We start from the raw sequence: 88714 nt of genomic DNA on the forward strand, positions 1-88714 counted from the left end.
CCGTTCGGCCCCCGGCGCGCGCCGGCGCCCGGGCGGCGGCCGCCCAGGCGCGAGGGGGCCGCGCCGCCCGCTTCAGGTCGGAGCCCGGCTCCACCTCGCTGCCCGCGGGCAACGCCGCCCTCCTGCTGCTGGCCGTGCTCGCCGTGCCGTGCGTGGTGGCGTCGGTGATGTGGCCGATCGCCTCCATCGGCATCACGGCGGTGTTCGTGGTGCTGACGCGGACCATCTGGATGAGCCACTGGCTGGTCCGCAACCGCGCGTCACGGCGCTGGCGGGTGGCGCTGCGGGTGCTGGTGTTCCCGTTCGCGGCCACCGGCTCCGCGGTGACCGCGGCACTCTGGCCGGGCGTGCCCGTCGTGGTGGCGGCCGGCGGAGCGCTCTGGCTCACCGGCGGCGGTCAGATCGGCTCCGACTGGTGGCAACAGCCCGCGCCGGTCACCGCCGCGGGCGTGGTGTTCGGCATGCTGTGCGGCGGCATCACCGGCCGCGAGATCGAGCGGATCGGCGCCCGGCTGCCGGAGCTGCGCCGCGAGGGGCTGCGCGCACTGGCCGTGCTGGGCGGGTTCGTCGCCCTGTGCGCGGCGGCCGTGCGCGCGATCGCTCTACTGCTCTAGAACGTGACCGCTCCAGAACCTGGCTGCTCCGGACACCGTCGGTGAGGCCGGCCCCGGAGCGCTCGGGGAAGGGGGCCGGGGCCGTCAGCCCTGGCCGCCGTCGCGGCGGGAGAAACGGTTGAAGATACGCTCGCCCGCGTTGACCGCGCCCTCCGCCACGTCGCGCAGCACGCCGATGAACGGGTCCTGCGACTGCGACCAGGAGGCGCGGTAGGACTCGGCCGCGGCCTTGACCTCGTCGGTGACACGCGTGTTGGCGTCGTCCTCACGGCGGGGGTAGTCGCCGGCGATGATGCGGTCGTACTCGCCGCTGCGCTGCCACTTGTCCAGCTCGGCCACGCGCACCACGGCGAACGGGTGGGTGGTGCCGAGCAGGTTGAGCACCTTGAGGAAGCCGTCGCGCAGGTCGCCCGCAGTGTCGTACTCGTGGTACTGCTCCAGGAAGGCCTCGATGTTCATCTCGTGCGTGTAGGCGCCGCCGGCCAGCTTCATCAGCGCCCGCTTGCCCGCCTCCGGGTCCTGGCCGACGAGCAGGCCGCCGCGGTCGCAGGAGAGCTCCGACTTGCGGTACCACTCCTCCAGGCCGGCCACGATGGCGCGCAGCCCGATGTAGCCGAGAGGGATCCACGCGACGCGGGTGGCCAGGCGGGTGAGGATGTCGAGCATCGTCCGGTAGACCGCGTGTCCGGACAGGATGTGCGCGGTCTCGTGGCCGATGACGAAGCGCTGCTCCTCCTCGTTCATGAGGTTGAGCAGTCCGGTGGTCACCACGATGAACGGGTCGTCGAAGCCGATGGCCTTGGCCTGGACCTGGGGGTCCTGCTGGACGTAGATCTCGGGGATCCGGTGCAGGTCGAGGGTGTAGGCGGCGTCGCGTCCCATGTCGTACAGGGAGCGGAACTGGGTCTCGCTCACCCGCACGGCCGACGCGAGGTACATCAGGCGCAGCCGCCGCTCGCTGATGAGACCGGACATTTGCTTGAGAACCGTGTCGAACCCACTCAATTTACGCAGAGCGACCAGGGCGGACCGGTCTGCGGGGTGTTCGTAGGCACGGGACGAGATGCCGGGCAGTTGGACGCGGTTGCGGTCCGGGGTGGTCGTCATGCCCGGCATGCTACGTCGGCATCGTGGGCGATGCGCGGGTCTCGCCGAGGGGGGTCCCCTCATCTTCTGGTAGGGGTTCCGCGTAAGGTCCGACACATGATGCTTGCGCCTGGTGTCCAGGGGAAGCGACGCGTGGGAGTGATGGGTGGGACGTTCGACCCCATCCATCACGGTCACCTGGTCGCCGCCAGTGAGGCGGCGCACCATTTCGAGCTCGACGAGGTCGTGTTCGTGCCGACGGGCCGGCCGTACCAGAAGTCGGAGCGAGAAGTGTCGGCGCCCGAGGACCGCTACCTGATGACGGTGATCGCGACCGCGTCCAACCCCAGGTTCTCGGTGAGCCGGGTCGACATCGACCGGCCCGGACCGACCTTCACCATCGACACGCTGCGCGACGTGTCGCAGGCGTACGGGCCGGACGCCGAGCTGTTCTTCATCACTGGCGCCGACGCCCTGGGCGCGATCCTCACCTGGCAGGACGCGAGCGAGCTGTTCGGCCTCGCGCACTTCGTCGGCTGCACCCGGCCCGGCCACACGCTGCACGACCCCGGCCTGCCCGAGGGCAAGGTCACCCTGCTGGAGATCCCCGCCCTGGCCATCTCCTCCTCGGAGTGCCGGCAGCGCGTGGCCGGCGGCGAGCCGATCTGGTACCTCGTCCCCGACGGCATCGTGCAGTACATCAACAAGCGCGGCCTCTACCGCCGGGACTGACCGGCGCGCCCTCGTCCACCCTTGTACGCTCACGGCTTCCGCCGCGGGAGTGAGGGGTTCGGGCGGAGAAGGGTAGGCTCAGCACAAGGCAGGTTGCCTACACAGGAGGACAGACCCGCATCGTGACCGCATCTGACAGAGCCGTCCAGCTGGTCAGGATCGCCGCCGAGGCCGCGGCGGACAAGCTGGCCGACGACATCCTCGCGTACGACGTGAGCGAGCAGCTCGTCATCACTGACGCTTTCCTGCTCTGCTCCGCCACCAACGACCGACAGGTCCGCGCCATCGTCGACGAGATCGAGGAGAGGCTGCGCACCGAGGCCGACGCCAAGCCCGTCCGCCGCGAAGGCGAGCGTGAGGGCCGCTGGGTGCTCCTCGACTACCTCGACATCGTCGTGCACGTGCAGCACGAGGAGGACCGCACCTTCTACGCCCTGGAGCGGCTGTGGAAGGACTGCCCCGCCATCGCGCTGCCCGAGGGCGTGATGCAGGCCAACATCCAGCGAGCCAGGAGTTGAGCAAGCGGATCGTCTGCCTTCGGCACGGGCAGACGCTGTGGAACGTCGAGCACCGTTTCCAGGGACACTCCGACATCCCCCTGGACGAGACCGGCCAGGCCCAGGCGGCCCGGGCGGCCTCGCTGCTGGCGTCCCTGCGCCCCAGCATGATCGTCTCCTCCGACCTGCGGCGCGCCAACGACACCGCGCTCGCGCTCGGCCGGCTCGTCGGCCTCGACGTGGCCGTCGACAAGGACTTCCGCGAACGGGGCGGCGGGCAGTGGGAGGGCCTCACCCGCGACGAGATCGCCGCCCGCTGGCCGGAGGAGTACATCGCCTGGGAGGCGCCCGACGGCGAGCCCGTCACGGAGGTGGCGGCGCGCGTCGCCGCGGCCATGCGCCGCTGGGCCGCCAAGCTCGACGACGACGGCCTACTCGTGATCGCCTCGCACGGCGCCGCGCTGCGGCTCGGCATCTGCGAGCTGCTCGGCCTGCCCGAGGAGCTGTGGCCGGCGCTGGGCGGGCTGGGCAACTGCTCGTGGTCGGTGCTGCAGGAGGGCCGCAAGGGATGGCGGCTGCTGGAGCACAACGCGGGCACGCTGCCCGAGCCGATCAGCAGCGACGACCGGCCGGACGCCCAGACCTGAGCCTGCGCACGGCCCGCGCCGCCGCTCACCGGTGGTGCGGGACCGCGATTAGGCGAATCGTGCGGATGACTATATGCTTCCTGAGCGCCGTTCACGAGAGCACTCGAAGCGGTGACCAGGGGCTATAGCGCAGTTGGTAGCGCGCCTCCATGGCATGGAGGAGGTCTGGGGTTCGAATCCCCATAGCTCCACAACCAGCCGATCCCGTCCGATCACCTCGATCGGGCGGGATCTCGCGTTTTCCCGGCCGCCGTGGCCCTCGACGGACGGAGCCGTAGATGCACGCGGTGCGCCTCGCCGCTTACCGGAGCGTTTCCACCCGGCTGTCGATGCTGAGCGACCGCCAGATCGTCGACCTCGTGACCGCGGCCACGCCCCGCCACGCCGGCATCGGCGGCAGATCGGCGGAGCTGGACGTCGACGGAACACGGATGTTCGTCAAGCGGGTCCCGCTGACGGACCTCGAAGCACGGCCGGAGCACTTCCGATCGACGGCCAACCTCTTCGGCCTGCCCACCTTCTACCAGTACGGCATCGGCTCGGCCGGGTTCGGCGCCTGGCGCGAACTGGCGACCCACACCATGACCACCGACTGGGTGCTCGGCGACGCCTACGAGGGCTTCCCCCTCATGTACCACTGGCGAGTGATACCGGACTCGCCACCGGCGGGCCTGGCCGACGAGTTCGGCGGGATCGACGGCGCGGTGGCGCACTGGGAGGGGTCTCAGGCCGTGCGCGAACGGCTGGAGGCCATCGGCCGGTCCTCGCTCAGCCTGGTGCTCTTCCTGGAGCACCTCCCGCAGACGCTGGCCGCCTGGCTGGCCGACCGGCGGGCCGATGCCGCGGCGTGCGCGTGGACGGAGGAGGCTCTCGACCGCGGGGCCGCCTTCATGAGCTCGAAGGGCCTCGTCCACTTCGACGCTCATTTCCTCAACGTCCTGACCGACGGCCGTGTGATCTACTTCGCGGACTTCGGGCTCGCGCTGTCCTCCCGGTTCGACCTGTCAGCGGCCGAGGCCGCGTTCCTGTCGGACCACCGCGCCTACGACCGTCACTACATCCCGACCCACCTGCTCCGCCATCACCTGCCCGGCGGTGCGCGCGATGCCGCCCAGCACGAGGCGTTCCTCCGCGACTGGATCGCGGGCGGCGCCGCGCGCGAGGGCGTCCCCTCCGCCATCGCCGCGATCATCGACCGGCGCGCCAGGGCCGCCCTCGTTCTGGACGGCTTCCACCGTCGCCTCGTCACCGAGAGCAAGCGGACGCCCTATCCGGTGGCCGAACTCGGTAGCTGACGGGTCCGGCAGGACCGGCTCACTGGGCGCGGACGACCGGCCGGCCCTCGCTCGCCTGGACGAGGACGAACCCCTGGCCCTGGAAGGCGAGCTGCACCGCCTCGCCGCTGCCCCGGCCGATCAGGGCGCCCGCCTTGAACGTACGGTGGACGCCCACGCGCAGCCCGGCGCTCCAGCACACGGCCGCCTGGCCGTCGGCGAACGTCGGCGCCCGTGAGGCGTCGAGCATCACCGGGGCGCCGTGCGCGGTGACAGCCACCCAGCCCGTGCCCCTGATCGTCATGTTGAACAGGCCGCCCGCGGCGATCCCCGCGCCCTGCACCCGGTTGATGTCCCAGGTGAGCGAGGCGTCGAGGGCGAGCAGGTTGCGGCCGTTGACGGTCAGGGCGTCGTCCTCCAGGTGGAACAGGTGGATGTCGTCGGCGTTGTCGGCGAGGAACAGCGCGCCCTCGCCGGTGACGCGCATGAGCGGCGCGCCCTCACCGGTCACCACCTTCTTCAGCAGCTTGCCCACGCCGCCGGCACCCTCGTAGGAGAAGTCCATCCGCCCCTGGAAGGCGACCATCGAGCCCTGGCGCGCCAGCACCTCGGGCGGGAGCTGGACGCGCAGCATCTTGGAGTTCTGCAGGGCGAAGGTGCCGGTCCCCTGCTCGGAGCCGAGGTTTCCTAACAGGGCGCTGCGCATGGGGCCTCTTTCGGCGTTCGGAGTTTGTGCCGGTATGAGGGTGACGAACGGCGTGGCGCTCCGGTTCCCTTCGCCGCTTTGCCGGCTTTTTGCCGGAAATCTGCATCCCTGGACGTCCCGCGTACCGGAGGAGAGGGAAACAGGCGCGGCGGCGCCGGCACCGGAGCCGCCTCACCACAGGCTCCATCGAGGGGAACGACGACCAGTGAAGAGAATCCTGCTCGCGGCGGCGCTCGGGCTGTCCGCGACCCTCGCGGGCGCGCCCGGCGCGTCCGCGTCCGCGTCGGCGCCCGGCACGCCGTTCGGGCCCGGCTGTCCGGCCTCGAGCCAGAGCGACGTCGCGGCGATCGCCGGCAAGCCGGTGGTGGCCGCGGCCTCCCAGGTGAACGAGCTGTCCACGCTGGTCAGCGCGATCAAGCAGGCCGGCCTCACCGACAAGCTCAACTCCGCCCAGGACATCACCGTCTTCGCGCCGACCGACCAGGCGTTCGCGGCCGTGCCCAAGGAGACCCTGTCCGCGGTCCTCGCCGACCGGCAGGCGCTGACGAAGATCCTGACGTACCACGTGACCGAGGGCAGGCAGGCGCCCGGCGACCTGGCCGACGCCCGGCTTACCACCCTGGAGGGCGGCACGGTCCACGTGAAGGGCGCGGGGGAGAACTACACGGTCAACCAGGCGAAGGTGCTGTGCGGCAACGTGCCGACGAGCAACGCCTCCGTCTACGTCATCGACAAGGTCCTCATGCCGGAGTAGTGGCGAAGGGGGCGTGGGCGCGGCGAGCCGGATGAACGGCCGCCGCGTCTCCGTGCGCGCCGGAGGTCAGTTGGTGTGAAGAAAACCTGCCGAGCGGCGAACACTGGGCGACAGTCGCCTTCGGAAGGACGCCATGACTGCACCACCTGACGCCAACGATGTGATGGAAGACGTCACCGTGGTCGGGCGGTCGCTGGACAATCCCGAGCTTTTCGCCGTCCTGTACGACCGGTACTTCAAGGAGGTCTACCGCTATCTGGCCGCCCGGCTCGGCAGCGAGCAGGCCGAGGACCTGGTCGCGGACGCCTTCCTGCTCGCGTTCAACGGCAGGCACGGCTTCGACCCGCAGCGGGGCACCGTGCGGTCGTGGTTGTTCGGCATCGCCACCAATGTCGTGGCCCGGCACCGCCGCAGGGAGGGCCGCCGCCTGAACGCGCTCAGCAAGGTGGCGGCTGAGGACTCCGCCGACGGGCACGAGGACCGGGTGACCTCGCAGCTCGCGGCGCAGGCCAGCCGGCCGGAGCTCGTACGGGGGCTGAAGGGCTTGGCGAAGGGCGATCGCGACGTGGTGTTCCTGCTCGTCTTCGGCGGCCTGGGCTACGAGGAGATCGCCACCGCCCTGGACATACCGGTGGGGACCGTCGGGTCCCGGATCAACAGGGCGCGCAAGAAGCTGCGCAAGGCCTTGGGCGACGTCAACCCGATCGGGGAGTGGTGATGGACGAGCTGAAGCTGATCGAGGCCGTGTTCGCGGAGCCCGAGCCCACGTCGGAGGCGGCGGCGAAGGGGCGTGACCGCCTCCTCCGCGTGGCCCGCGAGGCACAGGCGTCGCGGGCGGACCGTCGGCGCCGCAGGTGGCCGGCCGCGCTGCCGATCCGGCGCGTCGCCCTGGTCGGCGCCATGGCGCTGACGCTCACCGGCGGCATCATCGTCACCCAGGTGAGCCTGGGTGGCTCCGACCCGCGTACCCCCGGGTACCTGATCGCCGCCCCTCCGGCCGACGCCAAGGCGCTGCTCACCCTGGCCGCCCGGGCCGCCGCCGGCCGGCCCGACACGGTGCCGGCCCGCGGCCAGTACGTCCACACCAAGGCGCTGGCCCAGCACAGCCTGTACACCAAGGACGCGTCGGGCCGGACGCTCTACACCAAGGTGCTGGTCAGCCAGGAGCGCTGGGAGGCGGCCGACGTGGGCAAGCCCTGGCTGAGCCGCGACCGGAACCTGTCGGCCACGGGACCGGCGCCCCGCAGGTACTGGGACCACGGCGTCGAGGACATCGTGTCCGAGCCGGGAGCCTGCCCCGGCCGGCCGGCCTACGCGCGGCTGGGCGCCTGGCCGACGGACCCCGCCCAGGTACGCGCGAAGATCGTGGCCGACACGGGGGAGGAGCCGCTGCGCATCTGGCGCTCCCTCCAGAGCCTGGTCCGCGAGTCCGTGGTACGGCCCAGCCTGGGCGCCGCGCTGTACCAGGTCGCCGCCGGGCTGGACGGCATCGTGCTCATCGGCGACGCCGTGGACGCCGCCGGCCGCCCCGGCCTGGCCGTCGCCATGGACGAGCGCGACGGCACCCGATCCGAGCTGATCTTCGACCGGAAGACCTACCGCTACCTCGGCGAGCGCACGGTGAACACCAGGGACCGCAAGGTGAGAACGCCCTCCGGCGGCGGGTACACCGAGAAGAAGGGCGCGGTGACCGGCACCGCCGTGCTCGCCGTCGATCTCACCGCCGGCTTGCCCGAGATCTCGCCGAAGGCGTCCCGCATGAAGATCCCCTGCTGAGACTTTTCCCCACCTGATCCGGCCTTTCGGCCGTGAGTTCTGTCCCGCATGCCCTCAGGTCGATCCGGCATGCCCTCAAGGAAGAAGGAGAACATCCATGTTCATCGCCAAGGCGGTCGCGGCCACCCTGCTCGCCGGCTCGTTCGGCGGTCTCACCTCACCGCCGTCGGGGGACGCCGCCGCGTACGAGAAGCAGACGCAGCTGGAGGCCGAGCGCGTCGCCTGCATGACGGAGCGGGGCCTGGATTACGTGGCCTCGCCGGAGCCTCGGTACAAGTGGCAGCCCGGAGAGCAGGAGCGGCTCGCGGGTGACCTGGAGGCGTTGCGGGCGTACCGGAGCAAGTACGGCTTCGGCGTCTGGTCCCCGAACGTCTATCCGAAGGACGAGGTCGTCAATCCTGTCCAGCACGAGAACCCGAACGACACGATGCTGATGTCGCTCTCGGCCGGCGAGCTGAAGAAGTGGCGCGCCGCCGACGAGTCCTGCTTCTCCCGGGCGGTCAAGGAGGTGCTGGGCAAGACCGTCACCTCCCAGGACGACTTCTACGACCAGCTCGAAGCGGCGGTGCGCAAGTCGTTGAGCGTCCTCGACCAGGACAAGCGGCTCGTCCGGCTGGGCAAGCAGTTCGCCGCGTGCCTGGGCGTCAGCCGGACCGAGCCGACCGCGCTGGACGGTCTGAGCCACGCGAAGATCGTGCGGCAGGCTTCGGACGTCGCCAGGAAGGCGTGGAAGGGCGAGCTGCCCAAGGGCGAGACCGTCGTCTTCCGGCCGAACCTGAAGCCCGCGGAGGCCAGGCCGTACCTGGACAAGGAGATCAAGGCGGCGCTGAAGGACCTGGAGTGCGGTAAGGACTTCTACCCCGCCTACTCTCCCAAGGCCATGGAGATCACGTCGCGGGTCTACCAGGAGTTCGGCCGGGAGGGCGCGGCCCAGGCGATCCCGTCCCGGATCTACCGCAAGCTCGTCTGACCCAGCGCTCCCGGGGTGGCGCTCGTGGCGCGCGAGCGGCACCCCGATCCCGCCTTCTTCACTTCAGGGCGGTGGGTCACGCGGGGACGTGGTGGCGCAGGGCCAGTTCGTCCGGGTACGGCGACAGGAACGTCTGTTCGCGCACGTAGGCCGACCCCTCGCCCTCCGCGTCGTGCCGGATCAGCGTGGCCGGGACGCTCAGCGGCACCCGGCCGGCGCGGTAGGAGCCGATGACGCCGGCCAGGTGGTCGCGGCGGGCCGGGTCGAGGCCGAGCATGCCCAGGCAGTGCTGGAGGGCGTTGACGTTGCGTCCGGGTCGGGCCCGCTGGGCGAGCGCCGCGTGGAACGCCCCGGTGTACGCGGCGGCCACCTCGGCGCGGGGGCGCGCGCCGGCGCGGGCCACGACCACACCCGCGGTGCGGTGGCCCAGCGGATCGTGGGCGAGCAGCTGCATCTTGTGGCGGGTGTGGAAGGCGACCAGATCGCGTGCCCGCCAGTCGCCCGCAAGGAGCGCGCGCAGCCGCGCGTGCGCGAAGATCCGCTCCACGAACGCCTCCCGAAGCACGGCGTCGTGCAGCCGCCCCTCGTCCTCCACGGGCAGCAACGGGTGCGCCTCGACGACGGCCGCGGCGAACACGCCCCGCTGCCGCCGGTCGACCGGCTGCCCGTCCGCCCCCGGGTAGAGCGGGATGCCGTGGACGCCGCAGGTGGGGCTGCGCGACTTGAACACGTAACCGTCCACGTCGAGGGCTGCTGCGCGGGTCTCGGCCAGGGCCGCCATGCGGCCGGTGAGGTCGGTACGGGTCTTCCGGGTCATCAGGCGCGGACCGGACGGCGAGCGCTCCAGGCGGAGCGTCTCGCGCGGGGTGCCGAGGCCCACCTCCATCTCGGGGCAGACCGGCACCCAGTCGACGTACGGGTCGAGCGGGCCGGACAGGAAGCGGTCCCGGCTGTGGCCGCCGTTGAACCGCACGAGCTCCCCGATCAGGCAGCTGGACACGGCCACCCGGGGCCGGACCGGGGCCGGGCCGGTCATGCCGCCTCCAGCAGGGCGGACAGCCGGTGCAGGCCGCGGGCGGTCCGGGCCTTGACGGTGCCGAGCGGCACGCGCAGCCGTTCGGAGATCTCGCGCTGGCTCAGGTCGCCGTAGTAGGCGAGCGCGATGGCCTCCCGCTGCGCGACCGGCAGCTCCGAGAGGGCCCTGCGGACCAGGTCGCGCCGCACGACCCCCTCGCTGTCGTCGCGGCCGTCGTCGCCGGCCGGCTCCCCGGCGGCCTCCAGCGGCACGGTGGCCCTGCGGGCGCGCAGATGGTCCACGCCGCGCTTGCGGGCGATGCCCAGCAGCCACGCCTCCAGGCTGCGCGCCGGGTCGTAGCGGTGCCCGGACAGCCAGGCCTCGATGAACACCACCTGGGTCACGTCGTCGATCTCGCCCGGCGGGACCAGGCGGCGAAGGTACGAGCGCACCAGGGGGGCGTGGGTGCGAAAGCAGTCGGCGAGCGGTTCCATGCGCTTTCACCCTTCCTCGGATAACCTATTCAAAACTTATTCAATGCGACGTCGCAGGCGGCAGGCAACCAAGGGCAGGGAGATCAGTGCGCCCGGGCGGCGACGAGGGCGACGGCCTCCTGGAGAGAGGCGGCGCGGGCGACGCGGGGCGGCAGCTCCGGCCGCCATCCGGGGCCCCCGACGACGAGGCGGGCCGGTGGGCGCAGGGCCGGCAGGGCGGCCAGCGGGGCGGGATCGCCCGTGGCGGCCAGTTGCGACCAGACGAAGACGACTGCGGGCCCGAGGCGGCGCATCGCGTCGGCCAGCGCGGGATACGGGGTGCGGGCACCGAGCACGCGGGTGTCGATCCGGCGGTCGATGGTGAGCGCGGCGGCCAGCACGTGGACGGGCAGGCTGTGCTGCTCCTCCTCGGCGCAGGCCAGCAGGACCGGCCGGTCGTTCACCGGGCGGGCGGGACGCGCGGCGAGGGGGTGCAGGGCGGCCAGGAGGCGCTCCGAGAACAGGTGCTCGACGTCGATGCCGCCGCCGGTCTCAGCCTGCCTGCGGCAGATCGTGCCGAACGCGGGCACGACGAGGCGCTCCCAGGTTGCCACGACGCCGAGCCGGGCCAGGGAGGCGGCCAGGCCGGCGGTCACCGTCAGGCCGTCCAGCGCCAGCGCGGCCCTGGCCAGCATCGCGGCGGACGGCACGGGCGCCTCCTCCCCGGGCGGGGGTGCCGGCTCCGCCATGGCCCCCGGCTGCTCCGCCTCGGACGTCTCGGGAGGGGCGGGCGGACGGAGCGCCTGGCGGGCGGCGTCGGCCGGGGGGACCCCGGCGTGGACCAGCCGGTTCATCTCCTCAAGACGGGCCAGGTCGGCCGCGCCGTACCGGCGGTGGCCCCCGGGGCTGCGGCGGCTCGGGCCGATGCCGTAGCGCAGGTTCCACGTGCGCAGGGTGGGCGCGGGCACGCCGAGCCGCCGTGACACGGCGCCGATGCCGTATCCCGGCTCCTCGGCGGCGTGAGCCGAGCCCGTCTCCTCCATGCATGTCCCCGTTCGCGGTCCGATCCGTGACGCTCCGGCTCATTCTTTCGGACCGCGCGCCCCGCGGGTTGCAACCGGCGGCGGGCCGGTCTCCGAAGACCGTGGTGTGGGCACCGTCATCGTGCTCTTCACCGGGACCTGCGGGTCCACGACCATCCCGCGCCGGCGGCGGCGTGCGCGCGGGCCCGCCACGTGGTGCCGCTGTTCGTGCTCCACCCGGCCGTGCCCGCCGGGCGGCGCGTGCCGTTCCTGCTGGACAGCCTGCGCGACCTGCGCGATGCGCTGCGCGCCCGCGGCGGCGACCTGCTGGTACGGCGGGCGACACGGGCTGGTCCACGAGCCGTGGCGCTCGCCCGTGCCGATCCCGGGATGTCCGGGGCCACTGCACCTCCGGGCCGCGTAACGGACCCGTAACGGATCTTGGGGAGAGGGCGGCGCGTCTGGAAGGCTGGCGTCATGATCCCGCCCGCGCGCCCAGGGGGAGGGCCCGCATGACAGCCGTCCGAGCTTTCGCCGCGGGGGACGAGGGCGCCCTGGTCGACGCCTGGAACCGGGCCATGCCGGCCGATCCCACCACCCTGGGCTGGTTCCGCGACTGCGTGCTGCTCGACCCCAACTTCGACCCCGAGGGCCTGCGCGTGGCCGTCACGGCCGCCGGTGAGGTCGCCGGCTGCGCGTACGCGGTGCGCCGGCTGACGCCGCTCGCCCCCGGCACCGGCCTGGAGCCGGAGACGGGCTGGATCCCGTTCCTGTTCGTCGCGCCGGAGCACCGGGGCGGCGGGCTGGGCCGGCGGCTCCTCGACGAGGCGCTCGCCTTCCTGGCCGCTCACGACCGCACCCGGGTCGAGTTCGCCTGCTACACGCCCCACTACGTGCTCCCCGGAGCCGACCCCGAGCGCTACCCCGCGGGCTGCGCGCTGCTGCGCGAGGCCGGGTTCGAGACGGTCTCCCAGCCGGTCGCGATGGACCGGAGCCTGGCCGGCTACGTCACGCCCGACGTCGTGCGCGCGCTGCGTGAGCGCCGCGAGGGCGAGGGCTACCGCTTCCGCTGTCCCGGCGACGGCGAGCTGCCGGAGCTGATCCGGTTCGCCTCCCGGGAGTTCAGCCCCGAGTGGGGCGAGGCGATCAGGCGGCTCGGGGACCCGGCGCGGCTGCTCGTGGCCGTGCGGGAGCGCGTCGTCGGGTTCGCCGCGTACGGGGCGTACCGGGGGATCGCCGAGCGGTTCGGGCCGTTCGGCGTGGACCCGTCCGAGCGGGGGACCGGGATCGGCGCGATCCTCCTCCACGGGGCGATGACCATGATGCGGGCCGAGGGGCTGCACGCGTCGTGGTTCCTGTGGACGGGACAGACGGGGCCCGCGGCCCGGTTGTACGTGAAGGCGGGCTACGAGGTCACGCGGCGCTTTCACGTGATGCGCCGCTCAGCCGGGGCCGTCCAGGGCGGCTGACCGGTCCGCGGAGGACGCGTACCGGCGGGTGAGGGCCCGCGCGACGGCCGCGACCGCGTGGCGCAGCTCCGGCGGCGACAGGACCTCCACGTCCAGGCCCAGCCGCAGGAGCTCGCCCGTCGCGTGCTCCACCGACTCGATGGGCACCGTCACCCGCGTCCAGCCCTCCTCGTCCGGCGGCCCGGCGGTGGCCCTCGCCGCCGCCACCACGCCCGGGGTCATCAGGTCGGCCAGGCGCTCCAGCCCGCGCGGCGACAGCTTGACCACGGCCTCGCCGCGCCGCAGCCGGGCCTCGAACTCCGACCGGTACGCCTCCCAGTGGGCCGCCAGGTCGAATCCCGGCGGGCGGGTGAAGCGCTCCTCGTGCAGCGGGTGCAGCTCCAGGATCTGCGACACCCGGTACGTGCGCACCTGCCTCTCCGAGCGAGCCACGACGTACCACCGCCCGGCCTTGACCACCAGCCCGTACGGCTCCAGCCGCCGCTCCACCTCCTGCGGCGTCTTCCAGCGGCGGTACCTGACCTGGAGCGCGTGCTCGTCCCACACGGCGGCGGCCACGGCCGGCAGGTGGGTGACCGGCTCCGCGTCGCGGTACCACGAGGGCGCGTCCAGCAGGAACCGCTCCTGGATCCGCCCGGCCCGGTCCCGCAGCTCGACGGGCAGCGCGGCCATGAGCTTGAGCTGCACGGCCGTCACCACCGCGCCCAGCCCCAGCTCGGCCGCCGGGCCCGGCAGCCCGGCCAGGAACAGCGACTCCGCCTCGTCGGCCGTCAGCCCGGTCAGCCTGGTCCGGTAGCCGTCGAGCAGCCGGTAGCCGCCGCTCGGGCCGGCGTCGCCGTACAGGGGGATGCCGGCGGCGTGCAGCGACTCGACGTCGCGGTAGATCGTGCGCACGGACACCTCCAACCGCTCGGCGAGCTCCCGCGCGGTCATGAGGCCGCGCGTCTGCAGGAGCAGCAGGATCGAGACGAGCCGAGAAGCGCGCATTCGCTGACACTACCTGTCAGTGACCCAGCCCTATCGTCGCCCGCATGAACGACTTCGACTTCCTCATCGGCACCTGGAACGTCCACAACCGCAGGCTCGTCAGCCGGCTCACCGGAAGCGACGAGTGGGAGGAGTTCGCGGGCCGGTCCACGTGCACGAGGCACTTCGACGGCGCCGCGAACGTCGACGAGATCGTCTTTCCCGCCAAGGGCTTCTCCGGGCTGACCGTGCGCGTCTGCGACCCGGCCACGGGGGAGTGGTCGATCTACTGGGCCGACAGCACCGGGGGAGCGCTCGGCCTGCCGCCCATGGTGGGCCGGTTCGAAGGCGGCCGGGGCGAGTTCTACGCCGACGACGCGCACGAGGGCAGGCCGGTGCGCTGCCGGTTCATCTGGACGGTGGGCGGCCCGGACTCCTGCCGGTGGGAGCAGGCGTTCTCGGTGGACGGCGAGCGCACCTGGGAGACCAACTGGACGATGGACCTCACCCGGGCCTGAGCCCCGTCTACGTCTGGCTGCCGGCCCAGAGGATCACGAGGATGGCGACGGTGGCCAGCACCAGCAGGGCCCCGCCCACCACGAGCACCCAGCGCAGGCCGGGCGAGCGAGCGGGCTCGGCCTCGTACACCGGCACGTCGGGCAGCATGTCCGGCGTGTACGGCAGGCGGCGCGTGCCCGAGTCCTCCACGAGCGACGGGTGCGGCGTGTGCCGGGGCGGATCGTCAGGGGCGGGGGTCTCGTCGGGGGACGAAGGCTGGGCGGGGACGGGGATGTGCGTGGTCTTGCGGGCGTCCGGGTCGTCCGGAAGGGGGCGGTCGGCGGTCATCGTGGCTCCTGACCGTGAAGGCGGTGGGCGGTGCGTGGCGGGTGCCGTTCAGACGGACTGTTCCTGTTCTTCCACCGCACGCGTGATCGACACCAGATCCAGGCCACCTTGGTGGCGGACGCCGTTGACGAACAGCGTCGGCGTGCCGCGCACGCCGCTCGCCCGGCCCGACCGCTCGTCCCTGGCGACCCGCGCGACCTGCCCCGGCACGTCCGGCCACGGCTCCACGCCCATCTCGGCGGCGTAGCGGACCAGGTCGGCCTCCGTCAGGAACCGCTGGTTGCCGAAGAGCACGTCGTGCATCTCCCAGAACTTCCCCTCGCGCGCCGCAGCCTCGGACACCAGCGCGGCCGACATGGCCCTCGGGTGCAGGGTGCGCAGCGGGAAGTGCCGGAACACCACGCGGACGTCGGGGTGCCTGCTGAGCAGCTCGTCCAGGATCGGCTCCAGCCGGCCGCAGTACGGGCACTCGAAGTCGCCGTACTCGACGATCGTGACCTTGGCGTCCGCCGGGCCGCGCACGTGGTCGTCCGGTCCCACCGGCTCCGACAGCAGTACGGGCAGCTCCTCCTCCGGCTCCGCCTCGGGCGGCGCGCACACGCCGCCCCGGTCCCACGCCAGCCGGAACGCGATCCAGCCGGTCAGCGCCGACAGCAGCGATCCGGCGAGGATGCCGATCTTGGCCTGGGCCTGCACGGCGGGGTCGTCGAAGGCCAGGTCCACGATGAACAGCGACACCGTGAACCCGATGCCCGACACCGCCGCCCCGCCGAGCAGCTGGCCCCACACCAGATTGCCCGGCAGCAGCCCCCAGCCGAAGCGCAGCGGCAGCCACGTGCCGAGCGAGATCCCAGCGAACTTGCCGAGCAGCAGCCCGGCCGCCACGCCGATGGAGATGGGCGAGGTGGCGGCCTGGCGCAGCGTGTCGCCGTCGAGCGCGACGCCGGCGTTGGCCAGCGCGAACAGCGGCACGATCACGTAGCTGCTCCACGGGTGGAGCTGGAGCTGCAGCCGCTCGTTCACCGAGACGGCCGCGCGCACCCGGCGGGTCGCCTCGCGGGCCGCGCGGGCGTTGGGGTCGCTGGCGAGCCCCTGCACGGCCTCTCCGGCGGCCAGCAGCTTGTACTCGCTGGGCGCGTACACGAAGACCAGGACGCCGAGCGCGATGCCGACCAGCGTCGGGTGGACGCCGCTCTCCAGCGTGGACACCCACACGCCGAACCCGAGCAGGATGTAGGCCGGCGCGCGCCAGATCCGCAGCCGCCGCAGCGTCAGGATGGCCGCGAGCAGCACCGCCGCGACGATCAGGGCCGGCACCGACAGGTCGCGGGTGTAGAAGACGGCGATGATGATGATCGCCAGCACGTCGTCCACGATCGCCAGCGTCAGCAGGAACGCGCGCAGCGGCTCGGGGCAGCGGGCTCCCACCACGGCCAGCAGGCCGAGCACGAACGCGGTGTCGGTGGCGATCGGCACGCCCCAGCCGCCGGCGCCCGGTCCGCCCGCGTTGAGCGCGAGGTAGACGGCCGCCGGCACGATCATGCCGCCGAACGCCGCCACGGCGGGGACGGCCAGCAGCCGCCGGTCCCGGAGCTGCCCGAGCCGCACCTCGTAGGAGACCTCCAGGCCGATGAGGAAGAAGAACACCGCCATCAGGCCGTCGTTGACCCAGTGGCGCAGGTCGAGGGAGAACTCGGCGGGGCCGAAGGACAGGCCCATCGGGGTGTGCCAGAACGTCTCGTAGGTGCCGCTCCACGGCGAGTTCGCCCACAACAGGGCGAGCAGGGTCGCGCCGAGCAGCACACTCGTGCTCCCCGCCTCGGTCTTGAAGAACGCCCGCAACATCCTGAACCCCCCAGGGGTCCGATGATAGGGGGAGTGGCCGCGTGCTCCCCGAGCGCGGTCGGCGGACGGCACCGGATCGTTAATTCGGCGCAGCCGAATTTCGCCGCCGGAATGGCACCGGGTAATGGGACGGATTTTCCGGGTGATCGAGTTGCCGCTACGTGATCTTGGCCCTATTGTCGCGCCTCATGAGATTACGTATGACCGCGATGGTCGCCGCCCTCGTCTCGCTCCCGCTGACCGGCACGGCCGCCGCCGCGGCCGGTTATCCCGTCAAAGGCGATGGGCTGACCGCCAGCCCCCTTTACGACAAGGGCGCCCTGCCTGCCGTGAAGTGCGCGGAGAAGCCGGTCAAGGCCCGCAACCGCACCTCCGTCCGGGCCTACGTCGACGGCGTCGTCGGATGTCTCGACGCCACCTGGGAACAGCACCTCACCGCCGCCGGGCTGCCCTTCAAGAAGGTGCGGGTGAAGCATTACACCCGCATTCCCAAGAACTATTGCCGAATGGACGTCGGCAAGGAGCAGTCGATGGCGTTGTACTGCTCCAGGACCAGTACCATCGCCTTCCAGATCGGCAAGGACTGGCTGGAGAACCCGTACGACCTGTGGCTCGCCGACATGACCGCCGGCATGTACGCCTATCACGTACAGAATCTGGTCGGTATTCAGGAGGCGCTGGACAAGGAGCCGTATCGCAACAAGGCCGAGATGGCGGAGCAGGTGCGCCGGGCGAGCCTGCAGAGCTCGTGCCTGGCGACGGCGTTCCTGAAGAGCGTGTGGCCGCTGGACCGCCGCTCCAAGCGCGACTGGAACGACCTGCTCTCGCTGGTGCAGGGCGACAGGGCCGGTGAGCCGCGCTACTACGGCAAGACCGGGACCATCAAGATGTGGATGCGGCGCGGGTACGCCCAGGGCGACCCGGGGGCGTGCAACACCTGGACGGCGTCGGCCGCGCAGGTCTCCTGAGGTCCCAGGCGAGTCGTATAGAGCAATTTATAGCGATATTTCGGGTTTTCCCGGATTTATGGGCCTTCTCAGCGGGGGCGTGGCTGGTTACGTTCGGGCGGGCCGCCGATCGGCCCGAGGGAGGGCGGCGCATCCCGGTCGCTCTCCCGGCACGTGCTCCTTCGTCTCCACCCCCCACGGAGGATCCATGAAGTTGCTCCTGTCCGCGCTGGGCGCTCTCGCGCTGGCCGTGTCACCGGCCCTGACGGCACCCGCGACGGCGGCCCCGGCACACGCCCCCGGAGCCGTCTCCGCACACTCCCCGGCGGCAGCCCTCGCGGCGCCGAACATCCCACTGGCGAACGTCAAGGCCCACCTCGCCCAGCTCCAGAGCATCGCCTCCGCCAACGGCGGCAACCGCGCCCACGGCCGCCCCGGCTACCTGGCCTCCGCCAACTACGTCAAGGGCCTGCTCGACGGCGCGGGGTTCACGACCACCCTGCAGTCGTTCACCTACAACGGCGCCACCGGCTACAACGTCATCGCCGACTGGCCCGGCGGCGACCCGAACGACATCCTCATGACCGGCGCCCACCTCGACAGCGTGACGGCCGGGCCGGGCATCAACGACAACGGCTCCGGCTCCGCGTCGATCCTCGAGACCGCGCTGGAGGTCTCCCGCCAGGGGCTCCAGCCGGCCAAGCACCTGCGCTTCGCCTGGTGGGGGGCGGAGGAGCTGGGGCTGCGCGGCTCGCAGTTCTACGTCAACAACCTGCCCGCCGCCGAACGCGCCAAGATCAAGGCGTACCTGAACTTCGACATGGTCGGCTCGCCCAACCCCGGCTACTTCCTCTACGACGGCGACAACTCCGACGGCGTCGGTTCCGGCCCCGGCCCGGCCGGCTCGGCGGAGCTGGAGCAGACCCTCCAGGCGTACTTCACCTCCATCGGCGTGCCCACGCGCGGCACCGACTTCGACGGGCGCTCCGACTACGGGCCGTTCATCAGCGCCGGCATCCCGGCGGGCGGCACGTTCACCGGCGCGGAAGGCACCAAGACCAGCGCCCAGGCGCAGCTCTGGGGCGGCACCGCGGGCCAGGCTTTCGACTCCTGCTACCACCGCTCCTGCGACACCACCGCCAACGTCAACGACACGGCGCTCGACCGCAACGCCGACGCCATCGCGTACGCCATCTGGACGATCGCCACCGCAGTGCCGCCGGCCACAGTGTGGTCCGACACCTTCGAGACCGCCACCGGCTGGACGGCGAACCCGTCCGGCACCGACACCGCCACCACCGGCCAGTGGGAGCGCGGCGACCCCGAGGCCACCACCTCCAGCGGCGCCAAGCAACTCGGCACCACCGTCAGCGGGACCAACGACCTGGTCACGGGACGGCTCGCGGGCTCCACCGCGGGCGATCACGACATCGACGGCGGCACCACCTCGATCCGCTCGCCGCAGGTCCCGCTCCCGACCGGCGGCGTGCTCAAGCTGACCATGTCGTGGTACCTGGCACACGGCAGCAACTCTTCCAGCGCCGACTTCCTCCGCGTGAGCGTGGCGGGGACCTCCGGCACCGCCGCGGTCTTCACTCAGGCCGGTGCGGCGACCAACCGTGACGCGGCGTGGGGGACGGCGACGGCCGACATCTCCGCCTTCGCCGGGCAGAGCGTGCGCATCCTGGTCGAGGCGGCCGACGCCTCTGGCGCCAGCCTGGTCGAGGCGGGGATCGACGACGTCAAGATCACCCGCCAGTGACGAGCGCCCCTGAGCCGGGCGCGCCGGATGCCGCGCGGGCAGGTCTGCCGGGAGCGGCGGGACCGGGCGCGCCCGGAGCGGCGAGGTGGGTCCGGCTCAGGGGTGGCCGCCGGTCTCCAGGGTGGCCAGGTAGCCGGCGGCCTCGGCGATCCGGTCCTCGGTGAAGACGCGGACCCCGTTGGCCTCCAGCAGCGCCGTGGTGACGCCCTGCCCGGGAGTGCGCCTGCCCTGGAAGGCGCCGTCGTAGATCGCCAGCGCGCCGCACGACGGGCTGCCGTCCTTCAGCACCGCCAGCCGTACCCCGGAGGAGCGGGCCACGGCCAGCGCCGACCGCGCGCCCTCCAGGAAGTACGCGGTCACGTCGGAGCCGTCCGAGGCCAGCACGCGAGCGGCGCCCGCCAGCACGGCGGCGCCGCCCGCGCCCGCCTCGATCTCGGCGGCGGGACGCGGCGTCGGCAGCCCGCCCTCGACCTCGGGGCAGAACGGCACCAGCCGCCCCTCCTCGCGCCACCCGGCCAGCCGGGCGTCGGAGCTCGTCTTGGCCCCGCCGTCGTAACGCACCCGCCGGCCCATGAGGCACGCGCTGACCAGGATCCTCTCCATGCCTTCGATCCTACGAACCCGCGCCGCCCGCCCCGTCCGGGGGCGAGGGGGGCGGGCGATAGCCTTTGCGCGATGAACACCACCGTGGCCACGATCGTCATCGCCGGCTCGCTGCTGCTCGCGCTGGCGAGCCTGATCACGGCGATCCGCGACCGGCCCATGGGCATGGTCCTGCTCGTCGGCTTCGCCGTGCTGGAGGTGGCCGTGCTGGTGCAGGCGGGCATCGTGATCGCGGCCGTCGCCGGGGGCGAGGGCGCGCACGTGTCCAAGGGCACGCTGTTCGGCTACCTCGCGGGCGAGGCGGTGATCCCGCCCGCCGGAGTGTTCCTGGCGCTGGCCGAGCGCAGCCGGTGGGGCTCGGGGATCCTGGCCGTGGCCGGGTTCGCCATCGCGGTGATGACGGCGCGGCTGCTGCAGATCTGGCAGGGCGTGCCGTGACGTCCCCCTCGATCGGGACCGGCCCCGGCCGGGCGCTGCTGGCGGTCTACGGGCTGTTCGCGCTCGCGGCGGGCGCGCGGGCCGCCGTGCAGATCCTCACCCGCTTCGGCGAGGCGCCGCTGGCGTACTCGCTGTCGGCCTTCGCCGCCCTCGTCTACATCCTGCTCACCGTGGCGCTGGCCCGCGGCGCGCGCCGGCTGGCGCTGGCGGCGCTGTTCGTGGAGCTGGCCGGGGTGCTGGTCATCGGCACGGCGAGCGTCCTCGACCCGGCTGCCTTCCCGGAGGCGACGGTGTGGTCGGTGTACGGCAAGGGCTACCTGTTCATCCCGCTCGTGCTCCCGCTCGTGGGCCTCTACTGGTTGCTGCGCAGGCGTTAACGACGCCCCCGTCGGGGCAGCGGGACACCATGAGCACGATCGAACACTCGGTAGACGTCAACGTTCCTGTCAGGGTCGCCTACAACCAGTGGACGCAGTTCGAGAGCTTCCCCGAATTCATGGAAGGGGTCGAATCGGTCAAACAGCTCACGGACACGCGCACCGCGTGGATCACCGAGATCGCCGGGGTGCGGCGCGAGTTCGAGGCCGAGATCTCCGAGCAGCACCCGGACGAGCGCATCGCCTGGCGTTCGGTGGACAAGCCCCGGCAGGCCGGGGTGGTGACCTTCCACCGGCTCGACGAGAACACCACGCGGGTGACGCTCCAGATGGAGTACGACCCCGAGGGCTTCCTCGAGACGGCCGGTGACTGGCTGCAGCTCGTCCGCCTGCGCGTCCGCAACGACATGGAGCGGTTCAAGGAGTTCATCGAGTCGCGCGGCGGCGAGACCGGCGCGTGGCGCGGCGACGTTCCCGGCCCGCACCAGCACGGCTCCGACCTCGGCACCGGCGGCTCCATGCCGCCCCGCTCCAGCGACCCCGTGCCGCCGGGCTCGGGCGAGCCCGTGCCGCCCGGCACCGTCGGCGGCAGCGACTACCCGCCCGGCACCGGCACCGGCCCCACGCTTCCGCCGCCCGGCCCGCTCGGGACGCACGACGACCCGCCGCAGCCGCCGCGCCCGGTGCTGTAACGGCACGCGCTGACAGGACACCCACTTCGACCACAAAGCCCCCGGGACCGGGGGCTTTGTCATGTGTCAGGAATAAATGCCGGTTTTGGGGCTGTTAAGATTGCCATTCGTCCCATGATTAGATGAGTGGAGGATCTCCCCCGCATGAGCGTGCTCGCCGAGCTCCGAAGCGAGTCCCGCGGCAGGACCGGCCCCCTCGCCTGGCTCCTGGTGCTGGGAATCGTCCTCGCCGCCCTCAACCTGCGCACCGCCGTCACCAGCGTCGGACCGCTGCTCGACCAGCTCACCCAGGGCCTCGGCATGAGCAGCGTCGGCACCGGTCTGCTCACCACGCTACCCGTGCTCGCCTTCGCGACGGTCGGCGCGGTCACGCCCTCACTGTCCAGGCGGCTCGGCGAGCACCGGCTGCTGCTGCTCGCCCTCGTCACCCTCGGCGTGGGCCTGCTGGTCAGGTCGCTGGTCGGCTCGGCGCCGGTGTTCCTGCTGAGCAGCGCGGTCGCGCTGTCCGGCGGGGCCGTCGGCAACGTCCTCATCCCCACCCTGATCAAGCGCCACTTCCCGGCCCGCACCGGCGTCATGACCACCGTCTACACGACCGCGCTCGCCGCCGGCACGATGCTGGCCGCGGCGGCCACCGTGCCGATCGAGCGCGCGTCGGGCGACTGGCACATCGCGCTCGGCGTGTGGGCGGCTCTGGCGGCCGTGGCCACCCTGCCCTGGCTCGCCCTGCTGCGCAGCGACCCGGCCAGCCGGGCCCCCGCCGTGGGGAACGCGTCCGGCGACACGGAGGACGACGCCGCCCCTGAGGCCGCGGCGCCCGCCTCGGGGCTGCGTCAGCTCGCCCGCAGCCGGCTGGCCTGGATGGTCGCCGTCTACTTCGGCACCCAGTCGATGATCGCGTACATCATGTTCGGCTGGCTGCCCACGATCCTCACCGACGGCGGCTACAGCACCGGCGAGGCCGGGTTCGTCCTCGGGGTCTTCACCGCGCTGAACATCCCCGTCTCCATCCTCGTCCCCGTGGTCGCCTCGCGCTTCCGCGACCAGCGGCCCGTGGTGGTCGGGCTCGTCGCGGCGTACACGGCCGGCTTCCTCGGGCTGTGGCTCGCGCCCGTCTCCACCGCCATGGTGTGGGTGGTGCTCATCGCGCTCGGCATGGGGTCGTTCCCGCTGGCGCTCATGATGCTCGGCCTGCGCACCCGCACCGCCGAGGCCACGGCCGCGCTGTCCGCGTTCGGGCAGAGCGCGGGCTACCTCATGGCCGGCGCCGGGCCGCTCGCCGTCGGCCTGCTGCACGACCTGACCGGCGGGTGGACGCTGCCGTACGCGATGCTCTTCGTGGTGCTGGCCGCGCAGCTCGTCACCGGCCTGTACGCGGGACGGCGTCGCTACATCGAGGACGAGCGGCGGGAGCGCGTGGACGCCGAGCCTGCGACAATTCCGGCGTGAACTCCACCGTCGTCACCTTCCCCGCGGGCCGGGTCACCGGCCGATCCGAGATCGTCGGGACCGTGCCGGTAGGGGAGCGGCACGGTCTCGTCGTGTCCGAGACCCCGTTCCACCCGCTCGACCACACCTGGCCCGACCAGCCCGCCGACCGCGGCACGATCGGCGGGCTGCCGGTCGTCGACTGCGTGACCGGCGCCTGGTCGGAGGGCCGGCTCCACCTCGGCGAGGACATCCCCGCGCGGCGGGGCGCCGAGGGCCGGCAGTGGCTCGTCGTGCACGTCACCGACACCCCGCTGCCGGTCGGCGAGAGCGTCGACCTGGCCGTGGACCCCGCCTACCGCGCGGCCCTGTCGGCCGGGCACACCGCCTGCCACCTGGCCGCCCTGGCCCTGAACGCCGCGCTGGCCGGCCGCTGGCGCAAGGAGCCGGCCCTGGACGGGCTCGGCCACCCCGACTTCGACCAGACGGCGATCACCTCCTCGCGCATCTCGCCCGACGCCAGCCTCGACGTGTACCGGCTGGGCAAGTCGCTGCGCAAGAAGGGCTTCACGGCCGACGGCCTGGACACCGGCCTCGCCGAGGTGGCCGCCGCCGTCAACGACCGCCTCAAGGCGTGGACGGCGGCCGACGCGCCCGTTCGGCTGGACGTGCCCGGGCCGGAGCTGACGGCCCGCCGCACCTGGCACTGCGCGCTGCCCGAGGGGGAGGCGTCGATCCCGTGCGGCGGCACGCACGTGTCGCGCACGTCCGAGCTGGGGACGGTCACGGTCGAGCTGGCCCTGGAGGAGGCCACCACCCTGACCATGCGCACCACCGTGACCCGCTGAGCCGTTCGCCGACGGCCGCCCCCGGCTTCTGAGGCGCGCTCAGACGGCGGCAAGGAAGTCCAGCACTCTCCTCCAGGCGTCCGCGCAGGCCGCCTCGTGCGCGTTCGCTGCGGTGTGCGCGGTGTCGAAGAAGCCGTGCGGCGCGCCCGGATAGGTGACCAGCTCGTGCCGCACCCCGGCCGCCGTGAGCGCCTGCCCGAACTCCGCCACCTGCTCGGCGGGGATGCCCTCGTCCGCGCCGCCGAACAGGCCGAGGACCGGCGCCGACAGCTCGGCGGCGTGCTGGGTGGGGCCCGGCCCGTACGGCCCCGCGATGCCCGGCGCGCCGTAGAAGCCGATCACCCCGGCGAACCCGAACCGGGGCGCGGAGGCGAGGAACGCGTTGCGCCCGCCCATGCAGAAGCCCAGCGCCACCGCCGGGCGGCCGAGCCGGTCGGCCGCGGCCATGATGTCGGCCTGGATGGTGTCCCTGCCCAGCCTGGTGACGTGCTCCATGATCGGGAAGCCCTCGCCGCGGTCGTCGTCCGCGGCCGTGCGTCCGTAGTAGTCGATGGCGACGGCCGGGTGGCCCTGCTCCGCCAGCCGTACGGCCAGGTGCTTGTAGAACCCGTGCAGGCCCCGCACGTCGGGCAGGACGACGACGCCCGCGCCGCGCACGTCGTCGGGACGGGCCTCGTAGGCGGCGAACGTCGCACCGTCCGCCGAGGTCAGGCGGAGCGACCGGGCTCGGGTGCCGGTGACGGGGGGCGTGAGGGCCGGCGGGGCGGCCTCGGGGTCGTAGCACATGGCTGGGAAATTTACCAAAGCCAGATTGATAAAGCCAGGCTTGGCGTCGGTGGCACTAGCCTTGGGCCCGTGCTAGCGAAGGACCTCCGCATCGCCGTCGGCCGCCTGGCGCGGCGCATCCGCCAGCTCTACACCAACGGGGCGGACGACGACGTGTCGTTCAGCGAGCTCGCCGTACTGGCGCGGCTGGACCGGGAGGGGGCGCTCACCTCGGCCCGGCTCGCCGCCCTGGAGCGCGTCACCGCCCAGGCCATCGGCACGATCCTCGGCGGCCTGCACCGGCGCGGGCTCGTGGCGCGCGACCCCGACCCCGAGGACGGCCGCCGGGTGATCTCCTCGATCACCGGCAAGGGGCAGGCCGCGCTCGTCAGCCGCGACCTGGTCATCACCGAGCGCCTCGCCGCCGCCGTCGACACCCTCACCCCCGAGGAGCGCGAACGCCTGGCGGCCGCCCTGCCGATCCTGGCCGACCTGGCGGACCGCCTCTGAGTGCTCGCGGCCCGTCTCCCGGCTGCTGGAGCACGCTTCGCCAAGTGTCAGCATGTGGTGACAAACGCCATGGTGTCAGCATATGCTGACGCCATGACCGTACCCACGACCGGGCCCGAGCCCGTTCCGGTGGACGCCGCCGACCTGGCCCGTGCCGCGGCCGGCCCCGACCCCGGCGTGGGGCTCGCGGCGGTCGCCGCCCTCCGGACCCTGCTGGAGGAGCTGGAGGCGGCGCACGTGTCGCACGCCCGCGACCGCGGCTGGTCCTGGGAGCGGATCGCCGACGCGCTCGGCGTGAAGCGGCAGACGGTCCACCGCAAGCACGCCCGCAGACTCGGGAGGTAACACGATGCCGCCTCATTCGCCCGACCGGACGCCCGACGCGACGCCCGGCGGGCCCGCCGCGTCCGCCGCGCGCCACGGCTTCGCCCGGTTCACCCGCCCCGCGCGCCGAGCCGTGACCACGGCCGGCACGATCGCGCTCGACGCGGGCCACCCGGCCTTGACCACCGGCGTCCTGCTGCTCGCCCTCGCCGAGACCCGCCCCTTCGACCTCACCTCGTTCACCGCCACGCGCGAGGAGATCGGCTCCCTCGTCGACACGGGCCCGGACGCGCGGGCGCTGCTCGCCACGCTCGGCATCGACCTCGACGAGGTGCGCCGCCGCACCCGCGCGAGCGCCGGCGACCCGGACCGGTGGCGGCTCACGCGCTCGCCGCTGCGGCCCCTGAGGATGACGCTGCACGGGCCGCTGGGCTCGATCCCGCTGGCGGGGCACATGCGCAAGGTCGTGGAGGTCGCCCGCTGGCGGCCCGGCCCGGTGACGGGCGAGAGCCTGCTGTGGGGCCTGCTGGCCGACGGCGGCAACGGCACGGCGGCGATCCTGCGCTCCGCCGGGGTGGACGTGTGCGGACTCGTCCGTGAGCTCGGCATGCCGGTCCGGCGGGCGGCCTAGCGTCCGGTTTCGCCGTGGGTGGCACGGGGACGGCGGGATCTCCGATACACTTGCCATGAATCAAGGGGCTATAGCGCAGTTGGTAGCGCGCCTCCATGGCATGGAGGAGGTCTGGGGTTCGAATCCCCATAGCTCCACTGTGATAATGCGGCGGCATCCGTTACGGGTGTCGCCGTTTCGCTTCCAAGGACGTCATTGGGATGTTGCGTGCTCAGGGCGTCAGGCGGTTGGGAATCGGGCCTTTCGCTTGTCAGACGGTGTGCAGCTCGTCAGTGACCGGGATCGGGCGGTGGGGCATCCGCTGAGGGCTCCGGAACGGGCGAGAACGGGACTATCGGTACTTCTCAACAGCCGCCGCGACCAGTTTCGCCGCACGGTCGGCCGTGGCGTGACCGGGGCGCAGCGCGTAGACGTCGATGATCACCGAGACGTTCGACAGGCGCAGGGAGATGTGTGTCTGGTAGTACGGGAGCCCGAAGGGGCGCGGTCGGGTATAGCTGAACGCCTCGTCGCCGACGTCCGGCCCTTTGCGGAGCTTGGTCCCCGGGTTGCGCTTCGGCTCCTCCTTCATGTTCTTGACCAGCTGGTCGTGGTAGAGGTCGGCCGCTGACGGATTGGGCAGCCGGAACGCCGTGACGCGCAGGTTGGCGCCGTCTGCCCTGCTCCAGCCGCACATGGAGGCGGTGTAGTACTGCCGCTTCGTCGAAGCGTCGAACAGCGAGCGCGTCTGCTTGCTGGTCAGCAGGTCGCACGCCTCGAAGTCGCGGGAGATCAGGGGTGTGGCCACCGCCTTCGGGCTGAACGTCGGTGCCGCGGAGTAGGTGGATCGCGGCGTGAGCACATAGCCCAGTAAGCGGACGGTGTTCGGGAACACCAGCGGCACGACCACGATCCCCGCCGCCACGGTCAGCACCACCGCGAGCACGGCGCCCACGACGATCTGGGGGCGGACGCGTCGAGACGAGTGTCCCGGGATGGTCCGCTTCCGTGGCAGGGTCGGGCCGGTCGCGGTGTCGCCCCGCGAGACGGCCTCCAGCCAGCCGGCCGCCTCGTCCGAGGAGCAGCGGCGTGCCGGGTCCTTCTCCAGGATCGCGCTCAGCACGGGAGCGAGCGGGCCGGCCAGGCGGAAGGGGGCGGGTTCCTGCATGAGCACGGCGGCCAGCGCCGCGGCCTGGTTGGGGCGGGCGAACGGCGGGCTGCCCTCGACCGCCGTGAAGAGCGTGGCGCCGAGCGACCACAGGTCGGCGAGCGGGCCCTCGGCCTCACCGCGCAGGCGCTCCGGGGCGATGTAGCCGGGCGAGCCGCTCAGCATCCCCGTCTGTGTGAGCCCGCTGTCCCCGACGATGGTCGCGATGCCGAAGTCCGTCAGCAGCACCCGCCCGTCGTCGGTGAGCATGACGTTGGCGGGTTTGACGTCCCTGTGCAGGATGCCCGAGGTGTGCGCGGCCGTGAGGGCGTCGAGCATCCGCAGGCCGATCGCGGCCACCCGGTGCGGCGGCAGCGGGCCGTCGTCGCGGACAGCCCGGTCCAGGGAGCGGCCCCGGACCAGCTCCATGACGATCCACGGCCGTCCGCCGTCGAGGACCACATCGTGCACCGTGACGATGGACGCGTGGGAGCGCAGCGTCGCCGCGGCGCGCGCCTCGCGGAGCGTGCGTTCGGCCAGCTCGGCCCGTGACGCCTCGTCGAGGTCGGGCGGGAGCCGCACCTCCTTGACGGCCACTTCCTGCCGGAGGAGCTCGTCCATCGCCCGCCAGACCGTGCCCATGCCGCCCCGGCCGAGCTCCGACAGCAGCCGATAGCGGCCTGCGAGCAGCATCACCGCGCCCTTGCCGACGTCCTGGGCTCTCCGGCCATTCCCAGCCTCCTGACGGTCTCCGCGCGAGCTCCACGGCATGAAGCGCCACCGGCGGGTCCCGGTGATTGATCTATCATGCACGCTGTGCATCGCCTCTGTGACTGACCAGCAGCGAGCGCTTCGCGGCCCGAAGGCCGCCGCACACATGACGTCGGTCCGGAGTCACACCGACTTGAGCATCCCGCCGTCGACGAAGTACGCCGAGCCGACCGAGTAGCTCGCCCGGTCCGAGCACAGGAAGACGATGAAGCTCGCCACCTCGTCCGGCGCGGCGAAGCGCCGGATGGGTGCGTGCTCCCGGGCGACGTCGTCGAGGTGACGCCGCCAGTCCTCGCCGCTGAGCTCCTTGGCCGTTTTCACCCAGTCGGGAGTCAGGACGAGGCCGGGGTTGACGCAGTTGACCCGGATGCCGTCGCCGACGACCTCCGTGGCCAGCACCTTGGAGAACATCATGAGCGCGGCCTTGGTCACGTTGTAGATCGGCTCGTACCAGAGCGGCTGGACCGCGCAGATCGACGCGTTGTGGAGGATGACGCCGCCGCCGCGCCGCCGCATGCCGGGGACGAGCCCGCGGGCCAGCCGGACGGCCGCCATCACGTGGAGGTCCCAGTACGCCTGCCACTTCTCGTCGGGGGCCTCGACGATGGTCTCGTTCGAGCCGGCGCCCGCGTTGTTGACGAGGACGTCGGCGCCTCCGAAGCCCTCCTCGGCCGCCGCCGTCAGCGCGGCCGTGCCCTCCGGCGTCGCCACGTCGCAGACCACGGGCACCACGCGCACGCCGTGGGTCTCGGCGATGGCGCGTGCCTCCTGTTCGAGGCGGGCGGCGCCGCGTGCCGCGAGGACGAGATGCGCGCCCTCGGCCGCCAGGCCCCGCGCCACGGCGAGGCCGATCCCCGAGCTGCCGCCGGTGACGACGGCGACCTTGCCGGCCAACCCCAGCTCCACGAGACCTCCCAGGGCGCGTCTCTCCGTGGCGCCGTTCGTACCCGGCCGGCGGGTGTTCGTACCCGGGTCGGAGGGGTGCAGGGCGAGCGGCGGCCACTGCCGAAGGGGAGCGGGAGGGCTCAGGCGAAGGGCGGGAGGCGGGTGAGGACGCCCGAGCCGAGCACGATGAGGGCTCCGACGGCCATGAACACCACCGGGACGATCCAGTGGCCGTACCGCTCGACGACCTCGATGACCTGGCGATGGGACCCGAGCCAGGAGCCCGCCAGGCACCACAGGGCGACGCCGGCGGCGAACACGGCGATCGTCACCAGCGAGGGACCCGGGCCGATCGTGCGGAACACCGGCGTGTAGACCGACAGGTTGTCCGCGCCGTTGGCGATGGTCACCCCGGCCACCGGCAGCACGCCGGACGCGACGGCCGCCGAGGGGGCGCCGTTCTCGCCGTCCGGGTTCGCGCGGGAACGTAACGCCGCGACCAGGCCGCGGACACCGAGGGCGAACGGGAGGAGGCCGAGCAGGCCGACCCAGTCGTCCGGGATGATCGTCAGGCCGAGCGCCGCGATCACCGACAGGGCCACCAGCGTCGCGATCCCGGTGTACTGGCCGGCCCAGATCTGCCATGGGCGCGGCACCCCGCCCGCGCGGGACGACAGGAACAGCACGGTCAGGACGATGAGGTCGTCCACGTTCGTGCCGGCGAACATGCCGGCGGCCGTGGCCAGGGTCCCCGCGACGCCCACCATGTCGGCTGAACCTACCGCGAAACAGGCCGGTCCGGCGGCCTGGATGACGCGGTCTCGGGGGGTGTTTAAACGCCTGGGTGCGCGAGCGTCAAGTCTGACCGTTTTATGCCTGTAAGTGTTTCTTTGTCCACCTGTCGGGCACCGGATGGGCAGGCTGGCACGGGCCAGCCGCGGTGCCGGAAGGGATGCCGGACGGATGCCGGAAGAAGGAGCGCATGCCATGAAGGACACGGCCAGAGTGGCGATGGCCCTCGCCGCGGGCTACTACCTCGGTCGGCGTCACAAGCTGCGCTTGGCGACTCTCCTGACGGCGATCGGGATCGCCAGGCGGTTGCGCAAGGAAGGCGACGAGGGCGTCGGCGGACTGCTGCAACAAGGGGCGAAGCTGCTCGGCGGCTCTCCCCAGATCGAAGACATCACCAACCGGCTCCGGGGCGAACTGCTGGAGGTCGGCAAGGCGGCCGCCGTGGCGGCGGCCAGCAAGCAGGTGGACAACATCACCTCGAAGCTGCACGACCGCGCCGAGGGGCTGCGGCATCCGGAACGTTCCGGCGGCGCCTCCGGCGAAGGCGAGGAAGGCGAAGAGGACGAGGAGTACGAGGGCGAAGAGGACGAGTACGAGGAGGAGGGCGCGGAGTCCGGCGAGGACGAGGACCGAGGTGAAGAGGACGAGGAGGAAGAGGGCGAGGAGGAGCCCGAGGAGCGGCCCCGCGCGCGGGGCGGACGTGTCCGCGCCCAGGGCTCTGCCGGCAAGGCACCCGTGAGCAGGGCCCCCGGGGCCAGGTCGGCGCCCAAGCCGTCCACGGCCAGGTCGACCAGTGCGAAGTCGTCCGATTCCAAGTCGTCCGCTTCCAAGACAGCCGGCTCCAAGGCGTCCGGTTCCAAGGCGTCCGGGGCGTCCACGTCGAAGTCCTCGGGAAGCCGGTCGTCCGGGGGGCAGGGATCGCAGGCGCGCGAAGAGCGGACCGGTACGAGGAGCGGACGGTCCGCGGCAACCAGTAAGACCCGGAGGTGAGCCAGGTGGCTGACACATCGAAGGTTGACGAGGCCACCAAGGAAGGCCCGGGGAACGAGGTGGCTTCCGCTGTCCAGGACCTCGCGATGGCGCTGGCCGAACGGGCTTTGTCGTCCATCACGGAGAAGCTGGAGGACATGACGGGGCGGCTCAACGAGGTCGCCGAGGGTGACGGCTCGGGGCTGCTGGGTGCGATCACCGGGGGCGGCGGCTCTGGGCTGCTGAGCGCGTTCACCGGCAAGGAGGGCGGGTTCTCTCCCGGGAAGATGCTGCTGAAGGGCGCGGCGAAGGCCGTGACGGGCAAGATCAAAGACAAGATCGGCCTGGGCGGCAAGGGCGGCAAGGGCGGCAAGAAGAAGCTCAAGCTCACCCACATCTTCGAGACCGTCGACATCGGCGCGCCGATCCGCATCGTCTACAACCAGTGGACCCAGTTCCAGGACTTCCCGACCTTCATGAAGAAGGTGGAGAGCGTCAACCAGGAGGCCGACGACAAGCTCTCCTGGAAGGCGCAGGTCTTCTGGTCGCACCGGACCTGGAAGTCCACGATTCGGGAGCAGGTGCCGGAGGACCGCATCATCTGGCGGTCGGAGGGACCCAAGGGCTGGGTCGACGGGGCCGTGTCGTTCCACGAGCTCTCCCCGAACCTGACCCGGGTCGTCGTCGTCCTCGAATACCACCCTCAGGGGCTGTTCGAGCGCACGGGCAACCTCTGGCGGGCCCAAGGCAGGCGGGCGCGCCTGGAGGTCAAGCACTTCTCCCGGCACGTCGCGACGAACGTCATGCTGCACCCGGACGAGATGGCCGAGGGCGGCTGGCGCGGCGAGATCCGCGACGGCGAGGTCACGAAGGACCACGAGACCGCCGTGCGCGAGGAGAAGGAGCGCGAAGAGGGCGAAGGCGGCGAGGAGGAGCGCCCCGAGGAGCCTGAGGGCGAAGAGGCCGAGTACGAGGGCGAAGAGGGCGAGGCAGGCGAGGAGGAAGCCGAGGAGCCCGAGGAGGAGGGCGAGGAGGAAGAGGAGGAGCCCGAGGAGGAGGGCGAGGAGGAAGAGGAGGAGGAGCCGGTCGGCCAGGCCGGCGAGGAAGAGGAGGAGCCCGAGGAGGAAGAGGAAGAAGAGGCGCCGCCGGCGCGGCGGCCGGCACGTAGCAGGACGGCCGCCGCCCGACGCGGGTGAGGTGCCGGACGACACGCGCACCGACCGGCGGTGTGACGATCGAGGGGTGAGCGTATGACTGTGCAGCCCGCGGGAGGCGGGGGCGGAATAGCCCAGCGCCCGTCCGCGTCCGGCCTGGCGGACGTGATCGACACCATCCTGGACAAGGGCCTGGTGATCGACGCGTATGTGCGGGTCTCCCTGGTGGGGATCGAGCTGCTGACCATCGACGCGCGGATCGTGGTGGCGAGCGTGGACACGTACCTGCGCTTCGCCGAGGCCGTGAACCGGCTGGACATCTCGGAGCAGGGCGGCCAGGGGCTGCCCGAGCTCATGCACAACATCAAGCAGAACAAGATCGCCGACACGGGCAAGGGCGCGGCGCAGGGCGTCCTGGAGGCCGCCGCGGAGAAGCTCGACGACTTCATCGGCGGCTCCGGTGACGAGGAAGAGAGCGAGCCGCGGCCAAGCCGCCGGCGGCGCAGGGGGGAGGACTGACCATGACCACCACCGGCAGGGAGGACGAGCGGAGCTCCTCGTCCGAGGCGGCAGTGGGCGTCTACCTGTACGGGATCGTGCCGGCCGACGTGCAGGTGTCGGACGAGGCGCGCGGCGTGGGCGACCCGTCCACCACGGTCAGTCTCGTACGGCACGGCGAGGTCGGCGCGCTGGTCAGCGAGCTGGCCCTCGACCGCCCGCTGGGAACGCCCGACGACCTCATGGCGCACGAGCGGCTGCTCGACGCCACCGCGGCCGAGGTGCCGGTGCTGCCCATCCGCTTCGGCGCCGTCATGACCAGCTCCGAGGCGGTCGTGGAGGAGCTGCTGGCCCCGAACCACGACGACTTCCGCTCGGCGCTGGAGGAGCTGGACGGCCGCGCCGAGTACGTGGTCAAGGCCCGCTACGTCGAGCAGGCCGTCCTCAGGGAGGTCCTGGAGGAGCAGCCCGGGGTGGCGGAGCTGCGCGAGCAGATCCGGAGCCTGCCCGAGGACGCCAGCCGCGAGGCGCGCATCCAGCTCGGAGAGATCGTCAACCAGGCCGTCAGCGCCAAGCGCGAGGCCGACACGCAGGCGCTCCTGGAGGCGCTCGCGCCGGTCGCCGTGCTCACGTCCGTACGGGAGCCCACCCACGAGCAGGACGCCGCGCACATCGCGCTGCTGGTGGAGCTGGACCGGGCGGACGACCTGGAGGAGGCCGTGGAAGGGTTCGCCTCCCGGTGGGAGGGCCGGGTCCAGATCCGGCTGCTCGGGCCGCTGGCTCCTTACGACTTCATCGTCACGCCGGCGGGGTGAGGGCGCATGGGCCTGCTCAGCCTCCTGTTCGGCTGGCCGCTGGCGCCGGTCAAAGGGGTGATCCGCCTTGGTGAGCTGATCCAGGAGCAGGTCGAGCGTGAGATGAGCGACCCCGCGGTGGTGCGGCGCGAGCTGGAGGAGATCGAACGGGCCGCGGCGGAGGGCCTCATCTCCGAGGAGGAGCAGGAGGAGCGGATGCGCGAGGTCCTGCAGAGGATGATCGGCCCGCCAACCGGAATCGACCCCGGAGAAAGCAGGAGGTGATCGCGTGCCGGCCAGGCGACGCGGCCGCGCCGACGACACGGTCGAGCGCGAGCGGGACGATCTCTCATCGGACGACACCGACGCCGGGGCAGCGGACGGGGGCGAGGACGAGGACGCCGAGTACGAGGACCCCGAGTACGAGGAGTACGAGGACGAAGCGGCCGATGACGACGAGCCGGCCGACGAGAACGAGAACGAGAACGAGGACGAGGGCGAGGACGAGGACGAGGGGGAGTACGAGGACGAGGGCGGCGACGGCTACGAGGAGGAGCCGCGGCGGCGGCTGTCCGCGGCGACCGCCGGCGAGACGGGGCTGCGGCACATCGCCGGGCTGACGGCCCGCGAGCCCGAGGGGGTCACGCTGGTCAAGCCGGGAGACAACGGCTGGACCGTGGACGTCGAGGTGGTGGAGGACCGCCGGATCCCGTCGTCGGGCGACATCCTCGCGTTGTACGAGGCCGAGCTGGACGCGGAGGGCGACCTGCTCTCCTACCGGAGGCTGCGCCGCTACCGGCGCGGCAGCGGGGACAGCGAGAGGGGCTGATCGTGGAGCCAGCGCGGACGGGACCGATCGGACGCCAGGCCTACCCTTCGTCGGCCTCCGGCGGCCGCGAGCCGACCAACCTGGGCGACATCCTGGAGCGCGTCCTCGACCGGGGCGTGATCATCGCCGGTGACATCCGGGTCAACCTCCTCGACATCGAGCTGCTGACGATCAAGCTGCGACTGATCATCGCGTCGGTGGACACGGCTCGCGAGATGGGCATCGACTGGTGGGAGCACGACCCGTGGCTCAGCGGCAAGGATCGCGGCCTGCAGGAGGAGAACCGCCGGCTGCGTGACCGGGTCGCCGAGCTGGAGGACGGCTACCCGCCGGACCGCCGGGGCGGGCGCGAGGTGGACGAGGGCCGCTCCCGCCGTGCCGTGGAGGAGGAGCCGGAGGAGGGCCGCTCCCGCCGCCGTGCCGTGGAGCGGGGGACGGACGAGGGCCGCCCGCGCCGCCGTGCCAGGCGGGCCGAGGCCGAGGAGGACGACCGGTGACCGCTGACCCGGGCTCGGGCACGTACCTCTACGCCGTCGCCGCGGGGGAGCCCGGTCACGCCCGCCGCGACGACGCGCCTTCGCGCGAGCGGGCGGCCCCGGCGGACGCCGGTGCCCTCCCGCGAGGCATCGCGGACGGCGAGGTGCGGACGATCGGCGGGGCCGGTCTCGTGGCGTACGTGAGCACCGTGCCGCTCGACCAGTTCGGCGAGGAGCCGCTGCGGCGCTCCATGGAGGACCTGGACTGGCTGGAGGAGACCGCGCGCGCCCACCATCGCGTCGTCGAGGCGGTGGCGCTGCGGGCGCCGGTCGTGCCCGTGCGCCTGGTCACCGTCTACAGCGAGGACGCGCAGGTGCGCGCCCTGCTGGCCGAGCGGCACGACGACTTCGCGCGGGCGCTCGGCCGCGTCGCCGGGCGGCAGGAGTGGGGCGTGAAGGTGTACGCCTCGCCGGGGGAGCGGCCCGGACCGGAGGGGGAGGCGGGCGCAAGGGAGACGCGGAAGGAGACGGAGCGGCCCGGGACGGCGTACCTGAAGCGGCGGCAGCAGCACATGCGCAGCCGCGAGGAGGCGTGGCGGCAGGCCGGCGCGCGGGCCGAGCGCGTCCACGGCGCGCTCAGCTCCATCGCCGTCGCGAGCCGCCGCCACCGCGCGCAGGACCCGCAGCTCTCCGGACGCGAGGAGTCGATGGTGCTGAACGGGGCCTACCTGGTCGAACGGGACCGGGGTGAGGAGTTCGCGCGGGCCGTGGAGGAGCTGCGCGGGGACGGCGACGACATCCAGCTCACCGGCCCATGGGCGCCGTACTCGTTCATCACGCTGGACGACGACGGCGCGCGGCGAGAGGAGATCTGACGTGGCGTTCGAGGAGACGCGGGGGTCGGTGCTCGCCTCCGAGGGGCGGCTGCCGCCCGAACGGGTGGCCCTCGTGGACCTGCTGGACCGGCTGCTGGCCGGCGGCGTCGTGGTCAGCGGTGACCTGGTGCTGTCGATCGCGGACATCGACCTCGTCCGCATCTCGATCCGGGCGGTCATCGCGTCGATCCGCGACTCCGAGCCGCTCCGCGTGCTGGAACCGGTCCGCCGGCCCGCCCGCGAGGAGGAGCCGGTCAGGGGACACGGGGCGCCGCCCATCCAGGGGTACGCGGAGCGCGTGGGCGAGGACGAGCCGGGGGAATGAGCTCCATGGAGGGGAGGCGCGAGCCGGTCCGTGAGGTGCGCTCGCCGCGCCTGCGGATCGAGGCCGACCGGGAGGCCGTCGAGCGGGACCTGTCCCGGCTGGTGCTCACCCTGGTGGAGCTGGTGCGGCAGCTCGTCGAGCGGCAGTCCGTACGCCGGATGGAGGAGGGCGACCTGTCCGACGAGCAGGTCGAGGCGCTGGGCCTCACGCTGATGCGGCTGGAGGACGCGATGACGGAGCTGTGCGACCGGTTCGGCCTGTCACCGTCCGACCTGAACCTCGACCTCGGCCCGCTCGGCACCCTGCTGCCGGAGGACTGAACGGACGATCCAGGGCCGGGCTCCCGCCCCTCGCGGCGGGAGCCCGGCCCCAGGTCTCGTCGGACGGCCGTGTGACTACTCGACCGTCACGGTCGCCTTGGCCTGGAGCGTGGTGCCGGCCACCTCACCGGTCACCGTGAACGTGCCCGGCCTGGCGTACTGGTCGGCGTCGACCGCGGCCCACGTGACCGCGACGCCGCTGTCCTTGGAGCCGTCGTTGTAGGTGGCGACGACCGTCGCCGGCAGTGCCGGAGCCGTGCCGGCGCGGGTGCGCACCGCCTCCTCGGCCAGCGAGGTGACGGTCACCGCCCCGGTCGTCCTGACGTACACGGTGGCCTGGACCGGCTGCCGCAGACCCTCGGCGAGGCCTGTGACGGTGAAGCTCGTGCCGCCCGTCCTGACCTGGTCGGCCGTCACCTGCTGCCAGGTCACCGCCGCCCGGCCGCGCACCCCGTCGTCGTACAGCGTCTCGACCGTGGCGGGGAGCCGGGGCAGCGTCCCGGCGAGCGTCGGGACGTGGACCGGCCGCACCGAGTCCGGCGGCACCGCGTACGTCTTGACCTCCAGCAGCCCGACCGACGCCTCCGCCGCTTCGAGCTGGACGCGCAGCTTCGTCGTCGTGACCGTGTCGAAGGCGACCGTGTTGTAGGCGTCGACGGCGGCCGGGTAGGACGCGACGCCGGTGACGTCGGTGAACTCCTGACCGTTCCACGCCTGGATCTTCCACGACTTCGGCACGCGGACGCCGCCCCCGTCGTCGAAGAAGTACACGTCGGCCTTGTTCACCCGCACGGGCGAGGGCCATTCGAGCTGCACCCACTGCGTGCCCTGCTGCGGCCAGGTGCCCCAGCGCGGGTTGGCGCCGTCGTTGGAGCGGGGCGGGTCGATGCCGTCGTTGACCGCCGTCACCTTCTCCCACGAGGAGGTGTAGGAGGCGGTGGGCGTGGCGTACGGGGCCACGTTCACCTGGGCGCTGAGCGCGCCCGCGGTGACGGTCACCGTGGAGGTCGTCTGCTTCGCGCCGTCGGAGGCGGTCAGCTTGAGCCGGTACGTGCCCGGCTCGGTGAACGACACGACGGTGCCGGTCCCGGCCGGGTCGGTGAAGAACGCCTCACCGGGCCCGTCCACGACGCTCCACTGCGTGGTGAGCGTCCCCGACGGCAGCCCGTCGTCCTTGACCACGGCGTCCACCTTGGCCTGCCCCGGCCGGTTGAAGGAGGGGTCGGCGACGGCCAGCACGTACGGCGCGGCGTTGCCCGCCCGCGGCGCGTCCCCGCCCGTCGCGTACGCCTGGACCTCCTTCAGCCCGGTCGCGTACCCCGGGCGGTGGGTGACGAGCACCCGCAGCTTCGAGGTGACGACCTTGGGGAAGCGGACCGTGTTGAGGTTGGCGCGCGGGTAGACCGGCTCCCTGGCCTGCCGGGGCACGTCCTTCCAGGTGTCGCCGTCGAGGTACTGCACCTGGTAGAACGCGGGCTCGCTGTAGCCGCCCGGCTTGCGGTCGTTGGTGAAGTACAGCCGGACGAGGTCCACGGGCTTGGCCCCGCCGAGGTCGGCCTCCAGCCAGTCCTGCGGCTTGCCGGAGCCCTTGCTGCCCCAGAACGGCTCGTTGATGGTGAACCCGTCGGCCGCCGGGGCGGCGTCGCCGTGGGAGGCCGTGGCGCCGGTGACCAGGTTGGGGCCGGTGGAGCGCAGGTCCACGCCGGCCTTCTGGAACAGGTCCTCGACCCTGGCGCCCTTGAGCTTCACGTCGGCGGGGGCGCGCATGGCCGGCGCCTTCTCGCCGTGCAGGACGGTGACGCCCGTGGCGCCCTCGACCTTGCCGGTCGCCGGGTCCCAGGTGGCGTGCGCCAGCCCGGACAGGGTGACCTTGCGCTTGCCGTCGACGAGGATCGAGTAGCCCTCGGGCACGCCCTTGTAGTGGGTGGTCCCGTCACCCGGCTTGTCCCAGACGATGGTCAGGTCGTTGCCGCGGTAGTCGATCCCGTTGACCGTGAAGTGGTCCCAGCCGATGTCCACCGGCCACAGCTCGACCTTGCCGTCGGAGCGCGGGCGCAGGCCCATCACGTCCTCGATGACGGTCCAGTTGCTGCTGCCGAGGATCGTGTGGTGGATCCACGAGCGGTAGTCGATGCTCTTGGTGGCCGGGTTCCAGTTGGCCCAGAACTCGTTGGCGTCGGGGTAGCGGGTGTCACCGCCGACGAACTGCGACCAGGCGTTCCAGTACAGGAGCTGCTTGTACTGGTCGGCCGTGATGTACGGCGAGGCGTACTCGCGCAGCGCCTTGGAGAACAGCGCGAAGTTCCGGGTGGAGTTGATCTGCGAGAAGTTGTTCGACCCGGGCTTGCCCTGGGCCGCGGCCTCCGCCTTGTCCTTCTGGTTGGCCGTGTAGGCCGGGAAGATCGGGTACTCGGCGGGGTCGGCCCACAGGCGCAGCGCCTCCCGGTACTTCGGGTCGTCCGTGGGCACCAGCCCCGTGGCGTACGGGATGTAGTTGTTCGACTCCTTCCACGGGATCAGGTTGCCCGTCTGGAGGTCGCGGTGCTTGAACAGCTTGTCCTTGTCGTCCCAGAGCAGGGACAGGATGCCGCTCCTCACCTTGTCGGCCACGCCGCGCAGCTCGGTGGCCTTCGCCGTGTCGCCGATCAGCGCGTACGCCTGGGCGGCCGCCATGGCGTTGGCGTACACGTAGGCGCCTTCGAGCCGCTCGTTGGCCCGGTCGTAGTAGTGGAACGACACCGCGTCGGCGTCGTTGCCGGTCATGGCCTCCCAGTCGTACTCGATGACGCCGTTCTTGTTGGAGTCATAGGCGTTGAGCTGCCCGTAGACGTCCTTCTCGGCGTAGCGGGCCAGGTTGCGCAGGATGCCGGGCTGGCCGCCGTGGAGCTGGTAGCTCTCCAGGGCCGAGGCCGAGATGTACTGGGTGTAGCTGTTCGACCAGTTCTCCGGGTCGCCGGGGTTGTCGGTGTACTTGGAGTTGCGCGACACCTCGCCCGCCGACACCCACGGCCCGTACGAGTAGATCGGGTTGCGCAGGTACTTGAGGTCCTGGATGAACATCGGCACGGTCAGCACGATGGCGTTGTTGTAGCCGAGGGCTCCCTCGACCGACGTCGGGAACTGGAAGTCGTTGCCCGGGATGTCGGCGTCGAGGAAGTTGAACCTCATCAGCCACCAGCGGTAGTACACGAACTTCTTGATGTTCTCGTCCGGCACGTCGATGTAGGGCAGGTTCTCCGCCCACCAGGCGTTGTAGTCCTGGAGCTGCCGCTTGAGCGCCTTCTCGGGCGAGCGCCCCCGGTAGCCGTCGTACTCCGTCCGGGAGCCGGGCAGCTCCTCGGTCACGAAGCCCATCTGCACCTTGGTCGTCGCGGTCTGGCCTGGCTCGAGGGTGAGCGTGCCCTTCAGCTCGCCGTCCGCGGCCTTGAGGCCGTCGGCGCTGAGCCGCGGGAAGATCGTGGTCAGGCGGTTCTTGGCCGTGACCACGCCGGTCAGCTCGCGCTCGCCGTCGGCGGTCCTCGCGTACGGCGAGACGACGCTGACGGGCACCTCCCGCCGGTCCGTGCCGGTGTTGGTGACGGCCAGCGTGGTGACGGCGACGTTCTCGTGGGTGATGAACTTCTTCACGCTCACCGACAGGCCGTCGCCGGTGTACGCGCCGGTCCAGTGGCTCGGCATCTGCAGCCGCTTGGCCTTGTCCTCGGCGAGGTCGGCGCCGAGGGAGATCGTGTAGGCGTCGCGGTTGTCGACGCTCTCCCAGTAGGCGACGCTTCCGCCGAAGCCGAGCTTGGCGGGGTCGTGCTCCTTCATGAACAGCGCCCGGCCGCGCGACATCAGCCAGTCGCCCGCCGGGTCGTCACCGGGGCGGGCCAGCATGCGGTCGATCCAGTAGGAGTCGCCGCCCTTCTCCTTCTTGTAGATCTCCTCCATCATCTTGCGCGGGTGGTAGCCGACGGGCTCGTCGGGCACCGGGTCCGCGCCGGTGAAGACCGGCATGCCCAGACCGTCCTCGGCCGACCGGGCCGTCACGGCGGAGGCGGCCGGCGGAGTGCCGGCGAGCAGTCCGCCCGCCAGCGTCACGGCGACCAGACAGGGCAGGGTTCTACGCACGGGGTTGTCCTCCAGCGGGGGGTGTCACTCGGCGATGGGAAGCCAGACGCGCATGGTGGCGGGGCCGCGGTTGCCCCACCGGTGATAGGGGACGAGCCGCAGCACGGTGTCCGTGCCGCCGGTCGCGTGGTCCGGGTCCGGCCCGTACGGCCAGCCGTTCCCACGGGGCGCCGCGCGCACGGCGGCGACCTCCAGCTCGACCGCCTCGCCGCCGGCCGGGCCGTGGTCCATGCTCTCCTCCGAAACGGCCGCCTCGGCGGGCGGCGACGACACACGGACGGCCGCGTGCGCCAGCGGCGGCTCGTCGCCGACCGACTCCGCGCAGTACACGATCGGCCCCCGCTCCACCGCCGCGCAGCCGCGCAGCGCGTCGACGCGGCGGTCCGGGAACGTCCAGCGCGGCGCCATGGGCAGCTCCAGCCGGATCTCGTCGCCGGCCTTCCACGGCCCCTCCGCCGCCGCGTAGCCGGGCGCGACCTCGCGGGCGGGGCCGGAGCCGTGGGAGAGCGTGGCGCCGGACGCCCACGAGGGCACGCGCAGCGACACGGTGCCGGCGCCGTCCTCCAGGACCCGCACGGTCACGCCGCCCGTCCACGGGTAGCCGGTCTCCACGCGCAGGGCCAGGTCGCCGTGCCGGATCTCGGCGGGCGTGTGGTGGTGGATCCGCACCCCGCCGGAGTCGGCGGCGGCCACGTACGCGCCGAGGGAGGCGAGCGTGCGGGCGATGTTGTTGGGGCAGCACGACACGTCGAACCAGCGCGAGCGCAGACCGCCCTCGGCCGCGTGGTTGACGTCCTCGGACGGCTCGGCGGGCACCCGCACGTGCAGCGGGTTGACGTAGAAGAACGAGCGGCCGTCCAGCGCGACGCCGGTGGCCAGCATGTTGTACAGGGTGCGCTCGGCCACGTCCGCGTACCTGACGTCCCCGGTCGCCAGCAGCAGCCGGTGCGACAGCATGATCGAGGCGATGCTCCCGCAGGTCTCGTTGTAGGCGCGGTCCGGCGGCAGCTCGAAGTCCTCGCCGTACGACTCGTCGGCGTGCCGCGAGCCCATCCCGCCGGTCAGGTGGGTGCGCCGGGCGACGGTCCGCTCCCACTGCGCCTCGACGGCCTTGAGCAGCTCCTGGTCGCCGGTCTCCACGGCCACGTCCACCACGCCCGAGGCCAGGTACAGGGCGCGTACGACGTGCCCGCGGAAGACCTGCGCCTGCCGCGCCGGGACGTCGTCCTGGAAGTAGGCGCGGCCGAAGGGGATGTCGCCGAGCGCGGGCAGGCCGCGGCGCTCCACGAAGCGGCGGGCCATCTCCAGGTAGCGCTCGGCGCCGGTCACCCGGTACAGCTCGACCAGGGCCATCTCGATCACCGGGTGGCCGCAGGTCTCGGTGGTGTCCATGAAGCGCCGGCACACGTGGTCGGCCGCGCGGACGGCGATCTCGGTCAGCCGGTCCTCGCCGTGCATGCGCAGCCGGGCCACGCCCGCCTGGATGAGGTGGCCGTAGCAGTACAGCTCGTGGCCCCACTCGAAGTCGCTGTAGCGGTTGCCGCTCCACCGCGTGTTGAGGTAGCCGTCGCCCTCCTGCGCCCGGCCCACGGTCTCGGCCAGCTCCGGCAGCGCCGGGTGGTCGGCCCAGGCCATGCCCTCCAGCAGCTTGTAGATCTCCGAGTCGCTGAACTCCCGGCCCCGGCGCGGGCGCTGCCCGCGGAAGTTGCCGATCCAGCCTTCACGCTCCATCCACTCCTGGCAGTGCGCGATCGTGACGTCCCGGTTGAGCGCCTCCCGGTCGCCCCAGAAGCCGGGGGCGAGCCGTACGGAGTCGAGACCCAGAGGGGAGAGCACGCCCGAGGAGGGCAGGACAGGGTTAGCCACGCAGAGCTCCCGACATGAATCCGCGCACGTAGTGGCGCTGGAGGACGATGAAGAGGATGAGGCACGGGAGGGCCATGACCATGACGCCGGCCTGGAGCATCCCGTAGTCGATCGCGCCGAACGTGCGCTGGGTCATGCTGACCACCGCCACGGGCAGCGTGAACGACGCGCCGTCGTTGAGCAGGATGAGCGGGGCGAAGAAGTCGTTCCACGAGGCGAGGAAGGCGAACAGGCCGACCGTGACGAGCGCCGGCCGCACCGCGTGCAGCAGGATGCGGGAGAACGCGCGGAACGTGCCGCAGCCGTCCACGAGCGCCGCCTCCTCCAGCTCGCGCGGGATCGCCTCGAACGCGTTGCGCATCATGAACAGCGCGAACGGCAGCTGGAACATGACGAACACCAGCGCCAGGCCGACCAGCGAGTTCTGCAGGCCGATGAAGCCGAGCAGCACGTACAGCGGGATGAGGATCGTCGCGTACGGCACCATGAGGATCGCCAGCGTGGCGAGGAACAGCAGGTTCTTGCCGGGGAAGTCGAAGCGGGCGAAGGCGTAGCCGCCGAGCGCCGACACCACGAGCGTGCCGCCGACGGTCATGACCGACACGAGCACGCTGTTGGTGGCGTACGTGCCGAGCCCCTCGCCGAACCCGGCCATCTCCACGTAGTTGGACGGGTCCTCCAGCGACGCCCAGCCGCTCCACACCAGCGGGAACAGGAACAGTACGGCCAGGGCCGCGAGAGTGAGGTGGCGTGTCACCGCAGCCTCCGCATCATCAGGGCGTTCAGCCCGACCAGGCCCACCAGCAGCACGACCGACAGGGCCGCGGCGCCGCCGAGGTCGAAGCGGAAGAACGCGTCGCGGTAGACGACCATGACCATGGAGACGGTGCTGTTGTCGGGGCCGCCGTTGGTGAAGATGAAGAACTGGTCGAAGGCCAGCAGGGAGCCGGTGACGCTGAGGATCAGCATCAGGGCGAGCGTGGGCCGCAGCAGCGGCAGCGTGATCCTGGTGAAGATCTGCCAGCGGCCGGCGCCGTCGCTGCGGGCCGCCTCGTAGACCTCGATCGGGATGGCCTGGAGGCCGGTCAGCAGGATGAGCATGTTGAACCCGGCGAAGCGCCACAGCACCAGCGCGATCGTGGAGAACAGCGCCATGTTGGGCGTGCCGATCCACTTCACCGGCTCATGGGTGATGCCGAGCCCTTGCAGGATCGGGTCGATGGGGCCGAAGTCGTTGTTGAGCATGCCGTAGAAGAGCAGCGCGGCGGCGGCGAAGCCGACCGCGCCCGGCAGGAAGAACGCGGTGCGGAAGAAGGCGACGCCGGGCCTGCGCTCCTGCACCAGCAGGGCGAGCCCGAGCGCCACCGTCGACAGCAGCACCGTGGTGATCACGGTGTACTTCAGCGTGAAGAGCACCGCGTCGAGGAACAGCGGATTGTCGGCGATCTTGGCGTAGTTGTCCGGGGCGTTGAAGCGGGCGGGGCCGAGAAGGGGCCAGCGGTTCAGCGACATCCAGACCACCAGCACCAGGGGCACGAGGAACAGCACCCCGACGATGGCGGCGGTGGGCGCCGCGTACAGCCAGCCCTGGACCTTCTTGCTGCGCCATCGGGCGGGCGGCGCGCCGTGCGCCGCCCGCCGCCCGGTACGCGTGAGCGTCAACGTCATTGCTGCAGTGACTTCGTGATCTCTGCGTTGAGCTGCGGCAGCTTCGAGGCGTCACCGAAGATCGCCTCGCGGGCGAGACGCAGCCACGGCCCCTGCGGGTCGTTGTACGTCTGGCCGAAGCGCGGCGCGAACGGCGTCTGTCCCTTGGCCACCAGCGAGTTGATCAGCACCACGCGGGGGTCCTCGGAGGAGTACTTGTTGCTGGACAGGTCGGTGCGGGCGAGCACGTCCTTGTTCTTGGCCATGACCTCGACCTGCGCGTCGTCCGACATGGTCCAGGACAGGAAGTCCCAGGCCGCGTCGGCGTTCTTCGTGGTGGAGGAGATACCGACCGAGTCACCGCCGACGAAGGTCGACTCGCCGCCGTCCGGGCCGGCGATCGGGGTGACGCCGATCTTCATGTCCTTCGGCATCAGGCCGAGCGTGGTCGAGGGCATCGGCATGACCCCGATCTCGCCCTTGGGGAAGAAGCCGGTCCACGTCGGGCCCTGCTCCTCCTTGGCCGTGGGGCCGACGGCCTTCTTGTCGTACAGCTCGCGCCAGATCTTGAAGACGTCGGTCATCGGCGGCTGGTCGTTGAGCGACGTCGTGCCCTCGGCGTTCATGACCTGGCCACCGGCCGCCCAGACCGAGGGCCAGAACGTGAAGACGTAGCAGCCGCCGCAGTTGCCGCCGAAGAACGTGCCGTGGACCTTGCCGTCCTTGCCGAGCTTGTCCTGGATGGTGGTCGCCTGCTGGGCGAACTCCTTGAGCGTCTTCGGCCCCTTCTCCGGGTCGAGCCCGGCCTTCTCGTACAGGTCCTTGTTCCAGAACCAGACCGACAGGTCGAGCGTGTGCGGCAGCGTGTACTGCCGGCCGTCCATCGTGCCCAGCTTCATGTGCGAGGGCGCCAGCTTGTCCTTGTACGGCAGGGCGGCGATCCTGTCGGTGATGTCCAGGAACAGGCCCTGCGAGGTGTAGTTGGGGACGAAGATGACGTCGGCGGCGAACACGTCGGGAAGCTGCTTGGCTCCGGCGGCGGCCGCGATGCGGGGCTGGTAGTTGTCCGTCGGGATGACGGTCAGCTTGACCTGGTTCTTGTGGCTGCTGTTGTAGGCCTTCACCAGCCGCTCGCTCTGGGCCTGCGTGGCGGCGCGGGTCCACATGGTGATGGTGACCGGGCCCTCGGCGGGCTCGGCCGATGATCCGTTTCCGCCGCCGCCGCCACAGGCTGATGTGAGCGCTAACAGTCCGAGGATGGCGATCCCGGCCAGCCGTCGTCTCATGGTTGTCTCCTTCGGGACCCCCGAGAACTAAAAGGTTTTCGGAAACGTAGAAGAAACATCCGGGCCTGTCAATGGGTGTTAAGGTGCCTCGCAGTTGTCAGGTGACTGAAAAGGGTTTCGAAACATGGCGGGTAGGCGCGTGACCATCAACGACGTGGCCTCCCTGGCGGGGGTGTCGATCGCCACGGCCTCCAAGGCGCTCAACGGACGGCACGACGTGCGGGCCTCGACCCGCGACCGGGTGCTGGCCGCCGCCGCGGAGCTGTCCTTCCAGCCCAACGCCCTGGCGCGGGGCCTGCTGTCGGGGCAGACGCGCACGGTCGGGCTGCTCACCTCCGACAGCGTGGGCAGGTTCGGGATTCCGGTGCTGCTCGGGGCCGAGGACGCCTTCGGTGCCGGGGAGATGGCGGTGATGCTGTGCGACGCGCGCGGCGACGCCATCCGGGAGCAGCACCACCTGCGCGCGCTGCTGTCGCGCCGGGTGGACGGGATCATCGTGGTGGGGGAGAGCACCAACCCGCGGCCCTCGGTCAGCAACGACGTGCCGGTCCCGGTCGTGTACGCCTACGGGCCCTCCGAGGACCCGGAGGACGTGTCATTCGTGCCCGACGACGTCGGCGGGGCCGTGATGGCCGTGGAGCACCTGCTGGCGCTCGGCCGGCGCCGCGTCGCGCACGTCACCGGTCCCCGGCACTACAAGGCGGCCCGCGACCGCGCGGAGGGGCTGCGGCTCGCGCTGGAGGCGGCCGGCTGCGAGCAGGCCGGCGACACGCTCTGGGGCTCGTGGTCGCAGCGCTGGGGCCGGCACGCCGCCGAGATGCTGCTCATGGCCGAGCCCGAGGTGGACGCGGTGTTCTGCGGCAGCGACCAGATAGCGGCCGGCTTCGTGGAGGCGGCCCGCGAGCGGGGCCGTTCCGTGCCTTCCGACATCGCGGTGATCGGCTACGACAACTGGGAGGTGCTGTCCACCGAGGCCCGGCCCGCGCTGACGACCGTGGACATGAACCTGGAGCTGCTCGGCCGCACCGCCGCCCAGCACCTGTTCGCGGCCATGGACGGCAGGGCGACCCCCGGGGTCCACCGCATGCCGTGTCACCTGGTGATTCGCGACTCGACCGCCGCCGCGTGAGGTTCCCCGTGCCCGTCGGGCCTGAGCGCCCGTACGGGCGATCACAAGCGCGCATGTGACGTTTCCGTAATCCCGCGAGCCCTTGACGGGACCCGTTGTTAACGTTCACAGTCTTCCCAGGCCCAGCGTGAGGGGCCGGGGAAGGAGCACCTCGTGGGATCGACGCAAGCCCGGCGCGCGCCGGTCATGGCGGACGTCGCCCGGGAGGCCGGCGTGTCCCACCAGACGGTCTCACGTGTGCTCAACGAGCATCCCAACGTGCGCAGCGAGACCCGCGCGCGGGTGCTGGAGGCGATCGACAAGCTGGGCTACCGCCGCAACCTCGTCGCCCGCGCCCTGGTGACCAAGCACTCCCGCACGCTCGGCGTCGTCAGCTTCGACACCACCCTGTACGGCCCGGCCAGCACGGTGTACGGCATCGAGCAGGCCGCCCGGGCGGCGGGCTACTTCGTCAGCATCGTCAGCCTCAAGTCCATCGACAGGAGCGGCGTCCGCGACGCCCTCGACTACCTGGCCGACCAGGGCGTCGACGGGATCGTGGTGGTCGCCCCGCAGCGCTCGGCGGCCCAGACGCTGGCCGACCTGCCGCTCGGCGTGCCCACCGTGGCGGTCGAGGGCGGCGAGGCCGGTGACGTGTCGGTGGTCTGCGTGGACCAGGTCGAGGGCGGCAGGCTCGCCACCGAGCACCTGCTCTCGCTGGGTCACGAGACCGTGTGGCACGTCCGGGGCCCGTCCGACTGGCTGGAGGCCGAGGGCCGCGTGGCCGGGTGGCGGGCCGCGCTCGCCCAGGCGGGCCGCGACGCCCCCGAGCCGCTGGCCGGCGACTGGAGCCCGCGCTCGGGCTACGAGGCGGGCCGCAGCCTGGCGTCCATGGCGGGCGTGAGCGCGGTCTTCGTGGCCAACGACCAGATGGCGCTGGGCGTCCTGCGGGCGTTCTCGGAGCGGGGGGTGAAGGTGCCCGACCAGGTGAGCGTCGTCGGCTTCGACGACATCCCGGAGTCGGAGTTCTTCTCGCCTCCCCTCACCACCATCAGGCAGGACTTCGACGCGGTCGGCCGGAACAGCATCGAGGTGCTCCTCCGGCAGATCGAGGGCGAGGGCGCGCAGGCGTGCGAGCGTCTCGTCGTCCCGCCGGCCTTCGTGGCCCGGGCCAGCACGGCACGGGTCTGACCAGACACCTACGACCTAGACCATCTCGGGACATCGGGGATATCGGGGATACGGAAAGCGGCGCTCTCGTCGGCTCGCTGATGTTAGCGCTCACATCGAGAAAGAGGGACCTTACGTGTTGAAGAGAATCTCGATGCTGGCGCTCGCCGGCCTCGCCGCCGTGACGGTGGCCGGGTGCGGCGGCGGCAGCGGCAGCGGCGGCAGCGGCTCGGGCGGCGGCGACGGCTCGATCACCATGGGCTTCTCGCAGGTCGGCGCCGAGAGCGGCTGGCGGACCGCGAACACGAAGTCCGTGCAGGAGGCGGCCAAGACCGCCGGGATCACGCTGAAGTTCTCCGACGCCCAGCAGAAGCAGGAGAACCAGATCAAGGCGATCCGCTCCTACATCCAGCAGAAGGTGGACGTCATCGCCTTCTCGCCGGTGGTCGAGTCCGGCTGGGACACCGTGCTCAAGGAGGCCAAGAACGCCAAGATCCCGGTCATCCTCACCGACCGGGCCGTGGACTCCAAGGACACCAGCCTCTACAAGACCTTCCTCGGCTCCGACTTCGTCGAGGAGGGCCGCAAGGCCGGCAAGTGGCTGACCGAGGAGTACAAGGACGCCAAGGACCCGGTCAAGATCGTCGAGCTTCAGGGCACGACCGGCTCCGCCCCGGCCAACGACCGCAAGGCCGGCTTCCAGGAGGTCATCGGGGCCGACCCCAAGTTCCAGATCATCGCCTCGCAGACCGGCGACTTCACCCGCGCCAAGGGCAAGGAGGTCATGGAGGCGTTCCTCAAGGCCAACCCCGACATCGACGTCCTCTACGCCCACAACGACGACATGGGCCTCGGCGCCATCGAGGCCATCGAGGGCGCGGGCAAGGTGCCCGGCAAGGACATCAAGATCATCACGGTCGACGCGGTGCACGACGGCATGCAGGCCCTCGCCGACGGGAAGATCAACTACATCGTCGAGTGCTCCCCGCTGCTCGGCCCGCAGCTCATGGACCTCGCCAAGAAGGTCGTCAAGAATGAGAGCATCCCGGCCCGCGTGGTGACGGAGGAGACGACGTTCACCCAGGACCAGGCCAAGACGGCGCTGCCCGAGCGCAAGTACTGACCGGTGGCCGGGCCGGTCCTCCGACCGGCCCGGCCGCGCAGATCACGCGAACAGGAGGGGGCGCCGCGATGGACGTACCCGCTCCGGTCCTGCGGATGAGCGGGATCGGCAAGCAGTTCCCTGGAGTGAGGGCACTCGACGGCGTGGACCTGCGGCTGCTGCCGGGTGAGGTCCACGCGCTCATGGGCGAGAACGGCGCGGGCAAGTCCACGCTGATCAAGGTCCTGACCGGTGTCCACTCCGCCGACACGGGCACGATCGAGCTGGACGGCCGGACCGTGTCCTTCGCCGGTCCGCTGGAGGCCCAGCAGGCCGGCATCAGCACCGTCTACCAGGAGGTCAACCTCTGCGCCAACCTGTCGGTGGCGGAGAACATCTTCATCGGCCGCGAGCCGCGCCGCCGCGGCCGCATCGACTGGAAGCGGATGCGGACCCGCGCCGCCGAGCTGCTGAGGCGGCTGGAGCTGGACGTGGACGTCTCCGCGCCGCTGTCGTCGTACTCCCTGGCGCTGCAGCAGATGGTGGCCATCGCCCGCGCGATCGACGTCGAGGCCCGGGTGCTCATCCTCGACGAGCCCACCTCCAGCCTCGACGCGGGCGAGGTCGGGCAGCTCTTCCGGGTGATGCGGCGGCTCAAGGAGGAGGGCATCGCCATCCTCTTCGTCTCCCACTTCCTCGACCAGATCTACGAGATCTCCGACCGGATGACGGTCCTGCGCAACGGCCGGCTCGTCGGCGAGTACCTCACCAGCGAGCTCAGCCAGGTCGGGCTCGTGGCCAAGATGATCGGCCAGGAGCTGGCCGAGCTGGAGCGGCTGCACGGCGAGGCCAGGACCTTCGACCGGCCGCTGGTCGAGGCCCGCGAGCTGGGCCGGACCGGCGCCGTCGAGCCGTTCACCCTCACCATCCACGAGGGCGAGGTCGTCGGCCTGGCCGGGCTGCTCGGCTCCGGCCGTACCGAGATCGCCCGGCTGCTGTTCGGCGCCGACCACGCGACCAGCGGCGAGGTGGCGGTCGGCGGCGCGCCCGCGGCGCTGCGCACGCCCCGCGCGGCCATGGCGCACCGCATCGCGTTCTGCTCCGAGAACCGCAAGCAGGACGGCCTCATCCCCGACCTCACGGTCCGCGAGAACATCATCCTCGCCCTCCAGGCCACCCGCGGCTGGACCCGGCCGGTGCCCCGCGACCAGCAGGACGAGCTGGTGAGCCGGTACATCAAGGCGCTCAAGATCAGCCCGCCCAACCCCGACCACCTCGTGCGCGACCTCAGCGGCGGCAACCAGCAGAAGGTGGTGCTCGCCCGCTGGCTCATCCTGGAGCCGCGCCTGCTCATCCTCGACGAGCCCACCCGCGGCATCGACGTGGGCGCCAAGGCCGAGATCCAGCGGCTCGTCGCCGAGCTGTCCGGCGGCGGCATGGCCGTGCTGTTCATCTCCGCCGAGCTGGAGGAGGTGCTGCGGCTCAGCCACCGGGTCGGCGTGCTGCGCGACCGCAGGCTGGTGGCCGACCTGCCCAACGACGACACCCTCACCACGGACGTGCTCATGGAGACCATCGCGAGCGGGGGACGGGCATGAGACGACTCCTCTGGCCACTGCTGGTCCTGGTGGCGCTGCTGGCCGTCAACCTCTTCTTCACCCCGTCCTTCTTCTCCGTCGAGATGAAGGAGGGGCACCTCTACGGCAGCCTCATCGACATCCTGCGCTTCGGCGCCCCCCTCATCCTCGTCTCCCTCGGCATGACGCTGGTCATCGCCACCGGAGGCATCGACCTGTCGGTCGGCTCCGTGGTGGCGATCTCCGGCGCGCTGGCGTGCCTGCAGATCAGCGACGACGCCGGGGTGTTCACCGCCGTGGTGCTGGCGCTCGGGCTGTGCCTGCTGCTCGGCGCGTGGAACGGCTTCCTGGTGGCCGTCGTGGGCATCCAGCCGATCATCGCCACGCTGATCCTCATGGTCGCCGGGCGCGGTCTGGCCCAGCTCATCACCGACGGCCAGATCATCACGGTCAACGCCCCGTCCTACAAGCTCATCGGCGGCGGCTACCTGCTGACCGTGCCGTTCGGCATCCTGCTCGTGCTCGTGGTGCTCGGCGTCATGGCGTTCCTGACCCGCCGGCTGGCGCTCGGCATGCTCATCGAGTCGGTCGGCGGCAACGCCGAGGCCAGCCGGCTCGCGGGCATCCGCTCGCGCGGGATCGTCCTCACGGTGTACGCGGTCGCCGCGCTCTGCGCGGGCGTCGCCGGGCTCATGATCAGCTCGAACGTGTCCAGCGCCGACGGCAACAACGCGGGCCTGTGGATCGAGCTGGACGCCATCCTCGCGGTGGTGATCGGCGGCACCTCGCTGGCGGGCGGCCGGTTCTCGCTGGGCGGCACCGTGCTGGGCGCGCTCATCATCCAGACGCTGACGACCACGATCTACTCGGTGGGCGTGCCGCCGGAGACCACGCTGCTGTTCAAGGCGCTCGTGGTGACGGCCGTCTGCCTGGTCCAGTCGCCGAAGTTCCGCGACAAGGTGTTCCGCCGATCCGGACCCGCGGCCCCGCCGCGACCGGCGGCCGAGGAGAAGGTGCGGGTGACGGCATGACGACGGCCATCCTCGATCGGGTGCGCGACCGGGGCCGGTCCGTCCCGGCCAAGTACGTGCCGGTCCTCGTGACCGCCGGGCTGTTCGTGGCGATGTTCGTGGCGGGCGGTATCCGCTACGAGGGGTTCGCCAGCGGGCAGGTGATCCTCAACGTCTTCATCGACAACGCCTTCCTCCTGGTGGTCGCGGTCGGCATGACGTTCGTCATCCTGACCGGCGGCATCGACCTGTCGGTGGGGTCGGTCGTCGCGCTGTCCACGATGATCTCGGCCAGCCTCATGGCCGGGCCCGGCTGGCCGCCGTACCTGGTGGTGCCGCTGGTGCTGCTCATCGGGTCGGCGCTGGGGCTGGTGATGGGCTACATCGTGCACGCCTTCGACATCCAGCCGTTCATCGTGACGCTGGCCGGCATGTTCCTGGCCCGGGGCCTGTGCTACACGATCGGCACCGACTCGATCCCCATCGAGGACCCGACGTTCACCGCCTTCGCGCAGACCAGGATCGACCTGTTCGCCGACCTGTGGATCTCGCCGAGCGTGGTGATCGCGGCCGTGGTGGTGCTGGTGGCGGCGTATGTGCTGCACTACACCCGGCTCGGCCGCACGGTCTACGCCACCGGCGGCAACGAGCAGTCGGCCCTGCTCATGGGACTGCCGGTGGGGCGGACCAAAATCGCGGTCTACACGATCAGCGGGTTCTGCTCGGCGCTCGGCGGGGTGCTGCTGTCGTTCTACATGCTCTCCGGGTACGGCCTGCATGCCGTCGGCATGGAGCTCGACGCCATCGCGGCCGTCGTCATCGGCGGCACCCTGCTGACCGGAGGGTCCGGGTTCCTGCTGGGCACCGTGCTCGGCGTGCTGGTGCTGGGCCTGATCCAGACCGTGATCAGCTTCGAGGGCACGCTGAGCTCCTGGTGGACCAAAATCTTCATCGGGTTGCTGCTGTTCGTGTTCATCCTGCTGCAGCGTCTATTCTCGGCGCGGCGCCGTACCTGACCGTTCGTGCGGCGTCTGCCGTACCCGACTGTGGGAGTGTGTGTGAGCGTTAACAATGACCGCTATGTGATCGGCGTCGATTTCGGCACTTTGTCGGGACGCGCCGTGGTGGTGCGCGTCGGGGACGGCGCCGAGCTGGGCACGGCCGTCCACGAGTACGCCCATCGCGTCATCGAGGAGCGGCTGCCCGGCGGCGACGTGCGGCTCGGGCCCGACTGGGCCCTGCAGTCGCCGCACGACTGGCTGGACGTGCTGAGGACCGCGGTGCCCGAGGCCGTGGCCGCCGCCGGCGTCGACCCGGCCCAGGTCATCGGCATCGGCACGGACTTCACCGCCTGCACCGTGCTGCCGGCCACCGCCGCGGGCACACCGCTCTGCTTCGAGACGCCCGAGCGGCCGCACGCCTGGCCCAAGCTGTGGAAGCACCACGCCGCCCAGTCCCACGCCGACCGCATCAACGCCCTGGCCGCCGAGCGCGGCGAGACGTGGCTGCCCCGGTACGGCGGCAAGATCTCCTCCGAGTGGGAGTTCGCCAAGGGCCTGCAGGTCCTGGAGGAGGACCCCGAGGTGTACGCGCGGGCCGAGCGCTGGATCGAGGCCGCGGACTGGATCGTCTGGCAGCTCACCGGCGTCGAGACCCGCAACGTCTGCACCGCCGGCTACAAGGGCATCTACCAGGATGGCGCCTACCCGTCCGAGGAGTTCCTGGCCGCGCTCAACCCCGGCTTCGCCGGCTTCACCGCCAAGCTGGGCCACGACATCTCCCCTCTCGGCGGGCTCGCCGGCCGGCTGACCGCCGAGGCGGCCGCCTGGACCAAGCTGCCCGAGGGCATCGCCGTCTCGGTCGGCAACGTCGACGCGCATGTCACCTCCGCCGCGGCCGACGCCGTCCGGCCCGGTCAGATGGTCGCCATCATGGGCACCTCCACCTGCCACGTCATGCCCTCCGACCAGCTCGCCGAGGTGCCGGGCATGTGCGGCGTGGTCCGCGACGGCATCGTGCCCGGCCTGTGGGGCTACGAGGCCGGCCAGTCGGGCGTCGGCGACATCTTCGCCTGGTTCATCGACAACTCCGTGCCCGCCTCCTACGCGCGCGCGGCCGAGGAGCGCGGCCAGACGGTCCACGCGTACCTGACCGAGCTGGCCGCCGCCCAGGAGGTCGGCCGGCACGGCCTGGTCGCGCTCGACTGGCACAACGGCAACCGGTCGGTGCTGGTGGACCACAACCTGTCGGGCGTGATCGTCGGCCAGACGCTCGCCACCCGGCCCGAGGACGTCTATCGAGCGCTCATCGAGGCCACCGCCTTCGGCGCCCGCGTCATCGTCGAGACGTTCGAGGCGTCCGGCGTGCCGGTCGAGGAGTTCGTGGCGGCGGGCGGCCTGCTGAAGAACAGCTTCCTCATGCAGGTCTACGCCGACGTGCTGCGCCGCCCGATCTCGGTGATCGGCTCGGAGCAGGGACCGGCGCTCGGTTCGGCCATCCATGCGGCCGTCGCCGCCGGCGCGTACGCCGACATCGAGCAGGCCGCGGCCGCCATGGGCACGCGCCGCGAGAACGTCTACGTGCCCGACGAGGGCCGGGCCGACGCCTACGACAAGCTCTACGCCGAATACCGCACACTGCACGACTACTTCGGGGACGGACGCATGCTGCACACCCTGCGGAAGATCAGGAACGAGGCCGGCGCATGATCCAGCGCATGAGGAGAACGGTCAGCGACCTGCACGCCGAGCTCGTACGCAACAACCTCGTCGCGTGGACCGCCGGCAACGTCTCCGGCCGCATCCCCGGCGAGGAGCTGTTCGTCATCAAGCCGTCCGGCGTGAGCTACGACGAGCTGGGTCCGGAGAACATGGTCCTGTGCGACCTCGACGGCAACCTCGTCGAGGGCGACCACTCGCCCTCCAGCGACACCGCCGCGCACGCCTACGTCTACCGCAACATGCCCGAGGTCGGCGGTGTGGTCCACACCCACTCCACCTACGCCACCGCGTGGGCCGCCCGCGGCGAGGCCATCCCCTGCGTGCTCACCGCGATGGCCGACGAGTTCGGCGGCGAGATCCCGGTCGGGCCGTTCGCCCTGATCGGCGACGACTCCATCGGCCAGGGCATCGTCGAGACCCTCAAGGGCCACCGCTCGCCCGCCGTGCTCATGCGCAGCCACGGCGTCTTCACCATCGGCAAGGACCCCAAGGCCGCGGTGAAGGCCGCCGTCATGTGCGAGGACGTCGCCCGCACGGTGCACGTCGCCCGCCAGCTCGGCGAGCCGCTGACCATCGCGCAGGACGACATCGACCGCCTGTACGACCGCTACCAGAACGTCTATGGACAGAGGAGCCCGCGTTGACCATCTGGTTTCTGACCGGCAGCCAGGGACTGTACGGAGAGGACACGCTTCAGCAGGTCGCCGAGCAGTCCCGGCGCATCGCCGAGGCCCTGCCGGTGCCCGTGGAGTGGAAGCCCGTGCTCACGGACGCCGCGTCCATCCGGCGCGTGATGCTGGAGGCGAGCGCCGACGACTCGTGCGCCGGTGTCATCGCCTGGATGCACACGTTCTCACCGGCCAAGATGTGGATCGCCGGCCTGGACGCGCTGCGCAAGCCGCTGCTCCACCTGCACACGCAGGCCAACGTGGAGCTGCCGTGGAGCTCCATCGACATGGACTTCATGAACCTCAACCAGGCCGCGCACGGCGACCGTGAGTTCGGCCACATCCAGACGCGGCTGGGCGTCGCCCGCAAGACCGTCGCCGGGCACGTCAGCGACCCGCGGGTCGGCGAGCGCATCCAGGCGTGGGCACGGGCCGCGAACGGCCTGGCCGAGGTGCGCACCCTCAAGCTGGCCCGCTTCGGCGACAACATGCGCGACGTGGCCGTCACCGAGGGCGACAAGGTCGAGGCGCAGCTCCGCTTCGGCGTCTCCGTCAACACCTACGGCGTCAACGACCTGGTCGAGGCCGTGGACGCGGCCTCCGACGCCGACGTGAACGCGCTGGTCAAGGAGTACGAGGAGCTCTACCACGTGGCGCCCGTGCTGCTCGGCGAGCGCCGGGAGTCGCTGCGCTACGCCGCCCGGATCGAGCTGGGCCTGCGCCGCTTCCTGGAGGACGGCGGGTTCAAGGCGTTCACCACGAACTTCGAGGACCTCGGCGCGCTGCGGCAGCTTCCCGGCCTGGCCGTGCAGCGGCTCATGGCCGAGGGTTACGGCTTCGGCGGCGAGGGTGACTGGAAGACCTCGGTGCTGCTGCGCACGCTCAAGGCCATGGCGCCCGGCGGCGGCACCTCGTTCATGGAGGACTACACCTACCACCTGGCGCCCGGCGAGGAGCTGATCCTCGGCGCGCACATGCTGGAGGTCTGCCCCTCGATCGCCGCCGACACCCCGTCGTGCGAGATCCACCCGCTGGGCATCGGCGGCCGCGAGGACCCGGTCCGGCTGGTGTTCGACGCGGCCCCCGGCCCGGGTGTCGTCGTGGGCCTGGCCGACATGGGCGACCGGTTCCGGCTCGTGGCCAACGAGATCGACATCGTCTCCCCGTCCGAGCCGCTGCCCGCGCTGCCGGTGGCTCGCGCAGTCTGGCGGCCCCGGCCGGACTTCCGCACCAGCACCGAGTCGTGGCTGACGGCCGGCGCGCCGCACCACACCGTGCTGTCCACGGCCGTCGGCGCAGAGGAGCTGACGGACTTCTCCGACATGCTGGGCGTGGAGCTCCTCGTCATCGACGCCGAGACCACGACCCGGCAGTTCGCCAAGGAGCTGCGCTGGAACCAGGCGTACTACCGGCTGTCGCAGGGCTTCTGATGACGGCGGGGACGACCGCCGGGCCGACCAACTGGGCGGGCAACGTCGCCTTCCGCGCGCCGGAGGTGCGGCGGCCCGCCACGCTGGAGGAGCTCCGGCGGCTCGTCGCCGGCAGTCCCCAGGTGCGGGCGCTCGGCAGCGGCCACTCGTTCAACGACGTCGCCGACACACCGGGCGAGCTGGTGTCGCTGGACCGCATGCCGGACACGCTGGAGATCCACACCGGGCCGGACGGCGCGGCGCGGGTGCGGGTCGGCGCGGGCACGACCTACGCGCGGCTCGCGGCCGAGCTGCACGCGCGCGGGTTGGCGCTGGCCGCCATGGCGTCCCTGCCGCACATCTCGGTGGCCGGGTCGGTGGCGACCGGCACGCACGGCTCGGGCGACGGCAACCGCAGCCTCTCGGCCGCGGTGTCCGGGCTGGAGCTGGTCACGGCCGACGGCTCGCTGGTCTCGCTGGAACGCGGCGACGACGACTTCCCGGGCGCGGTGGTCGCGCTCGGGGCGCTCGGCGTGGTCACGACGCTCACGCTCGACCTGGTGCCGGCCTTCGAGCTGCGCCAGTACGTCCGTGAGGACCTGCCCCGCGACGCCCCGTTCGACGAGGTCATGGCCGGCGGCTACAGCGTCAGCCAGTTCACCGACTGGAGCTCCACCCGGGTGTGGCTCAAGCGGCTCACCGAGCTGCCCGACGGCGACTGGCTCGGCACCCGGGCGGCGGGCGGCCCGCGTCACCCGGTGCCGGGCATGCCCCCGGACAGCTGCACCGGGCAGCTCGGCGTGCCGGGGCCCTGGCACGAGCGGCTGCCGCACTTCCGGGCAGACGCGCCGCCGAGCAACGCCGGCGACGAGCTGCAGTCGGAGTTCGCGATGCCGCGGGAGCGGGCGGCCGAGGCGCTGGCCGCCCTGTACGCCGTCGGCGACCGGGTGCGGCCCGCGCTGCGGATCTCGGAGGTGCGCACGGTCGCGGCCGACGACCTGTGGCTGAGCCCGTTCCACGGGCGTGACAGCGTCGCCGTCCACTTCACCTGGATCAAGGACTGGGACGCCGTGCTCCCGGCGCTCCGGCTGGTGGAGGAGACGCTGGCGCCGTTCGACCCCCGGCCGCACTGGGGCAAGCTGTTCACCCGGTGGCCGGAGCCGTCGGAGCGCTTCGGCGCGCTCGTGCGGGCGTACGACCCGGAGGGCAAGTTCGGCAACGACTTCCTCAGACGGGTGCTGGGGGAGTGAGCTTTCGCCGGTCGTACCTGACATGAGCTGACAGGTACGACCGGCATCCTGGCGCCATGACGGCACACGGGACCTTCGAGACCGCCGGCTGGAATCCCCAGCCGCCCTTCTCCGAGCAGGACGGCGTCTCGCTCGCCCGGATCACGCTCACCAAGACCTTCCACGGCGACCTCGAAGGCACCTCGACCGTCACCATGCTCGCCACGGCGACCGAGGTCGAGGACTCGCGCGCCTACGTGGCGGTCGAGCGGATCGAGGGCACGCTCGGCGGGCGCAAGGGCGGCTTCGTCGTCCAGCACACCGCGGTCAGCGAACGGGGAGTGCCGTCGCTGCGCGTCGCCGTCGTCCCCGACTCGGGCACGGGGGAGCTGCGCGGCATCCGGGGCGAGATGGCCGTCCACGTCGCGCCGGACGGCTCCCACTCCTACACCTTCGACTACCGGCTCTGAGCTCCCGCGCCGCCGAGGTCACCTCGCTGTGGCGCCTGACGACATGGCGTCCGGGCCGGTCCGGGTGGTGAAGGCGCGACGGTAGGCCGACGGGGACGTGCGCATCGTCCGGGAGAAGTGCTGGCGGAACGTCACGGGGCTGTCGAACCCGACCGCCGCCCCGATCTCCTCCACCGGCGCGGCCGTGCCCTCCAGCAGGGGCAGGCTGGCCGCCACCCGCTGGGAGATCACCCACTTGAGCGGCGTCGTGCCGGTGCGCCGCCGGAAGTGCCGCAGGAACGAGCGCTCCGACATGTGCGCCACCCGCGCCAGGTCGGCCACGCTGATCGGCCGGGCCAGGTCGGCCAGCGCCCACTCCATCGCCCGCGCCACCGCGCCGTCGTCCTCCAGCGGACGTATCGGGGCCTCGATGAACTGCGCCTGCCCGCCCTCCCGGTGCGGCGCGACGACGAGGCGGCGCGCCACCGCGTTGGCGATCCCCGGGCCGTGGTCGGCGCGCACCAGGTGCAGCAGGAGGTCGAGGCCCGCGGCGCTGCCCGCGCTGGTCAGCACGTCGCCCCCGTCCACGTACAGGACCGAGGCGTTGACCCGCACCTCGGGGAAGCGCCGCTGGAGCAGGTCGGCGTACTGCCAGTGGGTGGCCGCCTCGCGCCCGTCCAGCAGGCCCGCCGCCGCCAGCGCGAACGCGCCCGAGCAGATCGACACCAGCCGCGCCCCGCGCCCGTGCGCCCTCCGCAGCGCCTCGACCAGCCCCTGCGAGACCGGCCCCCGCACGTCGGGCACGCCCGGCACGATCACCGTGTCGGCCGTGGCCAGCACGTCCAGCCCGTGTGCCGTCTGGACGGTGAACCCGCCGACCGCGCGCAGCGGCTGCGTCGTCTCGGCGCAGACCCTCAGGTCGTACCAGGGCACCCCGAGCTCCGGCCTGGACAGCCCGAAGATCTCCACGGCGCAGCCCAGCTCGAACGGCCCCATCCCGTCGAACGCCAGCACCGCCACGGTCGGCAAAGAAGGGGTGAGCGAGACCGGGATCGGCATGGGCGCATGTTAGCCCGCCCTCCAGAGCGGGAGAAACAGTGCATGCACATATCGGGGGTCCACACCGTTCTTCCTGATCACCGCTACGACCAGGCGGAGATCACCGAGGCGTTCTCCCGGTTGACCGAGGCCGACCGGGACCTCCTGGAACACTTTCAGAGCGCCACCGGCGTCCAGAGCCGTAACCTCGCCCTCGCGCTGGAGGACTACGGCAAGCTCGACTCCTTCACCCGCGCCAACGAGACGCACACCGAGATCGCGCTCGACCTCGCCGAGCGGGCCGTCCTCGGCGCCCTCACCAAGGCCGGGCTCTCCCCGGACAAGGTCGACCACCTGGTGTTCTGCTCCAGCACGGGCCTGGCCACCCCGTCGCTCGACGCCCTGCTGGTCCAGCGCGCCGGGTTGCGCGACGACGTCAAACGGGTGCCGGTGTTCGGGCTCGGCTGCGCGGCCGGGGCGGCCGGCCTGGCCCGGCTCAACGACTACCTGCGCGGCTGGCCCGGCCACGTCGCGCTGCTCGTCTGCGCGGAGCTGTGCTCCCTGACCCTCCAGCGCGACGACACCTCCGTCGCCAACCTGCTGGCCGGCGCCCTGTTCGGCGACGGCGCCGCGGCGGTCGTGGCGACGGGGCACGGGGCGGGACCGGAGGTGGTGACCACCCGCAGCAAGCTGTACCCGGGCACCGGGCACCTCATGGGCTGGGAGATCGGCCGGCACGGCTTCCGCGTCGTCCTGGACGACGGGCTCGCCGGCTTCGTCCAGCAGGTGCTGGGCGGCGACGTCAAGGCGTTCCTCGCCGACAACGGCCTGACCCCCGACCAGGTCGGCACCTGGATCTGCCACCCTGGCGGTCCCAAGGTCATCGAGACGATGGTGGAGGTGCTCGGGGTGCCTCCGTCCGCGTTCGCGGTCACCCGGGAGTCGCTGCGGGAGCACGGCAACCTGTCGTCGGTGTCGGTGCTGGACGTCCTCCAGCGGACGCGCGGCCGGCCGGGGCAGTCCGGGCTGCTGATGGCCGTGGGGCCCGGTTTCTCGGCGGAGCTGCTCCTGCTGCACTGGTGATCACGCCGCTCCGGCGCTGGCATGCTGGGGTCATGAACGAGACACTGCCGTTGATGGAGCGCGCCGCGGGTCGTACGGCCGACCTGGTGGAGAGCCTCGGCGAGGAGCAGCTCACGCTGCCGACGCCGTGCGCCGAGTTCGACGTCCGGGGAGTGATCGCGCACCTGGAGTGGGGGGCGTCGCTGTTCGAGTCGCTGGCCTCCGGCGGGCCCATGATCCCGCAGGGCGAGTACACCGGCGACTTCCGGGCGCGGGCCGAGCGGATGCTGGCCGTCTGGCGCCGGCCGGAGGCGTGGGAGGGCGTCAGCGCCGGCATGGGGCTGCCCATGACCACGCTCGCCGCGATGTCCCTGTGCGACCTCGTCGTCCACGGCTGGGACCTGGCCGTGGCGACCGGCAGGCCGTACGAGGTGGACGAGGAGGAGGCGGAGCGGCTGCTCGCGTTCGTCGCGGACATGGCGCCGATGGGGCGCAAGATGGGCGCGTTCGGCGAGCCGGTGGAGGTGCCCGCGGACGCCTCCACCCTGGAGCGCGCCCTGGGCGAGCTCGGCCGCGACCCCTCGTGGAAGCCGTGAGGGCCTGACTCCTCGCCGGGGCAGTCGAAGGTGAAATGGGTGAGCCGGGGTGATCCCGGCGGTCACGCCCCGGTCGCGGTTCGCGCTCGCTTGGATCACTCGCCGGGCCACGCGGCGACGGGGAACCGTCGATAGGCGTGGAGGTGGTTCGCAGTGAGATTTCGACCTTTAGCAGCGGGCGCCGTACTTGTCGCATTGCTCGCGCTCGCGGCCTGCGGGGGCGGGCCGGGGGGCACGGCCGGCGACTCCGCCCAGCGCGCCCCCAAGCCCGAGTCCGGCCTGCCGGCCCAGCCCCGGCCCACCCTTCGCCCTACCGGCTCCGACGCCGGCTCCGACGCCGGCAGGGCGACCGACCGGAAGGGCGAGGCCCGGCGCGACGCGGCGGAGGCCCAGATCTCGACGTTCGCCCTGGACGTCGACACCGCCTCGTACGCCTACGCCCGCCGCACCCTGAGCGAGGGGCGCCGGCCCGAGCCGGCCCGGATCCGGCCTGAGGAGTTCGTCAACGCCTTCGGCCAGGACGACTACGCCGAGCCGACCGGCGACGGGTTCACCGTCCACGTCGACGGCGCGCGCATGCCCGGCTCCGACACCGCGGTCGTCCGGGTGGGCCTGCGCACCCGCGGGTCCGACGCCGCCTCGCGCCGCCCCGCCGACCTCACGTTCGTGGTCGACGTCTCCGGGTCGATGGCCGAGCCCGGCCGCCTCGACCTGGTCAAGCAGGCTCTGCACACGCTGATCGACCAGCTCGCGGCCGGCGACCGGGTGGCGGTCGTGGCGTTCAGCGACACCGCCGAGACCGTCGTCCCGATGACGCCGCTCACGGCTCGGCCGGAGCTGCACGCCGCCGTGGACCGGCTGGCCGTCCAGGGCGGCACGAACCTGGAGGCCGGGCTGGTGACCGGCTACCAGCAGGCGGCCGGGGCGTTCCGCGCCGCCGCCACCAACCGCGTCGTCCTGCTGTCCGACGGGCTGGCCAACCAGGGCGCCACCGCCTGGCAGGCCATCCTGGACCGGGTCAAGGAGTACGCGGGCCGGCAGGTCACGCTCCTCACCGTCGGCGTCGGCAGGGAGTACGGCGACGAGCTCATGGAGCAGCTCGCCGACAACGGCGACGGCGCCGCCGTGTACGTCAGCACCCGGGAGGAGGCCGAGAAGGTCTTCGCCGCCCGCCTGCCCGCCACCATCGAGCTGCGCGCCCGCGACGCCAAGGCGCAGGTCGTCTTCAACCCGTCGGTCGTGGAGAGCCAGCGGCTGCTCGGCTACGACAACCGGGCCATGTCCGCCGAAGAGTTCCGCGACGACGACCGTGACGGCGGCGAGATCGGCCCCGGCCACGCGGTGACCGCCCTCTACAGCGTGCGGCTGAAGCCGGGCGCCACGGGCCAGCTCGCCCAGGCGACCGTCCGCTGGCAGGACCCCGACACGCGCGCCCCCGCGGAGGCGAGCCGGGCGGTGGACGTGGCCGCGCTGGCCCCGTCGATCTGGGAGAAGGCGCCGCTCCGGCTCCAGGTGGACGTGACGGCCGCCGCCTTCGCCCTGTACCTGCGCGACAGGGAGGCGTTCGGGCTCGACCTGCCGGTGCTGGGCGAGCACGCCAGGCGGCTGGCCGAGGCGGCGGAGGACCCGATGGTGGGCGAGCTGGCCCGCCTCATCGACCAGGCCCGTACCGTCGGCTGACCGCCGCCCGTCCCCTCGACGGGTGGTTCCCCGGGCCGCCGGCCGTGCGCGGCGGCCCGGGGAGTCCGATACACTGGTGCACGCACCGCGGGGCTATAGCGCAGTTGGTAGCGCGCCTCCATGGCATGGAGGAGGTCTGGGGTTCGAATCCCCATAGCTCCACCCCGGACTGTTCACGAGATCCCGCCCGATCACCTCGATCGCGCGGGATCTCGTCGTTTCCGGCCCACGCCACTCGATCCGTGCGAGGTCTCCGTCAGCGCGGCGCGACGTGGCCGATGGGCCAGCCGTCGGTCCCGGCGATGAGCGAGCAGCCCAGGAAACAGGCGTCTCTGTCCGTGCTGACGCAGTTGGCCGCGGCGATGAACACGTTGTTCGGGTGCCACCGGAATACGGCGGAAACGGGCCTGGCACTCGGCGCGTAGCTCCAGCTCATACTCAGCCCGTCGCCTTCCCCTACGCCCCCGGCCGGCACATCAGGACCCTCGGCTCATGACCGGGGGGTGGAGTCCACGGGCATGCGCAGTGTCGCCGCTGTCGCGACGAGCAGGGCCAGGAGCAGGACGATCGCCATGAGGACCTGCCCGTGCAGGCCGAGGACGAAGACAGTCCGGTCGGCGAACTCCGGGTCGTAGGTGGCGGTGCCGGGGAACAGGAGCGCACCGATCATGCCGAGCCACGGGGTGGCCAGGATGGCGGCGGCGTGCAGCAGCGTGTTTCGACCTGACCGTAGCGCGAGGACCAGGCCGGTGAGGCCGAGGAGCACTGTCATCACCATGTATTGGGCGTCGTGGAATTTGGCGTGGGGTGGCCAGGCCGGGTTGAAGGCGTGCTGTGCCGCCAGGTCGGGGATGACGAGGTCGGCGAGCACGGCGCCGACTGTCGTGATCGCTGCGACGGCGATGATCAGGATTCGGGGGAGGGGCATCAGATCGTCCAGGTATAGGTGGGGGTGAGTGAGCGGTCGAAGAGCACGTTCGGGAGGAGAGGAAGGACTGCGTCTCGCAGAGTGGTCATCGGCGTGGAGGTCCAGTGCGCGGCGGCTCCGGCCTGGCGGGAACGGCGGACGATCAGTTGGGTGCGCGGTCTGCGGGCGCGGTCGTAGGCTTCCAGCCCCGCGCGTACGCCGAGGGTGTCCACCGCGTGCGCGAGCGTGACCGCGTCCTCGAGCGCCTGGCAGGCGCCCTGCCCCAGGTTGGGGGTCATGGCGTGGGCCGCGTCGCCGAGGACGGCGACGTTTCCGGAAACGTACGTGGGCAGCGTCGGCAGTTCGTAGGTGTCGTGTTGCAGCACCGCCTCCTCTTGCGTGGAGTCGAGCAGCGCGGGGATGGGATGGTGCCAGCGTGCGAAGCGTTCGCGCAGCTCATCCAGGCCGACGTGGGAGCCGGCCGGGGCGTTGGCCATCACGTAGCAGTAGATGCGGCCGTCGGGCATCGGCACGTGTCCGAACCGTTCGCCCCTGCCCCACGTTTCCGCGCTCCCCGCGACGGGCTGGGGTGGGGCGATGAGACGCCAGGTGGTGTAGCCGACGTAGCGCGGGCCGGGGAGATGGGGCCAGAGGGAGCGCCGGGTCACGCTGTGCACGCCGTCGGCGCCCACCACGAGATCCGCGGTGGAGGTGCCGCCGCTGTGGCGGACCGTGCCGTCGGGCTGCACGTGCTGTACGTCGATGGCGGGCCGCAGAGCCTCGGGCGGCACGGCTGCTCTCAGCAGGTCGACCAGGGCGGCTCGGTGCACGGTCACCCACGGGCCGAAGCGGCGCTTGAGGCTGTCGACGTCGTTGCGGACCAGCCAGTCCCCGCGGCTGCTGCGGATGCCCGCGGGCGGGTCGGCCGGCCCACCGACGCGCAGACGGTCGCCCAGGCCGAGGGCGTCCAGCGCGCGCAGGCCGTTGGGCTGGATGGTCAGGCCGGCGCCCACCTCGGTGAAGTCAGCAGCGCGTTCGAGGACTTCCACCTGCAGGCCACGCTGGTGAAAGGCGACGGCCGCGGCGAGTCCGCCGATACCGCCTCCTACGATGATCACTTTCATGTGCACGTCTCCCTGACGGCTAGTGCAGGCCCCGCTTGCCCGGGGTCCAGAACGGTTTGGTCTTGATCGAGGTCCGTGGCCAGTTGCGCTCGCGCATGAGGAAGTCGCGCACCAGCCGGCAGGTTCTGGCCTCGCCTGCCACGTAGGCGGCGCCGGCGTTGCCCGGCAGGTCCAGTTCCGCCACGGCCGCGAGCAGCACCCGGGAGGCGATGGCGGGGGCGCCGTGGCGGTGGACGCGGCGCAGCGGCGGCGCCCCGGGCATGGGCAGGTCGTGCTCAGGGGTCTCGCTCTCCAGGACGCCGAACACCTCGGCTGAGGCTCCCAACGCTCTGATCATCGGGCCGAAGGCGGCGCTGGCGGTCTCCTCTCCGATGAACACGTGATAGGCCGCCTCGCGGGTGAAGAAGTCGCCTTGCGGCCACCAGAAGGTCACCCGTTCCCCGGGCCGGGCCGCCCGCGCCCACCTCAGGCCGATGCCGTCGCCCGCATACAGATGGACGCGCAGTTCGATCGCCGTCCTGCCGGGGTCGAGGTCCCAGATCGTGTAGGTGCGCAGCGTCTCGGACGGACGCAGGATGCCCGACACCGACAGCGGGTCCTTCAGCTCGATCCTGATGTGCTGGCCGGGGGCGTAGGGGAAGGCGACGGGCTGGTCGGTTTCCAGCCGGATCTGGCGCATGGCGGGGGTGACCTGCTCGGCGACGGTGACGGTCGCCTCCACGGCGTACTTGCCGAACAGGCGGTCGCGCAGTGTGCGGGCCATGTCAGGACTCCTTGCGCCGCCGGACGTGGGCAGATCTGGACATCCGCCACCACACGGCCGCCACCAGCGCCACCACCGCGACCAGGATCCACAGAATCTCCACGGGCCTCCTTATGGCCTCTAGGTTTCTTAGAGCCATTAAGGAAACATAGATGCCTTAAGATGTCAATGGCGGCCGAGGAACGACGCGAGGGGTGACGATGTCCGCACACACCAGCAGACGACAGAGGCTGCGCCAGGCCACCCTGGAGGAGATCCACGCGGCCGCGCGCAAGCTGCTGGACGAGCAGGGATCGGCTGCGGTGACCATCAACGCGGTCGCCCGGCAGGTCGGCATGAGCGGCCCGGCCCTCTACCACTACTACGCCAGCCACGACGAGCTGGTCGGCGCGGTGACCGCCGACTTCTTCCGCGAACTGGCCGCCGCGATGGAGCAGGCCCGCGACGCCCACGCCGGCGCGCCGATCGGCGAGCGAATGCTGGCCGTCTGCCGCGCCATGCGTGCCTGGGCCATCGCCCACCCGGCCGAGTTCGGCTGGATCTTCGCCAGCCCGATCACCCCGCCGAACCGACGGCCGGACTCGGTGCGCCACCAGGCCGCTCTGCGGTTCGAGCAGGTCCTACTCGACCTGACGGTCGAGCTGTGGCAGACACGGCCGTTCCCGGTGCCGGACCTGGCCGGCCTGCCCGCGTCCCTGCGCGAGCAGTTGACCGCCTACTCTGCCGTCATCGACGGACGGCTGCCGCCCGAGGCCGCCCACGTCTTCCTGTCGTACTGGATCAGGCTGTACGGGCTGCTGTGCATGGAAGTCCTGCGCCAACTGGACTTCGCCTACACCGACATGGAGCCCGTCTTCGAAGAGTGCCTGCGCGACCTGGCCGCCGCCCTCGGCCTCGACGGCCACGCGGCGGCATGACGCCCGAGGTCGGATCCGTGTCGCCTCACACTGGGCCAGAATGGCCCGCATGCCTGCCATGCCCGAAGATCACGTCGAGACCGCACATCCCTCCACGTCCAACGTCTACGACATGATCGCTGAGGGGTACGCGGCCGAGAACGAGACGAGCCTCCCGAACGCGTACTACGAGCGGCCCGCGATGCTGGAGCTCGCCGGAGACGTGACCGGCCGGCGGATCCTCGACGCCGGCTGCGGCTCGGGTCCCCTGTTCTCCGCGCTGCGCGATCGAGGCGCCATCGTGACCGGCATCGACGCGAGTGCCGGGATGCTGGAGCTGGCCCGACGGCGGCTGGGCCCCGACGCGGATCTGCGGGTCGCCGACCTGGCCGGCCCGCTGCCCTTTCCCGACGGCGCGTTCGACGACGTCATCGCGTCCCTGGTGCTGCACTACCTGGAAGACTGGGGACCGACACTGGCCGAGCTGCGACGCGTGCTGAGGCCTGGCGGCCGGCTCCTCGTCTCGGTCGACCATCCTTTCGTGATCCCCCTCACGCGTCACATGGCCGGGGAGAAGCCCAACTATTTCGGAACCCGTAACCGGATCGAGAAATGGACCATGGGTGGGCAGACCGCCCAGATGAGCTTCTGGGACCGGCCGCTGCACGCGATGACCGAGGCCTTCACCGCGGCCGGCTTTCGCATCAGCGTCATCAGCGAACCGCCGTTCGTGCCGGAGGCCCGCGAACTGTTCCCCGAGGAGCTCCGCGAGATCACCGGCACGAGGTTCCTGGGCTTCCTGTTCTTCGTTCTGGAAGCCGGCTGACGGCGCCTCGTAACGATCCATTGTGGTGACTGAGCGTTTCAGCGGGCAGCGCTCAATCACAGATGGTGACGAACCAGAGTCGCTCCGTCGTCGGCCGCGCGCCCGGCGAGCGCGAGCGCCCGATCGGCGTTGGCGGCGCGGTCTCCACCCGCGCACGGTCCGACGGGGCGGTCCGACGGGCTTACGACGTCGCCCGCCCCGATGTTCCCGGCCGCGGGTCCCGTCAGTAGGCCTCCACCTCGATGACCCGGCTGAAGTCGTTGGCGCCGTTGGAGGCCCGGGTGAGGACGCGGACCGCGTCCGCCGTGACCGGGGCGAAGTCGGAGCGGACCACGCCCGAGGTGTTGCCCCGCACCTCCGCCACCGTCTGCCACTGCCCGCCGGTCCGGACCTGGACGTCCCAGTCGCGCAGGCCGTACGTCGAGGCGGGGTAGCGGGCGGTGTCGAGGGTGTACACGTCCACCCGCGACAGGGTCCTCTCCTGGCCGAGCGCGATGTCCAGGGTGTCCGGCCAGGTCCTGGAGGTGGCGTCGTTCCAGCCGTTGCCGCCCGCCCAGCCGTCGGAGCTGCGGTCGCCGTCCACGACGCTGCACGCGGGGTAGTTGCCGCCGGTGTGGGCCGACGACGCGGTCACGGTGCGGCGCAGCGCCACGTTGCCGCCGTTGTCCAGGGAGGCGAGGGCCACGACGGTGATCGGCACCGTCAGGGTTTCCGAGCCGGTCCGCAGCGTGAGCGGGTACTCCCCGAGCGGCGCGTCGGGCGGGATGCCGATGAGCAGCTTGGCGCCGAGCTCGTAGCCCGCGGGCAGGTAGCTGGAGATCATCGGCCGGGAGGCGGTCAGCGGCGGCTTGATCTCGGCGAACAGGTCGGCGTAGACGGCCTTGCCGCCGCCGTTGCGCAGACCGGCCTCGATCCACGGCGCGCAGGCCGGGTCGACGCCTGCGGGCACCTGGAGGCGCTCCGCGCCGGCGACGGGCGTGATCCGGCCCGTGCGCCCGCGGTCGCGGGAGGGCCGCAGGTGGACCTGCGGCTCGGGCTGGGACTGCGGGGCCAGCGCCGGCTCGGGGGTGCGCACGGCCGGCTCCGGGGGTTCGCCCGCGTCGGCCACGGCCGCCACCACGGGGCTGGACAGGAGCCCGAGCGCGAGGATCCCGGCGGCCAGTCGGTGTCTGTTCACGGTCATCTCCTTCCTCACGCCACGTTCAGGCCGGGCCGGCCGTCGACGGTGACGAAACTGGCCCTGGTCTCCACCGGCGCGCCGGGCCGGTCGATGTAGGGGACCACCCGGTAGTCGGTGCGCCAGGTGTCCGGGGTCACCTCGCAGGTCACGTAGCCGCGCTGGTAGCCGGAGAACCTGATGTGCGGGTTGACCGGGTCCGAGCCGCCGGCGGGCACGCCGGTCGAGGCGTTGCCGTTGCCGCCGCTGGTGACGGAGGTGCAGACCAGCTCGACGCCGATCGTGGGGGAGGCGGGGTCGTTGAAGTCGGCCTTGAGCTCGCCGGCGAGGTTGTAGTGGATGTCGCCGGTGAGCACGACCGGGTTGGACACGCCGCGCTCGACGATGCCGTTGAGGACGCGGTCCTTGGCGGACTTGTAGCCGTCCCACAGGTCCATGCTGAGCTTCTGCGCCGGTCCGGGGTCGAAGTCGAGCTGGCACAGGGCGATCTGCTGGGCGAGGACGTTCCACTTGGCGGGCGAGCGGCCGAGGCTGTCGAGCAGCCACTTCTCCTGCTCGTCGCCGAGCATGGTGCGGGAGGGGTCGAGGCGTTCGGCGCAGTCGATCTGCTGCCCGTCGCCGCACACCTGGTCGGATCGGTACTGGCGGGTGTCGAGCACGTTGAACCGGGCCAGCCGGCCGAAGTCGAACCGCCGGTAGAGCCGGCTGTCGGGCCCGTCGGGGAGCTGCGGCAACCGCAGGGGCAGGTTCTCCCAGAAGGCGCGGTAGGCGTTGGCCCTGATCACCAGGAAGTCCTGCTCGGTGACGTTGCCGCCGGGGCCGACGTCGCCGGCGTAGTTGTCCATCACCTCGTGGTCGTCCCAGGTGACGATCCAGGGGGCCGCGTGGTGGGCCGCCTGCAGGTCCGGGTCGCTCTTGTAGAGGCCGTACTGGATGCGGTAGCGGTCGAGGGTGTCGCACTGGACGCGGAAGGGGTCCGGCACGGGCGTGTTCCGGCGGCCGCCTGTGGGCACGATGCCGTACTCGTAGATGTAGTCGCCGAGGTGGAAGACCACGTCGGGGTTCTCCGCGGCGAGGTGCCGGTAGGCGGTGTAGAAGCCGTCGGGCCACGACGCGCACGACGCGAACGCGAACTTGAGCCGGTCGGCGGTGACGGGCGCGGTCCTGGTACGGCCGACCGGGCTGATCTCGCCGCCGGTTCTGAACCGGTAGAAGTAGTCGCGTCCCGGTTTGAGCCCGCGCACGTCCACGTGCACGGAGTGGCCGTACTCCGGCGTCGCCCAGGCGTCGCCGTGCCGGACGCGGCGCTTGAACTGGTCGTCCTCGGCCACCTCCCAGGCGACGCGAATGCGGGTGTACGGCATGCCGCCGAGCGGTTCGAGCGGGCGGGAGGCGAGGCGGGTCCAGAGCACGACGCTGTCGGGCAGCGGATCTCCCGAGGCGACGCCGAGCTGGAAGGGGTAGTCGGCCGAACGGGAGACGGTGGACTCCGCCGTCCACGGGTCGGCCAGTCGGGTGGTGAACGCCAGCGCGAACGCGGCGCCGGACAGGCCGAGGAAGCCTCGGCGGGAACGGTCGAGAAGGTGGCCGGCGAGCCGCCGATCGTCGTCCATGCGTCTCCCAAGGGGGGAGGGCGGGAGAGGGGTCTCCCACGGGGGGTGGAACGGGAGTCGATCTGCTGAAGCTCACAATTCTTAGCAAGAGTCATGTGGTTTTAACTAGATCTTGCGTTAACTTCTCGGATGAACTAACAGTGAAAGGTGGGAGAAGGAGAAGGCCGGATCAGCCGATCCCGGCGTCCTCGCGGTAGCCGCCGGCCTGCGCCTCGAACAGGTGGGCGCACCGGCCGGACAGAGCCGTGAGGGCGTTGTGCGAGCCGCGTTCGACGATGCGGCCGTCGCCGGGCACCACGATCAGGTCCGCGTCGCGGACCGCGCCGAGCCGGTGCGAGACGAGCAGGCTGGTGCTGCCGGTGTGGTGCTCGCGCAGCCGCCGGTGCACCTCGTACGGACGACGTGACCGGCCCGCGCCGGCAGCCTCGTCTAGAGGTCGGCCCCGCCCAACCGGCGCAGCGCGACCCCCAGCAACCGGTCGGCGTGGTAGAAGCCGCGCTGCCGGGAGTCGAAGCTGCGCTCGTTGTCGCCGTAGACCACGAGCGAGCCGGCGGGCACCCGGTCCACGCCCTCCACCGGCACCTCGGGCGGCACGGGGTCGCCGGGTAAGGCCACGGCCCGCTTGATGTTCCAGCGCCGGCCGTCCGGCCCGGGCGGGCCGGGCAGGATCCGCCCGGTGGGGTCCGGCGTCGGCTCCAGCACCACGACGTCGTCCCTGGACACCTGGTCCAACCGCCGCCGCCGCACCAGGATGCGGTCGCCGTCGTTGAGCGTCGGGGCCATGCTGACCCCTTCGACGGTGACCACCACGTAACGCCGGCGGGCCAGCAGAACTCCCGCGACCACCACGGCAACACCGGCGAGCAATCCGCCGTTGATCAGCTTCATCGCGCTCTTCCCTGGTCGGGCCAGAAGATCGATCTTTGTCAGGAACGATCTCCGTTGGTACGCGACGCTGTCAACCGCTGAAGGGAGGAGCTCGACAGGGCCGGTCCGGAGCCCGAGGTCAGGTGGGCCAGGAGCGCGCCCGCGGCCGGGTTGGCGGGGGCGGGGGGAGCGGCCTGCCAGCACCACGGTCCTGGGCGGGTCGGGCTGGCGGATGCGCACGCTCGGCAGGCCGGCCCACTCGGCCACCTGCCGCGGGACGATGGCCACGCCGATGCCGGCCCGTACCAGGTCGGCCAGCAGCCGCATCTGGGTGACCTCGCAGGTGATGCGGCGGTGCAGGCCGCATCCGGCGGCCAGGCGGTGCACGCTGGTCTCCAGCCCGGTGCCCGCGCGGAAGTCCACGAACGGCTCGGCTACCAGGTCCGAGAGCAGCATGCGCCCGGCGCCCGCCAGCCGGTGCTCGGGCGAGGTCATCAGCACCCACGCCGGATCGTCAGGCGAGGGTGAGGCGGGAGAGCTCGGCGGAGGTCAGGGTGAGGGCCGCGGCGGCGGCCGAGTCGCGGATCGTCTCCGGGCGGCTGGCGCCCGGGATGGGGATGATCGCCGGGGAGCGGGCCAGGAGCCACGCGAGGGCGACGCGCTGCGGGCTGACTCCGCGCCCGGCCGCGATCTCGTGGAACGCGGCGAACGGCGGCGCGGGCCGCTCCTGACGGGAGGGGCCCTCAAGGGAGCTGCGCGACAGGCCGCCGAGCGGGCTCCACGGCAGGAACGCGAGCCCGAGGCGTTCGCACAGCTCCAGCTCGGGCTCGCTGTCGCGGACCGCCGGGGAGTAGCGGTTCTGGACGGAGACCAGGCCGTCGCCGAGGATGTCGCGGGCCTCCAGGATCTGGTCCGTGTCCACGTTGGACAGCCCGGCCATGCGGATCTTGCCCTCGTCGAGGAGGTCGCGCAGCGCGCCGACGGAGTCGGCCCACGGGACGTCCGGGTCCGGCTTGTGGAGCTGGTAGAGGCCGAGGGTCTGCACGCCGAGCCGCCGCAGCGACCCCTCGCAGGCCCGTCTGAGGTGCTCCGGCGTGCCGGTCACGGTCCAGGAGCCGTCCCCGGGCCGGCCGCGGCCGCCCTTGGTGGCGACGAGCACGCGGTCGCGGTCGCCGCCGTAGGAGGCGAGGGCGCGGGCGATCAGCTCCTCGTTGTGGCCGGTCTCGCCTGCGTGCCAGTGGTAGGAGTCGGCCGTGTCGATGAGCGTGACGCCCGCGTCGAGGGCGGCGTGGATCGTCGCCACCGCCCGCGCCTCGCCGGGGCGGCCCTCGATGGACAGGGGCATGGCGCCGAGGCCGATCGCGCCGACGTCCGTGTGGCCGAGGCGGCGGCTCGGCGTCGCGGTGGCGGGTGGAGAGCTCGTGCTCATGTCAGGCCGCCTTCAGGTCGTGGAGGGTCGTGGCGACGGCCTCGGGAAGCCAGTCGGCGGTGGTCGTGAACCCGAAGCCGAGCCGGGAGGCCAGCCCGTTGTCCATGGCGTAGTGGCGGTCGAAGGAGAACGGCGACGCCTCCTCGCCGGCGCCCACCACGCGGTACACCGGCGTCCGGCCGGTCCGGGTCGCGACGGCGTCGCACAGCTCGGTCACGCCGAGCGGCCCGTGGGAGCAGGCGTTGAGCGCTCCGGTGTGGTCCGTGGACGCCGCCCAGGACAGCAGCCCGGCCATCTCCTCGTCGTTGGTGAAGGAGGTGCGGAACGGGTCGCGGTGGACCGCGATCGGCCGGCCGGCGAGAACCCGCTCGGCGTAGTGCCGGAGCCGGCCGGTGAAGTCGTGCGCCCGTAGGCCGAGCACGTGGGCGGCGCGCACCGCGAGGAACGCGAACGGGCTCTCCCGGGCCAGCACCGCCTCGGCCCGCCGCTTGTCCTCGGCGTACCGGACGGCCTCGGCGGGCAGCCGGGAGCCGGCGGGCGCCGCCGGACCACCGTCCGCCGGCCACGAGGACGGGTCCAGCGACCTCTCCGGCACCAGGACGCCGGGCGGGGCGGGGGTGAGGAGGCCGGACGTGGCGGGGTCGTACACCTCCATCGTGGAGGTCATGACGTACCGCGGCGTGCGCCCCCCGAAGACCCGCCGCGCGATCGCCGCCTGCGGCGGCGTGTAGCAGACCTGGTCCACCACCACGTCGAACGTCCGCGCCCCGAGGGCGGCGCGCAGCCCCTCCTCGTCGTCGCGGTCGGCGACGACGTGCGCGACTCCCGGAGGCGGCGGGGCCGAGCCGCGGTTGACCACCGTGACGGCGGCGCCCGCGTCGCGGAGCCGTTCGACGAGGCGCAGTCCGAAGTAACGGCTGCCGCCGATGACGCATACGCTCTTCACGGCACCGAGCCTGCCGGGACGCGGCGGTGAGCAGAAGTGCCGATCCGCTTACGAGGCCGTTAGGAGAACTGTTGATCGACGTGCAGCGGCTCCGGGTCCTGCGCGAGGTGGCCAGGCACGGCAGCTTCAGCAAGGCGGCCGCCGCGCTGATGTTCACGCCCTCGGCGGTGTCGCAGCAGATCGCCGGCCTCGAACGCTCGATCGGCGCGCCGGTCGTCGAGCGCAGCACGCGCGGCGTGGTCCTCACCGAGCCGGGCCGGCTGCTCGTCGAGGCGGCCGAGGTGGTCTTCGCCGAGCTGCGGAGCGCGCAGGAGCGCATCGACCGGATCGCGGCCGGCCGTCCCCGGCTGACGGTCGCCACGTTCAGCAGCGGCGGCCGGCGGCTGCTGCCGGGGGCGCTGACCGCGTTCGTGGCCGCCCACCCCGACGTCGAGGTGAACGTGCTGGAGCGCGAGCCGGAGGACAGCCTGCCGCTCGTGCGCGAAGGGGTGGCCGACCTCGCCCTCGCCTACCACTTCGACGGCCCGCTGCCGCTCGTCCACGGCGACCGGCCAGCCCTGGAGTGGACTCCGCTGATGGACGACCCGCTGTCGGTGGTCCTCCCGGCGGGGCACCGGCTGGCCGGCCGCGAGGCCGTCGACCTGGCCGACCTGGCCGGCGAGCGGTGGGTGCTCGGCTGCACGAAGACGGAGGCGTTCCTGCGCCGGTACGCCGCCGGGGCCGGGTTCGAGCCGGTGTTCGCCGGGAGCACCAGCGACTACTTCTTCGCCCAGGCGCTGGTGGCCGCGGGCGTGAGCGTGTCGCTGATCCCGGAGGTCGCGCTGGACCGCTCCGCCGACGGTGTCGCCGTCGTGCCGATCCGGCAGCCGGGGCCGGTCCGCCACCTGGGGGTGGTCACCCCGCGGCGCGCCGCGGGCCCCGGCCCGGCAGATGACCTCGTGAAGCTGCTGTTCCGGGCCGCGGGGCGGGGCTGACCAGGCTCAGGCGCGCTCGGGGTGGCGCTGCCGTACGGGGGTGAACAGCGCGGTGAGCGCCAGCACCAGGCAGGACGCGCCCGCGAAGACGAACACCGCCGTCGCGCCGTACGTCCCGGCGCCCCAGCCGAGAACGGCCGCGCCCACCGGGCCGAGCGAGAAGTGGATCGTCCAGAACGCCGACGTGACGCGGCCGAGCAGGTGCGGGGGCGTCACCTGCTGCCGCAGCGACATGGAGCAGATGCCCGCGATGCTGACGCAGGCCAGGTAGAGCGCCATGATCGCGGCCACGCCCCACACGGAGCCCGCGAGGCCGAGTCCCAGGACGGCGAGCCCGGACACGACCTGGGCCCCGATCCACGTCGGCCCGAACCCGAGCGAGCGCCGCACCCGCGCCACCAGCATCGAGCCGACCATCGTGCCGGCCGCCCCCACGCCGAGGACGAGGCCCACCACCGAGTCGGCCTGGCCGAGATCGTGCTTGAGCCGGAAGATCACGATGTCCGTCAGCCCGAGGGTCATGAAGATGAAGAACGACAGCAGGACGGTCAGGGTGCGCAGCACCGGCTGCCGGACGAGGAACTCCGCCCCGGCCAGCAGCTCCCGCCACGGCCGCCGCTCGGGCGCGGTCCCGGCCCCCTCGGTCCGGGCGGTCTCGGCTGTCTGGGCGGTCTCGGCCGGCTCCACGGCGTAGCGGGAGGCGCGGGTCAGCAGGACGCCGAGCGCGGACAGGCCGAAGCTGGCGGCGTTGATGGCGATCGCGGCGGTCGCGCCGAGGTGACCGGCCACCACCCCCGCGAGGGTGGGCCCGAGGATGCCCGCCGCGGCGGCCGTGGCGTACAGCATGCCGTTGGCCTCGGTGACGCGCTGTTCGCCGGCCAGGCTGCGGACCGAGGTCACGTACGTGACCTGGAAGACCATGCCCACGCCCGCGGCCGGCGGCAGCAGGGCGTACAGGAGCCAGACGTGCTCGCCGAACATCCAGACGACCGGGATCGTCGCGTAGAGGACGAGCCGGACGACATCGCAGACGATGAGCAGCCGGCGCCGGTCGAACCGGTCGGCCAGCACGCCCGCGAACACCCCGGCCGCCACGGACGCCGCGCCGGACACGCCGGTGAGCACGCCCATCTGCGTGACGGACCCGGTGACGTTCAGGATGAGCAGGGGCACGGCGATGAGCGCGAACGAGTCGCCGGCCACCGACAGCGTCTGCGCGCACCAGAAGATCAGGAAGTCGCGGTCCCGCCACAGGGAGCCGGTCGCCTGCCGTGTCTCAGCCCGCAACGAGCACCCTCCGCCTGTCGCGCGCGGTGACGGCCTGACGGGTCCGGGGTGATCGGTACGTGCCGATCCGGGGGGAGATCACGCGGATGAGGCTATCTCTCCAGGTTGTCGGCACGCTCCTCGTTTTTCGGCCATCGGGACGCGCAGGCTCCGGGCGCCTTTCAGGCGGGCCGGAAGGTGTGGCGGTAGGCCAGGGGCGCGACCCCGACGGCGGCGTGCAGGTGCTGGCGCAGCGACACCGACGTGCCGAACCCGGAGCGCCGGGCCACCTCCTCCACCGGCAGGTCGGTGGTCTCCAGCAGCCTGCGGGCGTGCTCGACCCGCTGCCGGGCCAGCCACCGGGCCGGGCTCATGCCCGTCTCCTCGCGGAAGCGCCGGGTGAAGGTGCGCACGCTCATCCGCGCGTGCTCCGCCAGCGCCTCCAGGGGCAGGTCGGCGTCGAGGCTCCCGAGCATCCAGGCGCGGGTGGCGGCGGTGCCGTTGCCCGTGGTGTCGGGCAGCGGCCGGTCGACGTACTGCGCCTGGCCGCCCTCCCGCCACGGCGGGGTGACGCAGCGGCGGGCCGCGCGGTTGGCCACCTCGCTGCCGTGGTCGCGCCGCACGACGTGCAGGCACAGGTCGATCCCGGCGGCCACCCCGGCCGAGGTCAGCACGTCGCCGTCGTCCACGTACAGGACGGACGGGTCCAGCCGCACGCGGGGGAACAGCGCCGCGAACCGGGCCGCCTCCCGCCAGTGGGTGGTCGCCGGCCGGCCGTCCAGCAGCCCGGCCGCGGCCAGCACGAACGCGCCCGTGCAGATGGACATGACGCGGGGCCGGCCGCGCAGCGCGTCGCGCAGCTCGGCCGGGACGGTCCCGTCCTTCATGGCCCGGCCGGCGTGGATGCCCGGCACCACGACCGTGTCGGCGGTGTCGAGCACGTCGAGGTCGTGGTCGGGCACGACGCTGTAGCCGGCGCTGCACCGTACGGGCCGGCGGCCGGGCGAGCAGGTCACCACCTCGTACAGCTTCTCGCCGGCCGCCGTCTCCGCGGCCCAGAACACCTGCCCCGGGACCCCGAGGTCGAGCGGCGCGAAGTGGTTGAGGACAAGGACCGCCACTCGGTGTGCCATGGCCCGATTCTTTCACATGATGGCTTTCCGGCCACTCGCGGCCATGGCCATCGCCCCTCCAGGATGGGGCCCATGACCTTGAGCACCACCCCTGCCGGCACGCGCGGGCTCCACCGCGCGTGGTTCGTCGCGGCCGTCGCGTTCGTGGCGATCCTCGGCGCCGCCGGTTTCCGCGCCACCCCCGGCGTGCTGATCACCCCCCTCCAGCAGGAGTTCGGCTGGACCAAGGGCACGATCTCGCTGGCCGTGTCGATCAACCTGGTGCTCTACGGCCTGACCGCGCCGTTCGCCGCGGCCCTCATGGACCGCTTCGGCATGCGCCGTGTCGTGGCCGCGGCCATGCTGCTCGTCGCCGCCGGCAGCGGCCTGACCGTCCTGATGACGGCGAGCTGGCAGCTCCTGCTCCTGTGGGGCGTGCTCGTCGGCCTCGGCACCGGGTCGATGGCGCTGGTCTTCGTCGCGACCGTCACCGACCGCTGGTTCGTCCGGCACCGCGGCCTGGTCACCGGCGTGCTCACGGCCGCGGGCGCCACCGGGCAGCTCGTGTTCCTGCCCGTGCTGGCCCACCTGGCGGAGGGGCCAGGCTGGCGGGTGGCCTCGTTGACCGTGGCCGGCTCCGCCCTGGCCGTGGTGCCGTTCGTGTGGTGGCTGCTGCGCGACCGGCCCGAGGACGTGGGCACCACCGCGCTGGGCGCCGAGCCCGGCGCTCCGCTCGTCCGGCCGGCCGCCGGCAACGCGGCGCTCCGGGCGCTGTCGGTGCTGCGGTCGGCGGCGCGGACCCGGCCGTTCTGGCTGCTCGCGGGCGGCTTCGCGATCTGCGGCGCCAGCACGAACGGCCTGGTCGGCACCCACTTCATTCCCGCCGCGCACGACCACGGCATGGCCGAGCCGACCGCGGCCGGCCTGCTCGCCGTCATCGGGATCTTCGACGTGGCCGGCACGATCGCCTCCGGGTGGCTCAGCGACCGGATGGACCCCCGGGTGCTGCTAGGTGTCTACTACGGGCTGCGCGGGCTGTCGCTGATGGTGCTGCCGAGCCTGTTCGCGGCGACCACCGAGCCGAGCATGCTGATCTTCATCGTGTTCTACGGCCTCGACTGGGTGGCGACCGTGCCGCCGACCGTGGCGCTGTGCCGGCAGGTCTACGGGGCCGACGGCGCGGTCGTGTTCGGCTGGGTGTTCGGCGCGCACCAGGTGGGCGCGGCCATCGCGGCCGTCGCCGCCGGCCTGACCCGTGACCATCTCGGCGCCTACGACCTCGCGTGGTACGGCTCCGGGCTGCTGTGCCTGGCCGCCACCGGCATGTCCCTGGCCATCCGGCATGCTAGGGGACGATGAACGACTCCGATCTGAACGACTCCGATCTGATGGTCCTGCCCCTGGTCGTCAGGATCGAGCGGGCCGCGCCCCCCGAGCGCACCGACGCGCTGGAGGCGGCCGCGATGGCCGTGCTGAGCCTGCTCGACGACCCGGGGGAGTGGACGGACGAGCTGCACGCCTGGCAGTCCACCGGCAGGATCCGCAAGGTGGTGCGCCGGGCCAGGGGCGCCGAGTGGCGCAGGGCCGAGGCGCTGCCCGGCCGTACCGTCGAGCACCGCACGGCCGAGGTGCGCGTCCACCCGCCCGTGCCGCTCGACGCGTGGCCGCGCGACCTCGCGCGGCTCCAGGTGTCCGGCACCGAGCTGACCGACACCCGTGACCTGGAGCCGGCCGAGCCGCCGGTCCTGTGGGCCAACCCCGCGCTGTCCATGTCGGCGGGCAAGGCCATGGCCCAGGCCGGGCACGCCGCCCAGCTCGCCTGGTGGGCCAGCGGCCCCGCCGAGCGCGACGCCTGGCGGGCGCGGGGTCTCACGGTGAGCGCGCGCACCGCGGCCCCGGACGACTTCGCCTCGCTGGTCGCCGCCGGGCTGCCCGTGGTGCGCGACGCCGGGTTCACCGAGATCGCGCCCGGGTCGTGCACGTTCGTGGCGGAGGCGCCGTGGCTCCACGGGCGCGTGTCCCGGTCGTAGGTCGCGGGGCCGGCGGTGCTCATAGGTCGAACACGTCGGCCAGCACGCCGCCCGCCGGCGTGATCCGCGCGGGGGACGGGCTGTCGTAGACCACCATGAGCCGTCCGTCCCGCAGGACCGCGAGGCCCTCCGGATGGTCGGAGCCCACCCCGTACGGCAGGTCGGCGACCGTCTCCAGCTCGTCCGCCGGCACCACGTCGCCCGCGTGCCGCACCCGCCAGCGCACCACTCGCACCGGTCCGTCGAGGCTCATGCTCGGCCCGGTGAGCAGCAGCAGGTCGCCGTCGTACGGTGCCAGGTCGCGCACCCCGAGGCCGCCGAGGTCGAGGAAGTGCTTGCGGACCGGCCCGTCCAGCCGTAACCGGCCGCCGCCCGCCTCCATCGGCCGGATCTCCAGCACCACGGCCCAGCCGCGCAGCACCGGCCCGCGCAGGCCCAGGTACACCCGCTCTCCCACGACCGCGACGCCCTCGATGTCCAGCCCGTTGTCCTTGCCGGGCAGCGCCAGGAACGGCGCCAGGTGCGGGTCGTCCGCCAGTCGCGCCGCGACGTTGTCGGCGCCCGACAGGACCGAGCCGGGCAGCGGGACGTTGGCGACCGGGTCCAGCGGCAGCCTGGCCAGGACGAACCGGTTCTCCTCCCTGACCACCGTGGCCAGCCGGCGGGCCGCCTTGGCCGGGTCCTTGGACTTGACCCGCCGCCGCTTCAGGCTGTGCGAGCCGACCGCCCACAGATGGCCGTCGGCGCGGGCCAGGCCCTCGATGTCGGCCTCGTCGTGCCGCCCCGCGGGCAGGGGCACGTAGTCGGCCAGGAAGAACGTGCGCTGTCCCGCGTACCGCTCGCCCGTCCACACCAGGTGCTCCACGGTCGCGGTCTCGTCGCCGGCCACCCAGAGGCCGGTCTCGTCCTGCAGGAGCGCCGAGAGGTTCGTGTGCGTACGGGCCTCGCGCGAGGCCGGGTCGAATCGGAGCTCCACCTGTTCCACGGCGCCATGATTTCACTTCGGTCGCTTCTCCAGCGGAATGGCGGGATATGTCGTACGCTCCCGTCGTGCTCCAAGGGGATGACGGGACCAGGCGTTCCGATGTGACTGCTGTTGCGCGCTCGGGACCCCCTGACTCTCCGCCCAGGCGCTCCCGCATCGGCGATCTGCGGATGCGGGACGTGTACCGGGGGCTGGCCGTGCTCGCCGCGGCGGCGGCCGTCGCCGCGGGGGTGTTCTTCGTGCTCCCGCAGGGGCCGGAGGAGGCCGCCGCCGGGCCGGTCGCCGCGCCACCGGCCCAGCCGTCCTCGTCCGGCGCCACCCCGCCCCAGGCCACGCCGACCCCGTCATGGACCTGTTCGGCGCAGAAGTGCTCGGCCTCGGTCCCCCCGATCGTGGTCACCCTCGTGGCCACGCCCGAGGCCACCGCCTCCGCCCCGGACGAGCCGGACCCCGGTCCGAGCGGGGTCGCGTCGACCCGTCCCGCGGCGACCACCATGACCCCGTCGCCGCTCGCGGCCACCGGCCGGCCGATCCCCACGCCCGGCACGTCCCTGGCCCCCGGCTACACCGCCATGGAGGCCCTGTACGCCGACGCCCGCATCCCCCGGCTGCCCGCCAAGGCCCACCGCGTCGCCCTCAAGGCCGGCGCCGGCCGTCCGGTCGAGGACCGGCGCTCCGGCCTGGCCGTGCCGAGGCTCGGCAAGCCGTGGAAGACGTACGGCGCGGCGCCGTTCACCACCCGGCAGGTGCTGCCCGTGGCGCGCGGCCCGCGAGCGCGCGGCATGTTCGTGACCTGCCCGCTGCCCATCGAGACGCAGAAGGCGCCGCGCGACAGCGCCCTGCTGGCCGCCCGCTGGACGCTCAACCACCACCCCGAGGGAGCCACGATCAGCTGGCTCGCCTCCCAGCCGGTCAGGAACGGCTGGATGCTGATGTACCGGGTGAAGTACGGCAAGCACAGCTCCCGTGCGGCCGTGGTCGTGCTCGACGGGGGAATGCGGAAGCCCGGTCTGGCGTTCGTGACAGTGCCCGACACGCAGCGGAAGCGATGGGGGGATGTGACCCGCGTCATTTCCGGCGTTCGTGTCCTAGGGTAAAAGGATCATGTATGCGGCGATTTGGGGAGTGACGCCGTGGAACGCTCTGGAACGCCGCAGGCCCCCGAGAAGGGCAAGACCAAGCCGCCATGGCGGGCCGAGGGCCTGCCGGGCACGCCCGGGGGCCGGCCCAAGATCAACTGGTGGCGGTTCGCCGTCACCCTTTTCGTGGTGTACGCAGTCTTCTTCCTGGTGTCGTCCTTCTTCGACAACAGCCAGGTCGAGACGGTCTCCTACACGCAGTTCACCCAGCAGGTGACCGCGAAGAACGTCAAGGAGATCTACGCCACCGGCCTGTCCGTCGAGGGTGATCTGAAGACCGCCGCCAAGGACCCCGACAGCGACAACCAGACCTACACCCAGTTCCGCACCGAGATCCCCGCCTTCGCCGACACCGACCAGCTCTCGCAGCAGCTCCAGTCGTCCGGCGTGGTGATCAAGGCCGAGCCCATCAACGGCGGCCGCGGCTTCTTCCTCAACCTCCTGCTGTCGCTCCTGCCCGTGCTGCTCCTGGCCGGTCTGTGGATCTTCATCATGCGCCGGGGGGCCAGCATGATGGGCGGCGGCGGACTCGGCGGGCTGGGCAAGTCGAAGGCCGCCAAGCCGGTCGAGGCCGGTCAGGTGCGGGTCACGTTCGACGACGTCGCCGGCATCGACGAGGTCGAGAACGAGCTCGTCGAGATCGTCGACTACCTCAAGGACCCCGGCAAGTACCGCCGGCTCGGCGCCAAGCTGCCCAAGGGCGTGCTGCTCGCCGGCCCTCCCGGCACGGGCAAGACCCTGCTGGCGCGGGCCGTGGCCGGCGAGGCCAAGGTGCCGTTCTTCTCCGCCAGCGCCTCCGAGTTCATCGAGATGATCGTCGGTGTGGGCGCCTCGCGGGTGCGCGACCTGTTCGAGGAGGCGCGCAAGGTCGCGCCGTCGATCGTGTTCATCGACGAGATCGACGCCATCGGACGGGCCCGCGGCGGCGCGGGCGGCATCGGCGGCCACGACGAGCGCGAGCAGACGCTCAACCAGATCCTCACCGAGATGGACGGCTTCTCCGGCGCGGAGGGCGTCATCGTCATCGGCGCCACCAACCGGCCCGAGGTCCTCGACGCCGCCCTGCTGCGGCCCGGCCGCTTCGACCGCACCGTCCAGGTGGGGCTGCCCGACGCCGCCGGCCGTACCGCCATCCTGGAGGTCCACACGCGCAGCGTCCCGCTCGACGGCACCGTGGTCCTGGACCAGATCGCCCGCACCACGCCGGGCATGACCGGCGCCGACCTGGCCAACCTCGTCAACGAGGCGGCGCTGCTCGCCGCCAAGCGCGGCAAGGACAAGGTCACCAGCGGCGACTTCGCCGACGCGCTGGAGAAGCTCCAGCTCGGCGCGGCGCGCAGCATCGTGATGCCCGAGGAGGAGCGCACCCGCACCGCCTACCACGAGGCGGGCCACGCCCTGCTGGGCATGCTCCAGCCCGGCGCCGACCCGGTGCGCAAGATCTCGATCATCCCGCGCGGGCGGGCGCTCGGCGTCACGCTGTCCACCCCCGACACCGACCGCTACGCCTACGACGAGCAGTACCTGCGCGGCCGCATCGTCGGCGCGCTCGGCGGGATGGCCGCCGAGGAGGTGATCTTCGGCGTGGTCACCACCGGCGCCGAGAACGACCTGGAGCAGGTCACCATGATCGCGCGCGGCATGGTGGGCCGCTGGGGCATGTCGGAGAAGGTCGGCCCGCTGACCATCCTGCCGTCCGACGGCCAGCAGCCCCAGGCCTCGCCCACCACGCTCGCGATGGTGGACGAGGAGGCGCGGCGCATCGTGGACGAGTGCTACGTACGAGCCCTCGACCTGCTGCGGGAGAACCGCGACAAGCTGGAGGCCATCGTCGCGGCGCTGCTGCAGCACGAGACGCTCGACGAGGCCGACGCCTACGCGGCGGCGGGCGTGGGCCGCGAGCGCCAGCCGATCGAGAGCTAGCCCGTTCAGGGCTGGTTTTTCCGAGTCTTAGCAGAAAAGGGACAGTAGCCGGGTCCGGTCAGGGGAACGCCTCCGCAGAAGGAACGGGGGACTCTCATGACCCTGACCGATGAGATCCTCGACCGGCTCGGCGACCCAGGTCTGGAGCAGTTCGCCGGGATGCTCGGCACCTGTACGGCCACCACGCGCACCGTGCTCCAGGCGGTGACCGGCACGATCGTCGGCGGCATGGCCCGCAACGCCTACGACCCAGACGGGGCCGAGGCGCTGCGCGCCGCGCTGGAGGACCACGTCGACGCCGATCCCTTCAACGGCGACATCGCCTCACTCACGCGCGACGGCCAGAGCATCCTCGGCCACGTGCTCGGCGCGCAGGGCACCGAACAGGCCGCCGTCGAGCTGTCCCGTCTCGCGGGCGCCGACCCGGCCGTCCTCATGAAGATCCTTCCGCTCCTCGCGCCCATGGTCATGTCCGTGCTCGCCGGTCATGCCGCCGAGCACGACATGGACGCCCGGGACGTCGCCGTCGTCCTGCGCCGCGAGCAGGCCGCGCTGCCCGCTCACCTGGCCGCCTTCGTCGCGGCGCTGCTCGACAGTCTCTACGGCCCTCCGGCGCCGCCCCGGGCCCGCACCAGGCCCCGGCCGCAGGTCGACTGGTGACCGGTAAGCTGGAACAGTGATCGTTCTGGCCTCAGCCTCTCCCGCCCGCCTGGCTCTTCTGCGCAGCGCCGGGCTAGACCCCAAGGTGATCGTCAGCGGCGTCGACGAGGAGGCGTACTCCGCCTACTCGCCCGCCGCGCTCGCCCTGGAGCTGGCCAAGGCCAAGGCCGCGGCCGTGGCGGGCGGGCTGGACGAAGGGCTGGTCATCGGCTGCGACTCGATCCTGGAGCTCGACGGCAGGCCGTACGGCAAGCCCGGCTCCGAGGAGGAGGCCGCCGAGCGGTGGCGCATCCTGCGCGGCCGGACGGGACGCCTGGTCACCGGCCACTGCGTGATCGACGTGACCGCCGGCCGGGAGGTCGCCGAGGTGGGCACCACCGTCATCCGCTTCGGCCAGCCCACCGACGAGGAGATCGCCGCCTACGTCGCCACCCAGGAGCCGCTCGGCCTGGCCGGGGCGTTCAGCATCGAGGGCCGGGGCGGCTGGTTCGTCGACAGCATCGAGGGCGACCACGGCAACGTGCTGGGCATCTCCCTGCCGCTGGTCCGGCGGCTGTTCGAGGACCTCGGCTACGCGGTGACCTCGTTCTGGCGCTAGCCTGCCGGGCATGCGATCAGTGCGCGACTTCCTGGCGGGCGTGGGCTTCTTCTTCCAGGGTGTGGGATGGGTCGCCCGGCACGGCCGGTGGTGGCTGTTCGGGCTGATCCCCGCGTTCATCGCCTTCGCCGTCTACGTGGCCGGGCTCGTCTACCTCGGCACCAACGCCGCCGGCCTTGCCGACTTGCTGACGCCGTTCGCCGACACCTGGGCGTGGCGCGACGCGTTCCGGGTGATGGTGCAGGTGGTGCTCTTCCTGGGCGGCCTCGCGCTGGCTGTGATCACCTTCACGGCGGTGACCCTCGCGATCGGCGAGCCGTTCTACGAGAAGCTCTCGGCGGCCGTGGACGAGGTGCCCGGGGAGGTGGAGCAGCCATGGTGGCGCACGCTGCCGCGCTCCATCAGGGACAGCCTGGTGACGCTGGGCTGGGTGCTGGTGTTCAGCGTGCCGCTGTTCTTCCTGGGCTTCATCCCGGTGGTCGGGCAGACGGTGGTGCCGGTGCTGGGTGCGGCGGTCTCGGGCTTCTTCCTGTCGGCGGAGCTGACCACGCTGTCGCTGGAGCGCCGCGGGTACGCACGCAAGCAGCGCTTCGCCCTGTTGCGGGGGCGTAAGGGGCTGTCAATGGGGTTCGGGGTGGCGGTGTTCGTGCTGTTCCTGGTGCCGTTCGTGGCGGTGGTGGCCATGCCCGCGGCGGTGGCCGGCGCCGCCCTGCTGGTACGGACGGAGCTCGCGGGGGGCGACGTGACGCGGGCCTGACCAGGGCGTCACGCCCTGAGCCACTGTCCTCGGCGCGCCTCCGCCGGGGCCACTACGTCCCCATCCCACAGAACCCCGCTTGGTCCTCCCGTCCGGCGGGTGTCGTCCACAGCCTCGGCCCGCCTCCCATGTCCCATCCCCAGAACCCCGTTCGGCCGATCGGCCGCCGCTCCCACCCGGCACCCTCGTCCCCATGACGACCGCCACCTCCGAGCCGTGCCTCACCCTGGCCAGCCCCGCCGACATCCTCGCCGCCGTCCCCTACCTCGTGGGCTTCCATCCCGACGACAGCCTCATCGTGGTCGGTCTCGCCCAGGGCCAGGCGAAGGTGGTGGTCCGCTGGAACCTCCCCTTCCCGCCGGGCACGCTGGCCCCGCTGTCGCGCCTGTGGCAGCGGGAGCACGTCGAACGGATCATCGTCGTCGGTTACGGGCCTGGCGAGCGGGTCACCCCGGCTGTCGACGAGGCCAGATCACTGGCGGCCCAGGCCAGGGTGGCGGTCGACGAGGCGTTGCGGGCCCATGAGGGGCGTTACTGGTCGTACGTGTGCGATCTGCCGCAGTGCTGCCCTCCCCAGGGCATGCCGTACGATCCGCGCGCCAGCCGCGTCGCGGCCGAGGCGACGGTGCACGGTCTGGTCGCCCTCCCGGACCGCCGATCCCTCGAACGCACCATCGCCCCGCTCACAGGCCCCGTCCGCCTGGCGATGCGGCGCGCGACGGCCGACGCGGTGGCCGAGGTCCGGGCCGGGCTCACGGCGTCCGGCGACGCGGACGCCTTCGCCGGAGCGTTCGTCTCCGCCGGCCTGGCGAGGGTCCGCGCGGCCCTGGCGACGCACGCAGCCGGGGACCGCGTCGACGACGCCGTGGCGGCCCGGCTCGGCCTCGACCTCGCCGTCGTCCGCGTGCGCGACGAAGCCTGGACCCTCATGGACGGCACACACCTCGGCCTCTGGAAGGACCTGACCCGCCGCCTGGAGCCCCGCTTCGTGCCGCCCGCCGCGTCGCTGCTCGCCATGGCCTGCTGGCGCTCAGGTGACAGCACCCTGGCCACGATCGCCCTGGAGCAGGCCCTCACCATCGACCCCGGCTACACCATGGCCAACCTGCTCATGCACGCCCTGCAGAGCCTGCTCTCCCCGGAAAGGCTCCGGGACCGCCTCCCCACCCCGGCCGAGCTCGACACCGCCATGGGCCCCGCCCACTCCGGCTGGCTCCTCCCCCTCATGGCCGCCCTGGAGGAAGACCCCCAAGCCGCCTGAAGACCCACCGACCACCACTCGCCGACTCACCGAGCGTCCCCCGACCGGCCACTCACCGATCGTCCGTCCACCCTGCCTCAAGCAGCGGCGCGAGTTCCTTTTCGTAGCAACGGGTCCAGGACGCGTCCACGTACCTCCCGTACCGCTCCGTCAGCCCGTAACCGCTGCTCTCGTACAGCGAGATGGCCTCGGGCTGGAGCACACCCGTCGCCAGACGCAGCCGCCGGTAACCCACTCCACGAGCCATGTCCTCCAACGCCGCCAGCAACGCCCGCGCGACCCCACGCCCGCGATGGTCCGGCACCACGTACATCCGCTTGACCTCGCCAGTGTCCTCAAGGAGAGGCTGCACACACCCGCACCCGACCGCACGACCCTCGACCGTGGCGACGAGGAACCTGGCGTTCGAGGCGACCTGAGACCGCCCCTCGGACCCGTAACGCTCCACCAGTTCCTGGAAAGCCGCGTCCAGCAACGCCGCAAGCTCACCGTCCGGAGGGAACCGCTCTTGGATCAACATGCCGATATGGTACGAAGCCGCTCCCCAGCCCCGGACTCCCATCCGCCCAGCCGGTGCTCGACTGGCTCAGCCATGTGCGGTACGCGCTCGCGGTGCGCTCCACGCCGCAGGTGATGAGCGACGCGTGGATCGGCTGGTTCGTCGCGCACGCACGGGCCTGCGCCAGGGCGCTGGAGGTGCTCCTGCTTCCGCCCGGCGAGCGAAGGCCGCGCACGCCGACCGCTTTTCAGCATGAAAAGCACTCAATACGGCATGTGGGAAAAAGGCGCACAAACGGTATGTGCGAAAAAGTCAGACGCCGTCCTGCTCGCGACGGCGACGCTCGTTGTACGCCCTCATGCGCGCCGGATAGCCGGTGAGCTGGACGTCGTACACCGGGAGGGCGAGATCGCGGGCCACCTTGTGGATCACCCCCGGAGAGCCGACCCGGCGCCGGGTCCACTCGCCGTCGTCGGCCACCGCGACGGCCGTCGTGTCGGTGGCGAACGTCTCGGGCTCCACGTAGAACTCGACGCCCCGCCGCGACCGGGCGAAGGCGATGAGCGCCTCGATGTCGGCGTCCGTCGCCTCGCGGTCGAACTTCGCGATCCGGGAACCGCGCAGCCGCCGGATGCCATAGCGGTCTCGCCATCTCATGGATCCTTTTTATACCGTCGAAGCGACCGGTGCGTCGGGGCTGATCTAGGGGATGCATCCGGGATTTTCCTGATGGCCAGGAAATCCCGCATGAAGCAGTATGGGCAGTGACAGCTCGACCGAAGGAGAGGCATGGTTGCCATGGCAGGGGTCCCCACACCCCCGGGCCCGGGACAGGTGCCGCCGGCACACCTGCGCGTCACCCACCAGGACCGTGAGCACGTCGTCGAGCACGTCAAGACGGCCTACGCGGAGGGGCGCTTCGACAAGTTCGAGTTCGACGACCGCCTGGAGCGGGCGATGACCGCGCGCACGCACGGCGACCTGATGCCCATCATGACCGAGTTGTACGGCACGCAGGCCGCGCCGGTGGTGCGGCCGATGCCCGCGCCGGTGCGCCCGCAGGCTCCGACGGACGGCGCCGAACGTCTCGGCGCCTCAGCCGCCCACCTGCTCGCGGTCTTCGGCTTCCCCGTGGTCGGGCCGCTCCTGCTCATGCTCACCGCCGGGAAGACGTCTCCGTACATCCGCAGCCACGCGGTGGAGGCGCTGAACTTCCAGCTCACCCTGCTCGGGGCGACGATCCTGCTGCCGCTGACGTTCGTCGGCATCGTCCTCGTCCCGGTGATCTGGGTGGCGGCGTTCGTCCTCTCGGTCGTGGGCGGCATCTCGGCCCTGTCGCACGGCGCGTTCCGGTATCCGCTCACGCTGCGGATGGTGAAGTAGCCCTCGCCAGGGGTGGCGCGCCGACGTCCCGCCGCGGCACCGTGTGCCCGCACCGAACGAGAGATCCGCTCCGACGCGCATTGGTTCCGCCGCCTCCGCATCCCGAGCCGGATCAGGCGGCGCGGCCGAGTCACGGCGACCCGCCGCCCGACCCGCCGTCCGCCCTGCCGGACCCGTCGTCCGCCCTGCCCGACCCGCTGTCCGCCCTGCCGAGCGCTTGCCGAACACCACCGGCAGCCCGGCCAGGCCGGTGGCCACGGCCAGAGCGTTGCCGCGGATCGCCACCGGCGCGGCCGCCCGGTCCGTCCCGATGCGCGGCTGCGGCTGCGGGTCGGGACGCCTTGTGACCTATGGGCTGCGAGCCCGGCACGGGTCGCGAACCCGGCACGGGCCACGAACGCGGCGGCGCGATCACGCCAGGGCGCCAGGGGATCATCAGTGGCAGGTCTCTTGATAGGTCAGTTCTGGGATGCGTTCTTTCCACTCGGCAGGGGACAGGCCGCCGTCCCGGCGGCAGATCGCGGCGACGGCGGTGTCCGGATCGACGGTGATCTCACGCAAGGCCCCGTCGGCGGTCGAGATGAGGAGAGCGGTCCGGTTGAATCCCACGGCCAGTGCGTACGGGGTGGACAAGCTGATCGGCGAGGCGATCCGCTGATATCCCCGCCAGTCCCACAGCTGATGCCGAGCTCGCCTTCGCTGGCGATGATGGCGAGTAGTTCACCCCGCGGGTCTGCCTTGAGAACGTCGATCGGTGACGTGTCCGCGACCTGCGGCGGGGCCAGGCGCCTGCGCAGTTCCCTGCCCCAGAACGTCAAACGCCCGTCCAGGTCCCCGATCGCGGCGATGTTCCCGTTGAAGAGGATCTCTCCCTCGGCGCGGGCGTCGGCCGGGTGCTGGAGTATCTCTCCGGTAGCCGTCCCGAATAACCCGCGCGCTCGGCCATGGCCCGATAGGTGAGTCCGCTCGCTTCCTGGCGCAGTTTGCGTAACTCGGAGGCGAAGCGTTGAACCGGTCCCGCTGCCGGGTCCACCGGACTTTCGCGACGGCCCACCACCGCTACGGGGCTCCCTTCACTGGACGACGAAGACGATTCAGATGTGCTCGCTGATCACATCACCTGATTGCCCCGGCTCGCCAATCGCGTGCGGAGCGAACCTGAATCCTTGTGCACGCAAGCGGGCCGGCCGATCGGTGTCAGGAGCCGCTGGGGGAGGCACGGAGAGGAGCCTGGCGCCCAGAAAAGCATTGTTTTCCTGCCTGATGAGGGGTGCCGAACAATTGTGCCGTCACGATCCTGGTGCCACAGGCCTCGGCGGGCAAGCGGCCACGGGGCTGCCCGCCGCCGGGAGTCGCCGGGAGCCGGTACACGGACGTGTGACCTTCTCGGCTTGCTTGCGGAACGGGACCGGCGAGCGCTGATGATCGCGATCGCTCTCGTGATCCCGCCCCTTGTTGATCGACCATCCGAGAAAGGACATCCATGCGCGCGAGCTCCAAGACCGCCGCTGTGGTCGTGACCGCACTGACCGTGCTGTCCCTGCCGGCCGCCGCGTCCGCTCAAGCCGCCGTGGCCTCCGCCGCGCCCGGCCGGGCGTACGTCAACGGCGCGGCCGGCATGTGCCTCGCCATTGGGCACGGCGAGAAGCGCGCGGGCAAGAAGGCGATCCAGTGGCCGTGCGAGGCCACCTCCGAGCAGGCCTGGCTTCGGCGCTGACCGTTCCCCCGCGAGGCCCGTCCACAGGGGCGGCGGGCCGAAGTCGCCTGCAACGGGGGCGAGGTGACGGCGTCGGGGACTCGTGACAGCTGTGTCGACCGAACCTGCGCGGGCCCCGGGCTGCCGATCCCTGGGTGGCGAAGACCCGTTGCCTCGCCTGATCCAACACCGGAAAACCGAATACGAAAGGTGCACGCATGCATCCTGCTCATGCTCGCCCGCCCGGGCGTGCCGTCACAGCGGTGGCGACCGTCCTCGTCCTGCTGGCCTCGTTGATCGTGGCGACCTCGGCGGTCCAGCCGGC

93 protein-coding genes, 3 tRNA genes and 1 pseudogene are annotated in these 88714 nt (G+C 72.1%); 62 read left to right on the top strand and 35 right to left on the bottom strand.

Annotation, left to right across the window (positions count from 1 at the left end):
• Nucleotides 1–614, top strand: a pseudogene (locus AB0H64_RS32905) (serine/threonine protein kinase); the annotation flags it as partial.
• Between the two features lie 84 nt (nucleotides 615–698).
• Here AB0H64_RS32905 and AB0H64_RS32910 read toward each other — a convergent pair.
• Nucleotides 699–1721 (bottom strand): M48 family metallopeptidase, encoded by a 1023-nt coding sequence (locus AB0H64_RS32910; RefSeq protein ID WP_357632438.1) that lies wholly within the window; start codon nucleotides 1719–1721, stop codon nucleotides 699–701.
• A 96-nt stretch (nucleotides 1722–1817) separates the two neighbouring features.
• Between AB0H64_RS32910 and nadD the strand changes: the two genes are divergently transcribed.
• The 5 genes from nadD to AB0H64_RS32935 all read left to right on the top strand — a co-directional run bounded on the left by nadD (nucleotide 1818) and on the right by AB0H64_RS32935 (nucleotide 4871).
• A complete protein-coding gene (gene nadD / locus AB0H64_RS32915) occupies nucleotides 1818–2432 on the top strand; it encodes a nicotinate-nucleotide adenylyltransferase (RefSeq protein ID WP_357632440.1) in 615 nt (204 codons plus the stop codon).
• Between the two features lie 122 nt (nucleotides 2433–2554).
• Nucleotides 2555–2950 (top strand): ribosome silencing factor, encoded by a 396-nt coding sequence (rsfS, locus tag AB0H64_RS32920; protein ID WP_357632442.1) that lies wholly within the window; start codon nucleotides 2555–2557, stop codon nucleotides 2948–2950.
• Complete coding sequence (locus AB0H64_RS32925) at nucleotides 2947–3576, top strand: histidine phosphatase family protein (RefSeq protein ID WP_357632444.1); 630 nt, start codon at nucleotides 2947–2949, stop codon at nucleotides 3574–3576. Before rsfS ends, AB0H64_RS32925 begins: the two co-directional genes overlap by 4 nt.
• Before the next feature lie 118 nt (nucleotides 3577–3694).
• Nucleotides 3695–3767: transfer RNA gene (locus tag AB0H64_RS32930), tRNA-Ala, on the top strand.
• An 87-nt stretch (nucleotides 3768–3854) separates the two neighbouring features.
• Nucleotides 3855–4871 carry a protein kinase family protein gene (locus AB0H64_RS32935; protein WP_357632446.1) on the top strand — a complete coding sequence of 339 codons (1017 nt, stop codon included), beginning with the start codon at nucleotides 3855–3857 and terminating at the stop codon, nucleotides 4869–4871.
• Between the two features lie 19 nt (nucleotides 4872–4890).
• On the opposite strand, the gene AB0H64_RS32940 is transcribed toward AB0H64_RS32935, so the two are convergent.
• Nucleotides 4891–5556 carry an AIM24 family protein gene (locus AB0H64_RS32940; RefSeq protein WP_357632448.1) on the bottom strand — a complete coding sequence of 222 codons (666 nt, stop codon included), beginning with the start codon at nucleotides 5554–5556 and terminating at the stop codon, nucleotides 4891–4893.
• Nucleotides 5557–5761: 205 nt separating this feature from the next.
• On the opposite strand from AB0H64_RS32940, the gene AB0H64_RS32945 reads away from it, so the two are divergent.
• The 4 genes from AB0H64_RS32945 (at nucleotide 5762) to AB0H64_RS32960 (ending at nucleotide 9056) form a co-directional block, all read left to right on the top strand.
• Nucleotides 5762–6310, top strand: a complete 549-nt coding sequence (locus AB0H64_RS32945) for a fasciclin domain-containing protein (RefSeq protein ID WP_357632449.1) — start codon at nucleotides 5762–5764, stop codon at nucleotides 6308–6310.
• 133 nt (nucleotides 6311–6443) lie between these two features.
• Nucleotides 6444–7028 carry an RNA polymerase sigma factor gene (locus AB0H64_RS32950; RefSeq protein WP_357632451.1) on the top strand — a complete coding sequence of 195 codons (585 nt, stop codon included), beginning with the start codon at nucleotides 6444–6446 and terminating at the stop codon, nucleotides 7026–7028.
• Nucleotides 7028–8086 (top strand): CU044_5270 family protein, encoded by a 1059-nt coding sequence (locus tag AB0H64_RS32955; protein WP_357632453.1) that lies wholly within the window; start codon nucleotides 7028–7030, stop codon nucleotides 8084–8086. The genes AB0H64_RS32950 and AB0H64_RS32955 overlap by 1 nt, the downstream gene beginning before the upstream one ends.
• 97 nt (nucleotides 8087–8183) lie before the next feature.
• Entirely contained in the window at nucleotides 8184–9056 is an 873-nt protein-coding gene (locus AB0H64_RS32960) for a hypothetical protein (RefSeq protein ID WP_357632455.1), read from the top strand.
• Between the two features lie 76 nt (nucleotides 9057–9132).
• Here AB0H64_RS32960 and AB0H64_RS32965 read toward each other — a convergent pair whose 3' ends face one another.
• The 3 genes from AB0H64_RS32965 to AB0H64_RS32975 all read right to left on the bottom strand — a co-directional run bounded on the left by AB0H64_RS32965 (nucleotide 9133) and on the right by AB0H64_RS32975 (nucleotide 11587).
• Complete coding sequence (locus AB0H64_RS32965) at nucleotides 9133–10092, bottom strand: DUF523 and DUF1722 domain-containing protein (protein ID WP_357632457.1); 960 nt, start codon at nucleotides 10090–10092, stop codon at nucleotides 9133–9135.
• On the bottom strand, nucleotides 10089–10565 hold the full coding sequence (locus AB0H64_RS32970; RefSeq protein ID WP_357632459.1) for a sigma-70 family RNA polymerase sigma factor: 477 nt from the start codon (nucleotides 10563–10565) through the stop codon (nucleotides 10089–10091). The genes AB0H64_RS32965 and AB0H64_RS32970 overlap by 4 nt, the downstream gene beginning before the upstream one ends.
• Before the next feature lie 83 nt (nucleotides 10566–10648).
• The gene (locus AB0H64_RS32975) at nucleotides 10649–11587 is read right to left on the bottom strand and encodes a MerR family transcriptional regulator (RefSeq protein ID WP_357632461.1); all 939 of its coding nucleotides are present in this window, start codon (nucleotides 11585–11587) and stop codon (nucleotides 10649–10651) included.
• A 138-nt stretch (nucleotides 11588–11725) separates the two neighbouring features.
• Here AB0H64_RS32975 and AB0H64_RS32980 point away from each other — a divergent pair, with 138 nt between their 5' ends.
• Together AB0H64_RS32980 and AB0H64_RS32985 are read left to right on the top strand one after the other, a co-directional pair.
• Entirely contained in the window at nucleotides 11726–12001 is a 276-nt protein-coding gene (locus tag AB0H64_RS32980) for a deoxyribodipyrimidine photo-lyase (RefSeq protein WP_357632592.1), read from the top strand.
• 77 nt (nucleotides 12002–12078) lie between these two features.
• Nucleotides 12079–13035 carry a GNAT family N-acetyltransferase gene (locus AB0H64_RS32985; protein ID WP_357632463.1) on the top strand — a complete coding sequence of 319 codons (957 nt, stop codon included), beginning with the start codon at nucleotides 12079–12081 and terminating at the stop codon, nucleotides 13033–13035.
• On the opposite strand, the gene AB0H64_RS32990 is transcribed toward AB0H64_RS32985, so the two are convergent.
• The gene (locus AB0H64_RS32990; RefSeq protein ID WP_357632464.1) at nucleotides 13009–14022 is read right to left on the bottom strand and encodes a YafY family protein; all 1014 of its coding nucleotides are present in this window, start codon (nucleotides 14020–14022) and stop codon (nucleotides 13009–13011) included. The genes AB0H64_RS32985 and AB0H64_RS32990 overlap by 27 nt on opposite strands.
• Before the next feature lie 44 nt (nucleotides 14023–14066).
• On the opposite strand from AB0H64_RS32990, the gene AB0H64_RS32995 reads away from it, so the two are divergent.
• Nucleotides 14067–14519, top strand: a complete 453-nt coding sequence (locus tag AB0H64_RS32995; protein WP_357632466.1) for a hypothetical protein — start codon at nucleotides 14067–14069, stop codon at nucleotides 14517–14519.
• 7 nt (nucleotides 14520–14526) lie between these two features.
• Here AB0H64_RS32995 and AB0H64_RS33000 read toward each other — a convergent pair whose 3' ends face one another.
• Together AB0H64_RS33000 and nhaA are read right to left on the bottom strand one after the other, a co-directional pair.
• Nucleotides 14527–14847 (bottom strand): hypothetical protein, encoded by a 321-nt coding sequence (locus AB0H64_RS33000; protein WP_357632468.1) that lies wholly within the window; start codon nucleotides 14845–14847, stop codon nucleotides 14527–14529.
• A 48-nt stretch (nucleotides 14848–14895) separates the two neighbouring features.
• A complete protein-coding gene (gene nhaA / locus AB0H64_RS33005) occupies nucleotides 14896–16692 on the bottom strand; it encodes a Na+/H+ antiporter NhaA (RefSeq protein WP_357632470.1) in 1797 nt (598 codons plus the stop codon).
• Between the two features lie 188 nt (nucleotides 16693–16880).
• Between nhaA and AB0H64_RS33010 the strand changes: the two genes are divergently transcribed.
• A complete protein-coding gene (locus AB0H64_RS33010) occupies nucleotides 16881–17660 on the top strand; it encodes a hypothetical protein (protein WP_357632472.1) in 780 nt (259 codons plus the stop codon).
• Between the two features lie 241 nt (nucleotides 17661–17901).
• A complete protein-coding gene (locus tag AB0H64_RS33015; protein WP_357632594.1) occupies nucleotides 17902–19401 on the top strand; it encodes a M28 family peptidase in 1500 nt (499 codons plus the stop codon).
• A gap of 96 nt (nucleotides 19402–19497) precedes the next feature.
• Here AB0H64_RS33015 and AB0H64_RS33020 read toward each other — a convergent pair whose 3' ends face one another.
• Nucleotides 19498–20004, bottom strand: coding sequence for a DUF523 domain-containing protein (locus tag AB0H64_RS33020; protein WP_357632473.1), 507 nt, complete (start codon nucleotides 20002–20004; stop codon nucleotides 19498–19500).
• A gap of 72 nt (nucleotides 20005–20076) precedes the next feature.
• Between AB0H64_RS33020 and AB0H64_RS33025 the strand changes: the two genes are divergently transcribed.
• The 5 genes from AB0H64_RS33025 to AB0H64_RS33045 all read left to right on the top strand — a co-directional run bounded on the left by AB0H64_RS33025 (nucleotide 20077) and on the right by AB0H64_RS33045 (nucleotide 23787).
• Nucleotides 20077–20442: a hypothetical protein gene (locus AB0H64_RS33025; RefSeq protein WP_357632475.1), complete on the top strand. Its 366-nt coding sequence runs from the start codon at nucleotides 20077–20079 to the stop codon at nucleotides 20440–20442.
• Entirely contained in the window at nucleotides 20439–20819 is a 381-nt protein-coding gene (locus AB0H64_RS33030; protein ID WP_310711715.1) for a hypothetical protein, read from the top strand. The genes AB0H64_RS33025 and AB0H64_RS33030 overlap by 4 nt, the downstream gene beginning before the upstream one ends.
• Before the next feature lie 29 nt (nucleotides 20820–20848).
• Nucleotides 20849–21511: an SRPBCC family protein gene (locus AB0H64_RS33035; protein ID WP_357632477.1), complete on the top strand. Its 663-nt coding sequence runs from the start codon at nucleotides 20849–20851 to the stop codon at nucleotides 21509–21511.
• Between the two features lie 126 nt (nucleotides 21512–21637).
• Nucleotides 21638–22960: an MFS transporter gene (locus AB0H64_RS33040; RefSeq protein WP_357632479.1), complete on the top strand. Its 1323-nt coding sequence runs from the start codon at nucleotides 21638–21640 to the stop codon at nucleotides 22958–22960.
• Nucleotides 22957–23787, top strand: coding sequence for a metal-dependent hydrolase (locus AB0H64_RS33045; protein WP_357632480.1), 831 nt, complete (start codon nucleotides 22957–22959; stop codon nucleotides 23785–23787). The genes AB0H64_RS33040 and AB0H64_RS33045 overlap by 4 nt, the downstream gene beginning before the upstream one ends.
• 39 nt (nucleotides 23788–23826) lie before the next feature.
• Here the strand turns inward: AB0H64_RS33045 and AB0H64_RS33050 are convergent, their stop codons facing one another.
• Complete coding sequence (locus tag AB0H64_RS33050; RefSeq protein WP_357632482.1) at nucleotides 23827–24573, bottom strand: dienelactone hydrolase family protein; 747 nt, start codon at nucleotides 24571–24573, stop codon at nucleotides 23827–23829.
• Between the two features lie 69 nt (nucleotides 24574–24642).
• Between AB0H64_RS33050 and AB0H64_RS33055 the strand changes: the two genes are divergently transcribed.
• The 4 genes from AB0H64_RS33055 to AB0H64_RS33070 all read left to right on the top strand — a co-directional run bounded on the left by AB0H64_RS33055 (nucleotide 24643) and on the right by AB0H64_RS33070 (nucleotide 26154).
• Complete coding sequence (locus tag AB0H64_RS33055; protein ID WP_357632483.1) at nucleotides 24643–25062, top strand: MarR family transcriptional regulator; 420 nt, start codon at nucleotides 24643–24645, stop codon at nucleotides 25060–25062.
• A 93-nt stretch (nucleotides 25063–25155) separates the two neighbouring features.
• Nucleotides 25156–25407, top strand: a complete 252-nt coding sequence (locus AB0H64_RS33060) for a helix-turn-helix domain-containing protein (RefSeq protein ID WP_357632485.1) — start codon at nucleotides 25156–25158, stop codon at nucleotides 25405–25407.
• A gap of 4 nt (nucleotides 25408–25411) precedes the next feature.
• Nucleotides 25412–26017, top strand: a complete 606-nt coding sequence (locus AB0H64_RS33065; protein ID WP_357632487.1) for a Clp protease N-terminal domain-containing protein — start codon at nucleotides 25412–25414, stop codon at nucleotides 26015–26017.
• Nucleotides 26018–26081: 64 nt separating this feature from the next.
• Nucleotides 26082–26154, top strand: a tRNA-Ala gene (locus tag AB0H64_RS33070).
• 194 nt (nucleotides 26155–26348) lie between these two features.
• Here the strand turns inward: AB0H64_RS33070 and AB0H64_RS33075 are convergent.
• The 3 genes from AB0H64_RS33075 to AB0H64_RS33085 form a co-directional block, all read right to left on the bottom strand.
• Nucleotides 26349–27836 carry a serine/threonine-protein kinase gene (locus AB0H64_RS33075; protein WP_357632489.1) on the bottom strand — a complete coding sequence of 496 codons (1488 nt, stop codon included), beginning with the start codon at nucleotides 27834–27836 and terminating at the stop codon, nucleotides 26349–26351.
• Between the two features lie 201 nt (nucleotides 27837–28037).
• Nucleotides 28038–28820, bottom strand: coding sequence for an SDR family oxidoreductase (locus AB0H64_RS33080; RefSeq protein ID WP_357632491.1), 783 nt, complete (start codon nucleotides 28818–28820; stop codon nucleotides 28038–28040).
• Nucleotides 28821–28939: 119 nt separating this feature from the next.
• On the bottom strand, nucleotides 28940–29566 hold the full coding sequence (locus AB0H64_RS33085) for a cadmium resistance transporter (RefSeq protein ID WP_357632493.1): 627 nt from the start codon (nucleotides 29564–29566) through the stop codon (nucleotides 28940–28942).
• Between the two features lie 220 nt (nucleotides 29567–29786).
• Between AB0H64_RS33085 and AB0H64_RS33090 the strand changes: the two genes are divergently transcribed.
• From AB0H64_RS33090 to AB0H64_RS33135, 10 genes are read left to right on the top strand one after another with little or no spacing between them, the layout of a single operon-like run.
• Nucleotides 29787–30581 carry a hypothetical protein gene (locus AB0H64_RS33090; protein ID WP_357632494.1) on the top strand — a complete coding sequence of 265 codons (795 nt, stop codon included), beginning with the start codon at nucleotides 29787–29789 and terminating at the stop codon, nucleotides 30579–30581.
• Nucleotides 30582–30586: 5 nt separating this feature from the next.
• A complete protein-coding gene (locus AB0H64_RS33095; protein ID WP_357632496.1) occupies nucleotides 30587–31756 on the top strand; it encodes an SRPBCC family protein in 1170 nt (389 codons plus the stop codon).
• Nucleotides 31757–31810: 54 nt separating this feature from the next.
• Complete coding sequence (gvpJ, locus tag AB0H64_RS33100) at nucleotides 31811–32233, top strand: gas vesicle protein GvpJ (RefSeq protein ID WP_357632498.1); 423 nt, start codon at nucleotides 31811–31813, stop codon at nucleotides 32231–32233.
• A gap of 2 nt (nucleotides 32234–32235) precedes the next feature.
• A complete protein-coding gene (locus tag AB0H64_RS33105) occupies nucleotides 32236–33027 on the top strand; it encodes a GvpL/GvpF family gas vesicle protein (protein WP_357632500.1) in 792 nt (263 codons plus the stop codon).
• A gap of 6 nt (nucleotides 33028–33033) precedes the next feature.
• A complete protein-coding gene (locus tag AB0H64_RS33110; RefSeq protein WP_357632502.1) occupies nucleotides 33034–33291 on the top strand; it encodes a gas vesicle protein GvpG in 258 nt (85 codons plus the stop codon).
• A gap of 4 nt (nucleotides 33292–33295) precedes the next feature.
• Nucleotides 33296–33835: a gas vesicle protein GvpO gene (gene gvpO, locus AB0H64_RS33115; protein ID WP_357632504.1), complete on the top strand. Its 540-nt coding sequence runs from the start codon at nucleotides 33296–33298 to the stop codon at nucleotides 33833–33835.
• A 2-nt stretch (nucleotides 33836–33837) separates the two neighbouring features.
• Nucleotides 33838–34332 (top strand): gas vesicle protein, encoded by a 495-nt coding sequence (locus tag AB0H64_RS33120; RefSeq protein ID WP_357632506.1) that lies wholly within the window; start codon nucleotides 33838–33840, stop codon nucleotides 34330–34332.
• Complete coding sequence (locus AB0H64_RS33125) at nucleotides 34329–35186, top strand: GvpL/GvpF family gas vesicle protein (protein WP_357632508.1); 858 nt, start codon at nucleotides 34329–34331, stop codon at nucleotides 35184–35186. The genes AB0H64_RS33120 and AB0H64_RS33125 overlap by 4 nt, the downstream gene beginning before the upstream one ends.
• Before the next feature lies 1 nt (nucleotide 35187).
• On the top strand, nucleotides 35188–35511 hold the full coding sequence (locus AB0H64_RS33130) for a gas vesicle protein (protein WP_357632510.1): 324 nt from the start codon (nucleotides 35188–35190) through the stop codon (nucleotides 35509–35511).
• Between the two features lie 5 nt (nucleotides 35512–35516).
• Entirely contained in the window at nucleotides 35517–35831 is a 315-nt protein-coding gene (locus AB0H64_RS33135; RefSeq protein WP_310711691.1) for a gas vesicle protein K, read from the top strand.
• Nucleotides 35832–35906: 75 nt separating this feature from the next.
• On the opposite strand, the gene AB0H64_RS33140 is transcribed toward AB0H64_RS33135, so the two are convergent.
• The 5 genes from AB0H64_RS33140 to AB0H64_RS33160 are packed head-to-tail and all read right to left on the bottom strand — an operon-like array spanning nucleotide 35907 to nucleotide 44740.
• On the bottom strand, nucleotides 35907–39941 hold the full coding sequence (locus AB0H64_RS33140; RefSeq protein WP_357632512.1) for an Ig-like domain-containing protein: 4035 nt from the start codon (nucleotides 39939–39941) through the stop codon (nucleotides 35907–35909).
• A 24-nt stretch (nucleotides 39942–39965) separates the two neighbouring features.
• Nucleotides 39966–41807 carry a beta-L-arabinofuranosidase domain-containing protein gene (locus tag AB0H64_RS33145; RefSeq protein WP_357632513.1) on the bottom strand — a complete coding sequence of 614 codons (1842 nt, stop codon included), beginning with the start codon at nucleotides 41805–41807 and terminating at the stop codon, nucleotides 39966–39968.
• Nucleotides 41800–42564, bottom strand: coding sequence for a carbohydrate ABC transporter permease (locus tag AB0H64_RS33150; RefSeq protein WP_357632515.1), 765 nt, complete (start codon nucleotides 42562–42564; stop codon nucleotides 41800–41802). Before AB0H64_RS33150 ends, AB0H64_RS33145 begins: the two co-directional genes overlap by 8 nt.
• Nucleotides 42561–43475 (bottom strand): sugar ABC transporter permease, encoded by a 915-nt coding sequence (locus tag AB0H64_RS33155; protein ID WP_310711687.1) that lies wholly within the window; start codon nucleotides 43473–43475, stop codon nucleotides 42561–42563. Before AB0H64_RS33155 ends, AB0H64_RS33150 begins: the two co-directional genes overlap by 4 nt.
• Nucleotides 43472–44740, bottom strand: coding sequence for a sugar ABC transporter substrate-binding protein (locus AB0H64_RS33160; RefSeq protein WP_357632517.1), 1269 nt, complete (start codon nucleotides 44738–44740; stop codon nucleotides 43472–43474). The genes AB0H64_RS33155 and AB0H64_RS33160 overlap by 4 nt, the downstream gene beginning before the upstream one ends.
• A gap of 124 nt (nucleotides 44741–44864) precedes the next feature.
• On the opposite strand from AB0H64_RS33160, the gene AB0H64_RS33165 reads away from it, so the two are divergent.
• The 11 genes from AB0H64_RS33165 to AB0H64_RS33215 all read left to right on the top strand — a co-directional run bounded on the left by AB0H64_RS33165 (nucleotide 44865) and on the right by AB0H64_RS33215 (nucleotide 57203).
• Nucleotides 44865–45869 (top strand): LacI family DNA-binding transcriptional regulator, encoded by a 1005-nt coding sequence (locus tag AB0H64_RS33165; protein WP_357632519.1) that lies wholly within the window; start codon nucleotides 44865–44867, stop codon nucleotides 45867–45869.
• A gap of 186 nt (nucleotides 45870–46055) precedes the next feature.
• Entirely contained in the window at nucleotides 46056–47039 is a 984-nt protein-coding gene (locus tag AB0H64_RS33170; protein WP_357632596.1) for a LacI family DNA-binding transcriptional regulator, read from the top strand.
• Nucleotides 47040–47154: 115 nt separating this feature from the next.
• Nucleotides 47155–48141: an ABC transporter substrate-binding protein gene (locus AB0H64_RS33175; protein WP_357632521.1), complete on the top strand. Its 987-nt coding sequence runs from the start codon at nucleotides 47155–47157 to the stop codon at nucleotides 48139–48141.
• Nucleotides 48142–48209: 68 nt separating this feature from the next.
• Complete coding sequence (locus AB0H64_RS33180) at nucleotides 48210–49718, top strand: sugar ABC transporter ATP-binding protein (protein WP_357632522.1); 1509 nt, start codon at nucleotides 48210–48212, stop codon at nucleotides 49716–49718.
• Nucleotides 49715–50728, top strand: coding sequence for an ABC transporter permease (locus tag AB0H64_RS33185; RefSeq protein ID WP_357632524.1), 1014 nt, complete (start codon nucleotides 49715–49717; stop codon nucleotides 50726–50728). The genes AB0H64_RS33180 and AB0H64_RS33185 overlap by 4 nt, the downstream gene beginning before the upstream one ends.
• On the top strand, nucleotides 50725–51723 hold the full coding sequence (yjfF, locus tag AB0H64_RS33190) for a galactofuranose ABC transporter, permease protein YjfF (protein ID WP_357632525.1): 999 nt from the start codon (nucleotides 50725–50727) through the stop codon (nucleotides 51721–51723). The genes AB0H64_RS33185 and yjfF overlap by 4 nt, the downstream gene beginning before the upstream one ends.
• 42 nt (nucleotides 51724–51765) lie before the next feature.
• Nucleotides 51766–53415 (top strand): ribulokinase, encoded by a 1650-nt coding sequence (gene araB, locus AB0H64_RS33195; RefSeq protein WP_357632527.1) that lies wholly within the window; start codon nucleotides 51766–51768, stop codon nucleotides 53413–53415.
• Nucleotides 53412–54071, top strand: coding sequence for an L-ribulose-5-phosphate 4-epimerase (locus AB0H64_RS33200; protein WP_310711679.1), 660 nt, complete (start codon nucleotides 53412–53414; stop codon nucleotides 54069–54071). The genes araB and AB0H64_RS33200 overlap by 4 nt, the downstream gene beginning before the upstream one ends.
• Nucleotides 54068–55525, top strand: coding sequence for an L-arabinose isomerase (gene araA / locus AB0H64_RS33205; protein WP_357632529.1), 1458 nt, complete (start codon nucleotides 54068–54070; stop codon nucleotides 55523–55525). Before AB0H64_RS33200 ends, araA begins: the two co-directional genes overlap by 4 nt.
• Nucleotides 55525–56754, top strand: coding sequence for an FAD-binding protein (locus tag AB0H64_RS33210; RefSeq protein WP_357632531.1), 1230 nt, complete (start codon nucleotides 55525–55527; stop codon nucleotides 56752–56754). The genes araA and AB0H64_RS33210 overlap by 1 nt, the downstream gene beginning before the upstream one ends.
• Before the next feature lie 56 nt (nucleotides 56755–56810).
• A complete protein-coding gene (locus AB0H64_RS33215; protein WP_357632533.1) occupies nucleotides 56811–57203 on the top strand; it encodes a DUF3224 domain-containing protein in 393 nt (130 codons plus the stop codon).
• An 18-nt stretch (nucleotides 57204–57221) separates the two neighbouring features.
• Here AB0H64_RS33215 and AB0H64_RS33220 read toward each other — a convergent pair whose 3' ends face one another.
• Nucleotides 57222–58241, bottom strand: coding sequence for a helix-turn-helix domain-containing protein (locus AB0H64_RS33220; RefSeq protein ID WP_357632535.1), 1020 nt, complete (start codon nucleotides 58239–58241; stop codon nucleotides 57222–57224).
• A 42-nt stretch (nucleotides 58242–58283) separates the two neighbouring features.
• On the opposite strand from AB0H64_RS33220, the gene AB0H64_RS33225 reads away from it, so the two are divergent.
• From AB0H64_RS33225 to AB0H64_RS33240, 4 genes are all read left to right on the top strand, one after another.
• The gene (locus AB0H64_RS33225) at nucleotides 58284–59303 is read left to right on the top strand and encodes a 3-oxoacyl-[acyl-carrier-protein] synthase III C-terminal domain-containing protein (protein WP_357632537.1); all 1020 of its coding nucleotides are present in this window, start codon (nucleotides 58284–58286) and stop codon (nucleotides 59301–59303) included.
• Between the two features lie 32 nt (nucleotides 59304–59335).
• Nucleotides 59336–59878, top strand: coding sequence for a TIGR03086 family metal-binding protein (locus tag AB0H64_RS33230; RefSeq protein ID WP_357632539.1), 543 nt, complete (start codon nucleotides 59336–59338; stop codon nucleotides 59876–59878).
• A 153-nt stretch (nucleotides 59879–60031) separates the two neighbouring features.
• Nucleotides 60032–61558 carry a von Willebrand factor type A domain-containing protein gene (locus AB0H64_RS33235; protein WP_357632541.1) on the top strand — a complete coding sequence of 509 codons (1527 nt, stop codon included), beginning with the start codon at nucleotides 60032–60034 and terminating at the stop codon, nucleotides 61556–61558.
• An 89-nt stretch (nucleotides 61559–61647) separates the two neighbouring features.
• Nucleotides 61648–61720, top strand: a tRNA-Ala gene (locus AB0H64_RS33240).
• 94 nt (nucleotides 61721–61814) lie between these two features.
• Here the strand turns inward: AB0H64_RS33240 and AB0H64_RS33245 are convergent.
• The 4 genes from AB0H64_RS33245 to AB0H64_RS33260 are packed head-to-tail and all read right to left on the bottom strand — an operon-like array spanning nucleotide 61815 to nucleotide 64352.
• Nucleotides 61815–61994: a hypothetical protein gene (locus AB0H64_RS33245; protein ID WP_357632543.1), complete on the bottom strand. Its 180-nt coding sequence runs from the start codon at nucleotides 61992–61994 to the stop codon at nucleotides 61815–61817.
• Nucleotides 61995–62048: 54 nt separating this feature from the next.
• Complete coding sequence (locus AB0H64_RS33250) at nucleotides 62049–62486, bottom strand: DUF6640 family protein (RefSeq protein ID WP_357632544.1); 438 nt, start codon at nucleotides 62484–62486, stop codon at nucleotides 62049–62051.
• A complete protein-coding gene (locus AB0H64_RS33255) occupies nucleotides 62486–63589 on the bottom strand; it encodes an FAD-dependent monooxygenase (protein WP_357632546.1) in 1104 nt (367 codons plus the stop codon). The genes AB0H64_RS33250 and AB0H64_RS33255 overlap by 1 nt, the downstream gene beginning before the upstream one ends.
• 19 nt (nucleotides 63590–63608) lie before the next feature.
• Nucleotides 63609–64352, bottom strand: a complete 744-nt coding sequence (locus AB0H64_RS33260; protein ID WP_357632548.1) for a siderophore-interacting protein — start codon at nucleotides 64350–64352, stop codon at nucleotides 63609–63611.
• A gap of 200 nt (nucleotides 64353–64552) precedes the next feature.
• On the opposite strand from AB0H64_RS33260, the gene AB0H64_RS33265 reads away from it, so the two are divergent.
• Together AB0H64_RS33265 and AB0H64_RS33270 are read left to right on the top strand one after the other, a co-directional pair.
• A complete protein-coding gene (locus AB0H64_RS33265; protein ID WP_357632550.1) occupies nucleotides 64553–65269 on the top strand; it encodes a TetR/AcrR family transcriptional regulator in 717 nt (238 codons plus the stop codon).
• A 40-nt stretch (nucleotides 65270–65309) separates the two neighbouring features.
• Complete coding sequence (locus tag AB0H64_RS33270; protein WP_357632552.1) at nucleotides 65310–66074, top strand: class I SAM-dependent methyltransferase; 765 nt, start codon at nucleotides 65310–65312, stop codon at nucleotides 66072–66074.
• 223 nt (nucleotides 66075–66297) lie between these two features.
• Here AB0H64_RS33270 and AB0H64_RS33275 read toward each other — a convergent pair whose 3' ends face one another.
• The 6 genes from AB0H64_RS33275 to AB0H64_RS33300 all read right to left on the bottom strand — a co-directional run bounded on the left by AB0H64_RS33275 (nucleotide 66298) and on the right by AB0H64_RS33300 (nucleotide 72106).
• Nucleotides 66298–67251 (bottom strand): discoidin domain-containing protein, encoded by a 954-nt coding sequence (locus AB0H64_RS33275; protein WP_357632554.1) that lies wholly within the window; start codon nucleotides 67249–67251, stop codon nucleotides 66298–66300.
• A gap of 14 nt (nucleotides 67252–67265) precedes the next feature.
• Entirely contained in the window at nucleotides 67266–68864 is a 1599-nt protein-coding gene (locus tag AB0H64_RS33280; protein WP_357632556.1) for an alkaline phosphatase D family protein, read from the bottom strand.
• A 169-nt stretch (nucleotides 68865–69033) separates the two neighbouring features.
• Nucleotides 69034–69252: a hypothetical protein gene (locus tag AB0H64_RS33285; protein WP_357632558.1), complete on the bottom strand. Its 219-nt coding sequence runs from the start codon at nucleotides 69250–69252 to the stop codon at nucleotides 69034–69036.
• 41 nt (nucleotides 69253–69293) lie between these two features.
• The gene (locus AB0H64_RS33290; protein WP_357632598.1) at nucleotides 69294–70226 is read right to left on the bottom strand and encodes a S26 family signal peptidase; all 933 of its coding nucleotides are present in this window, start codon (nucleotides 70224–70226) and stop codon (nucleotides 69294–69296) included.
• A gap of 19 nt (nucleotides 70227–70245) precedes the next feature.
• A complete protein-coding gene (locus AB0H64_RS33295) occupies nucleotides 70246–71160 on the bottom strand; it encodes an aldo/keto reductase (protein WP_357632560.1) in 915 nt (304 codons plus the stop codon).
• 1 nt (nucleotide 71161) lies between these two features.
• Nucleotides 71162–72106: a reductase gene (locus tag AB0H64_RS33300; RefSeq protein ID WP_357632562.1), complete on the bottom strand. Its 945-nt coding sequence runs from the start codon at nucleotides 72104–72106 to the stop codon at nucleotides 71162–71164.
• A gap of 80 nt (nucleotides 72107–72186) precedes the next feature.
• Here AB0H64_RS33300 and AB0H64_RS33305 point away from each other — a divergent pair, with 80 nt between their 5' ends.
• The gene (locus AB0H64_RS33305; RefSeq protein WP_357632600.1) at nucleotides 72187–73080 is read left to right on the top strand and encodes a LysR family transcriptional regulator; all 894 of its coding nucleotides are present in this window, start codon (nucleotides 72187–72189) and stop codon (nucleotides 73078–73080) included.
• A gap of 6 nt (nucleotides 73081–73086) precedes the next feature.
• Here AB0H64_RS33305 and AB0H64_RS33310 read toward each other — a convergent pair whose 3' ends face one another.
• Both AB0H64_RS33310 and AB0H64_RS33315 read right to left on the bottom strand, forming a co-directional pair.
• Nucleotides 73087–74367, bottom strand: coding sequence for an MFS transporter (locus AB0H64_RS33310; RefSeq protein WP_357632564.1), 1281 nt, complete (start codon nucleotides 74365–74367; stop codon nucleotides 73087–73089).
• Between the two features lie 161 nt (nucleotides 74368–74528).
• Nucleotides 74529–75479 (bottom strand): helix-turn-helix domain-containing protein, encoded by a 951-nt coding sequence (locus AB0H64_RS33315; RefSeq protein WP_357632566.1) that lies wholly within the window; start codon nucleotides 75477–75479, stop codon nucleotides 74529–74531.
• 72 nt (nucleotides 75480–75551) lie between these two features.
• Here AB0H64_RS33315 and AB0H64_RS33320 point away from each other — a divergent pair, with 72 nt between their 5' ends.
• Together AB0H64_RS33320 and AB0H64_RS33325 are read left to right on the top strand one after the other, a co-directional pair.
• Nucleotides 75552–76817, top strand: a complete 1266-nt coding sequence (locus tag AB0H64_RS33320; protein WP_357632567.1) for an MFS transporter — start codon at nucleotides 75552–75554, stop codon at nucleotides 76815–76817.
• Nucleotides 76814–77488, top strand: coding sequence for a peptidyl-tRNA hydrolase (locus tag AB0H64_RS33325; RefSeq protein WP_357632569.1), 675 nt, complete (start codon nucleotides 76814–76816; stop codon nucleotides 77486–77488). The genes AB0H64_RS33320 and AB0H64_RS33325 overlap by 4 nt, the downstream gene beginning before the upstream one ends.
• Nucleotides 77489–77507: 19 nt before the next feature.
• Here AB0H64_RS33325 and AB0H64_RS33330 read toward each other — a convergent pair whose 3' ends face one another.
• Nucleotides 77508–78473: a DUF3616 domain-containing protein gene (locus tag AB0H64_RS33330; protein ID WP_357632571.1), complete on the bottom strand. Its 966-nt coding sequence runs from the start codon at nucleotides 78471–78473 to the stop codon at nucleotides 77508–77510.
• A 170-nt stretch (nucleotides 78474–78643) separates the two neighbouring features.
• Between AB0H64_RS33330 and AB0H64_RS33335 the strand changes: the two genes are divergently transcribed.
• The 6 genes from AB0H64_RS33335 to AB0H64_RS33360 all read left to right on the top strand — a co-directional run bounded on the left by AB0H64_RS33335 (nucleotide 78644) and on the right by AB0H64_RS33360 (nucleotide 84811).
• The gene (locus AB0H64_RS33335; protein ID WP_357632573.1) at nucleotides 78644–79570 is read left to right on the top strand and encodes a hypothetical protein; all 927 of its coding nucleotides are present in this window, start codon (nucleotides 78644–78646) and stop codon (nucleotides 79568–79570) included.
• A gap of 36 nt (nucleotides 79571–79606) precedes the next feature.
• Complete coding sequence (ftsH, locus tag AB0H64_RS33340; RefSeq protein ID WP_357632575.1) at nucleotides 79607–81535, top strand: ATP-dependent zinc metalloprotease FtsH; 1929 nt, start codon at nucleotides 79607–79609, stop codon at nucleotides 81533–81535.
• A gap of 96 nt (nucleotides 81536–81631) precedes the next feature.
• Nucleotides 81632–82195: a DUF937 domain-containing protein gene (locus AB0H64_RS33345; protein ID WP_357632577.1), complete on the top strand. Its 564-nt coding sequence runs from the start codon at nucleotides 81632–81634 to the stop codon at nucleotides 82193–82195.
• Between the two features lie 16 nt (nucleotides 82196–82211).
• Entirely contained in the window at nucleotides 82212–82793 is a 582-nt protein-coding gene (locus AB0H64_RS33350; RefSeq protein WP_357632579.1) for a nucleoside triphosphate pyrophosphatase, read from the top strand.
• A gap of 10 nt (nucleotides 82794–82803) precedes the next feature.
• A complete protein-coding gene (locus AB0H64_RS33355; RefSeq protein ID WP_357632581.1) occupies nucleotides 82804–83550 on the top strand; it encodes an EI24 domain-containing protein in 747 nt (248 codons plus the stop codon).
• Nucleotides 83551–83743: 193 nt separating this feature from the next.
• Nucleotides 83744–84811 carry a DUF4192 domain-containing protein gene (locus AB0H64_RS33360; protein WP_357632583.1) on the top strand — a complete coding sequence of 356 codons (1068 nt, stop codon included), beginning with the start codon at nucleotides 83744–83746 and terminating at the stop codon, nucleotides 84809–84811.
• Nucleotides 84812–84863: 52 nt separating this feature from the next.
• On the opposite strand, the gene AB0H64_RS33365 is transcribed toward AB0H64_RS33360, so the two are convergent.
• Both AB0H64_RS33365 and AB0H64_RS33370 read right to left on the bottom strand, forming a co-directional pair.
• Nucleotides 84864–85331, bottom strand: coding sequence for a GNAT family N-acetyltransferase (locus AB0H64_RS33365; RefSeq protein ID WP_357632585.1), 468 nt, complete (start codon nucleotides 85329–85331; stop codon nucleotides 84864–84866).
• Nucleotides 85332–85622: 291 nt separating this feature from the next.
• Nucleotides 85623–85967: a hypothetical protein gene (locus AB0H64_RS33370; RefSeq protein ID WP_310711626.1), complete on the bottom strand. Its 345-nt coding sequence runs from the start codon at nucleotides 85965–85967 to the stop codon at nucleotides 85623–85625.
• 132 nt (nucleotides 85968–86099) lie between these two features.
• On the opposite strand from AB0H64_RS33370, the gene AB0H64_RS33375 reads away from it, so the two are divergent.
• Nucleotides 86100–86693, top strand: a complete 594-nt coding sequence (locus tag AB0H64_RS33375; RefSeq protein ID WP_357632587.1) for a DUF1707 and DUF4870 domain-containing protein — start codon at nucleotides 86100–86102, stop codon at nucleotides 86691–86693.
• A 435-nt stretch (nucleotides 86694–87128) separates the two neighbouring features.
• Here the strand turns inward: AB0H64_RS33375 and AB0H64_RS33380 are convergent, their stop codons facing one another.
• Entirely contained in the window at nucleotides 87129–87302 is a 174-nt protein-coding gene (locus AB0H64_RS33380) for a hypothetical protein (protein ID WP_357632588.1), read from the bottom strand.
• Between the two features lie 874 nt (nucleotides 87303–88176).
• On the opposite strand from AB0H64_RS33380, the gene AB0H64_RS33385 reads away from it, so the two are divergent.
• A complete protein-coding gene (locus AB0H64_RS33385; protein WP_357632590.1) occupies nucleotides 88177–88410 on the top strand; it encodes a hypothetical protein in 234 nt (77 codons plus the stop codon).
• The last annotated feature ends 304 nt before the right edge of the window (nucleotides 88411–88714 follow it).

Source organism: Nonomuraea sp. NPDC050733 (assembly GCF_040654215.1).
In the GTDB taxonomy this organism is placed as follows: domain Bacteria; phylum Actinomycetota; class Actinomycetes; order Streptosporangiales; family Streptosporangiaceae; genus Nonomuraea.

Coding starts and splice junctions, on each gene's coding strand:
- AB0H64_RS33290 (WP_357632598.1), bottom strand. CDS start 70,226: ATGACCTCGCCCGAGCACCGGCTGGCGGGCGCCGGGCGCATGCTGCTC.
- AB0H64_RS33210 (WP_357632531.1), top strand. CDS start 55,525: ATGACGGCGGGGACGACCGCCGGGCCGACCAACTGGGCGGGCAACGTC.
- AB0H64_RS33105 (WP_357632500.1), top strand. CDS start 32,236: ATGACCACCACCGGCAGGGAGGACGAGCGGAGCTCCTCGTCCGAGGCG.
- AB0H64_RS32970 (WP_357632459.1), bottom strand. CDS start 10,565: ATGGAACCGCTCGCCGACTGCTTTCGCACCCACGCCCCCCTGGTGCGC.
- AB0H64_RS33050 (WP_357632482.1), bottom strand. CDS start 24,573: ATGTGCTACGACCCCGAGGCCGCCCCGCCGGCCCTCACGCCCCCCGTC.
- AB0H64_RS33250 (WP_357632544.1), bottom strand. CDS start 62,486: ATGCCCCTCCCCCGAATCCTGATCATCGCCGTCGCAGCGATCACGACA.
- AB0H64_RS32990 (WP_357632464.1), bottom strand. CDS start 14,022: ATGCGCGCTTCTCGGCTCGTCTCGATCCTGCTGCTCCTGCAGACGCGC.
- AB0H64_RS33110 (WP_357632502.1), top strand. CDS start 33,034: ATGGGCCTGCTCAGCCTCCTGTTCGGCTGGCCGCTGGCGCCGGTCAAA.
- AB0H64_RS33085 (WP_357632493.1), bottom strand. CDS start 29,566: ATGGTGGGCGTCGCGGGGACCCTGGCCACGGCCGCCGGCATGTTCGCC.
- AB0H64_RS33370 (WP_310711626.1), bottom strand. CDS start 85,967: ATGAGATGGCGAGACCGCTATGGCATCCGGCGGCTGCGCGGTTCCCGG.
- AB0H64_RS33225 (WP_357632537.1), top strand. CDS start 58,284: ATGCACATATCGGGGGTCCACACCGTTCTTCCTGATCACCGCTACGAC.
- AB0H64_RS33135 (WP_310711691.1), top strand. CDS start 35,517: ATGGAGGGGAGGCGCGAGCCGGTCCGTGAGGTGCGCTCGCCGCGCCTG.
- AB0H64_RS33035 (WP_357632477.1), top strand. CDS start 20,849: ATGAGCACGATCGAACACTCGGTAGACGTCAACGTTCCTGTCAGGGTC.
- nadD (WP_357632440.1), top strand. CDS start 1,818: ATGATGCTTGCGCCTGGTGTCCAGGGGAAGCGACGCGTGGGAGTGATG.
- AB0H64_RS33270 (WP_357632552.1), top strand. CDS start 65,310: ATGGCCCGCATGCCTGCCATGCCCGAAGATCACGTCGAGACCGCACAT.
- AB0H64_RS33255 (WP_357632546.1), bottom strand. CDS start 63,589: ATGAAAGTGATCATCGTAGGAGGCGGTATCGGCGGACTCGCCGCGGCC.
- AB0H64_RS33220 (WP_357632535.1), bottom strand. CDS start 58,241: ATGCCGATCCCGGTCTCGCTCACCCCTTCTTTGCCGACCGTGGCGGTG.
- AB0H64_RS32975 (WP_357632461.1), bottom strand. CDS start 11,587: ATGGAGGAGACGGGCTCGGCTCACGCCGCCGAGGAGCCGGGATACGGC.
- gvpJ (WP_357632498.1), top strand. CDS start 31,811: ATGACTGTGCAGCCCGCGGGAGGCGGGGGCGGAATAGCCCAGCGCCCG.
- AB0H64_RS33280 (WP_357632556.1), bottom strand. CDS start 68,864: ATGGACGACGATCGGCGGCTCGCCGGCCACCTTCTCGACCGTTCCCGC.
- AB0H64_RS33185 (WP_357632524.1), top strand. CDS start 49,715: ATGAGACGACTCCTCTGGCCACTGCTGGTCCTGGTGGCGCTGCTGGCC.
- AB0H64_RS32940 (WP_357632448.1), bottom strand. CDS start 5,556: ATGCGCAGCGCCCTGTTAGGAAACCTCGGCTCCGAGCAGGGGACCGGC.
- AB0H64_RS33245 (WP_357632543.1), bottom strand. CDS start 61,994: ATGAGCTGGAGCTACGCGCCGAGTGCCAGGCCCGTTTCCGCCGTATTC.
- AB0H64_RS33020 (WP_357632473.1), bottom strand. CDS start 20,004: ATGGAGAGGATCCTGGTCAGCGCGTGCCTCATGGGCCGGCGGGTGCGT.
- AB0H64_RS33385 (WP_357632590.1), top strand. CDS start 88,177: ATGCGCGCGAGCTCCAAGACCGCCGCTGTGGTCGTGACCGCACTGACC.
- AB0H64_RS33010 (WP_357632472.1), top strand. CDS start 16,881: ATGAGATTACGTATGACCGCGATGGTCGCCGCCCTCGTCTCGCTCCCG.
- AB0H64_RS32960 (WP_357632455.1), top strand. CDS start 8,184: ATGTTCATCGCCAAGGCGGTCGCGGCCACCCTGCTCGCCGGCTCGTTC.
- AB0H64_RS32950 (WP_357632451.1), top strand. CDS start 6,444: ATGACTGCACCACCTGACGCCAACGATGTGATGGAAGACGTCACCGTG.
- AB0H64_RS32985 (WP_357632463.1), top strand. CDS start 12,079: ATGACAGCCGTCCGAGCTTTCGCCGCGGGGGACGAGGGCGCCCTGGTC.
- AB0H64_RS33335 (WP_357632573.1), top strand. CDS start 78,644: ATGCGGGACGTGTACCGGGGGCTGGCCGTGCTCGCCGCGGCGGCGGCC.
- AB0H64_RS33260 (WP_357632548.1), bottom strand. CDS start 64,352: ATGGCCCGCACACTGCGCGACCGCCTGTTCGGCAAGTACGCCGTGGAG.
- AB0H64_RS33265 (WP_357632550.1), top strand. CDS start 64,553: ATGTCCGCACACACCAGCAGACGACAGAGGCTGCGCCAGGCCACCCTG.
- AB0H64_RS33025 (WP_357632475.1), top strand. CDS start 20,077: ATGAACACCACCGTGGCCACGATCGTCATCGCCGGCTCGCTGCTGCTC.
- AB0H64_RS32910 (WP_357632438.1), bottom strand. CDS start 1,721: ATGACGACCACCCCGGACCGCAACCGCGTCCAACTGCCCGGCATCTCG.
- AB0H64_RS33090 (WP_357632494.1), top strand. CDS start 29,787: ATGAAGGACACGGCCAGAGTGGCGATGGCCCTCGCCGCGGGCTACTAC.
- AB0H64_RS33315 (WP_357632566.1), bottom strand. CDS start 75,479: ATGGCACACCGAGTGGCGGTCCTTGTCCTCAACCACTTCGCGCCGCTC.
- AB0H64_RS32955 (WP_357632453.1), top strand. CDS start 7,028: ATGGACGAGCTGAAGCTGATCGAGGCCGTGTTCGCGGAGCCCGAGCCC.
- AB0H64_RS33345 (WP_357632577.1), top strand. CDS start 81,632: ATGACCCTGACCGATGAGATCCTCGACCGGCTCGGCGACCCAGGTCTG.
- AB0H64_RS33365 (WP_357632585.1), bottom strand. CDS start 85,331: ATGTTGATCCAAGAGCGGTTCCCTCCGGACGGTGAGCTTGCGGCGTTG.
- AB0H64_RS33180 (WP_357632522.1), top strand. CDS start 48,210: ATGGACGTACCCGCTCCGGTCCTGCGGATGAGCGGGATCGGCAAGCAG.
- nhaA (WP_357632470.1), bottom strand. CDS start 16,692: ATGTTGCGGGCGTTCTTCAAGACCGAGGCGGGGAGCACGAGTGTGCTG.
- AB0H64_RS33065 (WP_357632487.1), top strand. CDS start 25,412: ATGCCGCCTCATTCGCCCGACCGGACGCCCGACGCGACGCCCGGCGGG.
- AB0H64_RS33060 (WP_357632485.1), top strand. CDS start 25,156: ATGACCGTACCCACGACCGGGCCCGAGCCCGTTCCGGTGGACGCCGCC.
- AB0H64_RS33155 (WP_310711687.1), bottom strand. CDS start 43,475: ATGACGTTGACGCTCACGCGTACCGGGCGGCGGGCGGCGCACGGCGCG.
- AB0H64_RS33295 (WP_357632560.1), bottom strand. CDS start 71,160: ATGAGCACGAGCTCTCCACCCGCCACCGCGACGCCGAGCCGCCGCCTC.
- AB0H64_RS33075 (WP_357632489.1), bottom strand. CDS start 27,836: ATGCTGCTCGCAGGCCGCTATCGGCTGCTGTCGGAGCTCGGCCGGGGC.
- AB0H64_RS33375 (WP_357632587.1), top strand. CDS start 86,100: ATGGTTGCCATGGCAGGGGTCCCCACACCCCCGGGCCCGGGACAGGTG.
- AB0H64_RS33320 (WP_357632567.1), top strand. CDS start 75,552: ATGACCTTGAGCACCACCCCTGCCGGCACGCGCGGGCTCCACCGCGCG.
- AB0H64_RS32935 (WP_357632446.1), top strand. CDS start 3,855: ATGCACGCGGTGCGCCTCGCCGCTTACCGGAGCGTTTCCACCCGGCTG.
- AB0H64_RS33000 (WP_357632468.1), bottom strand. CDS start 14,847: ATGACCGCCGACCGCCCCCTTCCGGACGACCCGGACGCCCGCAAGACC.
- AB0H64_RS33355 (WP_357632581.1), top strand. CDS start 82,804: ATGCGATCAGTGCGCGACTTCCTGGCGGGCGTGGGCTTCTTCTTCCAG.
- AB0H64_RS33200 (WP_310711679.1), top strand. CDS start 53,412: ATGATCCAGCGCATGAGGAGAACGGTCAGCGACCTGCACGCCGAGCTC.
- AB0H64_RS32995 (WP_357632466.1), top strand. CDS start 14,067: ATGAACGACTTCGACTTCCTCATCGGCACCTGGAACGTCCACAACCGC.
- AB0H64_RS32965 (WP_357632457.1), bottom strand. CDS start 10,092: ATGACCGGCCCGGCCCCGGTCCGGCCCCGGGTGGCCGTGTCCAGCTGC.
- AB0H64_RS33170 (WP_357632596.1), top strand. CDS start 46,056: ATGGCGGACGTCGCCCGGGAGGCCGGCGTGTCCCACCAGACGGTCTCA.
- AB0H64_RS33215 (WP_357632533.1), top strand. CDS start 56,811: ATGACGGCACACGGGACCTTCGAGACCGCCGGCTGGAATCCCCAGCCG.
- AB0H64_RS33160 (WP_357632517.1), bottom strand. CDS start 44,740: ATGAGACGACGGCTGGCCGGGATCGCCATCCTCGGACTGTTAGCGCTC.
- AB0H64_RS33325 (WP_357632569.1), top strand. CDS start 76,814: ATGAACGACTCCGATCTGAACGACTCCGATCTGATGGTCCTGCCCCTG.
- AB0H64_RS33230 (WP_357632539.1), top strand. CDS start 59,336: ATGAACGAGACACTGCCGTTGATGGAGCGCGCCGCGGGTCGTACGGCC.
- yjfF (WP_357632525.1), top strand. CDS start 50,725: ATGACGACGGCCATCCTCGATCGGGTGCGCGACCGGGGCCGGTCCGTC.
- AB0H64_RS33165 (WP_357632519.1), top strand. CDS start 44,865: ATGGCGGGTAGGCGCGTGACCATCAACGACGTGGCCTCCCTGGCGGGG.
- AB0H64_RS33360 (WP_357632583.1), top strand. CDS start 83,744: ATGACGACCGCCACCTCCGAGCCGTGCCTCACCCTGGCCAGCCCCGCC.